This window comes from Pseudomonas sp. AC112 (genome assembly GCF_979253545.1).
The window spans coordinates 4,948,023-5,057,109 of the sequence record NZ_CEEDCM010000001.1 but is presented as its reverse complement, the minus strand read 5'-3'; the positions used below and the strand labels follow the sequence as shown (position 1 = coordinate 5,057,109).

General features: G+C 61.9%; 118 protein-coding genes and 2 pseudogenes (2 of these 120 only partly in view). 57 read left to right on the top strand and 63 right to left on the bottom strand.

All coding sequences use genetic code 11. The annotated features are described in order from the left end of the window. From imuA to AC0IYN_RS23620, 3 genes are all read right to left on the bottom strand, one after another. Positions 1-99, bottom strand: partial view of a translesion DNA synthesis-associated protein ImuA gene (gene imuA / locus AC0IYN_RS23630; protein WP_406598533.1) — the 5' portion only. Its footprint begins 516 nt before the window's first position; the window shows 99 of its 615 coding nt (coding positions 1-99); the start codon lies at positions 97-99; its stop codon lies off the left edge, out of view. Next, positions 99-716 (bottom strand): transcriptional repressor LexA, encoded by a 618-nt coding sequence (gene lexA, locus AC0IYN_RS23625; RefSeq protein WP_034106295.1) that lies wholly within the window; start codon positions 714-716, stop codon positions 99-101. The genes imuA and lexA overlap by 1 nt, the downstream gene beginning before the upstream one ends. Positions 717-802: 86 nt before the next feature. Then, on the bottom strand, positions 803-1,390 hold the full coding sequence (locus tag AC0IYN_RS23620) for an NUDIX domain-containing protein (RefSeq protein ID WP_078048831.1): 588 nt from the start codon (positions 1,388-1,390) through the stop codon (positions 803-805). A gap of 115 nt (positions 1,391-1,505) precedes the next feature. On the opposite strand from AC0IYN_RS23620, the gene AC0IYN_RS23615 reads away from it, so the two are divergent. Both AC0IYN_RS23615 and AC0IYN_RS23610 read left to right on the top strand, forming a co-directional pair. Continuing rightward, positions 1,506-2,657, top strand: a complete 1,152-nt coding sequence (locus AC0IYN_RS23615) for a GGDEF domain-containing protein (RefSeq protein ID WP_406598531.1) — start codon at positions 1,506-1,508, stop codon at positions 2,655-2,657. A 146-nt stretch (positions 2,658-2,803) separates the two neighbouring features. After that, the gene (locus tag AC0IYN_RS23610; RefSeq protein ID WP_457238917.1) at positions 2,804-3,730 is read left to right on the top strand and encodes an alpha/beta hydrolase; all 927 of its coding nucleotides are present in this window, start codon (positions 2,804-2,806) and stop codon (positions 3,728-3,730) included. 192 nt (positions 3,731-3,922) lie between these two features. Here AC0IYN_RS23610 and AC0IYN_RS23605 read toward each other — a convergent pair whose 3' ends face one another. Next, entirely contained in the window at positions 3,923-5,083 is a 1,161-nt protein-coding gene (locus AC0IYN_RS23605; RefSeq protein ID WP_457238916.1) for an alpha-hydroxy acid oxidase, read from the bottom strand. Between the two features lie 121 nt (positions 5,084-5,204). Between AC0IYN_RS23605 and AC0IYN_RS23600 the strand changes: the two genes are divergently transcribed. Then, the gene (locus AC0IYN_RS23600; RefSeq protein WP_406598528.1) at positions 5,205-5,990 is read left to right on the top strand and encodes a DeoR/GlpR family DNA-binding transcription regulator; all 786 of its coding nucleotides are present in this window, start codon (positions 5,205-5,207) and stop codon (positions 5,988-5,990) included. On the opposite strand, the gene AC0IYN_RS23595 is transcribed toward AC0IYN_RS23600, so the two are convergent. From AC0IYN_RS23595 to AC0IYN_RS23585, 3 genes are read right to left on the bottom strand one after another with little or no spacing between them, the layout of a single operon-like run. Then, the gene (locus AC0IYN_RS23595; RefSeq protein ID WP_457238926.1) at positions 5,955-6,677 is read right to left on the bottom strand and encodes a DUF72 domain-containing protein; all 723 of its coding nucleotides are present in this window, start codon (positions 6,675-6,677) and stop codon (positions 5,955-5,957) included. The genes AC0IYN_RS23600 and AC0IYN_RS23595 overlap by 36 nt on opposite strands. An 11-nt stretch (positions 6,678-6,688) precedes the next feature. After that, entirely contained in the window at positions 6,689-7,120 is a 432-nt protein-coding gene (locus tag AC0IYN_RS23590) for a DNA methylase (RefSeq protein WP_406598526.1), read from the bottom strand. Between the two features lie 2 nt (positions 7,121-7,122). Further along, positions 7,123-7,335, bottom strand: a complete 213-nt coding sequence (locus tag AC0IYN_RS23585; protein WP_078048838.1) for a hypothetical protein — start codon at positions 7,333-7,335, stop codon at positions 7,123-7,125. A gap of 246 nt (positions 7,336-7,581) precedes the next feature. Between AC0IYN_RS23585 and AC0IYN_RS23580 the strand changes: the two genes are divergently transcribed. Continuing rightward, positions 7,582-8,142: a type 1 glutamine amidotransferase domain-containing protein gene (locus AC0IYN_RS23580; protein ID WP_471843503.1), complete on the top strand. Its 561-nt coding sequence runs from the start codon at positions 7,582-7,584 to the stop codon at positions 8,140-8,142. Positions 8,143-8,203: 61 nt separating this feature from the next. Here the strand turns inward: AC0IYN_RS23580 and AC0IYN_RS23575 are convergent, their stop codons facing one another. Next, positions 8,204-8,410 (bottom strand): PLDc N-terminal domain-containing protein, encoded by a 207-nt coding sequence (locus AC0IYN_RS23575; protein ID WP_078048840.1) that lies wholly within the window; start codon positions 8,408-8,410, stop codon positions 8,204-8,206. A gap of 266 nt (positions 8,411-8,676) precedes the next feature. On the opposite strand from AC0IYN_RS23575, the gene AC0IYN_RS23570 reads away from it, so the two are divergent. From AC0IYN_RS23570 to AC0IYN_RS23560, 3 genes are all read left to right on the top strand, one after another. Further along, the gene (locus AC0IYN_RS23570; RefSeq protein ID WP_406598524.1) at positions 8,677-9,153 is read left to right on the top strand and encodes a hemerythrin domain-containing protein; all 477 of its coding nucleotides are present in this window, start codon (positions 8,677-8,679) and stop codon (positions 9,151-9,153) included. Between the two features lie 65 nt (positions 9,154-9,218). Further along, positions 9,219-9,497, top strand: a complete 279-nt coding sequence (locus AC0IYN_RS23565) for a hypothetical protein (RefSeq protein WP_406598523.1) — start codon at positions 9,219-9,221, stop codon at positions 9,495-9,497. A 213-nt stretch (positions 9,498-9,710) separates the two neighbouring features. Continuing rightward, positions 9,711-10,223 carry a hypothetical protein gene (locus AC0IYN_RS23560; protein WP_406598522.1) on the top strand — a complete coding sequence of 171 codons (513 nt, stop codon included), beginning with the start codon at positions 9,711-9,713 and terminating at the stop codon, positions 10,221-10,223. A 130-nt stretch (positions 10,224-10,353) separates the two neighbouring features. Here the strand turns inward: AC0IYN_RS23560 and AC0IYN_RS23555 are convergent, their stop codons facing one another. The 4 genes from AC0IYN_RS23555 to AC0IYN_RS23540 all read right to left on the bottom strand — a co-directional run bounded on the left by AC0IYN_RS23555 (position 10,354) and on the right by AC0IYN_RS23540 (position 12,863). After that, positions 10,354-10,896: a molybdopterin-binding domain-containing protein gene (locus AC0IYN_RS23555; protein WP_471843498.1), complete on the bottom strand. Its 543-nt coding sequence runs from the start codon at positions 10,894-10,896 to the stop codon at positions 10,354-10,356. 30 nt (positions 10,897-10,926) lie between these two features. Next, a complete protein-coding gene (gene pdxH / locus AC0IYN_RS23550) occupies positions 10,927-11,574 on the bottom strand; it encodes a pyridoxamine 5'-phosphate oxidase (protein WP_471843495.1) in 648 nt (215 codons plus the stop codon). A gap of 297 nt (positions 11,575-11,871) precedes the next feature. Further along, entirely contained in the window at positions 11,872-12,417 is a 546-nt protein-coding gene (locus AC0IYN_RS23545) for a putative natural product biosynthesis protein (RefSeq protein WP_099491717.1), read from the bottom strand. 62 nt (positions 12,418-12,479) lie between these two features. Then, the gene (locus AC0IYN_RS23540; RefSeq protein ID WP_457238912.1) at positions 12,480-12,863 is read right to left on the bottom strand and encodes a DUF2946 domain-containing protein; all 384 of its coding nucleotides are present in this window, start codon (positions 12,861-12,863) and stop codon (positions 12,480-12,482) included. A gap of 164 nt (positions 12,864-13,027) precedes the next feature. On the opposite strand from AC0IYN_RS23540, the gene AC0IYN_RS23535 reads away from it, so the two are divergent. Beyond that, complete coding sequence (locus AC0IYN_RS23535) at positions 13,028-13,636, top strand: SCO family protein (RefSeq protein WP_034106413.1); 609 nt, start codon at positions 13,028-13,030, stop codon at positions 13,634-13,636. Continuing rightward, positions 13,636-14,103, top strand: coding sequence for a copper chaperone PCu(A)C (locus tag AC0IYN_RS23530; RefSeq protein ID WP_099491718.1), 468 nt, complete (start codon positions 13,636-13,638; stop codon positions 14,101-14,103). The genes AC0IYN_RS23535 and AC0IYN_RS23530 overlap by 1 nt, the downstream gene beginning before the upstream one ends. Before the next feature lie 158 nt (positions 14,104-14,261). Here AC0IYN_RS23530 and AC0IYN_RS23525 read toward each other — a convergent pair whose 3' ends face one another. Continuing rightward, on the bottom strand, positions 14,262-15,197 hold the full coding sequence (locus tag AC0IYN_RS23525) for a LysR family transcriptional regulator (RefSeq protein ID WP_406598518.1): 936 nt from the start codon (positions 15,195-15,197) through the stop codon (positions 14,262-14,264). An 86-nt stretch (positions 15,198-15,283) separates the two neighbouring features. On the opposite strand from AC0IYN_RS23525, the gene AC0IYN_RS23520 reads away from it, so the two are divergent. After that, the gene (locus AC0IYN_RS23520) at positions 15,284-16,315 is read left to right on the top strand and encodes an NADP-dependent oxidoreductase (RefSeq protein WP_471843490.1); all 1,032 of its coding nucleotides are present in this window, start codon (positions 15,284-15,286) and stop codon (positions 16,313-16,315) included. On the opposite strand, the gene AC0IYN_RS23515 is transcribed toward AC0IYN_RS23520, so the two are convergent. Continuing rightward, positions 16,302-16,631, bottom strand: coding sequence for a DHCW motif cupin fold protein (locus AC0IYN_RS23515; protein WP_471843488.1), 330 nt, complete (start codon positions 16,629-16,631; stop codon positions 16,302-16,304). The two genes, AC0IYN_RS23520 and AC0IYN_RS23515, sit on opposite strands and share 14 nt — an antisense overlap. 125 nt (positions 16,632-16,756) lie before the next feature. Between AC0IYN_RS23515 and AC0IYN_RS23510 the strand changes: the two genes are divergently transcribed. Continuing rightward, on the top strand, positions 16,757-17,245 hold the full coding sequence (locus tag AC0IYN_RS23510) for an HIT family protein (protein WP_406598515.1): 489 nt from the start codon (positions 16,757-16,759) through the stop codon (positions 17,243-17,245). A 31-nt stretch (positions 17,246-17,276) separates the two neighbouring features. Here the strand turns inward: AC0IYN_RS23510 and AC0IYN_RS23505 are convergent, their stop codons facing one another. Continuing rightward, on the bottom strand, positions 17,277-17,747 hold the full coding sequence (locus AC0IYN_RS23505) for a GNAT family N-acetyltransferase (protein WP_078048850.1): 471 nt from the start codon (positions 17,745-17,747) through the stop codon (positions 17,277-17,279). Between the two features lie 175 nt (positions 17,748-17,922). On the opposite strand from AC0IYN_RS23505, the gene AC0IYN_RS23500 reads away from it, so the two are divergent. Then, positions 17,923-18,258: a hypothetical protein gene (locus AC0IYN_RS23500; RefSeq protein WP_406598514.1), complete on the top strand. Its 336-nt coding sequence runs from the start codon at positions 17,923-17,925 to the stop codon at positions 18,256-18,258. Here AC0IYN_RS23500 and AC0IYN_RS23495 read toward each other — a convergent pair. After that, positions 18,248-19,861 (bottom strand): ATP-binding response regulator, encoded by a 1,614-nt coding sequence (locus AC0IYN_RS23495; protein WP_406598513.1) that lies wholly within the window; start codon positions 19,859-19,861, stop codon positions 18,248-18,250. The genes AC0IYN_RS23500 and AC0IYN_RS23495 overlap by 11 nt on opposite strands. A 115-nt stretch (positions 19,862-19,976) precedes the next feature. On the opposite strand from AC0IYN_RS23495, the gene AC0IYN_RS23490 reads away from it, so the two are divergent. Continuing rightward, entirely contained in the window at positions 19,977-20,579 is a 603-nt protein-coding gene (locus AC0IYN_RS23490; RefSeq protein ID WP_471843484.1) for a response regulator transcription factor, read from the top strand. Here AC0IYN_RS23490 and AC0IYN_RS23485 read toward each other — a convergent pair. Then, complete coding sequence (locus AC0IYN_RS23485; RefSeq protein ID WP_406598512.1) at positions 20,576-21,010, bottom strand: GNAT family N-acetyltransferase; 435 nt, start codon at positions 21,008-21,010, stop codon at positions 20,576-20,578. The two genes, AC0IYN_RS23490 and AC0IYN_RS23485, sit on opposite strands and share 4 nt — an antisense overlap. A 139-nt stretch (positions 21,011-21,149) precedes the next feature. Between AC0IYN_RS23485 and AC0IYN_RS23480 the strand changes: the two genes are divergently transcribed. From AC0IYN_RS23480 to argE, 4 genes are read left to right on the top strand one after another with little or no spacing between them, the layout of a single operon-like run. Continuing rightward, positions 21,150-22,481 carry a flavin-containing monooxygenase gene (locus tag AC0IYN_RS23480; protein WP_406598511.1) on the top strand — a complete coding sequence of 444 codons (1,332 nt, stop codon included), beginning with the start codon at positions 21,150-21,152 and terminating at the stop codon, positions 22,479-22,481. A 25-nt stretch (positions 22,482-22,506) separates the two neighbouring features. Next, positions 22,507-22,917 (top strand): RidA family protein, encoded by a 411-nt coding sequence (locus AC0IYN_RS23475; protein WP_003207327.1) that lies wholly within the window; start codon positions 22,507-22,509, stop codon positions 22,915-22,917. Between the two features lie 10 nt (positions 22,918-22,927). Beyond that, positions 22,928-23,605 (top strand): DUF1028 domain-containing protein, encoded by a 678-nt coding sequence (locus tag AC0IYN_RS23470; RefSeq protein ID WP_457267203.1) that lies wholly within the window; start codon positions 22,928-22,930, stop codon positions 23,603-23,605. Next, positions 23,602-24,747: an acetylornithine deacetylase gene (argE, locus tag AC0IYN_RS23465; protein ID WP_406598510.1), complete on the top strand. Its 1,146-nt coding sequence runs from the start codon at positions 23,602-23,604 to the stop codon at positions 24,745-24,747. Before AC0IYN_RS23470 ends, argE begins: the two co-directional genes overlap by 4 nt. Positions 24,748-24,869: 122 nt before the next feature. Here argE and AC0IYN_RS23460 read toward each other — a convergent pair whose 3' ends face one another. Next, positions 24,870-25,781, bottom strand: a complete 912-nt coding sequence (locus AC0IYN_RS23460; protein WP_065907639.1) for a LysR substrate-binding domain-containing protein — start codon at positions 25,779-25,781, stop codon at positions 24,870-24,872. Between the two features lie 218 nt (positions 25,782-25,999). Between AC0IYN_RS23460 and AC0IYN_RS23455 the strand changes: the two genes are divergently transcribed. The 5 genes from AC0IYN_RS23455 (at position 26,000) to AC0IYN_RS23435 (ending at position 29,913) form a co-directional block, all read left to right on the top strand. After that, on the top strand, positions 26,000-27,415 hold the full coding sequence (locus AC0IYN_RS23455; protein WP_457238907.1) for a purine-cytosine permease family protein: 1,416 nt from the start codon (positions 26,000-26,002) through the stop codon (positions 27,413-27,415). 187 nt (positions 27,416-27,602) lie between these two features. Then, positions 27,603-28,013: an ASCH domain-containing protein gene (locus tag AC0IYN_RS23450; protein ID WP_471843478.1), complete on the top strand. Its 411-nt coding sequence runs from the start codon at positions 27,603-27,605 to the stop codon at positions 28,011-28,013. A gap of 183 nt (positions 28,014-28,196) precedes the next feature. Further along, entirely contained in the window at positions 28,197-28,688 is a 492-nt protein-coding gene (locus AC0IYN_RS23445; RefSeq protein WP_471843476.1) for a GNAT family N-acetyltransferase, read from the top strand. A gap of 2 nt (positions 28,689-28,690) precedes the next feature. After that, a complete protein-coding gene (locus AC0IYN_RS23440) occupies positions 28,691-29,116 on the top strand; it encodes a GNAT family N-acetyltransferase (RefSeq protein WP_471843474.1) in 426 nt (141 codons plus the stop codon). Positions 29,117-29,235: 119 nt separating this feature from the next. Further along, on the top strand, positions 29,236-29,913 hold the full coding sequence (locus AC0IYN_RS23435; RefSeq protein ID WP_471843472.1) for a class I SAM-dependent methyltransferase: 678 nt from the start codon (positions 29,236-29,238) through the stop codon (positions 29,911-29,913). A gap of 5 nt (positions 29,914-29,918) precedes the next feature. Here the strand turns inward: AC0IYN_RS23435 and AC0IYN_RS23430 are convergent, their stop codons facing one another. Then, a complete protein-coding gene (locus tag AC0IYN_RS23430) occupies positions 29,919-31,118 on the bottom strand; it encodes a TPM domain-containing protein (RefSeq protein WP_471843470.1) in 1,200 nt (399 codons plus the stop codon). A gap of 129 nt (positions 31,119-31,247) precedes the next feature. Between AC0IYN_RS23430 and AC0IYN_RS23425 the strand changes: the two genes are divergently transcribed. The 4 genes from AC0IYN_RS23425 to AC0IYN_RS23410 all read left to right on the top strand — a co-directional run bounded on the left by AC0IYN_RS23425 (position 31,248) and on the right by AC0IYN_RS23410 (position 34,964). Beyond that, positions 31,248-32,063 carry an alpha/beta fold hydrolase gene (locus tag AC0IYN_RS23425; protein ID WP_471843468.1) on the top strand — a complete coding sequence of 272 codons (816 nt, stop codon included), beginning with the start codon at positions 31,248-31,250 and terminating at the stop codon, positions 32,061-32,063. After that, positions 32,053-33,198 carry a PAS domain-containing sensor histidine kinase gene (locus AC0IYN_RS23420; RefSeq protein WP_471843466.1) on the top strand — a complete coding sequence of 382 codons (1,146 nt, stop codon included), beginning with the start codon at positions 32,053-32,055 and terminating at the stop codon, positions 33,196-33,198. Before AC0IYN_RS23425 ends, AC0IYN_RS23420 begins: the two co-directional genes overlap by 11 nt. Positions 33,199-33,345: 147 nt before the next feature. After that, entirely contained in the window at positions 33,346-34,587 is a 1,242-nt protein-coding gene (locus AC0IYN_RS23415; RefSeq protein ID WP_406598501.1) for a hypothetical protein, read from the top strand. A 74-nt stretch (positions 34,588-34,661) separates the two neighbouring features. Beyond that, on the top strand, positions 34,662-34,964 hold the full coding sequence (locus AC0IYN_RS23410) for a hypothetical protein (RefSeq protein ID WP_406598500.1): 303 nt from the start codon (positions 34,662-34,664) through the stop codon (positions 34,962-34,964). Positions 34,965-35,108: 144 nt separating this feature from the next. On the opposite strand, the gene dapF is transcribed toward AC0IYN_RS23410, so the two are convergent. Then, entirely contained in the window at positions 35,109-35,915 is an 807-nt protein-coding gene (dapF, locus tag AC0IYN_RS23405; RefSeq protein ID WP_471843463.1) for a diaminopimelate epimerase, read from the bottom strand. Positions 35,916-35,988: 73 nt separating this feature from the next. Here dapF and AC0IYN_RS23400 point away from each other — a divergent pair, with 73 nt between their 5' ends. Continuing rightward, positions 35,989-36,495, top strand: a complete 507-nt coding sequence (locus tag AC0IYN_RS23400) for a P-loop nucleotide/nucleoside kinase family protein (RefSeq protein ID WP_471843461.1) — start codon at positions 35,989-35,991, stop codon at positions 36,493-36,495. Positions 36,496-36,512: 17 nt separating this feature from the next. On the opposite strand, the gene AC0IYN_RS23395 is transcribed toward AC0IYN_RS23400, so the two are convergent. Then, positions 36,513-38,108 carry a L,D-transpeptidase family protein gene (locus AC0IYN_RS23395; RefSeq protein WP_471843459.1) on the bottom strand — a complete coding sequence of 532 codons (1,596 nt, stop codon included), beginning with the start codon at positions 38,106-38,108 and terminating at the stop codon, positions 36,513-36,515. 40 nt (positions 38,109-38,148) lie between these two features. Here AC0IYN_RS23395 and AC0IYN_RS23390 point away from each other — a divergent pair, with 40 nt between their 5' ends. Both AC0IYN_RS23390 and AC0IYN_RS23385 read left to right on the top strand, forming a co-directional pair. Next, complete coding sequence (locus AC0IYN_RS23390; RefSeq protein ID WP_457248772.1) at positions 38,149-38,877, top strand: murein L,D-transpeptidase catalytic domain family protein; 729 nt, start codon at positions 38,149-38,151, stop codon at positions 38,875-38,877. 32 nt (positions 38,878-38,909) lie between these two features. Continuing rightward, on the top strand, positions 38,910-39,656 hold the full coding sequence (locus AC0IYN_RS23385) for a creatininase family protein (protein WP_471843456.1): 747 nt from the start codon (positions 38,910-38,912) through the stop codon (positions 39,654-39,656). Between the two features lie 622 nt (positions 39,657-40,278). Here the strand turns inward: AC0IYN_RS23385 and AC0IYN_RS23380 are convergent. After that, positions 40,279-40,620: a hypothetical protein gene (locus AC0IYN_RS23380; protein WP_078048868.1), complete on the bottom strand. Its 342-nt coding sequence runs from the start codon at positions 40,618-40,620 to the stop codon at positions 40,279-40,281. Between the two features lie 34 nt (positions 40,621-40,654). After that, positions 40,655-41,299, bottom strand: a complete 645-nt coding sequence (locus tag AC0IYN_RS23375; RefSeq protein ID WP_471843454.1) for an ATPase — start codon at positions 41,297-41,299, stop codon at positions 40,655-40,657. Positions 41,300-41,431: 132 nt separating this feature from the next. Between AC0IYN_RS23375 and AC0IYN_RS23370 the strand changes: the two genes are divergently transcribed. Next, positions 41,432-41,704 (top strand): hypothetical protein, encoded by a 273-nt coding sequence (locus tag AC0IYN_RS23370; RefSeq protein ID WP_406599883.1) that lies wholly within the window; start codon positions 41,432-41,434, stop codon positions 41,702-41,704. Here the strand turns inward: AC0IYN_RS23370 and yfcF are convergent. Together yfcF and AC0IYN_RS23360 are read right to left on the bottom strand one after the other, a co-directional pair. Continuing rightward, positions 41,679-42,296 (bottom strand): glutathione transferase, encoded by a 618-nt coding sequence (gene yfcF / locus AC0IYN_RS23365; RefSeq protein ID WP_471843452.1) that lies wholly within the window; start codon positions 42,294-42,296, stop codon positions 41,679-41,681. The genes AC0IYN_RS23370 and yfcF overlap by 26 nt on opposite strands. A 104-nt stretch (positions 42,297-42,400) precedes the next feature. Then, positions 42,401-42,529, bottom strand: a complete 129-nt coding sequence (locus AC0IYN_RS23360; RefSeq protein ID WP_406599897.1) for a hypothetical protein — start codon at positions 42,527-42,529, stop codon at positions 42,401-42,403. Positions 42,530-42,582: 53 nt separating this feature from the next. On the opposite strand from AC0IYN_RS23360, the gene AC0IYN_RS23355 reads away from it, so the two are divergent. The 3 genes from AC0IYN_RS23355 (at position 42,583) to AC0IYN_RS23345 (ending at position 46,102) form a co-directional block, all read left to right on the top strand. Continuing rightward, positions 42,583-43,737 (top strand): acetyltransferase domain-containing protein, encoded by a 1,155-nt coding sequence (locus AC0IYN_RS23355; protein WP_457238895.1) that lies wholly within the window; start codon positions 42,583-42,585, stop codon positions 43,735-43,737. Positions 43,738-43,947: 210 nt separating this feature from the next. Beyond that, positions 43,948-45,591 (top strand): sensor domain-containing diguanylate cyclase, encoded by a 1,644-nt coding sequence (locus AC0IYN_RS23350; protein ID WP_471843449.1) that lies wholly within the window; start codon positions 43,948-43,950, stop codon positions 45,589-45,591. A gap of 139 nt (positions 45,592-45,730) precedes the next feature. Continuing rightward, entirely contained in the window at positions 45,731-46,102 is a 372-nt protein-coding gene (locus AC0IYN_RS23345) for a GFA family protein (protein ID WP_457249137.1), read from the top strand. Between the two features lie 117 nt (positions 46,103-46,219). Here the strand turns inward: AC0IYN_RS23345 and AC0IYN_RS23340 are convergent, their stop codons facing one another. The 8 genes from AC0IYN_RS23340 to AC0IYN_RS23305 all read right to left on the bottom strand — a co-directional run bounded on the left by AC0IYN_RS23340 (position 46,220) and on the right by AC0IYN_RS23305 (position 54,065). Continuing rightward, positions 46,220-47,539 (bottom strand): OprD family porin, encoded by a 1,320-nt coding sequence (locus AC0IYN_RS23340; RefSeq protein WP_471843446.1) that lies wholly within the window; start codon positions 47,537-47,539, stop codon positions 46,220-46,222. A 136-nt stretch (positions 47,540-47,675) separates the two neighbouring features. After that, positions 47,676-48,509, bottom strand: coding sequence for a phosphodiesterase (locus AC0IYN_RS23335; RefSeq protein WP_471843444.1), 834 nt, complete (start codon positions 48,507-48,509; stop codon positions 47,676-47,678). A 9-nt stretch (positions 48,510-48,518) separates the two neighbouring features. Then, positions 48,519-49,550 carry an ABC transporter ATP-binding protein gene (locus tag AC0IYN_RS23330; protein WP_457238892.1) on the bottom strand — a complete coding sequence of 344 codons (1,032 nt, stop codon included), beginning with the start codon at positions 49,548-49,550 and terminating at the stop codon, positions 48,519-48,521. Then, entirely contained in the window at positions 49,547-50,341 is a 795-nt protein-coding gene (locus AC0IYN_RS23325) for an ABC transporter permease (protein WP_406599891.1), read from the bottom strand. The genes AC0IYN_RS23330 and AC0IYN_RS23325 overlap by 4 nt, the downstream gene beginning before the upstream one ends. Beyond that, the gene (locus AC0IYN_RS23320; RefSeq protein ID WP_471843441.1) at positions 50,338-51,156 is read right to left on the bottom strand and encodes an ABC transporter permease; all 819 of its coding nucleotides are present in this window, start codon (positions 51,154-51,156) and stop codon (positions 50,338-50,340) included. Before AC0IYN_RS23320 ends, AC0IYN_RS23325 begins: the two co-directional genes overlap by 4 nt. Next, on the bottom strand, positions 51,157-52,161 hold the full coding sequence (locus tag AC0IYN_RS23315; protein ID WP_100490444.1) for an ABC transporter substrate-binding protein: 1,005 nt from the start codon (positions 52,159-52,161) through the stop codon (positions 51,157-51,159). Further along, positions 52,145-53,164: a LacI family DNA-binding transcriptional regulator gene (locus AC0IYN_RS23310; protein ID WP_368946298.1), complete on the bottom strand. Its 1,020-nt coding sequence runs from the start codon at positions 53,162-53,164 to the stop codon at positions 52,145-52,147. The genes AC0IYN_RS23315 and AC0IYN_RS23310 overlap by 17 nt, the downstream gene beginning before the upstream one ends. A gap of 229 nt (positions 53,165-53,393) precedes the next feature. Further along, positions 53,394-54,065, bottom strand: a complete 672-nt coding sequence (locus tag AC0IYN_RS23305; protein WP_406599895.1) for a DUF2268 domain-containing putative Zn-dependent protease — start codon at positions 54,063-54,065, stop codon at positions 53,394-53,396. A 185-nt stretch (positions 54,066-54,250) separates the two neighbouring features. On the opposite strand from AC0IYN_RS23305, the gene AC0IYN_RS23300 reads away from it, so the two are divergent. The 3 genes from AC0IYN_RS23300 (at position 54,251) to AC0IYN_RS23290 (ending at position 57,475) form a co-directional block, all read left to right on the top strand. Beyond that, a complete protein-coding gene (locus AC0IYN_RS23300; RefSeq protein WP_471843438.1) occupies positions 54,251-55,348 on the top strand; it encodes a carboxynorspermidine decarboxylase in 1,098 nt (365 codons plus the stop codon). Between the two features lie 28 nt (positions 55,349-55,376). Further along, the gene (locus tag AC0IYN_RS23295) at positions 55,377-56,621 is read left to right on the top strand and encodes a saccharopine dehydrogenase family protein (RefSeq protein ID WP_078048885.1); all 1,245 of its coding nucleotides are present in this window, start codon (positions 55,377-55,379) and stop codon (positions 56,619-56,621) included. 614 nt (positions 56,622-57,235) lie between these two features. Continuing rightward, positions 57,236-57,475, top strand: a complete 240-nt coding sequence (locus AC0IYN_RS23290; RefSeq protein WP_457267215.1) for a DUF6124 family protein — start codon at positions 57,236-57,238, stop codon at positions 57,473-57,475. Between the two features lie 152 nt (positions 57,476-57,627). Here AC0IYN_RS23290 and AC0IYN_RS23285 read toward each other — a convergent pair whose 3' ends face one another. Further along, entirely contained in the window at positions 57,628-58,407 is a 780-nt protein-coding gene (locus tag AC0IYN_RS23285) for an IclR family transcriptional regulator (protein ID WP_078048886.1), read from the bottom strand. 215 nt (positions 58,408-58,622) lie between these two features. Between AC0IYN_RS23285 and AC0IYN_RS23280 the strand changes: the two genes are divergently transcribed. The 4 genes from AC0IYN_RS23280 to AC0IYN_RS23265 are packed head-to-tail and all read left to right on the top strand — an operon-like array spanning position 58,623 to position 62,084. Then, positions 58,623-59,405 (top strand): ABC transporter substrate-binding protein, encoded by a 783-nt coding sequence (locus tag AC0IYN_RS23280; protein ID WP_458375441.1) that lies wholly within the window; start codon positions 58,623-58,625, stop codon positions 59,403-59,405. Beyond that, a complete protein-coding gene (locus tag AC0IYN_RS23275) occupies positions 59,402-60,070 on the top strand; it encodes an amino acid ABC transporter permease (RefSeq protein ID WP_034106261.1) in 669 nt (222 codons plus the stop codon). The genes AC0IYN_RS23280 and AC0IYN_RS23275 overlap by 4 nt, the downstream gene beginning before the upstream one ends. Further along, complete coding sequence (locus AC0IYN_RS23270; RefSeq protein WP_099491775.1) at positions 60,067-60,819, top strand: amino acid ABC transporter ATP-binding protein; 753 nt, start codon at positions 60,067-60,069, stop codon at positions 60,817-60,819. The genes AC0IYN_RS23275 and AC0IYN_RS23270 overlap by 4 nt, the downstream gene beginning before the upstream one ends. Beyond that, positions 60,816-62,084, top strand: coding sequence for an NAD(P)/FAD-dependent oxidoreductase (locus AC0IYN_RS23265; protein ID WP_406599975.1), 1,269 nt, complete (start codon positions 60,816-60,818; stop codon positions 62,082-62,084). Before AC0IYN_RS23270 ends, AC0IYN_RS23265 begins: the two co-directional genes overlap by 4 nt. Before the next feature lie 134 nt (positions 62,085-62,218). Here AC0IYN_RS23265 and AC0IYN_RS23260 read toward each other — a convergent pair whose 3' ends face one another. The 3 genes from AC0IYN_RS23260 to AC0IYN_RS23250 all read right to left on the bottom strand — a co-directional run bounded on the left by AC0IYN_RS23260 (position 62,219) and on the right by AC0IYN_RS23250 (position 64,061). After that, a complete protein-coding gene (locus AC0IYN_RS23260) occupies positions 62,219-62,539 on the bottom strand; it encodes a hypothetical protein (protein WP_406599974.1) in 321 nt (106 codons plus the stop codon). A gap of 213 nt (positions 62,540-62,752) precedes the next feature. Continuing rightward, positions 62,753-63,661 (bottom strand): glutaminase B, encoded by a 909-nt coding sequence (gene glsB, locus AC0IYN_RS23255; protein WP_457267217.1) that lies wholly within the window; start codon positions 63,659-63,661, stop codon positions 62,753-62,755. Between the two features lie 55 nt (positions 63,662-63,716). Beyond that, a complete protein-coding gene (locus AC0IYN_RS23250) occupies positions 63,717-64,061 on the bottom strand; it encodes a hypothetical protein (protein WP_078048890.1) in 345 nt (114 codons plus the stop codon). Positions 64,062-64,151: 90 nt separating this feature from the next. Between AC0IYN_RS23250 and AC0IYN_RS23245 the strand changes: the two genes are divergently transcribed. After that, on the top strand, positions 64,152-64,499 hold the full coding sequence (locus AC0IYN_RS23245; protein ID WP_078048891.1) for a hypothetical protein: 348 nt from the start codon (positions 64,152-64,154) through the stop codon (positions 64,497-64,499). Positions 64,500-64,904: 405 nt separating this feature from the next. On the opposite strand, the gene AC0IYN_RS23240 is transcribed toward AC0IYN_RS23245, so the two are convergent. Continuing rightward, a complete protein-coding gene (locus tag AC0IYN_RS23240; protein ID WP_406599959.1) occupies positions 64,905-65,315 on the bottom strand; it encodes a hypothetical protein in 411 nt (136 codons plus the stop codon). A 110-nt stretch (positions 65,316-65,425) separates the two neighbouring features. Between AC0IYN_RS23240 and AC0IYN_RS23235 the strand changes: the two genes are divergently transcribed. Beyond that, complete coding sequence (locus AC0IYN_RS23235; RefSeq protein ID WP_406599960.1) at positions 65,426-66,280, top strand: AraC family transcriptional regulator; 855 nt, start codon at positions 65,426-65,428, stop codon at positions 66,278-66,280. Here the strand turns inward: AC0IYN_RS23235 and AC0IYN_RS23230 are convergent. From AC0IYN_RS23230 to AC0IYN_RS23205, 6 genes are all read right to left on the bottom strand, one after another. Then, positions 66,257-68,539 carry a molybdopterin guanine dinucleotide-containing S/N-oxide reductase gene (locus tag AC0IYN_RS23230; RefSeq protein WP_457239492.1) on the bottom strand — a complete coding sequence of 761 codons (2,283 nt, stop codon included), beginning with the start codon at positions 68,537-68,539 and terminating at the stop codon, positions 66,257-66,259. The genes AC0IYN_RS23235 and AC0IYN_RS23230 overlap by 24 nt on opposite strands. A 2-nt stretch (positions 68,540-68,541) precedes the next feature. Beyond that, positions 68,542-69,330: an ABC transporter ATP-binding protein gene (locus AC0IYN_RS23225; RefSeq protein WP_471843430.1), complete on the bottom strand. Its 789-nt coding sequence runs from the start codon at positions 69,328-69,330 to the stop codon at positions 68,542-68,544. After that, complete coding sequence (locus tag AC0IYN_RS23220) at positions 69,324-70,313, bottom strand: ABC transporter permease (protein WP_457239490.1); 990 nt, start codon at positions 70,311-70,313, stop codon at positions 69,324-69,326. Before AC0IYN_RS23220 ends, AC0IYN_RS23225 begins: the two co-directional genes overlap by 7 nt. After that, positions 70,300-71,358, bottom strand: a complete 1,059-nt coding sequence (locus AC0IYN_RS23215; protein WP_471843428.1) for an ABC transporter substrate-binding protein — start codon at positions 71,356-71,358, stop codon at positions 70,300-70,302. Before AC0IYN_RS23215 ends, AC0IYN_RS23220 begins: the two co-directional genes overlap by 14 nt. Before the next feature lie 217 nt (positions 71,359-71,575). Further along, positions 71,576-72,901 carry an LLM class flavin-dependent oxidoreductase gene (locus AC0IYN_RS23210; RefSeq protein WP_406599965.1) on the bottom strand — a complete coding sequence of 442 codons (1,326 nt, stop codon included), beginning with the start codon at positions 72,899-72,901 and terminating at the stop codon, positions 71,576-71,578. Further along, positions 72,898-73,836, bottom strand: coding sequence for an aliphatic sulfonate ABC transporter substrate-binding protein (locus AC0IYN_RS23205; protein WP_471843426.1), 939 nt, complete (start codon positions 73,834-73,836; stop codon positions 72,898-72,900). Before AC0IYN_RS23205 ends, AC0IYN_RS23210 begins: the two co-directional genes overlap by 4 nt. Before the next feature lie 245 nt (positions 73,837-74,081). Between AC0IYN_RS23205 and AC0IYN_RS23200 the strand changes: the two genes are divergently transcribed. Then, positions 74,082-75,026: an aliphatic sulfonate ABC transporter substrate-binding protein gene (locus tag AC0IYN_RS23200; RefSeq protein WP_471843424.1), complete on the top strand. Its 945-nt coding sequence runs from the start codon at positions 74,082-74,084 to the stop codon at positions 75,024-75,026. Between the two features lie 541 nt (positions 75,027-75,567). On the opposite strand, the gene AC0IYN_RS23195 is transcribed toward AC0IYN_RS23200, so the two are convergent. The 3 genes from AC0IYN_RS23195 to AC0IYN_RS23185 are packed head-to-tail and all read right to left on the bottom strand — an operon-like array spanning position 75,568 to position 78,807. Next, positions 75,568-77,043 carry an FGGY family carbohydrate kinase gene (locus tag AC0IYN_RS23195; RefSeq protein ID WP_457239486.1) on the bottom strand — a complete coding sequence of 492 codons (1,476 nt, stop codon included), beginning with the start codon at positions 77,041-77,043 and terminating at the stop codon, positions 75,568-75,570. A 5-nt stretch (positions 77,044-77,048) separates the two neighbouring features. After that, positions 77,049-77,981, bottom strand: coding sequence for a transketolase family protein (locus tag AC0IYN_RS23190; RefSeq protein ID WP_457239485.1), 933 nt, complete (start codon positions 77,979-77,981; stop codon positions 77,049-77,051). Beyond that, positions 77,971-78,807, bottom strand: a complete 837-nt coding sequence (locus tag AC0IYN_RS23185) for a transketolase (RefSeq protein ID WP_457239484.1) — start codon at positions 78,805-78,807, stop codon at positions 77,971-77,973. The genes AC0IYN_RS23190 and AC0IYN_RS23185 overlap by 11 nt, the downstream gene beginning before the upstream one ends. Before the next feature lie 363 nt (positions 78,808-79,170). Here AC0IYN_RS23185 and AC0IYN_RS23180 point away from each other — a divergent pair, with 363 nt between their 5' ends. From AC0IYN_RS23180 to AC0IYN_RS23145, 8 genes and pseudogenes are all read left to right on the top strand, one after another. Next, the gene (locus AC0IYN_RS23180) at positions 79,171-80,178 is read left to right on the top strand and encodes an ABC transporter permease (RefSeq protein WP_471843421.1); all 1,008 of its coding nucleotides are present in this window, start codon (positions 79,171-79,173) and stop codon (positions 80,176-80,178) included. A 51-nt stretch (positions 80,179-80,229) separates the two neighbouring features. Next, complete coding sequence (locus tag AC0IYN_RS23175; RefSeq protein ID WP_034106571.1) at positions 80,230-81,162, top strand: sugar ABC transporter substrate-binding protein; 933 nt, start codon at positions 80,230-80,232, stop codon at positions 81,160-81,162. 15 nt (positions 81,163-81,177) lie between these two features. Beyond that, positions 81,178-82,689 (top strand): sugar ABC transporter ATP-binding protein, encoded by a 1,512-nt coding sequence (locus AC0IYN_RS23170; RefSeq protein WP_471843419.1) that lies wholly within the window; start codon positions 81,178-81,180, stop codon positions 82,687-82,689. Positions 82,690-82,849: 160 nt separating this feature from the next. Further along, positions 82,850-83,614, top strand: a complete 765-nt coding sequence (locus tag AC0IYN_RS23165) for an SDR family oxidoreductase (RefSeq protein WP_471843417.1) — start codon at positions 82,850-82,852, stop codon at positions 83,612-83,614. 17 nt (positions 83,615-83,631) lie between these two features. Then, positions 83,632-84,432 (top strand): SDR family oxidoreductase, encoded by an 801-nt coding sequence (locus tag AC0IYN_RS23160; protein WP_457248472.1) that lies wholly within the window; start codon positions 83,632-83,634, stop codon positions 84,430-84,432. A gap of 62 nt (positions 84,433-84,494) precedes the next feature. After that, positions 84,495-85,448 (top strand): sugar-binding transcriptional regulator, encoded by a 954-nt coding sequence (locus AC0IYN_RS23155; protein WP_078048907.1) that lies wholly within the window; start codon positions 84,495-84,497, stop codon positions 85,446-85,448. 22 nt (positions 85,449-85,470) lie between these two features. Beyond that, on the top strand, positions 85,471-86,394 hold the full coding sequence (gene tal, locus AC0IYN_RS23150) for a transaldolase (RefSeq protein WP_457248471.1): 924 nt from the start codon (positions 85,471-85,473) through the stop codon (positions 86,392-86,394). Continuing rightward, a pseudogene (locus AC0IYN_RS23145) lies at positions 86,391-86,573 on the top strand (AraC family transcriptional regulator); the annotation flags it as partial. The gene tal and the pseudogene AC0IYN_RS23145, both read left to right, overlap by 4 nt. Positions 86,574-86,640: 67 nt before the next feature. On the opposite strand, the gene aqpZ reads toward AC0IYN_RS23145, so the two are convergent. The 4 genes from aqpZ to AC0IYN_RS23125 form a co-directional block, all read right to left on the bottom strand. After that, positions 86,641-87,354: an aquaporin Z gene (aqpZ, locus tag AC0IYN_RS23140; protein WP_457248470.1), complete on the bottom strand. Its 714-nt coding sequence runs from the start codon at positions 87,352-87,354 to the stop codon at positions 86,641-86,643. A 134-nt stretch (positions 87,355-87,488) separates the two neighbouring features. Beyond that, on the bottom strand, positions 87,489-88,673 hold the full coding sequence (locus AC0IYN_RS23135; protein ID WP_457248469.1) for a sugar transporter: 1,185 nt from the start codon (positions 88,671-88,673) through the stop codon (positions 87,489-87,491). Between the two features lie 129 nt (positions 88,674-88,802). Further along, on the bottom strand, positions 88,803-89,165 hold the full coding sequence (locus AC0IYN_RS23130) for a type 1 fimbrial protein (protein WP_471843413.1): 363 nt from the start codon (positions 89,163-89,165) through the stop codon (positions 88,803-88,805). Positions 89,166-89,251: 86 nt separating this feature from the next. After that, on the bottom strand, positions 89,252-90,250 hold the full coding sequence (locus AC0IYN_RS23125) for a bile acid:sodium symporter family protein (RefSeq protein ID WP_457248467.1): 999 nt from the start codon (positions 90,248-90,250) through the stop codon (positions 89,252-89,254). 86 nt (positions 90,251-90,336) lie between these two features. On the opposite strand from AC0IYN_RS23125, the gene AC0IYN_RS23120 reads away from it, so the two are divergent. Continuing rightward, entirely contained in the window at positions 90,337-91,125 is a 789-nt protein-coding gene (locus AC0IYN_RS23120) for an AraC family transcriptional regulator (RefSeq protein ID WP_457239476.1), read from the top strand. A gap of 113 nt (positions 91,126-91,238) precedes the next feature. On the opposite strand, the gene AC0IYN_RS23115 is transcribed toward AC0IYN_RS23120, so the two are convergent. Continuing rightward, entirely contained in the window at positions 91,239-92,252 is a 1,014-nt protein-coding gene (locus AC0IYN_RS23115; RefSeq protein WP_471843410.1) for an ABC transporter substrate-binding protein, read from the bottom strand. A gap of 163 nt (positions 92,253-92,415) precedes the next feature. On the opposite strand from AC0IYN_RS23115, the gene AC0IYN_RS23110 reads away from it, so the two are divergent. Beyond that, positions 92,416-92,847 (top strand): hypothetical protein, encoded by a 432-nt coding sequence (locus tag AC0IYN_RS23110; protein ID WP_457239474.1) that lies wholly within the window; start codon positions 92,416-92,418, stop codon positions 92,845-92,847. Between the two features lie 54 nt (positions 92,848-92,901). Here AC0IYN_RS23110 and AC0IYN_RS23105 read toward each other — a convergent pair whose 3' ends face one another. The 4 genes from AC0IYN_RS23105 to AC0IYN_RS23090 form a co-directional block, all read right to left on the bottom strand. Further along, positions 92,902-94,020, bottom strand: coding sequence for a carboxylate-amine ligase (locus tag AC0IYN_RS23105; RefSeq protein ID WP_457248466.1), 1,119 nt, complete (start codon positions 94,018-94,020; stop codon positions 92,902-92,904). A gap of 5 nt (positions 94,021-94,025) precedes the next feature. After that, positions 94,026-94,970: a methyltransferase gene (locus AC0IYN_RS23100; RefSeq protein ID WP_471843406.1), complete on the bottom strand. Its 945-nt coding sequence runs from the start codon at positions 94,968-94,970 to the stop codon at positions 94,026-94,028. A gap of 10 nt (positions 94,971-94,980) precedes the next feature. Next, on the bottom strand, positions 94,981-96,360 hold the full coding sequence (locus AC0IYN_RS23095; protein WP_457248464.1) for an iron-containing redox enzyme family protein: 1,380 nt from the start codon (positions 96,358-96,360) through the stop codon (positions 94,981-94,983). Positions 96,361-96,522: 162 nt separating this feature from the next. Further along, entirely contained in the window at positions 96,523-96,729 is a 207-nt protein-coding gene (locus AC0IYN_RS23090; RefSeq protein WP_457248463.1) for a hypothetical protein, read from the bottom strand. A 48-nt stretch (positions 96,730-96,777) separates the two neighbouring features. Between AC0IYN_RS23090 and AC0IYN_RS23085 the strand changes: the two are divergent. From AC0IYN_RS23085 to AC0IYN_RS23075, 3 genes and pseudogenes are all read left to right on the top strand, one after another. After that, positions 96,778-97,038: pseudogene (locus AC0IYN_RS23085) on the top strand (helix-turn-helix domain-containing protein); the annotation flags it as partial. 591 nt (positions 97,039-97,629) lie between these two features. Further along, positions 97,630-98,871, top strand: coding sequence for a YcaO-like family protein (locus AC0IYN_RS23080; protein WP_457239470.1), 1,242 nt, complete (start codon positions 97,630-97,632; stop codon positions 98,869-98,871). Beyond that, on the top strand, positions 98,868-99,749 hold the full coding sequence (locus tag AC0IYN_RS23075) for a class I SAM-dependent methyltransferase (protein ID WP_457239469.1): 882 nt from the start codon (positions 98,868-98,870) through the stop codon (positions 99,747-99,749). Before AC0IYN_RS23080 ends, AC0IYN_RS23075 begins: the two co-directional genes overlap by 4 nt. 349 nt (positions 99,750-100,098) lie before the next feature. Here AC0IYN_RS23075 and AC0IYN_RS23070 read toward each other — a convergent pair whose 3' ends face one another. The 6 genes from AC0IYN_RS23070 to AC0IYN_RS23045 form a co-directional block, all read right to left on the bottom strand. Continuing rightward, positions 100,099-101,841, bottom strand: a complete 1,743-nt coding sequence (locus AC0IYN_RS23070) for an ABC transporter substrate-binding protein (protein ID WP_457239468.1) — start codon at positions 101,839-101,841, stop codon at positions 100,099-100,101. 132 nt (positions 101,842-101,973) lie between these two features. Then, entirely contained in the window at positions 101,974-102,246 is a 273-nt protein-coding gene (locus AC0IYN_RS23065; RefSeq protein ID WP_010209675.1) for a DUF2160 domain-containing protein, read from the bottom strand. 10 nt (positions 102,247-102,256) lie between these two features. Then, positions 102,257-103,057: a carbohydrate ABC transporter permease gene (locus tag AC0IYN_RS23060; RefSeq protein ID WP_071491788.1), complete on the bottom strand. Its 801-nt coding sequence runs from the start codon at positions 103,055-103,057 to the stop codon at positions 102,257-102,259. A gap of 10 nt (positions 103,058-103,067) precedes the next feature. Next, the gene (locus AC0IYN_RS23055; RefSeq protein WP_025858174.1) at positions 103,068-103,934 is read right to left on the bottom strand and encodes a carbohydrate ABC transporter permease; all 867 of its coding nucleotides are present in this window, start codon (positions 103,932-103,934) and stop codon (positions 103,068-103,070) included. Further along, the gene (locus AC0IYN_RS23050; protein WP_457240526.1) at positions 103,931-105,028 is read right to left on the bottom strand and encodes an ABC transporter ATP-binding protein; all 1,098 of its coding nucleotides are present in this window, start codon (positions 105,026-105,028) and stop codon (positions 103,931-103,933) included. Before AC0IYN_RS23050 ends, AC0IYN_RS23055 begins: the two co-directional genes overlap by 4 nt. Continuing rightward, the gene (locus AC0IYN_RS23045) at positions 105,028-106,122 is read right to left on the bottom strand and encodes an ABC transporter ATP-binding protein (RefSeq protein WP_071493336.1); all 1,095 of its coding nucleotides are present in this window, start codon (positions 106,120-106,122) and stop codon (positions 105,028-105,030) included. Before AC0IYN_RS23045 ends, AC0IYN_RS23050 begins: the two co-directional genes overlap by 1 nt. A 364-nt stretch (positions 106,123-106,486) precedes the next feature. Here AC0IYN_RS23045 and AC0IYN_RS23040 point away from each other — a divergent pair, with 364 nt between their 5' ends. After that, on the top strand, positions 106,487-108,298 hold the full coding sequence (locus AC0IYN_RS23040) for a sigma-54-dependent Fis family transcriptional regulator (protein WP_471843398.1): 1,812 nt from the start codon (positions 106,487-106,489) through the stop codon (positions 108,296-108,298). Here AC0IYN_RS23040 and AC0IYN_RS23035 read toward each other — a convergent pair. Continuing rightward, positions 108,295-109,087 carry the 3' portion of a FecR family protein gene (locus AC0IYN_RS23035; protein WP_457248815.1) on the bottom strand. The gene runs 140 nt beyond the window's last position, so only the last 793 of its 933 coding nucleotides appear in the window; the start codon falls outside the window, past its right edge; the stop codon is at positions 108,295-108,297. The two genes, AC0IYN_RS23040 and AC0IYN_RS23035, sit on opposite strands and share 4 nt — an antisense overlap.

Below are 109,087 nucleotides of genomic sequence, written 5' to 3'. Positions count from 1 at the left end.
CAGCCCGGTGGGGTGCACACTGGCCGGCGGCGCAGCGGGCCGGCCCTTCCAGACACGCCCGCCATTGAACAGCGTGTCCAGTGCAACGACGGCGCCCATCAACCTTGCCTCACCAAACCGCAGAACACCCCTTCGATGGCCAGGTCCTGGTCGGGGCCCACCACGATGGGTTGATACGCGGGGTTGCGCGGCAGCAGGCGCACGCTGTCGCCACTGCGTTCGAAACGCTTGATGGTGACTTCGCCATCCAGGCGCGCCACCACAATCTGCCCATTCAAGGCCTCGGCACTGCGGCGTACGCCCACCAGGTCACCGTCGAGGATGCCGTCCTCGATCATGGAATCGCCCTGCACCCGCAACAGATAGTCCGGTGTTTTCGCGAAGGTCGAAGGGTCCAGCTGCAGACGGCTGTGCACTTCAGCATCGGCGCCAATGGGCAAACCGGCGGCCACTCGACCGAGCACCGGCACATCCAGCCATTCCGGACGCGCCGGCTGATTAAGCAGCCGAATGCCCCGGGCCTGGTTGGGGTTGACCTCGATAAAACCGGCTTCGGTCAACGCCAGCACATGCTTGCGCGCCACGCTGCGCGAGGCAAAGCCGAACGCCTCGGCGATCTCGGCGAGGCTGGGGGGCTGGCCTTGCTGCGCGATGCGGTCGCGGATAAAGGTCAGGATGGCGGTACGGCGTGGGGTTAGAGTCGTCATGGAGTACATTTGTACTCCTGTGGGAAATTTCTGACAATAGCCGCCAGTCGGTGGGCGCCAGCGCAGGCAAGCCAGCGCCTACGGCAAAGCCTGCCTCACCAACCTTCTTTGAGCATCCGCAACTCCAGATGCTGCAACAGCATGATGGTCTTGCCATCGGCAATCTCGCCGCTCTGTACCATCGCCAATGCCTGATCAAACCCCAGTTCCAGCACTTCGATATCCTCGCCCTCTTCCTCCAGGCCACCGCCAGTGCCTACACGGTCACCCGGCTGATACTCACCCATGAAAAAGTGGATGCGCTCCGTCACCGACCCAGGGCTCATGAACGCGGCGTAGATCTTCTCCACATGCCCCACGCGGTAGCCGGTTTCTTCTTCCGCTTCCAGGCGAATGCGTTCTTCGGGGCTGGCGTTATCCAGCAGCCCGGCTGCCGCTTCAATCAGGTAGCCGTGGTAGTCATTGACGAAGGTGGGCATGCGGAACTGGCGAATCAGCAACACCGTGCGTTGCGCGCGGTTGTAGAGCAGGATGGTTGCGCCGTTGCCCCGGTCGTAGACCTCGCGGGTCTGGGCTTGCCAGCTGCCGTCGCGGCGGCGTAGGTCGAAGCTGTATTTTTTCAGCAGGTACCAGTTTTTCGAGAGGGTCTCTTCTGCAGTGATGCGAACGGGGCTGTTGTCCATGGTCAGGCCTTAGCTCAAAGGAGCTGGAGCATGTCGCGGTGGCAAGGTCAGCGTCAAGCGCGTCACATATGGCTACAATCGCGCCCCATCAAGGACTCCCTCCAGGTTCAAGGAAATGATGCTGCACATCCCGACGCTCTTGATAGTGGCCGTGTTCGTGTTCTGCCTGATGGGCCTGCTCACGGTGCATGCGTGGAGCCGTGGCCGTGAACCGACCCTGGGCTACCTCGGCATCATGTTGTTGCTCGCGTCGCTGGGCACCGGGCTGATCGTGGTGCGTGGCGTGGGCATGGACTTTGTCGCGCTGATCATCGGCAATGTGGTGCTGCTGCTCAGTGCGGCGATGAACTGGACCGCCATGCGCGCCTTTGTGCAACGCAAGCCCAGCGTGCCGGGGATCTTTGCCGGGTGTGGAATATGGCTGCTGATGTGCCTGGTGCCGCAGTTCTATGGCTCGCTGTCGGCACGGGTCACGCTGTATTCGGTGCTGGCGGCCAGCTATGGGGTTTTATCGGCCATGGAACTGTGGCGCCAGCGTGACACGCTGGAAGTGGCCTACCTTCCGGCCCTTGTGCTGACACTCCTGCACACCCTTTTTTACGGTGTCCGCGCCTTTCTCGACCCCGGCATGCCGATCAAGAGCGCCCAGGCTCCGGGCGGTGAAGGCGTGCCGTTTTTCTCGTTCATGCTGTTCGAGTCGATGCTGTATGCCATCGGCATTGCCTACGTCACCTTGGCGATGGTCAAGGAGCGTGCCGAGTTGCGCTTCAAGGCGGCAGCGTTCAGTGATGCGCTGACCGGTATCGGCAACCGCCGCGCCTTTATGCTCAAGGGTGAAAAACTGTTGGCCGACAGCGCCCGCCGCCAGCAAAGCGCGGCCCTGTTACTGTGCGACCTGGATCACTTCAAGCGCCTGAACGACAGCTTCGGCCACCCCATGGGCGACCAGGTGCTGATCGCCTTCAGCCAGGTGACCCAGGCCGCTTTACGCAACGGTGACGTGTTCGCTCGCATCGGCGGAGAAGAGTTCGCCTGCCTGCTGGCCGACGCCGATGAAACCGGCGCCTTCGAAGTGGCCGAGCGGATTCGCCAGGCATTTGCCCGACTGGACCTGCTGGCGCCGGGTTTCCTCAGTGTGAGCATCGGTATCGTCATCACCGACGAGGCCGGCCATGACCTTTCCCACCTGCTGTCCCAGGCCGACCAGGCGCTGTATTTGGCCAAGGCCCAGGGGCGTAACCGCGTACAGGGGCTGGCGACTGCCTAGGCCTTGTTCGGCCCTGACCACTGCGGCCTCTGGCGTTGAGCGCTGTAACACTTTGCAAGCAATCCCCAATAACGACTGTCGAATTAATTCCTGCCTGGGGAAACCATCTGGTAAAACCCCTGCTTCACCTTTTTCCTGGAACCTACATGTCCTCTCGTTTTCTCTCGCGCCTGAGCCTGCGCTGGTTTCCCATGCTGTGCATGGCGGTGTTGATCATTGGCCTGCCGGTGGGCTGCGCCGTGCTGCAACACAAGGAACGCGAACTGGTATTTCGCATCGAGCCGGGCACCGCCAGCTGGTACAGCGGCTTGCCCAAGGCAGTGCAGGAATTCGAACTAAAGCCCGCCAGTTTCAAGTCAGGGCAGAACATCCATGGCTGGTGGTACCCAGCCGACAACAAGGACGCGCCGGCCATCCTCTATCTGCACGGCGTGCGCTGGAACCTGACCGGCCAACTGTTTCGCATCGAGCAACTGCACGCCCTGGGCTATTCGGTGCTGGCGATCGACTACCGCGGCTTTGGTCAGAGCCACGGCGAGCTACCGTCAGAAACCACGGTGTATGAAGACGCGCGTATCGCGTGGGAACGTTTCCAGGTGCTGCAACCTGACCCGCAAAAACGCTTGATCTACGGGCACTCCCTGGGGGGCGCGGTGGCCATCGACCTGGCAGCCGAGCTGGGCAAGCAAACACCGTTACCGGTGCGCGGGCTGGTGATCGAGTCCACCTTTACTTCGCTGGCGGATGTGGCCACCGCCGTGGCGAATACCTCGTTGCCGGTGCGCTGGTTGCTGTCGCAGAAATTCGATTCCATCGACAAGATTGCCGATATCCATATGCCACTGCTGGTGGTGCATGGCCTCGACGACCGTTATGTGCCACCGCGTTTCAGCCAGCAGTTGTTTGAAGCCGCCCAGGAACCCAAGCGGCTGTTACTGGTGCCTGGTGCCAGCCATAACAACAGCATGAGCCTGGCCGGTCGCAGCTATGGCCAGGCGCTGGACAAACTGATGCAAGCGCAGATGCCGGCGCAGATTGTCACGCACTCCACAGGCCGCAACGGCGACTCATAAAATTGCTTTTCGGCACTGGGTTCGCGCTTGGCTGTCAAGCGCAAACCCAGCCCATGCTGGGCCAAAACCTCAGTTGATCAAATATTGACCTCTGCTTAAATCGCCAACCCAGCCGGGGCTTCGCAAAGTTATCCACAGAGATACCCACGGTTTTCGTGGACAACTCTTTTTATTTTTTTACGTTTTTTTTGCTCAATAAACGCTTTCAGGAAATGTACCCGGCAACAAAATCTCGCGATTCACCTCGCGTATATCGTTATAGCCACACAGCGCCATCGTCACGTCCAACTCACGGGCGATGATGTCAAGCGCCTTGGTCACACCCGCCTCACCCATCGCCCCCAAGCCATACAAATGCGGCCGGCCGATCATGGTGCCTTTGGCCCCCAATGCCATCGCCTTGAGCACATCCTGGCCGGACCGAATACCGCCATCCAGCCATACCTCGATGCGCTCACCCACCGCCGCCACGATTGCCGGCAGTTGGCTGATGCTCGACGGTGCGCCATCGAGCTGACGACCACCGTGGTTGCTCACCACCAGTGCGTCGGCCCCGGCATTCACGGCCAGACGCGCGTCTTCCACATCGAGGATGCCCTTGATGATCAATTTGCCGCCCCAGCACTTCTTGATCCATTCCACATCGTCCCAGCTCAGGCGCGGGTCAAATTGCTGAGCCGTCCAGGACGACAGCGAACTCATGTCGGCCACGCCTTTTACATGCCCGACGATATTGCCAAAGCCACGACGTTTAGTGCCGAGCATCCCCATCACCCAGCGCGGCTTGGTGGCCATATTGAGGAGATTGGGCAGGGTCAGCTTGGGCGGCGCCGACAAGCCGTTGATCAAGTCCTTGTGGCGTTGCCCGAGGATTTGCAAATCGAGGGTCAGCACCAATGCATCCACACCGGCCGCCTTGGCGCGCTCGATCAGTTGCTCGATGAAGGCCCGGTCACGCATCACATACAGTTGGAACCAGAACGGTTGGCCGACGTGTTCGGCGATGTCTTCCAGGGAGCAAATGCTCATGGTCGACAAGGTGTAGCGCAGGCCAAATGCAGCAGCGGCGCGGGCGGTCAGGATCTCGCCATCGGCATGCTGCATGCCGGCTAACCCGGTAGGCGCCAGCGCCACCGGCATGGCCATGTCCTGGCCGATCATGCGGGTGCGTATCGAACGCTCATCAATGTTGCGCGCGACGCGCTGGCGGAACTTGATGCTGGCAAAATCGCTTTCATTCGCCCGGTAGGTGCTCTCAGTCCAGGAGCCGGAATCGGCATAGTCGTAGAACATCCGTGGGACACGTTTTTGCGCAAGCTTGCGTAAGTCTTCGATGGTTGTGATCAACGACATCTAGGTCACCTCTCCCTGAACTGAACACTGAGAGTAACCGCCCATCGGCTGCACAACCAGCCATTGCGTTCAGATCGCGCGGCGACTAATCTTGCACAAACCCGCACAAAGACGCAAAACCATGCACAACACTCATCACGATATCGACCTGCCTTCCCTGCGCAAACAGAAGATCCTGTTGCTGCTGGAGCGCGATGGCAAAGTCACCGCCTCGGAATTGGTGGAACACTTTGCCGTGTCCCAGGACACCATCCGCCGCGACCTCGGTGAACTCGCCGCCGCCGGCCTGTTGCAACGCGTGCATGGCGGCGCCCTGCCCCGGCCCAAGGACACCGGCAAAGACTTCTTCACCCGCGTCGGCGAGACCAACGAGGCCAAGCGCCACCTCGCACGACTGGCCGCCGACCGCGTGGAAGATGGCCAGATCGTGTTGTTCGATTCCGGCTCCACCACCCTGCAGATCGCCCAGTCATTGCCGCGCTCGATCCGCCTGACCGTGGTCACGCCGTCCCCCATGATCGCCATCGCCCTGGCCGACCATCCCGATGTCAAAGTGATTCTCGCCGGCGGCCAACTCAACCCGGCGACGCTGTCCACCAGCGGCCATGAGACCGTGCGGCTGATCCAGGGCATCAAGGCCGACCTGCTGTTTACGGGGGTGTGCGCGCTACACCCGCAGGTGGGTATCAGCTCGCTGCATTTTGATGAGGTGGCGGTCAAGCAGGCCTTGCTCGACAGCGCGTCTCACGTGGTGGCGGTGACCATGGCGGACAAGCTCGGCGCGGTGGAGCCCTTTGTGGTGGCGCCGTGCAGTCGCATTCACACGTTGATCACCGAGTGGCATGTGCCGAGTGTGGAGGCGTATGAGCAGCTAGGGTTGGAAGTGCTGCGGGTAGAGGTCGAGTAGCGACAGCGCGTCGGAGGTGGCCAGGCCGCTGGCGGTGTTATCGAAGATGCACCAGGTGGGAATGCCCTCTTCCACAGAGGCGCTCAACACACGCGCATACGCCTGGACGCGTTCAGGCCCGTAGGCACTGTGATAGAGACGCGGCGATCCATGCAGACGCCAGTAACGCACGCCCTGCCAACCGGCCGGGGCATCGCCCGATTCAATCACTGGCGGGTCGGCCGCTACTCGCCCTATCTGCAGGCCCTGCAATAATTCCTCGGCAGCAAGCCAACTCGCGTGCCGTGGCTCCAGCACCACAGCACCCGCGAAACGCTCGCGCAGTGCTGTGAAAAATGCGCTGGCCACGCCCGGTTCAAAGCTCAGCGAAGGCGGCAATTGCACCAGCAGACAGCCCAGTTGCGCGCCCAAGTGCTGGCATTGACCGAGAAACTCATCGAGTGCGACCTCGCAGCCTTGCAGGCGTAATTCGTGGGTGATGAACTTAGGCATCTTGACCGAAAAACGAAAGCCGGGCGGCACCGATTGCGCCCACCGCGCATACGTCTTCGCCTGGTGCGGGCGATAGAACGAGCTGTTGATTTCCACCGCATTGAAGCGCGACGCATAGCGCTGCAAATGCGTGCCCTCGCCGGCAAACGCCGGCCAGTATTCACGCGGCAAACTCCAACCGGCACAGCCCACCATCAGGGTGGCCGTCAAAACAGCACCTTGGCGGCATCGCGCATGAAAATCTCGATGGTCTTGGGGCCCACACCGTCGAATTCGCCAAGGCGTCTTTCGAAGGCTTCACGGCTTTCGCTGGCACTGCGCATGTGGGTGATCTTGCCAGCGTATTCGGCGCTCAACTTGGCGCTGAGGTCGAGCAAACGTTGCGCGGTGGTTTCGTCATAGCGCACGTAGTGCGCGCGTCCGAGCATGGCCACCAACTCACGCGATGTGCAGTGCTGCAGCTTGCGCGCGGTGTCGCGACCCTGCTCTTCCACGATCACCTTGTAGGCCTGCGCGGCAATCGGTGCCTGGATACGCTTGCCCATGAGGAAGCTGGCGATAAACCACTTGAACAGGCCACTGTCATCGTCGGGCTTGAGTTCGATGCCCAACTCTGAGGCGGTGATTGAACGGGCCATGCTCAGTGGCCCAGCTTGCGCTCGGCCTTAGCGGCCTGTTCGTTGATGGCATCGGTCTGGCGTTCGGTGTCCTTGATCGAGGTAGGCGTCAGCACTTTGTCGACGGTTTCGGTCTTCGGATTCGGGCGTTCCAGGGTCTGGCCCTTGGCTGGTTTTTCCGTACCTTTCTGGGCTTCTTCCGAGCTGATGGGGGCTGGGGTTTTGTCGGCAGTCATGGTGTGTCTCCTGTCAAATGAAGGCCCGCAAAGAGTGGCGGGCATTCTCGAAAAAAGTGGCGAGCACTCTCGTAAAAAGTGGCATGCACTTAAGCAGCAGAGGCCTGCCGGTTTGGATAGTTCAAGGAAATTGCCCGTGCCAACCGCCCAGGAAATAAGCGCAAATTAATTTAAACCTTTGCCGCCCTCGCCGAATCAACTCTCCCATATCCCATCCTTCGCTCACCCATCAGGAGACACTCGATCATGAGTTCACACCTCAACGGCAAGAAGATTCTGGTCATCACTTCCAATACCGGCATCGAGCGCGATGAACTGCTCAAGCCCCTGGACGCACTGCGCGGTTATGGCGCAACCGTGACCCACGGTTCCAGCAAAGGCGGCACCACCCAGACCTTCGTCGGCGACACCGAGAAGGACCAGACGGTGGAGTCCGACGCGAAGCTGTCCGAACTTTCCGGCGCCGATTTCGATGCGCTGGTTATTCCCGGCGGCACCGTCAATGCCGACACGTTGCGCCAGGATGCGGCCGCGCTGAAGCTGATCAACGAATTCGTGCAGGCGGGCAAAACCGTGGCAGCGATCTGTCACGGCCCATGGGCACTGATCGATGCCGGCGTGATCAAGGGCAAGACCCTCACCTCCTACAAAAGCGTGCGGATTGACCTGGAAAACGCCGGCGCCGCCGGATGGGTCGACGCCGAGGTCAAGCAGTGCATGGCCAATGGCTGGACCTTGATTACCTCGCGCACCCCGGATGATCTGCCAGCCTTCAATGAAGCCATTGCCAAGGCTCTGGCGGGCTGATTTTTCATAGCGCAACGAAAACAGGCGCCTCGATGGCGCCTGTTTTGTGTCAACCCTGACCTCAGCTTTTACGCTGTTCCGGCATCTCGCGTTTCGGCCCGAACATCGCCCAGGCAATCAGGCCCAGCAGCGGTACAAAAATAAGCACCACCAACCACAATCCTTTTGTTTCCCAGCCCCCCGTACTACGCAGCACGACATTGATCGCCCACAATTCCAGCAGCAGCAGAATCACCGCCAAGCCGATCCAGACATATTGAATTTCCATGCTTCACCTCCTAGGTCGTATACGTTAGGTCAAGCATCGGGCGCGAGGGTTCATTAAAATTTGCGCAAACGTCCCGGGGTGGTGGAATGCAACGTCCCACCCGACCGACCATGCAACCTGCACGACCGGCACAACCCTCCCGTCCTCGTAGCCCCTTGAATTACCTGGTGAATTACCAATAGCTCAAGTTGGTACAACTGATGCACAGCTGTACTGGACGAGGCGTGCATGTCGACACGCCCTGAGTTTCCCGTGAGGTGTCACCCATGAATGCCATTGACCTGCTCAAAGCTGACCACGAACGCGTAAAGGCCCTGCTGACTCAGTTGAGTGAGTCCACCGAGCGCGGGGTAAAAAAACGCACTGAGCTGTTGGCCAAGCTGGAAGCGGAAATCAGCCTGCACACTAAACTGGAAGAAGAAATCCTCTACCCGGCGTTCAGGAAGGCCGGTGGCAAGGAACAGGACATCATGTACCACGAAGCCAAGGAAGAGCACCGCACGGTGGACTCCCTGGTGCTGCCGGACCTGAAACAGACCGAGCCCGCCACCACGGAGTTTTCCGGTCGCGTCAAAGTGGTGAAGGAGTTGCTGGAGCACCACATCGAAGAAGAAGAAACCGAGATGTTCCCGCAGGCTAAAAAGCTGCTGGGCAAAGCACTGCTTGAAGAGTTGGGCGCTGAAATGGAAGCGATGAAAGCAGCGCATAAAAAATTGCAGTCGACCAAGCCAATGGCGGCTTGATCGAGGCATGTCCAGAGCCTGGGACTGATCCAGGCTCTTGACCCATCACGCGAGGGGATTGCGTCATGAAGACCAGATCGTCCCACAGGATCTTGCTTATCGTTGGCTTGTCAGCCCTGCTCACCGGCCCTGCCTTCGCCGCATTCGGCGATAACCCCGAATCTTCCGCGAATGCCCTGAGTGGCGACAGCGCTGCCGGTTCCGCGCTGCCGCCGGGGACCTACCCCAGCAGCCCTTCCGACAGTACCAAGAAGACCAAAGACACCGACAAGCAGCCGACCAAATCGGTCAAGCCTGCTGATACCCATAAACCCAGCAAAGACAAACCCCGCTCAGGCAGTTGACGGTTCATCTGCAGGCGGCTCGGGCGCGAGCCCCCAGTCGCCATGTTGATACCAATCACCTTCCTCCCGCAGTTGAGCCCCTTGCGAGACCCTGACGCTATTGACGAGTGCACGACCAGGTCTAACGCAGCCCAGGACGCGCTGCACTACGCTTATCTGCGTAGCCCTTTTGGGTTACGCAGATAACAATCATCGTCAATAAGGAGAGTACAAATGAAGTCATTTAAACGGGCCAGCATTGGACTTGTAAGCGCTGCGTTACTGTCGTCAGCGACTTATCCAGCCTTCTCGGAAGAAAAAAAATGCCCCGAGGGGTTCACCTACCTGGGAGAAGCTTATGGAGAGGACAGCAAGAAATTTGACGAAGCAAAAGTTGCAGCCATACCGACATTGGTCAAATTCCCGAAAAACCTGAAATTGGACACGACTTACGTTCAACACAACGGCAGATGGAGCGGAGGCTCAGCCAACGCAGTGATGTCCGACGCAGACGTTCCCAATGGCCTGATGATCCTGGCGTCGGGCACTGAGGGTGGAGGTAAGGGCTGGGCCGTCCACAAGCCAGAGTTGCGCGTACTGGAGGAATCCGACAACAGGATCGTTCAGCGCGGCTATGAGATGAAACTCTACTGCCATACGGGTAGCGGTGTGCCAGATATCGGCCCTCACAACAGCTGTAACGTACGTGCGCTTTTCTGCGGCAAACTCAAAAACGCTGCCATTTGAGGCGTTGTGTTGACTAGACGACTGCGCAGTCCAAGTCAGGTCTAAAGTGAATAGCGCGGGCTTGCCGTATGCTGGTCAACGAGCAGAAGCCTGCTTTTTTGTAGAGACATCCCCTCCAGAGATTCGGCTATCACACCCTCCGATACACCTTGACCCTAGGAATGCCCGCAGCGGCCAGCAAGCCAATTTCCAGGGCACGCAGGCGCATGCCCGCACTCACCACGCGCTGCCCGCGTTGCAGCGTCCCGCCACGCTTGCGCACCTGCTCGCCCCGGCGCAAGGGTGGGCACCAGATACGCTGGCCGTAGACGCGGCAACGCGCCTGGGGTACCACGCTGTCAGCACCCTGCGGCAGCGGCGCGCCGGTAACGATCGGTACAGCGTGCCCGGCCTGTAACGACCCATCCTTGCCATCCACGGCAGCGAGCCGCTCAACTACATGCAGATAACCACCCTGCTCAGGCACGTCAAGCGCACGCAGGGCATAGCCGATCGTGGTGCTGTCGTCCCAGCGCGGCAGGTCGCGGGGTGAAAACACATCTTCAGCCATCACCCGTCCGAGGGCATCCGTCAACGCAACCACTTCGGTGGACGGAGGTGACGGTGACTGGGCCAGCAACCGGTCAATGGCCTCCTCCATCGGCAGCCATTCGCCGCTGTCACACCGGGTCACGAGCCGGCCTCCCGGTGTTGAAAAATACCGTCACGGCGCCAGGCGCGTGCGCTGCCACACGCCGTCGTGCAAGCGATAGTCGAGACGGTCATGCAAACGGTCGGGGCGGCCTTGCCAGAACTCGATACGCCGGGGTTGCAGGCAGTAGCCTCCCCAGTGCTCGGGCCGTGGCGGCTGGCGCCCGGCGAAGCGTTCGGTGACTTCACGCAGCCGCCCTTCCAACTCACTGCGATGGACCAGAGGTTGACTCTGGGGTGAGGCCCAACTGCCCAACTGACTGGCAACCGGACGTGCATCGAAGTAATCGTCCGATAGCTCGGCATCGGCCTTCACCACCGCCCCCTCGACACGCACCTGACGCTCCAGCCCCGGCCAGAAAAACGTCATGGCGGCATGGGGATTGCCGGCCAACTCCTGGCCCTTGGCACTCTGGTAATGGCCAAAAAAGAAAAACCCCTGCGCACTGAACCCCTTGAGCAACAGCATGCGGCAATGGGCATGCCCCTGACTGTCCACCGTCGCCAGGGCCATGCAATTAGCCTCGGCCGGCGGCAGCTCAGTCTTGCGTGCCTGCTCCAGCCACTGACCAAACAACACCAACGGATCCGCCTGCGGACAATCATCACGAAGACCATAAAGCGTGTAGTTGCGGCGCATTTGCGCAAGAGACAAAGGCATGGCGCAGTCCTCCAGGAAATTCCCCACAGTGTGGGAACTGCCACCTCGCCACTTCTTGACCACGATCAACCCCCAACCGCGGCATGACGCCGCACACGGCTTTTCGATCTTGATCTCAAGCGCCCCGCCAACCACGCTGGCCGAACGCAGGCTTGAATCCGTGGCTAGCCCAGCAGGACGCCGGGTTAGCCTCCCCCTTCTCCACCCAAGTCCACAACGGAATCCCCCCCGCCGTGACGCTCAACGCTCGGCAGCACATCGCCGTGACCGATATGGGCACGTGGATTCGCCTGCACCTCACGGCACCGGCAACCAGCCGCTGAACCCGCCCCGGGCACTCAAGGGGCACCAGGCGAAATCCCATTGCGTGCCCGGCAGCGCCTGCTGTTCGGCGCCCGCCAACGCGGCGCGCTTCCAGTCGAACACCGTCGAGCCCTGCCAGGCCAGGACCACGCCCTGGGCCGGGGTGTCATCCGTGTCGACCCAGCGCGCGGCCGCTGCTGCCATGAAGGCCTCGATGGGTTCGGCATCGATCTGCGACCGATACGCCGAACCCAGCAGCCAGCGGCAGACGTTCAAATGGTAGGTCCAATCCCGTGGCGGCCGGTGCCGATAGGCCCAGGTCATAAAGCTGCGAAACAGGTTCAGGCCCTCGGGCGGGTCGAGCTTGAGCAGCGCCGGGCAGATATCGAACAGGGTGTGCCAATACGGCAACAGGCGTGCATCCAGGTGCACGAAGCTGCGGCAATTGCTGGGGTATTCAGGCGGCGCGGGTTCCGCGTGCAGGCGACGGGACGCCGTGCTGACCAGGCGGCGGGCGCCTGCGGGCAACAGGTGGTTCATGACACGCACTCACATTCATGACGATGGAACGCCTCCTGGTCTCAGGAGGCCCAGGGCATACGTCAGAATGCGGGGGAAGCGCGGGGGTTGGCCGAGGGCCAGGCATAGCGTGGCGGCGCCTTGTTACGCCGCTCATGGGCCGGTCGCGGGGTGCGCTCCAGGCCCAACAACCAGGCCAGGCCGACCAGAAACACCAGCGCAACGGTTAAAGCGTTGCAGACGGGGCAGGCAAAGTAGTTCGAGATGTTGCTGGAAGACGGGCTGCCCAACCCTTTGTCGGAAAGTGGCGCCTGCTTGCCGTCCACCGAACAGAACGCCCCGCCGATGCCATTGAGTGCCTGGCCCGTCATCTGCCCATGCCCCAAACCGCAGACGAACAGGTTCATCAGCACGCAGAAGTACAGGGCCCAGGCAATCAGGGAACGGTTGGGGTGGCTCAATTTCATGGCGGCGACTCTACCACCAGAGCCGCAAAAGGATGAAGCGCGGCATGCCCCTGTGGCAGAACGTCGCAGATTACGTGCGCTTCCCAGGGTTGGTAGACTGGGCGCCCTCAAAGCCTGACGTATTGATCCAGAGCAATGCAGGCGCTTCACAGGATGCACAGTTGATGAGTACGTTATTCACCCGCCGCAAAGTGCTGACCGGTATGGGCCTGTTGGGCCTGGGCAGCCTGCTGGGCGGCTGTGACTACAGCCCCAAGCTGAACTTCAAGTACGGCAAGGACTTGAGCGACAAGATCATGGGTCGCACCTTCAAGCTCAAGAATACCGACGGAGAGACCGTCACCCTCAGCTCGTACCGTGGCCTGATGCCGGTGGTGTTCTTCGGTTTCACCCAGTGCCCGGCCGTGTGCCCGACCACCCTGGCGCGCGCCGCCCAGGCCAAGAAGCTGATGGGCCGCGACGGCGAAATCATGCAAGTGGTGTTTATCACCCTGGACCCGGAACGCGACACGCCCGAGATTCTCGACAAGTACGTCAAGGCCTTCGACCCCAGCTTCGAAGCGCTGTACGGCACCCCGGAAGAAATCGCCGTGGCCGCCAAGGAATTCGGGATCTTTTATGAAAAGATTCCCGCCGGCGACACCTATACCCTGTCCCACACCGCCACCAGTTTCGTGTTCGATACCCGTGGCAACCTGCGCCTGGGTTTGCAGGCATCCCTTACTGCTAAAGAGTGCGCAGAAGACCTGCTCACCGTCATGGAGGTCTGCTAATGACTGCCGTTCAACACCTCAAACGCGCCCTGGTCGGCATGACTTTGCTGGGCCTCGCCGCCCACGCCAGCGCCCAGGTGCTAGTCACCGATGCCTGGGTACGCGCCAGTGTGCCGGGCCAGCCGTCCAGCGGCGCCTTCATGACCGTCACCGCCGACAGCGACAGCACGTTGCTGAGCGTGGCCTCGCCAGTGGCCAAGGACGTGCAGATCCATGAAATGAGCATGAAGGACGACGTAATGCGCATGGGCCCAGTGGACTCGGTAGCCCTGCCTGCCGGCAAGGCCGTGACCCTCGACCCCGACGGTTACCACGTGATGCTGATGGGCCTGACCCGCCAGATCAAGGAAGGCGACCAGATCCCCCTGACCCTGACCGTGCAAAACGCCAAGGGCGAGAAGCAGGCGATTGAAGTCACCGCGCCTGCCCGTGGCCTGGATGGGATGGATCACAGCAAGATGCATTAAGGGGGGCTGTGGCTGACGGGCTCGGAAGGTTTGTCAGTTCTGTTGTGGTGAGCAGGCTTGTTGTGGTGAGCGGGCTTGCCCCGCGCTGGGGCGCGAAGCGGCCCCAACCACGCAGCCCAACGCGGGGCAAGCCCGCTCACCACACCAAAACGAGCGTTTTATCGGCTTGGCGCGGGAGTTGGGTGGGCTGTATCGAAAGGGATCAGGCCACTTGCCCTTGGCTGCGTCATCAGGTGAAAACTCTCGCTGAGCAACGCCACCGTGGCGCGGATGCTGTCGGTCTGGCGCGGCACCGCAAACAACCCGTAGTTGACGCTCAACGCCGGGTTAGCGTTGGGCCCCAGGGCGATCACGCGCATGGTGTCCGAACGAATATTCTCGGCAGGCAGCAAGGCCACCCCCAAGCCGCTCTCCACCGCCGCCATGATCACACCGATGTTCGGGCTGGTGACGGCCACGCGGAAGTCCCGACCGGCGCTCAACAACGCATCAAACATCAGGCGCCGCCACGCGCAGGGCTCGGCATACACGATCACATCCAACGCCAGTGCCGGGTCGATCTCATCGTCGATCCCGCTTACCCAATACAAGGGCATGTTCCAGGTATGCACGGGGTCGGCGGCAAACACCGAGCTCACACCAATCGCCACGTCGAGCAAGCCATCGTGCCAGCGTTCGGCGAGGGCATCGCCGTGGTCCACGGTGATATCCATGTGAACGTGCGGGCTGGCACGCCGCAACCGCCCCAGCGCGGCCGGTAAAGCCGAGACCGCCACGTCTTCCGAAAGGCCGACGCGCACGGTGCCCATTACCGTGCGCTCCTTGAGACGTGTCGCCACCGTCTCTCCCAGCGCCAGGATGCGCGTGGCGTAGCTGAGCAACAGTTCGCCCTCGGTGGTCGGCACCACACCCCGCCCGGTGCGACGCAGCAGGCGTTGCCCGAGCAGTTCTTCGAGCCGGCGAATCTGTGCGCTCAGCGCCGATTGCGCCCTGCCCGCTTGTTGCGCGGCGCCACTGAGGCTGCCGTGGTGACACACCGCGACAAAGGTGCGCAGTAAATAGGGTTCGAAGGCATCGGATATCATGTTTGGCATAACTCTGAATCAACTGCTATCACCCTACCCTGATATCCATCGGATGACTACGCTGCCCAGCCTGTTCAACCAGTGAGTCAAACATCATGGAATACACCCGTAACCCACGCATCGTATTGGCTGCTCGCCCCGACGGGCGCCCGAAAACCAGCGACTTTCGCCTCGAATACGCTGCGATACCCTCGCCTGCCGATGGCCAGGTGCTGCTGGAAAACCTCTACCTGTCCCTCGACCCGTACATGCGCTGGCGCATGAGCGACGCCAAGTCATACGCCGAACCCGTCGGCATCGGTGAAGTGATGGTGGGCGGCACCGTGGCGCGTATCACGCACTCGCGTCACGCTGACTGGCACGAAGGTGACCTCGTGCTGGCCTACGCCGGTTGGCAGCGCTTTGCCGTGTCTGACGGGCACGACCTGCGCCGCCTCGACCCCAGCATCGCGCCCCTTACCACGGCCCTCGGCGTGCTAGGCATGCCGGGCTTCACGGCATACGCCGGGCTGCTCAACATTGGCCAACCCAAATCCGGCGACACCGTGGTCGTCGCAGCCGCCAGCGGAGCCGTGGGCTCGGTGGTCGGCCAGATCGCTCGCCTGCACGGTGCCCGAGCCGTGGGCATTGCGGGTGGGGCGGACAAGTGTGCTTTTGTGAAAGACGAACTGGGTTTTGATGCGGTCATCGACCACCGCGCCCCCGACTTTGCCGAGCAACTGGCCAGGGCATGCCCGAATGGCATCGACGTGTACTTCGAGAACGTCGCCGGGCCTGTCTGGGATGCCGTGCGGCCGCTGCTCAATGACTTTGCGCGAATCCCGGTGTGCGGGCTGATCGCCCACTACAACGATAGCGCCCTGCAGGAAGCCACCGCTGATCGCCTGCCAGCCACGATGCATGACATTCTCGCCAAGAGCCTGACCGTACGCGGGTTTATCCAGACCGAGTTCGTCGATCAACAACAGGGCAGGTTCCTCAAAGAGGCCGCACAGTGGATCGCCAACGGCAAACTCAAATGGCGCGAAGACATTGTCGACGGCCTGGAACAGGCGCCCGAAGCCTTTATCGGACTGCTGGAGGGACGCAACTTCGGCAAGTTGATCGTGCGCCTCAATCCACAATAAACAACCGCGCCCCGACACGCGTCGAAGAGCGATGGCCTTCCATGTCATTGCCCACCTGGTAACTCATTCCGGCCGTCAGGGTGAACTGGCGGCCGTCTTCCAGCTCCGTGTGCAACTCGCCTTCAAGGCACAACAGAATGTGCCCGCGCCAGCACCAGTGATCCGCCAGGTAGCCGGGGGTGTATTCGACCATGCGCACGCGGGTGGTGCCGAAGTGGCGGGTGCGCCATATGGCATTGCCCGTCACACCAGGGTGAGAAACCGGTTCGACCGTGGACCAGTCGGTGGTGCCAAAGGGGACAACGTTCAGATCCATGTTGGGCTCAATGATGGTTGTGCAGGGCTTGAGGCTATCGACCTGAAGCGACAGCCGATAGACACAGATCAAGCGCTTTTGTGGGATACAGGTATCCTGCCTGCACGGCTCTCACGGATACGCTTATGCAGATCGACCCCACCTACGTCCTTTACGAAACCGAACACTGGCGGCTCAACCACCACCTGGCGTCCGCACTGCCCGGTTACCTGATGCTGGGCGCCAAGTCGCCGGCCCACTCCCTGGCTGAAATGCCGGAAGCGGCGCTGGCAGAGTTGGGTGGGTTGCTGGCAAAGATCCAGCGGGTGATGGAGACGCAACTGGAGCCGAAATGGCTGTACATCAGCCGCTACGGACACATGCCAGGCTTCCCGCTGCATTTTCATTTCATCCCGGTGTATGACTGGGTGGAGGACGCGTTCTGGCGGGATGAGCGCTATCGGCGGCTGCAAGGTTTTGGCGCACAGGGCCAGGCGCAGGCCTTGACCGATGGCGCGGAACTGACGCTGTTTGTGTGGCGGGAGTTTGGGGAAAGCCCTACGCCGCCGCCGGTTCAGGGAGAATCCGTGCAGCAGGTGATCGCGCGATTGCGCGCTGCGTTCAGACCGGAGTGAAAGCCCAGCTTAAAACAGATCCCCTGTGGTATCAGCAGGTCAGGTGTTTGGTCATCGGGACACAGGCCAACTGCAAACCCGACGGCGAATGGTAAATCGCCTGCTCATCGCCCACGTACCCACAGGCCCGATAGAAACTCGCCGCATTCAACGTCGCATCCAGCACCAGGGTTTCAATCGCCTGTTCCCGCGCAACGCTCTCCAAGTGGTCGAGCATCGCCTTGCCATATCCGCGCCCGGTGAACCCAGGCAACACAAACAATGCGCCGACTTCGTTGTTGTCCGGATCAAGCATGCCGGTGGCCACCGGTTCTCCCTGCACCCACCCCAGGTAAAACGGTTTGTCCATCAGCGCGCTGTAGCCGTCTTCGGCTTTACCCCGCGTCCACAGCAGCATTTGCGCCTGCGTGTAGGCACCGATGCACTGGCTGCGAATGGCCTGCAAACGGATGTCGAACGCCACTTGGGCATGTTCCTGGTTGGCGCGTTTGATCTCCAGCATGTGTATCTCCTTCCATGAAATCATCGTGCCACTAGTACACTTGTGCTAATCGACCCCTCCCCCCTGCGGCGCTATATTCCCCGGCACTTCCAGCGCTCCTCCGGCACCGTGCATTTCTTGCGCGTGGGCGCGTTGTGCGCTGGAAAAACCATAACAACCCCAAGGAAGAAGCACCATGAAACTGCAATCCTCCGTTACCCGCCTCACCCTGTTGGGCGCCCTGATCATCGGCGTCGCCGGCTGCAGCAACATCAAACCTACCGAAGATCACCTCAAGACGCTGTCGGAGACCAACCTGGGCGAACCGGTCAAGCGTATTTCCAATGTGCGCAGCGACTCGATGACCACCTACTACGTCGCCAGTGCCGCCTCCGGCGAGTACAACTGCTCAGTGCCCAGCGGTGCCAGCGGCGGCATGTTCGCCGTGGCCAGCTTTGGCATGATGAAGCCTGCGGCCTACTGCCAACCCAAAGGTGCACGCGGCAACGCACTGCAGGGATTCACCCAGTAACCGCCTGCTGGCTCAGGTCCCGCAGGGTGCCGCGCAGTTCGGCGGGACGCACCGGCTTGGAGAGAATGGCGATCCGGCGGTCGTGCAAGGCGGCCTGGATTCTCTCCACGTCATGCCCGGTGAGAATCAGCGCAGGAACGGCCCAGCCGCGTTGCTCGCGCAGGGCATCGATGCATTCGATACCGGTGGCGTGGTTACCCAGGTCGTAGTCGGCGACGATGATGTCGCAGTCACTGACCAGGTCGCGCCCCGACGACTCAGCCTGCACCTCGCAACCCCAGCGCTCCAGCAGCGCCTGGGTGGCGAGCAGTACGTTATGGTCGTCTTCAACCAGGCACACCTTCAAACCGGTCAATAGCCCGGCCTGGCGCGTGTCGTCGCGCGGTGCCGTGGCACGTGGCGCAGAGGCCAGGGTCAAGCCATACAGGCTTACAGAAGTACCATGGCCCACCCGTGAGCGCAGGCCTACTTGCACCCCCATCAACTGCCCCAGGCGCTTGACGATGGACAGCCCCAGGCCTACGCCTTCAACGTCTTTGTCACGCAGGTGGCGTACCCGATAAAACTCCTCGAAGACTTTTGACAGATGCTCCTCGGCAATCCCCCGCCCCCGGTCATGAATCTCCACCGCCAAGCCGCCGTCGCGAATGCGCACGCCAATGAGCACCGGGCGTTGCGCACCGTATTTGAAGCAATTGGACAGCACGTTCTGCACCATCGTCGCCAACAGCGCCGGGTCGACCAGCACCCAGTGCGCGCAAGGCCGCAGGCGCAACTCCACCCCGGCCCAACGCGCGGCCTCGGCGTTCTGGCGCACCAAGTCGGCAAGGAACTCGCCCAGGTGCACCGCCTGGTACTTAGGCAACAGGCGGCCGTTGTCGAGGGTGTAGAGGTCGAGAATCGAGCGGAACAATTGCGACACGTTCAGCAGCGAACGGTCGATGTTATCCACCAGGCGCCGCTCTTCATCGCCCAGCCGGGCTTCGCGCAGGCACGCGGTGAACAGGCCGATGGAGTGGATGGGTTGGCGCAAATCATGGCTGGCCTGGGCGAGGAAACGGGATTTTTCCAGGTTGGCGGCGATGGCTTGCTCGGATGCCTTGCGCGTGCGCTCCAACAGAATATGCGCGTACACCGGGATCACCGTGCTGGTGATCATCAGCATCAGCACCATGAAAGGCTGTGCCTGCCACACCGGCGTGAGCCGATACACCACCAGCAGCGCCAGCAACGCCAATGCCGTGGCAATCGCCAGGTAGCGCGAGCCATAGCGCATGCCATTGCCCAGGTTGACCCAGACCATCACCGCATACAGTGGCAACGCCGCTTCGCCGCCCACCACCATGCCGAACGAGGTGCCGGTGTAGTCGTGGAGCATCCCGAAGATCCGCCGCGCCGGGTAATGCCCGGGCCAACGTGCGATCACCTGGCGCAACACGATGGAGGCGAGCAGGAACAGGACGATATACAGGATCACCGGCAGGTAGGTGTCCATCGATTGTCCGGGCAGAAAGCCCAGTGCGGTGATGTACACGACAGCGATGGTGGCCACCACAATGCGCAGGTTGGCCTGGTCGAGTTCGGAGTTGGTCTCAAGACTCATGGGTTACGTCCTTGTGCGGCAATCAACAAATCCGTCATGCGCCACAGGCAGGCCCTGGGCGCGGTGGTAAGGTAGCATGCAACGGCATAACCCTGCCCCAGGGAGGAGCACCCCAATGACCGGCCGTATCATCATCGCCGATGACCACCCGATGTTCCGCGAAGGCATGCTGCGCACCGTGCAGCGCCTGCTACCGCACGCCCAGGTGCAGGAAGCCGGCGACCTCGACAGCGTGCTTGCGTTGATCCGCGAAGGCGGCGATATCGACACGCTGATCCTCGACCTGCGCTTCCCCGGCCTGACCTGCATGAGCCAACTGGTCGAACTGCGCCGGCAATTACGGCGCACCACGCTGATCGTGGTGTCGATGGTGGACGACCCGGCGTTGATCGACCAGGTGATGGCCCTGGGCGCGGACGGCTTCATCGGCAAGAACATCGCCCCCGACGAGATCGGCCAGGCGCTGCTGGCGATCCGCGACGGTGAAGTACTGGTCAAGTTCGCCCCATCCGGCCTGTTGCCCCTGGACACCCACACCCTCACCGCTCGCCAGCAAGACGTGCTGCGCCTGATCGCCCAGGGCAAGACCAACAAGGAAATCGCCAAGGCCCTGGCTATCTCGCCGTTCACCGTGCGCATCCATGTGTCGTCGCTGTTGCGCACCCTGGATGTGCCCTCCCGGGCGGCGGCCGCGGTGAAGTATTCCGGGGAGTTCTAGGCGTTTTCATCGCCGGGGCGGGTGAAGGAATAGCGGTCGATGTCAGTGCGCAGCGTCCAGCCCTGACCCTGCCAATAATGGGCGGCACGGGTGTTGGTCTTGAACACATCGAGGTGGCACTTGTGGATGCCCAATTGCGCCAGCACGTCGAGGCAACGTTGCGTCAGCGCCTGTGCGATGCCCTGGCGGCGATAGTCCGGCAGTACCAGCAAATGCTGCAGGTAACCACGGCGCCCATCGTGGCCGCACATCACGCAGGCGATCAACTGGCCTTCGGCTTCGGCCACAAAACTCATGCCGGGGTTGCGTCCCAGATAGCGCTCGGTGGCCTCGCGGGAGTCGGCGTCGCGCAGGGAGATGCCGGGGGTATTTTGCATGAGGGCGAGAACGGCGTCGTAGTCGGCTGGGGTCATCACACGAAGGTTGAACATGGGCTGTGCCTGAGGTGAAGGGCCGATCAGATTGGCACACTTTTGTGACGCGCCCCAGCGCTCTGCATCCGATATTTATGCTCACTTCCCAGCTTAATAATATTTTATTTATAACCCCCCTCCCCCTAGCCTTGAAGTCATGCCAACGCTGAATCCAACTGCATTACGCAAGGACAGAGACATGACTGAAGCAATAACAAAAACAGACACCCTGGTGGTGGGCGCCGGTCAAGCTGGCGTGGCCATGAGTGAGCATCTGAGCAAGCAAGGCGTGCCCCACGTGGTGCTGGAGCGCAGCCGTATTGCCGAGCGCTGGCGCACCGGGCGTTGGGATTCGCTGGTGGCCAACGGGCCGGCCTGGCATGACCGGTTCCCCGGCCTGGAGTTCGACACGGTTGCCCCGGATGGCTTTGCCCCCAAGGAACGCGTGGCCGATTACTTTGAAGCCTATGCCCGCAAGTTCAATGCGCCGATCCGCACCGGCGTTGACGTGTTGTCGGTGGTCCGCAATGTCGGCCGCCCTGGCTTTACCGTGCACACCAGTGAAGGTGTGATCGAAGCCAACCGGGTAGTGGCAGCGACCGGGCCGTTCCAGAAGCCGGTGATCCCGGCCATCGCGCCCAACGACACCGCGCTGCACCAGATCCACTCCGCCGACTATCGCAACCCCGCGCAACTGCCAGCCGGCGCCGTGCTGGTGGTGGGTGCCGGTTCATCCGGCGTGCAGATTGCCGATGAATTGCAGCGCTCCGGGCGCCAGGTGTACCTCTCGGTCGGCGCCCACGACCGCCCGCCTCGCGCTTACCGCCACCGCGACTTCTGCTGGTGGCTGGGTGTACTGGGCGAGTGGGACCAGGCCGCCATGAAGCCCGGCCGCGAACACGTGACCATTGCGGTCAGCGGCGCACACGGAGGCAAGACCATCGACTTCCGCGAACTGGCCCAGCAAGGCATGACCCTGGTCGGCCTGACCCAAGCGTTCAATGGCAACGTTGCCACGTTCCAGCCGAACCTGGTGGAAAACCTCGCACGCGGCGATGAAAACTACCTGGCCCTGCTGGATGCCGCCGATGCCTACATCGAGCGCAACGGCCTGGACCTGCCGCTGGAGCCCGAAGCCCGTCACGTATTCCCCGACGCGGACTGCATCAAGAACCCGATCCTGGAACTGGACTTGGCCAAGGCCGGCGTCACCTCGATCATCTGGGCCACCGGTTTTGCGGTGGACTACAGCTGGTTGAACGTGGCGGCCTTCGACGCCGCCGGCAAACCCCAGCACCAGCGCGGCGTGTCCAGCGAGGCCGGGATCTACTTCCTGGGCCTGCCGTGGCAGTCACGCCGTGGCTCGTCGTTTATCTGGGGTGTGTGGCACGACGCCAAGTACGTCGCCGACCACATCGCCATCCAGCGCCAATACCTTGAATACCGCGAAGCCGCCCCGGTGGCTCGCCCATCCCCTGTCAGCGCCTGATCACTTTATTGCCGGAGTTTTTTTGATGCCTACTCATACTCGTATCCGCATGTTCAACACCAAGGAAACCTACCCCAACCAGAGCCTGGACAACGACCTGTGCCAGGCCGTGCGCGCCGGCAATACCGTGTATGTACGCGGCCAGGTCGGCACCGATTTCGACGGCAACCTGATCGGCCTTGGCGACCCGCGCGCCCAGGCCGAGCAAGCGATGAAAAACGTCAAGCAACTGCTGGAAGAAGCCGGCAGCGACCTCAGCCATATCGTCAAGACCACCACCTACCTCATCGACCCGCGCTACCGCGAGCCGGTGTATCAGGAAGTCGGCAAGTGGCTCAAGGGCGTGTTCCCGATCTCCACCGGGCTGGTGGTGTCGGCCCTCGGCCAGCCGCAGTGGTTGATGGAAATCGATGTGATCGCCGTTATCCCCGAGTAAGGAGCCGCACATGACCTTTTCAATCGTCGGCCGGTGCGCCGAAACCGGCCAACTGGGCATTGCCATCAGCTCGTCGAGCATCGCGGTGGGCGCCCGCTGCCCGTGGCTGCGCCCAGGCGTGGGTGCCGTGTCGACCCAGAACATCACGCTGCCGGCCCTGGGCCCAGACGTGCTCGACCTGTTGGAACAAGGCCGGCCCCCCGCCGAGGCCATCGACACGGCCCTGACCCGCAACGGCTACAGCCAGTACCGGCAACTGACGGCGATTGATCACCTGGGGCGTAGCGTGCATTTCAGCGGCAGCGAAACCCTCGGCACCCACCATGCCGTGTCGGGTGAACAGTGCGTGGCGGCGGGCAATATGCTTGCCGACCGTGCGGTGATCGAGGCCATGGTCAGTGCCTTCGAACAAGGCGAAGGCCAGTTGGCGGACCGGTTGCTGGCGGCCATGCACGCCGCCATTGCCGCCGGTGGCGAAGCGGGCCCGGTGCATTCCGCCGCGCTGGTGGTGGTGGGCGAACTGACCTGGCCGATCATCAATTTGCGGGTTGATTGGGCCGATGAACAACCGATCCTTGAATTGCAAAAGCTGTGGGATGCCTATCGCCCGCAAGTGCAGGACTACATCGACCGCGCCCTCGCCCCGGACCGCTCGCCCGGCTACGGCGTAGCGGGAGACGACCGATGAGCAGCAGCCGCGAACTGCTGCAGACGCTGGTGGGGTTCGACACCACCAGTCGCGAGTCAAACCTGCAACTGATCGAGTTTGTACGCGATTACCTGGCCGGTTTCGGGGTATCCAGCGAGTTGGTCTACAACGAAGATCGCAGCAAGGCCAATTTGTTTGCCAGCGTGGGCCCGGTTGAGTTGCCGGGGATGGTGCTGTCGGGACACACCGATGTGGTACCGGTGGACGGCCAGCCCTGGACCGTACCGCCGTTCGAGCTGACCGAACGCGACGGCAAGCTGTTCGGCCGCGGGACCGCCGACATGAAGGGTTATATCGCCTGCGTGTTGGCACTGGTGCCGGCGTTGGTCGCGGCGCCGTTGCGGATGCCGCTGCACATCGCACTGTCCTATGACGAAGAAGTCGGTTGCCTGGGCGTGCGTTCGTTACTTAAGGTGCTTGAAGAACGGCCAGTGAAACCCATGCTGTGCATCATCGGCGAACCCACCGAACTCAAGCCGGTGCTCGGCCACAAGGGCAAGTTGGCGATGCGCTGCGACGTGCATGGCGAGGCGTGCCATTCGGCCTATGCACCTTATGGAGTGAATGCGATCGAACACGCCGCCGAGTTGATCGGCGAGCTGGGACGGATCGGCCAGCGCCTGCGAGAAACACAGGATGCGCGCTTTGATCCACCGTTCAGCACGGTCCAGACCGGGGTGATCAGCGGCGGCAAGGCGCTGAATATCGTGCCGGCGGATTGCCGGTTTGATTTTGAAGTGCGTGCGTTGCCGTCACAGGACCCAGCCGAAGTGGCTGGCGAACTGAAGGCCTACGCCGAACAACACGTATTGCCGCGCATGCAGGCGGTGAGCGCGCAGAGTGCGATTCGCTTTACCGAGTTGTCGGCGTACCCCGGGTTGGTCACCGATGAGCGCAGCCAGGCGGCGGAGTTGATCGCCGCGTTTTCCGGCTCGCGGGCGTTCGGCACAGTGGCGTTTGGTACCGAGGGTGGGTTGTTTGACGCGGTGGGCATTCCCACGGTGGTGTGCGGGCCGGGGAGCATGGACCAGGGGCACAAGCCGGATGAGTTTGTGAGCCTGGAGCAACTGGCGGGGTGTGACGCCATGCTGGGGCGGATGCTGGACTCGATTCGCGCGTAGTTCACCGTTCCCCTGTAGGAGCCGGCTTGCCGGCGAAAAACGTGAGGGCGCCGCGTCTTATCTGGTTTCCCGCGTTATCGTTGACGACCATCGCCGGCAAGCCGGCTCCTACAAGGGTTGTGTCAGCCGAGCAGGCGGGCGAGTTCTTCGCGGCAGTAGTCGACGAAGAGCTGCACCGGTTTGGTCAGCGGCGCCCGCCGTAACCATACCGCTGACAAGCCTGAGCCGGTCACCGTCTCCGCCAGCGGCACACACGCCACCTTTTGCCCATCATAGGTGTACTCGGTGAACGGCTTGGTCACCAGAATCGAAAAGCCGAACCCCCGCCCCACCATGCCCCGCACCATCTCGATCGACGGCGAGCTGAACACGATATTCGGCGTCAGCCCGCGCTCTTCAAAGATGCTCACGAAGTAGGTCCGGCTGGGCAGTACGTCCAGCAGAATCATCGGCTCCAGCACCAGGTCTGCCAGCGACACCTTGGCTTGTTGCGCAAAGCGATGATCGGCTGGCAACAGCGCATAAGGTTGCTGCGGCGGCATCAACGGCGTGGTCTCGATGGTGGCGCCCAAGTCGTGCTCGAACAGCATGGCCACATCAATGCTGCCCGCCGTCAGCGCCTGCACCAGTTCCTGCTGTTCGCCATCACGAATACGGATCTCCACCCCCGGCCAACGCGCCTTGAAGCCGGCGATCAGGCGCGGCAGGTAGAGTGGCGCCACGGTTTCAAAGCAGCCGATATCGATCTGCCCGGCCACCACATCATTGTCCGCCAGGGCGTTTTGCTCGAACTCATGGGCCACCCGCAGCAGTTCCAGCGCTTTGCGATAAAACCGCGCGCCGCTGGGGGTGAGCGACACGCCCTGGGCGTGATGACGGATAAACAGCTGCACGCCAAAGCTGTCTTCGAGCTGCTTGATCGCCGTGGACACCGACGGCTGCGCGATATACAGCTTGCGCGACGCCTCGGCGACACTGCCGCACTCGGCCGTGGTGACGAAATATCTGAGTTGGCGCAGGTTATAGGCAGCCATCGGGGCCTCCAGAAACGTGGGACTTCGCCCGCAAAACAGGTGTAGGCAACATACCGGAGCGCGGCAAGGCGCGAGCTATATTTTTTAAGGTCTATAGCAACAAACTTACTAATTTACCTCCCCGCGCCCATTGCAGATCATCACACCAACAACAAAGCGCCACGCCGGTGGCGCACAGCGAAGTACGTCAACGTACTCACCTTGCCTTGGAGCTCGTCATGGTTACCACTGCAACATCCTCCGCCCCGCTTATCGAAAAACACACGATTGGATACGTGCCCCCGGAAGATCGCCATGGAAAGGTAAGAGACCTGTTCACCCTGTGGTTCGGCGGCAACATCGCGCCGTTGCCCATCGTCACGGGCGCACTGGGTGTGCAACTGTTTCACCTCAACCTGGTGTGGGGCATCGTCGCCATTCTTGTCGGCCACCTGGTCGGCGGCGTGCTGATGGCGCTGCACTCGGCCCAGGGCCCGCAGATGGGCATCCCGCAAATGATCCAGAGCCGCGCCCAGTTCGGCTCCCTCGGCGCCTTGCTGGTGGTGGTGATCGCCGGCGTCATGTACATCGGTTTTTTTGCCTCCAACATCGTGCTCGCGGGTAAATCCCTGCACGGCGTGGTCGACGCCGTGCCCGTACCGGTGGGCATCGTGATCGGTGCGATCGGTTCCGGGATCATCGGCATCATCGGCTACCGCTTCATCCACGTGCTCAACCGCATCGGCACCTGGGTGCTGGGCGCCGGGATCGTGCTGGGGTTCGGCTACATCTTCACCCACGTGCAGACCACGGACTTCCTGACGCGCGGTGAATTCAACATCGCAGGCGTGCTGGCGACCGTGTCGCTGGCGGCGTTGTGGCAGATCGCATTCGCGCCTTACGTCTCCGACTACTCGCGCTACCTGCCGGCCGATGTACCGGTTGCCTCCACGTTCTGGACCACCTACCTCGGCTCGGCGCTGGGCTCCAGCCTGTCGTTCATCTTCGGCGCCGTTGCCGTCCTCGCCACCCCGGTCGGCATGGACACCATGGACGCGGTCAAACTCGCCACCGGCGCCATCGGCCCATTGATGCTGGTGCTGTTCCTGCTCAGCGTGATCAGCCACAACGCCCTCAACCTGTATGGCGCCGTGCTGTCGATCATCACCCTGGTGCAGACCTTTGCGTACCGCTGGATTCCCACGGCAAAAAGCCGTGCAGTGATCTCGATCCTGGTGCTGGCAGCCTGCGCGATTGCGGCGGTGTTCGCCTCGAAAGACTTCATCGGCCACTTTGTCGACATGGTGCTGGTGTTGCTGGTGGTCCTGGTGCCGTGGACGGCGATCAACTTGATCGACTTCTACGCCATCCATAAGGGCAAGTACGACATTGCCTCGATCTTCCGCGTGGACGGCGGGATCTACGGCCGGTACAACCCGCAGGCGTTGTTGGCATATGGGATTGGGATTGTGGTGCAGATTCCGTTCATGAACACGCCCCTGTACGTGGGGCCGATTTCGGAACACATCAACGGCGCGGATTTGTCTTGGGTGGTGGGGTTGGTGGTGACGTCGCCGTTGTACTTCTGGTTGGCGAGTCGGGACAGTGCGTATAAGCGTCGGATGGACGGGGGGAAGTTGGTGGGAGGGGTTTGAGGCTCCTGCCTGCCGCGTTTAGAGCGTGATTGCAGAAACCACCCATACGCCGGCTTTAGGGCCGGGGCATGGGTGGTTTTTGCTGTTGGGATGAGGTTGAGGGTTTGCGTGTAACGCTGGTCTTGACCCTGTGGACTGAATGGACACTAATGCGACAGCCAATAATATGATTTAAAAGGATTTAGTGATGAGCCTTATTGATGATTTAAAGCGTCAATACCCGGGAGCCACTGCCTGGCCATTTGGTGACACTCCAGAAATGGCAGATGAGTTGGCCGACCGTGTCGCTAAAGGAATAAAAACAGCCACCTGCTGTTCACTGTCATCCTTCAAGGCAGAAGATGAATCACCCACTGTTGGCAGTTACAGCATCATCCTTAACAGCAGGAACGAACCTGTCTGTGTGGTCCGAGTTATTTCGATGCAAATCATTCGTTACTGCGACGTCGATCAAGCGTTCGCACAGAAGGAAGGCGAAGGCGATCTCAGCCTCAGGTACTGGAGGCAGGGCCATAAAGAATTTTTCCAACGAGAGGGCTCGTTCGATGAGGCAATGGAACTTGTGGCGGAAGAATTTGAGTTGGTGGACGTGCTGTAAACGATAAGGCGCTCTTGCCAACTCAACTGATGGCGGTGGGTCAGGCAAAAAAGTAGTCGCAATACCGGCGCCATCGCAGCCTCGCTAAAGCTCGACATCTCCTACAGGGAATACCGTTTCAGTGCCTGGCGTGTGATGTTTGTCTATCATGTGGCCTTTCGCTCAACGCCCCAGGAAACGCCCATGCCCGCCCTCACCTTCCGCAACGCCCTCCCCGCCGACGCCGCCCGTTGCTTTGAAATCGAAACCACCGCCTACGAAGGCGACGAAGCCGCGACTCTGGAGAAGATCGCCACGCGTATTGTGCAGTACCCGCAAGGCTTTCTGATCCTGGAGGCGGATGGCGCGGTGGTGGGTTTCATCAACTGCGGCTGCGCCCACAAGGTGGTGATGTCCGACGAGGCGTTCAAGGAGTTGGTGGGCCATTCGGCCGATGCGCCGAACGTGGTGATCATGTCGGTGGTGGTCGACCCGGCGCACCAGGGCAAGGGTTACTCCAGGCTGCTGATGACCGAATTTGTGCAGCGCATGCGGGCGATGGGCAAGCAGACGATTCACTTGATGTGCAAGCAGCAACACGTGCCGCTGTATGAGCGCATGGGGTACCAGTACGTGCAGCCGTCGCCGTCGGATCACGGTGGCATGGCGTGGCATGAGATGGAGATGGCGCTCTAGCAATGAACACACCGCACATCGAAATCAGCGACCAACCCAACCCCGACGCCGAGCGCATCTTGGGCAGCGGTCTCGCGGCCTTCAATGAAGCCATCACCGGCTACAACGATCGTTGCCTGCTGACGGTGCTGATCAAGGACCCCGACACCCGGCAGATCCTCGGCGGCATCACCGGTAAAACCACGCTGGGCACGGCGTTCCTCGACCTGTTCCACCTGCCCGATTCGCTGCGCGGGTCGGGCTTGGGCGGTCAGTTACTGCAAGCCTTCGAAGATGAGGCCCGGCGCCGGGGTTGCACAAACGCGGTGCTGTACACCCTCAGCTTCCAGGCTCCCGGGTTTTACGAGAAGCATGGCTGGGTACGCTTCGGCGAGATCCCGTGCGAGCCCGAAGGCAGCAGCCGGGTTTTTCTGTCCAAGGTGCTGTGACCTTCAGGGTTTTGCCAAACAACCCAGCAGCGCCGCGCGATGCTCCGCCGCGTGTAAATGTTGCCAGTGCAGGTTTGCCGCAGTAGGGTTTACCCCCGCCCAATGTACAGGAGCCCAGCATGAGCTTTTTTTCCGACCCCGATGCCGTCGCCCGTTACGCCGAAGGCCCGGTGCGCCTGGTGCCGGGCTTCGATGGCCTGCAACGCATGACCACCCTGCTGTTGCGCGAACGCGTGCCGGCCACGGGCAATGTGCTGGTGTTGGGCGCAGGCGGTGGCCTGGAGTTGAAGCGCTTTGCCGACGCGGAACCGGGCTGGCGTTTTGTGGGGGTAGACCCATCGGCCGAGATGCTGAAGCTGGCAGAGGCCACCCTGGGTCCGTTGAATGCGCGAACTCAATTGCACGAAGGCTATATCGACACGGCCCCGCCGGGACCTTTCGACGGCGCCACCTGCCTGCTGACCTTGCACTTCATCCCGGCCGAACAGCGCCTGCAAACCCTCAAGGCATTGTGGTTACGCCTGCTACCGGACGCGCCGTTGGTGGTGGCGCATCACAGCTTCCCGCAGGCGCCGGACGACAAGGCTCGCTGGCTGAAGCGCTACGCTGCGTTTGCAGTGGATTCGGGCGTGCCGGCAGCAGATGCTGAGCGGGCGATTGCGGCGATCAGTGAGAAATTGCCGGTGCTGTCACCCGAGGCTGATCAAGCCCTGATGACAGAAGCCGGGTTCGAGGGTGTCGAGTTGTTCTACGCCGGCTTCAGCTTTAAAGGCTGGGTGGGCTACAAGCCGCGCTAGCGGCTTTACCAACTCCCGGACGCTCCGCCGCCGCCACTGGAACCCCCGCCACCGGAAGAGCTGGAGCTGCTGGAACTGGAGCTGCTGGATCCCGAGCTCGACCCATCGCTCGACCCAGAGCCACCGCCGGTCTTGCCAAAGATGAACAGCGCCGCAAACGAGGCAATCGGGAACGCGTACAGCCAGCCGTTACGGCCGAGTTCCATCAACACCCCCGCCGCCACATACACCCCCACCGCTGCCGACAGCCGCGCGACAAACCCCACGCGACTTTGCTTCCAGGCGTCCTTCATGATCACCAGCAGCACCAGGTACAACCCCAGCACCACCAGCGCACCCAGCGGAAATACCAGCCAATGGATGAAGTTGACGTCGGCGTACTGACGATCAATCACCACCAACCCAAGGATGTACGCCAGCAGCCCGACGACGCAGTAAAACACCGAGCGTGCCATCCACAATGCGCCGAAGGTTGCGCCACCGATCAGCAGGGTCAACGGCATCACCAGCAAGAACACCAGCCAGTCGCGCCCTCCGCCCAGGATCGCGAGCAGCACGGTGGCCGCCACCGCGGCAATCAAGGCGCGGCGCCAGTGCAGCTTGCCGGCACTGATCAGCACACCGCCAATCGCGCCGATGACAAACGCCAGCAGTATTGCAATGAACTGGGGGTTGATCCCTGGCCCCGCGATCTTGGGCAGGTCACCACCGTCCACCAGCACCACCAGGTCGTTCACGCCCTGGGACACACCGCCCGCAAAATCCCCTTGGCGAAACGCCGGCGTGAGGTGTTCTTCGATAATGCGATGGGCCAGCAAATCCGTGACCGTGCCTTCCAGGCCGTAGCCGACTTCGATGCGCACCTTGCGGTCCTCTTTGGCCACCACCAGCAGGATGCCGTCATTGATGTCCTTGCGGCCCAGCTTCCAGGCGCGGAACAGCTGGTTGGCGTAATCCTCGATGCTCGCGCCGCCGGTGGTGGGCACCAGCAGCACGGCCACTTGCGAGCCTTTGCGCTGTTCAAGGTCGGCGAGTTGGTTTTTCAGACGGGTGGTGGTCGCGGCATCCAGGGTGTTGGTGAGGTCGATCACCCGCTGGTCGAGGGCCACGCCGATAGGCGAAGTGCCCGCCTGGGCGCTGCCCAGCAGGCCAAGCAACACCAGCGCTATCAGACTCAAGACGGATTGCCGCAAAATCGCCATCATGCTTTGTTACCTGAAATTTCTTCCTGAAGGCGGCGACTTTACCTTAACGGCGCTATAACGCGTGACCCCACGCCTGTGACTATCTAAACTCCCTGCAGTCATAGCAATACGCCATAACCGAGAAAACCCATGGACCTACTCCACCGTAACAATGTCAGCGTGATGGGCAACGGGACCTCGACCCTGGTGTTTTCCCACGGGTTCGGCTGCAACCAGGCCATGTGGAACTACCTGGCGCCGCATTTCCTGGAACGCTTTCGCGTGGTGATGTACGACCTGGTGGGCGCAGGGCTGTCGGACTTGGGCGCCTTCGACAAGGCCAAGTACGGCACGCTGGAGGGCTACGCCCGTGACCTCAATGAAATCATCGAGGCCTACGCCGTCGGCCCGGTGATCCTGGTAGGGCATTCGGTCAGCGCAATGATCGGCGCCCTCGCCGACCGCCTGGCCCCCGGCCGCATCAGTGCCCATGTGATGATCGGGCCATCGCCGCGCTATATCGATGAAGACGGCTACATCGGCGGCTTCAAACGCGGCGATATCGAGGACCTGCTCGACACCCTCGACAGCAACTACCTCGGCTGGTCCAGCGCCATGGCCCCGGTGATCATGGGCGCACCAGATCAACCGGCGCTGGGCGAAGCGTTGACCGAGAGTTTCTGCCGCACTGAACCTGAGATCGCCAAGCAATTCGCGCGGGTGACGTTCATGTCGGACAACCGCCAGGACGTGATCGGCCTGGCCACCACGGTGTTGATCCTGCAATCCACCGATGACCTGATCGCCCCCGTCGCCGTAGGCGAATACCTGCACAGCGTGCTGTCCCACAGCCGCTATTGCCTGGTGGAAAACATCGGCCATTGCCCGCACATGAGTGCGCCACAGGCTTGCGCAGCGGCCATGGACGATTTCCTGGCACCCTGGGCGGTTGCGCGTGTCAGCTGACCTGTTCGACAGCGCGGCCTGCGCCCTGGCCGTCACCGCGCAAGATGGCATGATCCTGCAAGCCAACGCGCGCTTCAGCGAGTGGCTGGGGTTCAGCAACACCGAGCTGTGCGGCAAGCGTTTCCAGGATCTACTGACCATGGGCGGACGCATCTTCCACCAGACCCACCTGGCCCCGATGTTGCGCATGCATGGCAGCGTCACCGAAGTGAAGCTCGACATGCTGCACCGCGACGGCCACAAGGTCACCGTACTGCTCAACGGCATCCAGCGTGAACAGGCCGACAGTGTGGTGTACGACCTGGCGTTGTTCGGCACCACCGACCGCGACAAGTACGAACGCGAGCTGCTCAACGCCCGCAACCTGGCCGAAGCGTTGTTGCAGGAAAAGACCGCCACCGAACTGGCCCTGCAGCAGGCTCAGGGCGAACTGCGCGAGGCCTATGCCATTTCCCAACGTCGCGCGCTGTTCGCTGAACAGATGGTAGCGATTGTCAGCCACGACCTGAAAAACCCGCTCACGGCGATTCGCATGGCCTCCGATTTTCTCAGCCGCAGCGAACGCACGCCCAAGGAGCGCCAGTTGCTGGGGCATATCGGCCAGTCATCCGAACGCGCCCAACGCATGATCGCCGACCTGCTGGACTTTACCCAGGCCCGGGTCGGCCAGGGCATCAGCATCAAGGCGGCCTCCCTGGATCTGCACAGCGTGATCCATCGCGCCGTGGATGAACTGCGCGTGGCGTTCCCCAAGGCGACGCTGGAACATCACAGCGTAGGCCAAGGCGACGCGTGCCTGGACGCCGACCGTGTGCAGCAGATCATTGGCAACCTGGTGGCCAACAGCGTGGCCTATGGCGACCTGCAGCGGCCGATCACGGTCACGTCACGGCTGTGCGATGGCGCGTGTGAAGTGTCCGTGCACAACTACGGCGAACCGATTCCCGAAAGCTTGCTGGCCGGGTTGTTCGAGCCCATGACCCGTGGCACCGATCAAGGCAGCGATGTGCGCAGCGTGGGCCTGGGCCTGTACATCGTGCGCGAGTTGGCCAGGGTGCATGGCGGGGATGTGGCGGTGAAGTCCTGTGCGGTGGGCGGTACGACGTTCAGTGTTGAGTTTCCATGGCTCGGGTAACGGACTAAAAACGGACATCCACCACTCGTACAGACCTGTCAACTATGACAGTTGCGCCGACAGCAGTTTCTGTCCTTAACTTGCCGTATGCACTGTCAGCCAGTTGAAATGGCCGACGACAACTGAACATTCAAGGACGAGATAGCAATGAAACAAACACTCAGCATCCTGCTATTTACCAGCGCAAGTATGACGCTGGCTGGTTTTGCATATGGCGGCACTTGGGTAGAGATCCCAACATTGCCCAATGCGGCACAATGCGTGCCTGAGGACATTAACAATTCGGGTTTAACGGTCGGAAACTGCACCGCGAACAGCGGCACCAAAAATAGCTTCCCATGGGTTGCAGACGGCGCGACTCACACCCAACAAGTTACCCTACCCTACTTAGTGACTGGGCAACCGTGTGGGGTATGGGGAATAAGCAATAATGCAATTGCCATCGGCGGTTGCAGGGACGCCCTGAGCGCAAGTTACGCCGTGCGATGGAACACCGCATCACCTTCAAGCGCACCTGAAAAGCTAGACGCACTTCCCGCGACCTTGCTACTACCCCTGCTGAGGCCAAAAGATAAATACACCGCGGGGCGCGCTTATAACGACCAAGGTGACGTAGTTGGGAATAGCTATAACGCCGACAATGATGGAACTGCGGTATTTTACCCGAACGGTGTAAGTACACCCACCCGCGTTTCCAACTGGGACGACAATTGCCGCCCATCAGCTGTTAACCTTCCCACGTCCGGGAACCTGATGATCTCATTGAACTGCCCTAATAATCAGGGCAGCAACACGGCCAAAGTGGCAGAAAAAAACGGGGCCAGTTTTACCATCACCAACCTGACTATCCCAACGGGTGCTAACTTCTGCACGGTCGTACACGTCAACAACCGGTCTCAGTTTATCGGAACCTGCCACTATCCAAATGAAGAAATTAATGTAACAAGCACAGCATTCTGGAGCAGTAAAACAGCTACCCCCATCCTATTGACACTGTCATCAGGCTCTAAAAATGCCGCGATCACGTTAAACAACTCAGGCATAGCGTTAGTTACCCAGGTCCTTGACGATGGAAAAAATCAATATATGATCTGGCTGCCCATGCCGCCGCTCCCCCTTATCAATATAATCGTACTTCCTAATGGCGCAACTTCTGCCCGGATGGTAGGTTTGAGTTCAAACAACCGCGTCGCGCTGGACACCTATGACGCAAGCAAACATATACAAGCATGCACGTGGACTTTAGCGGGCGGCGCGATTTGCTTATCGCCCATTAACGGCGGTCTCAATAGCTCAGTAACAGCGCTATCAGAAAATGGCAGCTATATCGCAGGCCAAATAATTGACAGCAGCGAAAACACTGTCAGCGCAACATCAACTACCCCATAACCCACTGTTCGGCAAAACATTACTTCACAAGCACATGCGTTTCAATTTAGCGCCTCAAAGTGGACGGCCACCTCATGAAAAACAATGGATCACTTCTTATTCTTTTTGTTTTTTTGCTCAGCGCCCATACGCTCACGGCGCCTCAGGCCCACGCAGGCGGATATCACAACGGAACCTATTATGGGGGGGGCGAACTGGGAGATGTCTCCCCGTTTCAAGAAATGTATTGGTTTTTGTTTGGTTTCCACCCGGATAAAACAGAGCCTGTCCAAGGACACTCAGTTGTAGAGGCAAACGCGCCTGATCCCAAGAAGTGCAACGGAGGGTATCGCTGGGAAGAAGACAAGCATGGTGCCTACAGTCGGATTTTCTGTTGAAGAACTAAATAAAATCTTCAATCCACCCTTTGCAAAAAGATGGAGACACGCCGAACTGCCATTCTCCGAACACCCTCACCTTATACCTGGATTCCAAAAGAGAGGGGATCTAGGTTTGTGATCTCAACGGTAAAATACCCTGAGCTACTCAAAGGTGTACGCACTGCCCTGCAGCACCGGCTCCACGCGCCCGGTCAACACCACCCCGCCCTGCCCGTCCCAGTGCACCGTCACTGTGCCGCCATCGCACTGCACCTGCACGGTGGCATCCAGCAATCCTCGCCGGATCCCATTGACCACGGCCCCGCAGCAGCACGAGCCAGACCCCAACGGCACGCCGCCGCCGCGCTCCCAAATGCGCAGGCGGATATGGCCACGATCTAGTACCTGCACGAAATGCACATTGGTCTTGGCCGGGAACAGTGGGTGCGTTTCCAGCGCAGGCCCCACGGCCGCCACGTCGACAGCCGCAATGTCTTCGACAAAAAACGTGCAATGCGGGTTGCCCATGCTGCACGCCGCCGGGTTGCCCTCGATGGGCAAGGTGCGCGTGTCCACGGCCTCGGCCAGCGGTACCGCCGACCAGTCCAGCGACGGTTCGCCCATGTTCACCGAGACGTGTTGCCCCGGCGCACGCACACAGGTCAGCAAGCCCCGGTCGGTTCGCAACACCACCGACGTCGTGCCGGTTTCATGCATCAAACGGTCGGCCACGCCACGGGTGGCGCTGCCGCAGGTGGCCAGCGGCGTGCCGTTGGGGTTCCAGAACTTGACGCGCGCGGCGGCATCGTCACAGTCGAGCACCACGGCCAGTTGGTTGAAGCCGATCCCGGTGTGGCGGTTGCCCAGCTGGCGGGCGACCTGCGCGGTGATGGGATCGTCCAGGCCACGGCGATCAACGATGATGAAATCGTCGCCATGGGCGTGCATTTTCACGAACGGCAGAAGCATCGGGTGTCCTGTAGTCGACCTGTGGGGGCACTGAAGGATACCCTGAACCGGCCCAATTTCATGAGACCTCTCCATGCTCATTGTCTTCAGCGGACTGCCCGGCACCGGCAAGACCACCATCGCCCGCGAACTGGCGCGCCAGACCGGTGCGGTTTACCTGCGTATCGACATGATCGAACAGGCGATCCGCAAGGCCGGCGTGCTGGCCGGCGATGTGGGTGCCAGCGGCTACGGCGTAGCGAATGCGCTGGCGTTGAGCAATCTGCAGGTGGGGCACACCGTGGTGGTGGACTGCGTGAACCCGGTCAGGGAAAGCCGAGAGGCGTGGAAGGCCGTCGCGGCGGCGGCAAAGGTGGTGTTGCTGGATATCCTGGTGACCTGCTCAGACCGGAAGGAACATCAACGGCGGGTAGAAACCCGAACAGGCGACATTCCCGGCCTGATTCCACCCACCTGGCAGTCCGTTCTCGCACACGAATATGAAGCGTGGGAGAGCGTGCCCCTGGAGATCGACACGGCCCTCATGACGCCGGAGCAGGCGGTAACTGTGGTGAGCAGGCTTGCCCGCTCACCCCGGTAATCTCGCCTTCTTGCGCCTCAAAGCACACTCCCCATCGCCTTCATCAACACCAGATCGCGCGCGTAGATATCCGGCGCATACACCAAGCCGCCCTGGCGGTCGACCTCCACCGTCCAGTAGCCCAGCAGCACCGGCACCGGCGTGGCCAGCCTGAATTCATGGGTTACGCCGGTGGCCAGCAGTTCATCGGTGCGGGCGCGTTCGGCCGGGCTCACCAGCAGATCCCGCAGCAACAAAGGTTGTTCAACCCTGACACAGCCCGAGCTGAACGCCCGCGGCCCCTTGGTGAACAGTGGCTGGCTCGGCGTGTCGTGCAGGTACACCGAGTACGGGTTGGGGAAACGCATCACGATCTTGCCCAGCGGGTTGCGCGGGCCGGCTTCCTGGCGCAGCAGGATATTGCCGGGGCGCGCCCAGTCGATCTGTTCCGGCGCCAGCGGGTGGCCTTCAGCGTCGAGCACTTGCAGGTTCTGCTGGCGCAGGTATTCGGGGTTGAGGCGGATCGCCGGGAGTTTATCCTCGCGCATGATGGTGGGCGGGATGGTCCAGGTCGGGTTGAGGGTCAGCCGGGTGATGCGCGATTTCAGCAGCGGCGTCTGGCGTTCGGCGCGGCCGACTTGCAGGCGGGTTTGCCACACGGGAATGCCGCTCTGGTACACGCTCAATTGCGCGGCGGCGACGTTGACCAGCACGCCTTCGGGCTCTAGGTCCTGGGCCAGCCAGCGGAAGCGCTCAAGGTTGATGCGCAGCTGTTCGCGACGCACGGCCGGGCTGATGTTGAGTTCGGCCACGGTACCGGCGCCGATCACGCCATCGGCCTGCAGCGAATGGCTGAGCTGGAATGCCTTGACCGCCTTGACCAGGTCGTCGCGGTATTGCTTGCCGCTGGGCGCCTTGGCCAGGTAGCCGCCACTGATCAGGCGCCGCGCCAGTTCCGGGACGCGCGGGTCTTCCATGCCGGGACGCAGCAGCGGGCCCGTGGCGACCGGGTCCCAATGCGGCAACGGCTGCTGGCGCACGGTGGAATAGGCATTGCGCAGGCTGCGGTACAAATCGGCGCTGGGCCGGGCCTGGTCGAACGCTTGGGCCATGTCTTGCAGGCCCGTGGAGGCAAAGGCCAGCACGTCAATGCTGGGGTCGCGGGTCGGCGGCTGGGAATGCCACAGCGGTTCGAAGCGCGATTGCTGCAGGCGCCCGTAGTGCAAATCCTGCAGGGCTTGCAGGTAGTGCTGGCTGGTATCGATATCGCTGCACAGCACGTTGGCCGTGGCATCCGCCGCAGGCAGGCTATAGTGGGTGGGGTCCAGGCCGTCATCGGCCAGCAGCAGCAACTGGGATTGCAGGGCTTGGCGACGCTCGTCGGCGGACCACAACGGCACATTACCCTGCTGTTGGTAGAAAGCTTGCAGGCGCAGTTGCGCGACGGCGTCGATCTGCGGCGCCAGTCCGGGGCAGACACTGGGCAGTTGCGCCAGGGCCTGTTGGACCGGCGCCAGATCGACCGGCGCCGGCGTTGTGACCGGCAACGGCTCGACCGGCAGCGCGTCGGCTGTCGCGACCAATGGTGCAACGAGCAGGCAAATGCTCAAGTAACATGCGTGTTTTTTGAACAATTGACTTTGCTCCAATCCACAGTGGGGGGATGTACTGTAGATGCTGACTTTTATGTGCCGGCTCGGGATGACCACCCTGGGCTTGATCACCGTGAGCCTGGCCGCTGTGAGCACGACTGCGCTCGCCGCCAATGGCACTCCTCCTTCCTTGTATAGCAGCCTGGCGCGCTCGGCTCCAGAACTCAATCCCACTGTACTCAAAAGCGCCCTGAACGCGGTGCAGTGCGCAGTCAATAATGGCGAGGAACGTTCCGAGCGCCTAGCCGTTATTGACTACTCCCAGCCTTCGACCGCCCGTCGGCTGTGGATCTTCGATTTGCGCAAGAAGACCCTGGTGCTGCGCGACCTGGTGGCCCATGGCGCCAAGTCCGGGGAAAACTTCGCCACCCAGTTCTCCAACCTCGAAGGCAGCCACCAGTCCAGCCTGGGCCTGTTCCGCACCCAGGAAAGTTACCTGGGCACCCACGGCTACTCGCTGCGCATGGATGGCCTGGAGCCGGGTTTCAATGACCAGGCCCGCGACCGCGCCATCGTGATTCATGCGGCCGATTACGTGAGCCCCCTGTGGAGCAAGCGCGAAGGCCGCATCGGCCGCAGCCAGGGCTGCCCGGCCGTGCGCCCGCAGGTGGCGCGCCAGGTGGTGGATAAGCTCAAGGATGGGCAGTTCATGTTTTCCTGGTATCCCGACCAACGCTGGCTGAAGTCCTCGACGTACCTCAATTGCAAACCCCAGCAGGTGGCGAGTAGTCGTACAATCCGTGGCGGATAGCCTGTCCCCATCGATAAAAAAGAGAGCCACGCATGCTTCTACACCACTCCACCTGGATCGAGATCGGCCAGTTCCTTGAACGCAGCCGCACGGTGGTGATTCCCATCGGTTCCAATGAACAGCACGGCCCCACCGGCCTGCTGGGCACCGACTGGATGTGCCCGGAAATCATCGCCCATCAAGCGCAGAAGAACGCCGACCTCCTGATCGGCCCGACCTTCAATATCGGCATGGCCCAGCATCATTTGGGTTTTCCCGGCACCATTTCCCTGCGCCCTTCCACCTTCATCGCTGCGATTGGCGATTGGGTGCGTTCGCTGGCGGGGCATGGTTTCGAGAAGATTCTGTTTCTGAACGGCCATGGCGGCAATATCGCCACCATCGAAGCAGCGTTCTCGGAGCTGTACGCCGAGGCCAGCTTCGCCCACCGCCCTGCCGGATTCGCGCTGAAACTGGTGAACTGGTGGGACCTGGAAGGCGTGAGCGACCTGGCCCAACGCCAATTCCCGGTGGGCCATGGCAGCCATGCCACGCCATCGGAGATCGCGGTGACACAGTGGGCGTACCCAGACTCGATCAAGACTGCCGACTACTCACCACAAATCGCCAACACCGGGCCGATCCGTGAAGCGCTGGACTTCCGCGCACGCTTCCCCGACGGACGCATGGGCTCGGACCCGGCGCTGGCGACGGTAGAGAAAGGTGGAGAGTTGGTGGCGTTGGCCGCGCAAGGGTTGGTCAAGACAGTCAACGCCTTCAGCAACGAAGCCAAACCATGAGCCCGATCTGAATCAAAAATGTGGGACGGGCGCTTGCCTGCGAAGGCCATAGGTCTCTACACAATGCTGTAGCAACAAACCTAACCACGATGCGAAGCGAGCCGCTCTTGATCTTGATCTCGCTTTTGATCTTAGGCGCCCCGTCAAACACGCTGGCCGGAATTCGACAGGGATTTGGGGGGTAAACCGGCAGGGATGCCGGTTTAGCCGCCCCGCGCCATGGATGGCGCGTGGCGGCGGCCCCCCAAATACCTGTCGGATTACGGGCACACCGAGCCTAGGCGAGGTGCCGAGTGTTGGGGCAAGAGCGTTTTGCTTACTTTTGCGCTGTTCAAAAGTGAGCCGCCGTAAGGGCGGAACCCATACCAGCCGTTACCCAAGTAACGGATATGTACTCGGTCTGATCCAACATCCAGGTCGGCTGTCAGGCCGCCATCGCTGGCAAGCCAGCTCCTACAGTTGGATCGTGGAGTGACCGTTAGATTGTGGTCGGATGTCAGGCCGCCATCGCTGGCAAGCCAGCTCCTACAGTTGGATCGAGGCCTACAGTCAGATAGCTATGGACCGTCAGGCCGCCAGCGAAAGCAAGCCCCCACCCACTTCAGCTATGCACGCCCTGGAATTATTTGCACTCTTGCGCCGCCAACTCCAGCCGCGATGGCGTGATCGTCGACGCCAGCGGCTTGCGCTCATACAGAAACACCTTGCCGCCATCCTGGGACTTGTAAGCCTCCAGCACATCATCGGCAGCAATCTTACTGGTCAACACCACCTTGGCATGACGCGAGTTCTGCGTGACGGTCGAGGTGATCCCATGCTTTTCCAGCTTGGGCAATACACACTGCACATAGGCCTCAGGCCCCTTGCTGGTTTGCAAGGTCAGGGTTGGGGCGTTGGGGGCAGTGACACAACCCGCCAGCAACAGGGAAGCTAGGGCCAAGGCCGGAACGAAAAGAGCGCGCATGAAAAATTCCTGACTACAAAAATAAAGGTTCATATCAACCGGCACGGACCAAAGACTTGAGCGACGCATCAAACTGCTTCAAAGCATCGAGCTGCACATCACGCTGCTGCTCGATCTGCGCGGCAATCTCCGGCGCGGCCTTGTCATGCACCCACACCGACGGCACCTGCTTGTGCACCGAGCCTTCGGCCTTGGCGATGTATTGCAGGTTCGCGTCATAGAACCGCGCAACAAAGCGTGCCTCGACCACATCATTACGCGGGGTCAGCAGTTGGTTATGGGTATCGAGCATCACCACCACATCCGGGTGAGCCTGCACCAACGCATCCAGGTTGTCGTAGACAGTCACCGACAAAAAGGTGCCTTGCAACGAGCTCATCAACCAGTCGATGGCCAGCTCTGGGTCGGAACTGTTGACGAACGCCTCGCGGATACGCCCGTCGAGGGCATCCTTGGCGCCATTCAAGGCCATGTCGTGGTAGCGTTCAAGGTAGCCGAGGTTGTCGCGGGTGTTGTCGCTCAGCAATACACCCACCGACTGTGCGTGTTGCAGGGATTCTACGCTAGCGCCGATAGGTAGCAAATGGCCCGTACGCAGATCGTCTGCGAGTGCCGCGTTGTTGATAGCCGCGGTGCCCAGCATCAAAGCCATCAACGCCAGCTGAATAAACGTCCTCATCGCGCATTTCCTTGAACAGCGTCTCGATGGGGGTGATTTTCCGCTTTTCCAGCAAAAACAGAACTTGCGATCCGTGATGGTGACTATTATCTGAACCGATAGTGCACCCATAAAACCTATAAGGACCACGCTATGAAGCCTCACCAGAAAACCTTCGACCGCATCCGCGAAGCCGTCCTGCCGGAGTTTCGTGAGCGCGTCGCCGATTACCTGGTCGACTATGAAGACGTGCTGCAGGACGCAGCGGCGAGTGCCGACCAGGTCAGCGCCAGCGCCCATCAACTGCGCGGTTACCTGCGTGGCTTGAACACCACGCGGGTGTTGGGCATGGCGGATTGGGAGGACCTGGACCGCCGCGTCTTGCAAATCACCGAACGCTCTACTGCGCAGGACGTTGTTGATTGACCCACGCCTGTGCGGACGGTCGCTGCCACTGGCGGCGCGTGTATTCCACCAACTCGGCAGGCACGCTGTCGCCATTGAGAATGAGGCGATTGAGCATCACGGCCAGGTCCACGTCAGCGATGGACCACTCACCGAACAAGTACGGCGGATTACCCGCCAACAGCGCCTGGGCCGCACGGATCAACTTCGCCGCCGCTGCTTCAGCCACAGGCGACAGTGGCGGCATCTTCTGCCCGTAGAACACCACCATCGTCGAGCGCTCCTGACGGATCGCCAGCAAATCGCTGCGCAGCCATGCCTGCACCTGCCGCGCCCTCGCCCGCTGTTTTGGATCGGCCGGGTACAGCGGCGTCTCGGGGTAGGCCTGTTCCAGGTACTCGGTGATTGCCGAGGACTCGGACAGCGCAAAATCGCCTTCTACCAAGGTGGGCACGCGCTGGGTCAGGGACAGTTGGGCAAAGTCGGCCGCGTGCTGTTGCGCGGCATCAAGGTCCAGGGTGATCGTGTCGAACGCCAGGCCTTTTTCGCGCAAGGCGACAAACACCGACATGGCGTAGGGGCTGGTGTACAGATGATCCACATACAGGCGCATAACGATTCTCCTTGAGGGGAACACCACGCTACGAGATGTGCCACAAGAAAGACAATGCGCTGTTTTTATGGGGGCATTCCTTGGCGGAATACTGGGTTTGCCGATCAGAAGTCCACCGTTGCCGACAGCTTGACCGTGCGCGGCTCGCCCTGGGTCAGGTAGTTGTTGGCGGTCGACGCCGACGCCCAATACGCCTTGCTCGCCACGTTCCAAGGAATCGCGGCAACGCGCAAATTAATGTTATAGGATAACGCCCCACTTCCGCCCTGCCCTGTGATGCTTGCCCATGACCGACGCTTTACCTCTGCGCCAACGCCTGCTTTCCATTGACGCCCTGCGCGGCCTGGTGATCCTGTTCATGCTGCTGGACCACGTGCGCGAAACCTTCCTGCTGCACCGCCAGGTCAGCGACCCGATGACCATCGACAGCACCGAGCCTGCGCTGTTTGTCAGCCGCACCCTCGCGCACCTGTGTGCGCCGGTGTTCGTGCTGCTCACAGGCTTATCCGCCTGGTTGTATGGCCAGAAGTACTCGGGCCGCCGCGATGTGTCGGCGTTCCTGTTCAAGCGCGGGCTGTTCCTGGTGGTGCTGGAATTTACCCTGGTCAACTTCGCCTGGACCTTCCAACTGCCGCCCAGCGTGATCTACATGCAGGTGATCTGGGCGATTGGCGTGAGCATGCTCGCCCTGGCCGTGCTGGTGTGGTTGCCGCGCCCAGTGCTGATTGCCCTGGCACTGGTGATCATTGGCGGGCACAACTTGCTCGATGGCTTGCACTTCGATGCGGGATCGGCCCTGCATGTGCCGTGGACGATCCTGCATGAACGCAGTTGGATCGAGGTCGGCGATTCGCTGCGGCTGCGTACCACCTACCCGGTGCTGCCGTGGATCGGCGTGATTGCCCTGGGTTACGGGTTGGGCCCCTGGTTTGCCCAGGGCATGCCATCGGCGTTGCGCCAGCGCTTTCTATTGCTGGCCGGTGTGGGGGCGTTGGTGGGGTTCGTGGTGTTGCGCACGGCCAATGGGTATGGGGAGAAGCCGTGGCATGCCTATGAGAACGGCGTGCAGACCCTGATGAGTTTTCTCAACATCACCAAGTACCCGCCTTCGCTGCTGTTTCTGGCATTGACCCTGGGGGTTGGCTTGCTGCTGTTGCTGGCGTTTGAACGTGCGGGGCAAAAACGCTGGATCGTTATCCTGGCCACGTTCGGGGCGGCGCCCATGTTCTTTTATCTGCTGCACCTGTATGTGCTGAAAGTCCTCTACGTCGCCTGTGTGGCGCTGTTTGGGCTAAATCGCGGCAACTACTTCGGTTTCGACAGCATCGGCGCTATTTGGCTGGTGGCATTGCTGCTGCCCTTGGCGCTGTATCCGCCGGTACGCTGGTTTGCAGCGCTCAAGGCTCGGCGCCGTGACTTGGCGTGGCTCAAATACCTGTAGCGGCCCCGTTTGCTTTTCTGTGAGAGCTGGCTTGCCAGCGATAGAAGGCAGCCATTGTCGACAGGCGTCCATAATGAGCCATACTCATTATATTCCAGACAACCATAAAAACTGCTCACGTTGGTACCCCTGGATAAGCGACGCCATCACTGGCCGCACCCCATCCATTGCGCCTACCATGGGCCCAAACGACCACTCCATTGAGCCCTCATGATCAAAGCCAGCCTGCGCAGTCACCTGACCCTCTGGTTTGCCGGTTTATCGTTGCTTACGTTATTGAGCGTGGGCTTTTACGTGGGGCACATCGCCACTGAACAGGTGAAGCAGGCCAGCGGCAATACGCTGCTGAGTACGGCGCGCTCTGCCGCTGCCCTGCTGGCCGTGCAATTGCGCGAGCGGCAGCTGGAAGTGTCACTGCTGAGCAAGGCGCCGTTGTTTCGCGAGGGCAACCTGGACGCGCCGGATATCCTCACCCTGATGGAACTGCGCACCCAGTCGCGCGCCGAGTATGCGTGGATGGGCGTGGCCGATGCCGAGGGCAAGGTGCGCCAGGCGGTCAACGGCTTGCTGGTTGGTCAGTCGGTGCAGCAACGGCCATGGTTCCAGGCGGGCATGCGCGGCGAGTACACCGGCGATCCCCACGAAGCCGTGCTGCTGGCCAAGCTGCTGCCGGGCGCCGCCAACGGCGAGCCACTGCGCTTTATCGATTTCGCCGCACCGATTCGCAATGCCCAGGGCGAGACCATCGGCGTGCTGGGCGCCCATGCGCATTGGCGCTGGGTCACGCAAATCGTCGATTCTGCCGTGATGCAGAAAGATGCCGTGCCGAACCTTGAAGCGCTGATTGTCGACTTCGACGGCAAAGTGCTCTATCCGGAAGTACTGGCGGGTGAGCAGATGCCGCCGGCCAACCTGGGCAAGCCGTCGGGCTGGTCCACCGGCGATGGCTACGTCACTGCCTCGGTGGCGGTGCCCAGCCCGTCGAATGCAAAAGTGAGCTGGTACATCATTGTGCGCCAGCCCCTGGACGTTGCGCTGCAACCGGCGCGTGTGCTGCTGTACAAGTTGTTGCTGCTGGGGCTGATCGCCGCCGTGGTGTTTGGGCTGGTCGCCTACTACCTGGCGTCTACCCTCAGCCGCCCGATCGAACGCCTGGCCCGGTCCGCCAAGCAGGTGCAGGACCAACTACCCGGCGCGGTCTTCCCTCAGGATCACCCGGTGCTGGAGATTGCCCAGTTGGGCCGCTCGCTCACCGGCATGACCCAGTCCCTGCTGTCCAAGGAGCGCCAGTTGCAAGAAGCCAACGCTTCCCTGGAAGCCACCGTCGCGCAACGCACCGCTGACCTCACCCAAGCCAACGCCGACCTGCTCAAGCTCGCCACCCACGATGCATTGACCGGCGTCTACAACCGCCGTCGCTTCGATGAAAAACTCGCCGAAAACAGCCTGCTGTTCCAACGCACAGGCCGTACCTTCGCGCTGCTGTTAATCGATGCCGACTACTTCAAACGCGTCAACGACACCTACGGCCACGCCATCGGCGACGACGTGCTGTGCCAACTGGCCGCGCTGATCGAAAACACCACCCGCGCCACCGACTTTGTGGCGCGTTACGGCGGTGAGGAATTCGCGGTGCTACTGCCCGAAGTCGAAGCACCCGACAGCCCTGAAGTGGTGGCGGAAAAAATCCGTAAGGCCGTTGAGACGGCGGTGTTTCCAACCGTGGGCCATGTGACCGTGAGCATCGGCGTGGGCGTCGCCGAACCGTCAGACCGCGACACCTCGGCGCTGCTCAAGCGCGCGGATATGCAGTTGTACGAGGCCAAGGCCGCGGGCAGGAACCGCGTGGTGTGAGACGTGTTGTAGTGAGCGAGCTTGCTCGCGCTGGAGTGCGCAGCGCTCCCGTTTTTTTGGGGCTGCTGCGCAGCCAGCGCGAGCAAGCTCGCTCACTACAGGTATAGTGTCTGCCGTCACGTTCAGGACACGATCACACATGGATGTCGTTACCCAAGGCAGTTGCCTCTGCGGCGCAGTCTCCTATCAAGTCTCGACTTCGCTCAAGGCTGCCACTCATTGCCACTGCAAAAAATGCCAGAAAAGCCATGGTGCGGCGTTTGCCACTTACGCGAGTGTGCCCCGGTCAGCCGTTACTATCCGGCAGGTACCGGGCACACTGAAAAGCTATGAATCATCACCGGGCATTACTCGCCAGTTCTGTTCAAAATGCAGTTCATCGTTGTTCTGGCACGATGCAAAGGGACTTTATCCGGATTGGATTTCAATTGCGCTGGGCACACTCGATACCCTGTTCGCGCCTCAGAACCTGAAGCACAGTTGCATTGAGTCCAAGGCCACCTGGCTGTAGGAGCGAGCTTGCGCGCGAAAACCGTCAACGATAACGCGTTCATTCAGACTTAACGCGTCGCCCTCAGGTTCTTCGCGAGCAAGCTCGCTCCTACAGTCAAGACCCGCGTTTACGGGCTTACATCAACGGAATCGAATAACTCACAAACACCCGATTCTGATCCTGGTCCCGCGCCACTTCGCTGCGCGACACTCCGTTGCGCCAGCCAAACCCGACGTTCTTGAACGTGCCGCTCTGCACCACGTAATCCAGGGAGATATCGCGCTCCCATTCACTCGCATCGTTGCCGCGGGTGGTGAGGATGTGGTCGCCCTTCAAGTACATCACCGAGGCCTTCATGCCCGGTACGCCGAGCGAGGCGAAGTCATAGGCGTATTGGGCAAAGGCCGTGCGTTCGCCGGCCTGGATGAAGGTCTGCACGGTACGGTCGGTGTAGAGGTACAGGCTGGAACCGCCCTCCCCTTTATTGACCAGGCCGCCCTGGTTGAGCTGGGCGAAATTGCTGTCGTCCGAGACTTGCTGGTAACCGGCGGTGATCGCGTGCGGGCCCAGGGAGTAGATGAACGCCGCGCTCCAGGTGTTGTTGTCGATTTCACCGTTGCCGTTCTTGGTATAGCCGCCAAGCTTGTAGCCTTCGGCGCGGCCGGCGGCACTGCTGTTCTTGCCGTCGGAGTTGGTCTTGAAGTAGCGCAGGTCGGTTTTCAATGAGCCAAAGTCACCCAGCGGTAATACATGGATCAGGCCGGCAAAGTGTTGTTGGTAATAGTCTTCGAGGTTGGCGTAGTAGTACTGGACCATCAGGTCCTTGGTCACTTGGTAATCGGCGCCGGCGTAATTGAATGTGTTGCTTTCCTGGGTGCCGCCCGCTGCCGCCAGGCCGCTGCGGTCGCTGGAGCCACGGCCGGTGGCGTGTTGCAGTTGGCCGCCGATCAGTGTCAGGTTGTCGATGTCCTTGCTGGTGATTTGCCCGCCTTCGAACGACTGCGGCAACAGGCGCCCATCGTTGCTCACCAGGATCGGCAGGTTCGGCCGCAGGTAGCCGTAGCGCAACTCGCTCTTGGCGAAACGCGCCTTGGCTGTCGCGCCGCCACGGGCCCAGTTGTCGGCGGCCTTGCCGTCGTCGGTGGGGATCATCGAGCTGCCCACATGGCGCCCGGCGCCGCTGTCGAGGGTCAGGCCGAGCATGCCCACCGCATCCAGGCCGAACCCGACAGTGCCATCGGTAAAGCCCGACTGATAGTTGAGGATAAACGCCTGGCCCCACTCTTCGGTTTTCGACGGCGCGGCGGCGCCGTCGCGGTTGTCGTTGTTGAAGTAGAAGTTGCGCAGGCTCAAGTTGGCTTTGCTGTCACCCAGGAAATCAGCCGAGGCCAAGGGGCTCAGGGCAATGCCCAGGCTGCCGGTCAATACGCTTAATACATTCAAAGTGGCTTTCATCAGGACGAGCTCCGGCGCGGAATCCAAGTTCCGGGCGCAAATAATGGGCAGCAGGAAGCACACGGCCAAACTCGGTTGGCCGGTGCGTGAACTAACGTTTAGCGGCTTAGTTGAACGAGTGAACCTCCGTACAACCTCAGTCAATCAATCCATGAGCGTCATAAAACGGATACGGCCCCGGGTAGTCCCCGAACACGCCGTTGTGGCTGATCAAACCTTGTTGCGCCTCCCAGCGATGCAACAAATAGCCCGCCGGCTCCAGGTTGAAATGCGCGGGCGCCGCTTCTTGCAAATCCAACACGATCTGGTGAGAGGTGCCGGGGCACACACAACTGAGGCTGCCGCCAAAACGCCGTTGCATCGGCCGGTGCAGGTGCCCGCACAGCAGGCGCTCCACTTGCGGATGGCGAGCCACGACATGCTCCAGCGCAGCGGCATTGATGAAAGGTTCGCGGTCCATATGGCCGATGCCACTGATGAAGGGCGGGTGATGCAGGATCAACAGCGTCGGCGCGTCGGGACGCAGTGCCAGTTGTGCATCCAGCCACTGCAACTGGCTATCGAGCAACTGGCCGCCGTGGCCGCCAGGGATAGTGGAATCCAGGCCGATCAGCCGCAGCGGGTGCTCCTCCACCACCCAATCCAATGGGCCGTCTGCCGAGGCCGGCAAGTAGCAGTGGTCACGGAATGCCTCCAGCAGCGGCCCACGCGTGTCGTGGTTGCCTGGCACCAGGTAGCACGGCATGTGCAGGCGCGCGAGTTCGGGGTGCAACACGGCGTATTCATCGGCGCGGCCAAAGTCCACCAGGTCACCGCTGATCACCACGATATCGGGCCGTGGGTAGCTGGCGTTGAGGTGGTCGACGGCGCGGCGCAGCGCGCCGAGGGTATCGACCACGCCATAGGTGAGGCGCTGGCCGGCTTTAAGGTGCAGGTCGCTGATCTGCGCGACAAGGAACGGACGATTCACAATAGATTCTCAGGCATTCAGGGTGAACAACATGTGCGGCGCAATCGCCAGGGCAATCGGCGCGCCGACGGCGTACAGCTGGTTATCACTGCTGTCGACCAGCAACGGCTGCGGGCCGCCCACATCCACCAGCAGACGGCTTTGCGCGCCCTGGAAGAACTGCGCCAACAGATGACCGTGCAAGTGCCCTTCACCCTCCATTACCCGCAGGTGTTCGGGGCGGCAGTAGACGGTGCTGGGCAGGTCAGCGGTGTGCCACGGCAGTTCACCGCCACAGACTTTCAAGCCATGGGCCGACGACGCGATCACGGCGAAGGCATTGAGGTTGCCGACAAACCCCGCGACGAAGGCGTTGGCCGGTTTCTGGTAGATGTCGCGCGGGCTGGCCAACTGGGCGACACGGCCGTGCTCCATCACCAGGATGCGGTCGCCCAGGGCCATCGCTTCGCCCTGGTCGTGGGTGACGAAGACCGAGGTAATGCCAAGGCCGCGCAGCAGTTCATTCAACTCGCTGCGCAGGCGTTCGCGCAGTTGCGCATCGAGCGCCGCCAGCGGCTCATCCAGCAGTAACACCTTGGGGCGCGGCGCCAAGGCACGGGCCAGGGCCACGCGCTGGCGCTGGCCGCCGGAGAGCTCGTGGATGCTGCGCTTGCCGTGGTTCTGCAAGCCCACCAGCTCCAGCAACTCGTCGCAGCGCTGGTTGCGGTCAGGCACCGACAGGCCGCGAATCTTCAAGCCGTAGACGATATTCCCGGCCACATCCAGGTTGGGAAACAGCGCGTAGTTCTGGAACACCATGCCCACATCGCGGCGCTCGATTGGCAGGCGGGTCACGTCCTGGTCACCAAACAGCACCTGGCCCACGTCCGGGCGTTCGAGGCCGGCGATCAGGCGCAAGGTCGTGGTTTTGCCACAGCCGGATGGGCCAAGGATCGCCAGGGTTTCACCGCCTTCGACGGTCAGGTTCAAGTCATGCACGGCCACGGTGCCATCGGCGAACGCCTTGCGACAGCCTTGCAGGCGGATAGTGATAGCGGTCATCGACGCTCTCCACGGGACAAACGGGCACTGATGGCCTGCAACGCAATCAGCAGCGGCACGATCATCAGCAAAAAGATAAGGGTGTAGGCGCTGGCAATTTCCAGGCGCGCCGAGGCGTAGCTGTCCGCCAGGCCTACGGGCAAGGTCTTGGTCATCGGCGTGTGGAGCATCCAGGTCAGGTTGAATTCACCCAGGGACAAGGTGACCACCATCAACACACCCGCCAGGATCCCCGCGCGGCAGTTGGGCACCACCACGGAAAAAAACCGCTTGAAAGGCCCCGCGCCCAGGCTCGCCGCCGCCTCCTCCAGCACCGGCAATTGCTGGCGCTGCATCACCGCCATCACCGGGCGCACCAGGAACGGCAAGGTAAACAGCACGTGGCCGACCAGAATGAACACCCAACTGCTGCGAAAGCTGCCGAACTGGCCATAGGTGAGCAGCAACGCCAGCGCACTGGCCAAACCCGGCATGGCCACCGGCAGCACCATCAGTTCTTCAAAGGCGCGGCTGAAGCGGTTGTTCAGGCGCACCAATGCGTAGGCCGCCGGTACGCCAATCACGCAGACGCACACCGCGCAGGCCAGGGCCAATTGCAGGGACAGCCACACGGTGGGCGAATAGGCTTGCCATACCTGGACCAACCAGTCGAAGGTCAGGCCACTGGACAGGCCGACAAAGAAGTTGCGGGTCAGCCCGGCCAGCAGCGACATCAGCACCGGCACCAGCATGAAGGCGCACACCAGCAGGGTGAACAGCAGTTGCAGCACAAACAGCGATGAGCGTTTCACAGCACAGTCCCCGCGTTTTTCACCAGGCGCCGCGTGAGCAGCAACACGGCCCAGGTCACCGCGCCGAGCACCACCGACAGCGCGGCAGCCACGGCAAAGTTGGCGTAGTTGGTAAACACGTTGTAGATCGCCACCGGGGTGACATTCAGCCGCGTGCCTAACGTAAAGGCGGTACCAAAGGCGCCCATGGACGTGGCGAAACAGATCGCCCCGCACGACGCCAGTGCCGGCGCCAGGCCCGGCACAATCACATCGCACACCACGCGCCAATGCCCGGCACCCAGGGAATGCGCGGCTTCCTCCAGGCTGCGGTCGAGGCTTTCGCACGCTGCCATCACCGTGAGGATCACCCGTGGAATCGAGAAGTACAGGTAGCCCACGAACAACCCCGCCAGCGAGTAGGCAAAGATCCAGCGCTCACCCGCCAGTTGCAGGCCCAGGGTGGCAAACAAGCCCTGGCGCCCGGCCAGCAGGATCACCAGGAAGCCCACCACCACGCCAGGAAAGGCCAGGGGAAATGTCAGCAACGCCACCAGCGCCGAGCGCCCGAAGAACTGCTGGCGGGCGAGGAACACGCCGCTGATGCCGCCGATCACCAGCGCCACCAGCGTCACCACCACCGCCAGCACCAGGGTCTGCCCAAGGCTGCCCAAATACTGCGCGCTACTGAGCACCTGCCAATAGCCGCTGCCGTTGCTGTCGCGGCTCTGCGCACCGAGCAGCACCAAGTGCGCCAGCGGCAACAGCCAGAACGCGAGCAGTACCGCAAAGGCCGGGGCCAGTGCCCAGGCTGCCTGTCTTGCCGATGCAGCCACTTACTTGACCTCGTTCAAGTAGCGGGCGGCGAAGGCCTCCTGCACAGCGGCCATTTTTTCGTAGTCCACCACACCGGCACGGGCGTAGTCGCTGTCGGGCAGGAACTGTGCGGCCACGTCCGCCGGCATTTTCATTGGGCGCACAGGGCGCAGGTAGGCCTTGGCCCAGAGCGCCTGGCCTTCGTCCGACAGCACGAAGTCGAGGACTTTTTCCGCATTGGCGCGGTGTGGCGCGTTGGCGACCAGGCTCATCACGTAAGGCACGCTGATACTGCCTTCCTTGGGGATCACGAAGGCGACGTTGGCCTTGTCTTTGTAGCGCGCGCGGTAGGCGTTGAAGTCGTAGTCCACCAGGATCGGCAACTCACCGGACAGCACCCGTGCATACGCGGTTTGCTTGGGCACGATGGGCGCGTTTTTCGCCAGTTTCTGGAAGTAGTCGATGGCGGGGGCGAAGTTGTCGAGGTCGCCGCCCAGGGCGCGGTTGATCGCCACAGCCGAGACGTAGCCGACGAAGGCGCTGGAGGGATCGAGGTAACCGACCATGCCTTTGTACTCAGGCTTGAGCAGGTCGGCCCAGCTTTGCGGCACCGGCAAACCACCGAGCGCGTCGACGTTGACCATGATGCCCAAGGTGCCGGAGTGGATCGCGAACCAATGGCCGGCCGGGTCCTTGAGGCCAGCAGGGATCTGGTCCCAGGCCTTGGGCTTGTAGGTGCCGACCACCTCGGCTTTTTGCGCCTGCAGGCCGAAGGTCACGCCGTAGTACACGACGTCGGCGACCGGTGCGGCTTTTTCTGCCACCAACTGCGCCAGGGACTGGCCGGAGTTCTTGTTGTCCAGCGGCACCTGCACGCCGGTGCTGGCGGCGATGGCCTTGAGCTGGGTGCCCCAGTCGGCCCAGTCCGGCGGGCAGTTGTAGCAAATTGCGGTGTCGGCGGCCTGGGCCAGGCTGGCCGCTCCGCACAGCAGCACGGCGGCGAGGGTTTTACTGAGTGCGCGCATCTAGGGTCTCCTCATGGGGTTGGGTACTGTCGCCGGGGCGAATATGGCAAGGCAGGCAGTGGGAAATCGGGGCGTTGCCGGCGATCTGCGCCAGCAGTTGGTCAATCACGGTGCTGGCGAGCAGCGCGATGGGCTGCACCACGCTGCACAGGGTCGGGTGAATCTGGGTGCCGAGGCTGATGCCGTCGAAGCCCATCACCGAGAGTTGTTCAGGCACATTCCAGGCGTTGCGGCGCAGTTCGGCGATCAGGCTGATTGCCAGGAAGTCGTTGGAACACACCAGCGCGGTGGGCGCACCGGGGCCTTGAAGAAAGGGTTCTATGGCGGCGAACTCGGCCTGGGTATGGGCCGGCATTTCAATCACCGGGCGGGGGTCGAGGGCGTATTCGCGCATGGCATCGCAATAACCGGCGTAGCGCAGGCGGGCACGGTCGGATTGCAGTGCAGGGCCGGCGACCATGCTGATGCGTCGATGGCCGGCTTCCAGCAGATAACGCGTGGCCAGGGCCATGCCGGCGCGATTGTCGACCGACACGGCGCTGTAGTTGGGGTTGCTCGGTTGGTGGTAGGCCAGCACGAACGGGGTCTGTTCGGTGTTGAGGCTGCTGAGCACGCTGTTGCTTTCGGCATCGGTGACCGTCAGCACCAGGCCATCGACGCGCTGGCGCAGCAGTTCTTCCACCACGCTGCTTTCGCGTTCGCTGTCGTAGTCGGTGGTCGCCAGCAACAGGCTATAGCCACGCGCCCGAGCCGCGCGCTCCATGGCCTGGAATTGTTCAGCGAATACCGGGTTGAGCAAGTTGGGCACCACCACGCCGATCAACTGGGTGGTTTGCAGGCGCAATTGGCGGCCCAGCAAGTTGGGGCGAAAGCCCAGCTCCCGCGCGGCGGCGAACACCTGCTCGCGGGTGGCCGGGCGCACCTGGTCGGGGGAGGCAAAGGTGCGGGCGGCGGTGGCGCGGGAGACCCCGGCCAGCCTTGCTACGTCTTTCAGGTCAGTCATTGTCACTCGCTTGAGATCGATCTCATTGGCGAGGACAGTAGCGAGGGAATGTGGCAGCCAGGTGGTGAGGAGATGACAATTTGATGTCATCGATGGCCCATCACCTTATTGCGACGGGTGCCGTTTAGAGGTGGTCGCTTGCCTGCGATAGCGGTGGGTCAGACACTTCTGCTGTGACTGATACTCTGCCATCGCAGGCAAGCCAGCTCCTACAGGGGATCGGCGGTGGTCATGAGGTCTGTTTCACCAGTCCCTGCCCCGCCGCAACCGCCAGGATGTCTTGGGCAGGCACGTTGACCCAGGTGGTCGCATCAGGCATGCCTGCGGTGGCCAACCATCGGCCGACCATGTGGTGCCCCAGCGCATACCCCAGCCATTTGGGCTTGTCGCCGGTGCCAAAGAACCAGGCGCTGTGATCGTAGTGGTTCGCTGCCAGTTCAGTCATATTCACCGGGGCCGCCTGCAAGGCTTCAAGGCTCAGCGCCCTCTCCCACGGCTCCGGCTCGCTGCCCAGTGCATGCTGCACAAACTGCCCGGCCAGGCCTTCACTGATCAGCGCCTCCCCCAGCGTCCAGCCGTACCCCGGCCCGGCCATGCGCAGGCAATGGTGCACCTCGTGCACGATATGCCGGCGCACAGCCCCGCTCTCAAGGCTGGCGGCGAAGTTCGGGTTGTCGGGATCCAGGGTCAGCGAGAACATCGTGCTGCGATACGCACGCCCGACCAGGCCAAGCTCAGCGATGGTTTCGCCGGGCAGGCGTTGGAGGAGCACATCCAGGCGCGGCGCCGGCAGGCATCGGGAAATGGCCTGGTAGGCGATGTCGAATTCTTGCGTCAGTGCCTGGCGAAACGCCGCCAGGGAACCCGAAGCTTCCAGCCAATGCAGTGTCCATGCGTCCATTCTTACCTCTCGTCGTCCAAACCGGGTTCCATCACGGCAGCGGCTCATCATACCGTTGAGCTGTCACATCCATGGGTCAGTTTAAAAGCAGCGCAGCAAAATCCGCCCACTAACCTTTCGATTCGATCCAAGTGCGGGCACAATGCGTGTCCTTTTTTGGCAGGCACCGCCGCAGGCTCTCAAAAATGATCAAAACGCCGTACTACCTCATCGATAAACAGAAGCTTCTGGTCAACATGCAGAAGATTGCTTACGTGCGCGAACAGTCCGGCGCCAAGGCTCTGCTGGCGCTCAAGTGCTTTGCCACCTGGTCGGTGTTCGACCTGATGCAGCAATACATGGACGGCACCACCTCGTCGTCGTTGTATGAGCTCAAGCTCGGCCGCCAGAAGTTCGAAGGCGAGGCGCACGCCTACAGCGTGGCCTGGGCCGACGACGAAATCGAAGAAATGCTGGATAACTGCGACAAGATCATCTTCAACTCCATCAGCCAGCTGCAGCGTTTTGCCGAACGCTCCGAAGGCAAGACCCGCGGCCTGCGCGTCAACCCACAGGTGAGCAGCTCCGACTACCTGCTGGCCGACCCGGCGCGTCCGTTCAGCCGCCTGGGCGAATGGGACCCGGTGAAGATCGAAGGCGTGATCGAGCAGATCTCCGGCTTCATGTTCCACAACAACTGCGAGAACGGCGATTTCAGCCTGTTCGACAAGATGCTCGGCACCATCGAAGAACGCTTCGGCGCGCTGCTGCACAAGGTCGAGTGGGTCAGCCTCGGCGGCGGCATCCACTTCACCGGTGAAGACTACGCGGTGGACGCGTTCTGCGCGCGCTTGAAAGCCTTCTCCGAAAAATACGGCGTACAGGTGTACCTGGAACCCGGCGAAGCGGCGATCACCAACAGCGCCTCCCTGGAAGTCACCGTGCTCGACACGCTCTATAACGGCAAGAACCTCGCCGTGGTCGACAGCTCCATCGAAGCCCACCTGCTGGACCTGCTGATCTACCGCCTCAACGCCAAGCTGGCGCCGAGCGATGGCGAACACACTGTGATGGTGTGCGGCAAATCCTGCCTGGCCGGGGACATCTTCGGCGAGTACCAATTTGATCGTCCGCTGGCCATCGGCGATCGGCTGTCGTTCATCGACACCGCAGGCTACACCATGGTCAAGAAAAACTGGTTCAACGGCCTGAAAATGCCGTCCATCGTAGTGAAACAACTCGACGGTACAGTCGAGATGGTTCGTGAATTTGGTTACGACGACTACCTGTCCAGCCTTTCGTAAGCTGGCGGATAAAGGAGAGATAAAGCAATTGAAAAAGAACGTTCTTATCATTGGTGCAGGAGGTGTCGCCAAGGTGGTGGCCCACAAGTGCGCGCAGCACAACGACGAACTCGGTCGTATTGCTATCGCGTCGCGCAACATCTCCAAATGCCAGGCCATCATCGACAGCGTCAAGGCCAAGGGTAGCCTCAAGGTTCCCGCCGATATCCAAGCCTTCGCGCTGAACGCCCTGGACGTGGAAGCGACCAAGGCCCTGATCCGCGAGACCGAATCGCAGATCGTCATCAACGTCGGCTCCGCGTTCCTCAACATGTCGGTCCTGCGGGCCTGCATCGACACCGGCGTTGCGTACCTCGACACCGCCATCCACGAAGAGCCGGGCAAGGTCTGCGAGACCCCGCCGTGGTACGGCAACTACGAGTGGAACCACCTGGAAGAGTGCAAACAGAAGAACATCACCGCCATCCTTGGCGTGGGCTTCGACCCGGGTGTCGTCAACGCGTATGCCGCGCTGGCGCAGCAACAGCATTTCGACCGCATTGATTCGATCGACATTCTCGACGTCAATGCCGGCTCCCATGGCAAATACTTCGCCACCAACTTTGACCCGGAAATCAACTTCCGCGAATTCACCGGACAGGTGTGGAGCTGGCAGAACAGCCAGTGGACCAGCAACACCATGTTCGAAGTCAAACGCACCGACGACCTGCCAGTCGTGGGTTCGCAGAACCTCTACCTCACCGGCCACGATGAAGTGCACTCGCTGTCGAAAAACCTCGACGTGCCCAACGTGCGTTTCTGGATGAGCTTCGGCGAACACTACATCAACGTGTTCACCGTGCTGAAAAACCTCGGCCTGCTCTCCGAAAAACCGGTGACCACCGCCGAAGGCCTGGAAGTCGTGCCGCTGAAACTGGTCAAGGCCGTGCTGCCCGACCCGTCTTCGCTCGCGCCTGGCTACACCGGCAAGACCTGCATCGGCGACCTGGTCAAAGGCACCAAAAATGGCCAGCCCCACGAGATGTTCATCTACAACGTGGCGTGCCATGAAGAAGCCTTTGCCGAGACCGACAGCCAGGGCATCTCCTACACCGCTGGCGTTCCACCGGTTGCCGCTGCGCTGCTGGTTGCCCGTGGCGAGTGGGACGTGAAGCACATGGCCAACGTCGAGGAACTGCCGGCTGAGCCGTTCCTGAAAGCGCTGGATGTGATGGGGTTGCCGACTCGCATTAAAGACGAGAACGGTGATCGTGCGTGGGATGCGATTGCCTGATTAGGCGATAGCGACCCGAACAAAAAAATGCGCCTCCAGGGGCGCATTTTTTGTTGGACGGGGTTTTGCTCTAATGCCAAGCAGTTAAGCGCAATACAACCTCTGTTGTGAGCGGGCTTGCCCCGCGCTGGGCTGCGAAGCGGCCATAACTCGGCTCACGCGTTCGTCCAGGAAGCGCACAGTTGTCTGGCTTTGGGACCGCTTCGCAGCCCAGCGCGGGGCAAGCCCGCTCACCACAAGAATGTGGCTGCCTGTCGTTTCCTTAACTGACTGGCATCAGAGCAAGCCCCCTTCCACATGGCTCATTGCTGTGTTCAGAGATTTCCCACAAGGCTTTCAGGTTGTCTCTGGGAACTTCGCTGGCTAACCTCCTTTCCGTCGCTGTCCATTCAGCGGCCGGATTTGACCGTCCGACCTTGTTAACGAACTGCTACGCCCTGCACCCGTCTTAGGCGTTTTTTTGTGCCTGAGGTATTGTGTCGCGGCAGTTGTGCGCGGGATACCTTCGGGTATGCCGGGTTCGTTGACAACCGGTCGGTCAACCCGCGTACAGCTGCCACCCTCTTCGTTTGACCGCGAACGCTGGCGGCTCCACTTGTCAACGGAGTTCCACCATGATCAAAGACAGTCCCAATCCCCCAGCAACTCCCTTCACCCTCCGCCCCGAACTGGGCAGCGAAACCCTGCTGGCCAATGCCTCGCAAGACCTGGCCTGCCTCAACGACATCGCCGCCCATCTCGCCTTTGAAGTCGAGGGTGCTCAACGCAATGTAGCGCTGGGTATCTGCCGCATGCTTGAAGGTGTGCAATTGTTGGTAGACAAAGCGTTGGATCAGACTCATCCGGCGGCCTGATCGAACAACACACTCGAAACCAATGAAGCTCAACTGTGGGAGCTGGCTTGCCTGCGATAGCGATCTGTCAGTGCCGAATGTATTAGCTGATCCACCGCCATCGCCGGCAAGCCGGCTCCTACAGTTGATCTGCAGCGGATGTGAGAGTGGAGTTATTCGAGGTTCCGTGCCGAATTGCTCAACGCCCTCGAACACTGCAACAACGCCGGCGCCAGCTGCCGCTCGGCATCCGCCCTGCTCCACCGACTGGTCGGTGCCACCACATGCACCGCTGCCACCGGGCGGCCATTGGCGCCCAGCACTGGCGCACCGATGGTCATGTCGCCCAGGAACAGCTCCTGGCCGTTCACTGCATAGCCCTGTTCGCGTACCTGTTGCAACGACTCCAGGATCTTGTCGACTTCAGTCAATGTCTGGCTGGTGTGCGCAATGCGCTGGCTGTTCTCGATCAACACCAGCGCTTCCTCCTGCGGCAACGCGCTCAGATAGGCGCGTCCCGACGCCGTGCAATACATCGGCACCCGCGAGCCGATCGGCATGTGCACGGGCACGAAGCCCGAGCTGACGAAACGCGCGATGTAGGTCATGTCGTAGCCCGCAGGCTCGGTAAGGCACGACGTCTCGCCGGTCAACCGCGTCAGCTCCGACAGAAACGGGTTGGCCACCTCGATCAACGAATGCGCATCCAAGTAACTGAAGCCCAACTCCAGCACCCGGGGGGTGAGTTGGTAATGCCGTGTGCGGGAGTGTTTCCGAAGGTAACCCAGGCTTTCGAGGGTAAACACCATGCGCTGGGCCGAGCTTTTGGTCATGCCGGCGGCCTCGGCCACCTCTGCAAGGCTCATGCTGCGGCGCTGGGCGCTGAATGCCTTGAGCACCGACAGGCCTTTTTCCAGGGATTGGTTGTGCAGACTGTTGCGTTCTTCGGACATGGCGGACTCGCGGTCAGGTCGATCAGGCGTGGCGATATTTCTACCTCAAATCACAAAAATAGACCACTTAATATCGCATACCGATACGAATGGTTCATTTTGTCGATTTTCTATACTGATATACGATTTTTACCAATCGAAATGGCACAGAGCTTGCGATTTCATCGGCAGCCGCTCGCGGTACTGACTTTCCGTTTTCCTTCTGGAGTAACCCGATGAACAGTCTTTCGCCCTTGTTTCGCCGCCTTGCCTTCGGTCTCTGTGCCACGTTGTGCGTCAGCGTTGTGCACGCCGAGAGTGCGTCCTCGTACAAAGTCGGTGCGACGGCCAGTGGTTCGCCGTTTACCTTCCTCGACATCAAGAGCAACAGCATCCAGGGCGTGATGGTTGATGTGGCAGAGGCCGTGGGCAAGGCCGGTGGTTTCACCAGCCAGATCGAGCAGACCAACTTCGCCGCGCTGATCCCCTCCCTCACGTCCGGCAAGCTCGACTTCATTTCCGCCGGCATGCTCAAGACTGAAGCGCGCACCAAAGTGGTCGACTTCAGCGCCCCGGTGTATGCCTACGGTGAAGGCCTGATCATCAATGCCGACGACAACACGGCCTACCCCGATCTCACGCCCCTCAAGGACCAAGTGGTCGGCGTGCAGGCCGGCACCGTCTTCTACGACCAGTTGAACAAGCTCGGGATCTTCAAGGAGATCCGCACCTATGACTCCATCGGCGAGATGGTCCGCGACCTGTCCCTGGGCCGCATCAAGGCCGCCGTGGGAGACCAGCCCGTGGTGGCCTACCAGATCCGCCAGAAACTGTTCAAAGGCGTGAAACTGGCCCCCGACTACAAGCCCACCAACGTCGGCGAAGTGTGCCTGGTGGTGCGCAAGGGCGATGCGCAGACCCTCGAACGCTTGAATACAGCCATCGCCAGCATCAAGGCGGATGGCACCCTCGACAGCATCCTCAAGAAGTGGGGACTTGATACCCAGGTGCGCCCATGAACCCGGCGGAGTTCCTGCAAAACGCCCAGGACTTTTTGCCGATCCTGCTGCAAGGCGCCTGGGTGACGATCCAGATCACCGTGCTGTCCTTCCTGCTCAGCAGCGCCATCGGCCTGGTGCTGGCGTTGCTCAAGCTGTCGCCGATCCGTGCGCTGTCATGGACCGCGAGCACCATCATCAACGTGATCCGTGGCCTGCCGATCATTGTGCAGCTGTTCTACATCTACTTCGTGCTGCCCGACATGGGCGTGCACCTCACCGCGTTCTACGCGGGCGTGATCGGCATGGGCATCGCCTACTCTGCGTACCAGGCCGAGAACTTCCGCACCGGCATCATTGCCGTCGAACAGGGCCAGCGTGAAGCCGCCGAAGCCTTGGGGATGCGCTCGGCGCTGATGATGCGCCGGGTGATCCTGCCGCAAGCGTTTCGCATCGCCCTGCCGCCGTATGGCAACACCCTGGTGATGATGCTCAAGGACTCGTCGCTGGTCTCCACCATCACCGTCGCCGAGATGACCCGCCAGGGCCAGCTGATTGCGTCGTCGACCTTCCAGAACATGACCGTCTACACCCTGGTCGCCCTGCTCTACCTGCTGATGAGCCTGCCGCTGGTGTATGGCCTACGCCGCATGGAACAGCACCTGGGCCGGAGGAAAAAAGCATGATCGAGATTCGCCAACTGCAAAAACACTACGGCAGCCACCGCGTGCTGCACGGTGTCGACCTGGACGTGGCCAAGGGTGAAGTGGTGTGCCTGATCGGCCCCTCGGGCTCGGGCAAATCCACCCTGCTGCGCTGCATCAACGCGCTGGAGGCCTATGACGGCGGACACATCCACGTGTTCGGCGAAACCGTACAGCGCGCCAGCAAGACCGTGCACGCCCTGCGCAGCCGCATGGGCATGGTGTTCCAGCGCTTCAACCTGTTCCCTCATCGCACCGTGCTGGAAAACGTCATGGAAGGCCCGGTGTATGTCAAAGGCGAACCGCCCAAGCAGGCCCGCGAAGAAGCCCTGGTGCTGCTGGAAAAAGTCGGCCTGAGCGCCAAGGCCGATGCGTACCCGGAGCAACTCTCCGGCGGCCAGCAACAACGCGTGGCCATCGCCCGCGCCCTGGCGATGAAACCCGAAGCCATGCTGTTCGACGAACCCACCTCGGCCCTCGACCCGGAACTGGTCGGTGATGTACTGGCGGTGATGCGCACCCTGGCGGATGAGGGCATGACCATGATCGTCGTTACCCACGAGATGGGCTTTGCCCGCGAAGTGGCCGACCGCGTGTGCTTCCTGCACGGCGGCTATATCGTCGAAAGCGGCGCGGCCGAGCACGTGCTGGGCAACCCGCAACATCCGCGTACCCAGGACTTTTTGCGACGGGTGCTGCACCCCACTGGCGATACGCGGAGCCTGTCATGAAGTCATTGTGGTCGGCGACTGCGCCTTCGGTGGTGCCGACGCCTGCGTTGAGCGAATCGGTGAAGGTGGACGTGGCGATTGTCGGTGCCGGCTATACCGGCCTATCGACGGCGCTGCACCTGGCCGAACGCGGCGCGAGCGTGTGCGTGCTGGAAGCCAACGAGCCGGGCTGGGGTGCGTCCGGGCGCAACGGTGGGCAGGTCAACCCCACGCTCAAATACGACCCTGAACAACTGGTGCAGATGTACGGACCGGAGCGCGCCGAGCCGTTGATCTCGACCGTGTCGAATTCGGCCGACCTGGTGTTCAGGCTGATCGAAAAACATGGCATTGATTGCGCGCCGGTACGCAAAGGCTGGATGCAGGTGTCCTACAGCGAAAAAGGCGTCGCCGGGCTGCACGCACGGGCGGATCAGTGGGCCCGGCGCGGTGTGCCGGTGCAGCGCCTGGAGGCGGCGGCGGTGGCTTCGCGCATGGGCAGTGACGCATTTGCCGGCGGTTGGCTGGATGGCCGCGCCGGTGCAATTCAGCCGTTGGCCTATGCCCGTGGATTGGTGGGCGCGGCGCTGGCAGCGGGTGTGCGGGTTCATGGGCAAAGCGCAGTGACGGACGTGCAACGCCAGGGTTCGGGCTGGCAGTTGCAGACGGCCGGCGGCGCACAGGTGAGCGCCGATCAAGTGGTCCTCGCAACCAATGGCTACAGCGGCAACCTGTGGCCGGGCATGGCGCAGAGCATCCTCGCGGCGAACAGTTTTATCGTCGCCACCAAACCCTTGAGTGGGCGCGCGGCGGACAGCATCTTGCCGGGCCAGGAGACCGTCTCCACCGCACAAAGGCTGCTGCTGTACTTTCGCAAAGACAGCCATGGCCGCTTGCTGATGGGCGGGCGCGGGCTGTTCAACGACCCCACTTCACCCACGGATTTCGCCCACTTGGAACGCTCGCTGGCGTTGCTGTTTCCGCAATTGGGACGGTTGGAATTCGAGTATCGCTGGGCCGGGCGTATCGCAATCACTCGCGACTTCATGCCCCATGTGCACCAGCCTGCGCCGGGGCTGACCTTGGCGCTGGGCTGCAATGGCCGGGGGATCGCACTGTGTACCAGCCTGGGGCAGCAACTGGCGGGCAAGTTGTGTGACAGCCAGGCGGAGTTCGCCTACCCGGTGACGCCGCTGCAGCGCTTGCCGATGCACGGGTTACAGCGGTTCTATATTGGGGCGGGTGTGGCGTGGTACAGCTTGTTGGATCGGCTCAATGTGAGCTGAACACGGCCCCCATATGGGAGCCGGCTTGCCCGCGATGGCGGTGTGTCAGCCACGGGATGTGCTAGCTGATGGACCGCTTTCGCAGGCAAGCCAGCTCCCACACTGGGTCTGCTTTTTTCTGGAAGACCGAGTGTTCAATATTCCTCCCCCTCATCGCCCCTGATCCTGGCGGCGAGCGCCTGGGCAATGGACTTCGCTTTTACGATAGCTTCATCGCTGTACACGAAGGAAATTTCGCCACGGCGGTAGTCGAAATAGTAAGCCTGTTGGGTCGTGGGGGAGGTCCAATACGCGGTCTGGTTACCACTCATGGAAATGGTCGCGCCCGTGGTGGGATTAACGGCCGTCACTTCATCCTGCAACTCCATTGAAGGGTCATCGGCGCACAGCGCGCGCCATTCTTCAAATGCGATTAGGTTGCTTTGCGTACGAGCGATATGCAGTTCATAGGCCATGACGAGATCCATTGGAGTAGCGATTGAAAATCCTGGGCTGCAGCCTATCACTGGCCGCCTGCATTCGCACTTCTCGGAAACGTTCGATCAGCGTTTCAGGTTGTGAGTCGATAACCGCAATTATGGCCGGGGCCTTGTTTCTGATGCTCGATCTGTTCGTAAAACCGCGCAAAGCCTGATGGTTTTTTGGGGTGGGGATTGCGGTAATCGCCATCAAAACACCGACCACCCAATCCGCTCACTCAACAACTCCAACGCCTTCATCCCCGCCAGTGAATTCCCCGCTGCATTCAGTTCCGGCGACCACACGCACACCGTGAACTGCCCCGGTACCACCGCGACGATCCCGCCGCCGACCCCGCTTTTGCCCGGCAACCCCACGCGGTAGGCAAAATTGCCCGCCTCGTCATACAGCCCACTGGTGGCCATGATGGAGTTGACTTGCTTGGTCTGCCGCGCGGTCAACACCTGTTCGCCGCTGTGGGCGCTCACGCCTTCGTTGGCCAGGAAGCTGAAGGCCCTGGCCAAGTCCAGGCAGCTCATCTGCAGCGCGCAGTAGTTGAAGTAGCTGTGCAGCACCGCGTCCACGTCATTGTGGAAGTTGCCGAAGGATTTCATCAGGTAGGCCATGGCCGCGTTGCGCGCGCCGTGCTGGGCTTCGGACTCGGCGACGACGCTGTTGACCAGGATCTGCGGGTTACCCGACAGGCGCCGGACGAAGTCGCGCATTGATAAAATCGGCACGGCGAAACGCGATTGGTTGATGTCGCAGATCACCAGCGCGCCGGCATTGATAAATGGATTGCGTGGACGGCCGCGTTCGAATTCCAGTTGCACCATGGAGTTGAACGGTTGCCCCGAAGGCTCGTGGCCCAGGCGTTCCCAGATGGTTTCGCCACCGTGGTCGATGGCCTGCACCAGGCTGAACACCTTGGAGATGCTCTGCACCGAGAACAGCGTGTCGGCATCACCGGCGCAATAGGCCGAGCCGTCGTTGCCGTACACGGCGATCCCGAGTTGGTTGGCGGGCACGTGAGCCAGCGCGGGGATGTAGTCGGCGACTTTGCCGAGGCCGATCAGGGGGCGCACTTCGTCGAGGATCGACGAGAGCATCGCCTGCATGTCTTGTCCTGTCATCTGTCTTTGAATCGGTGGTAAGCGGGCCGCGGAGGATACTTCAATGCGCGCGGAAGCCCCACACAATCTCTACCACCCGCTCGGCAACCACCAGGTAAAACACAATCAACAATAACTGCAGCGCCAAGTGATAACGCAGCTTGGCGAGCCGGCGGATGCCGTCACTGACGTTCAAGAGCATCAGCAGCGTGGACAGGATGATCAGGCCCCAGCCGGCCACGCTGGAGGCGAACACGCCGATGAACAAGTCACGCTGCCCAAGCAACGTGTTGGTCCCCGCCGCAAACAGCAGTGCACACACCAGCAGGTTTTTCACGTTGTCGAAAATCTGCGTGCTCAGATCGTTTTCCAACAACGCCATATACCGTTTCCATAACGTGCGCATGGCAAGTACCGGGTAGGGATCGCTCGTCAATCAAAGTAGTCCAATTGCCCGTACACTGCACCGTTGCGCTTACTCCACGAGGACTTTTGCATGAAATTGATGATCGGCCTGGCCGCCCTGCTGCTGGTATCGGCCTGCTCCACCGCCTCCCACCCTACTCCGCCCGCCCAGGATGCCACGGCGTCCGAATGCCTGGCCGGTGGTGGCACCATGAAGCAAGTCGGCAAGTTGCAGAGCTGGAAATGCATTACGCCGTACAAGGACGCGGGCAAGGCCTGTACTGATTCGAGCCAGTGCGAAGGCGAGTGCCAGACCAGCGTCACCACCCAGTCCGGCAACGGCCCGGTGACGGGCGCGTGTCAGGTGGACAACGGGCACTTCGGCTGCTCGGCGACGGTGGAGAAAGGTCAGTTGGGCCGGGCGATCTGCGTGGACTGACTCACAATCCTGTAGGAGCCGGCTTGCCGGCGAAGGCGGCCTGACAGCTGGCCTGGATGTTGGATCTGATCGAGTACATATCCGTTATTTGGGTAACGGCTGCTAATGGTTCCGCCCTTACGGCGGGTCACTTTCGAAAAGCGCGAAAGTAACCAAAGCGCTCTTGCCCCAACACTCGGCACCTCGCTTAGGCTCGGTGTGCCCGTAATCCGACAGGTATTTGGGGGGCCGCCGCCACGCGCCATCCATGGCGCGGGGCGGCTAAACCGGCATCCCTGCCGGTTTACCCCCCAAATCCCTGTCGAATTCCGGCCAGCGTGTTTGATGGGGCGCTTAAGATCAAAAGCCAGATCAACATCAAGAGCGGCTCGCTTCGCATCGTAGTTAGCGGGGCGGGGCTAGCGTTTAGAAATGCGCCACATCCGACACCCGTTCATCCAGCACGTCCCGCGCCAGTGCCCACGCCTGGTCCTTGGACTCCACCACCAGCAGCGGGTACCCCCAGGCCTTGCCGAACATTACCGCAAATGGCTTGAGCGCCAGGCGCTGCGCGGCACTGGGCTCTACCTGGATCATGCCTTTGACGTAGGTGCGCAGCGCCTGCTTGTTTTTCTTCATCCAGATCGATGCTTGCTTGCGTTCCTCGTGGGAGTGTTCGTGATTGTTTTCGTCCACGGACTTTTCGTGCAGCAGCAGGAAGGGTTGCTGGCGCGCCAGCAGGCTTTCGAAGACCCTGAAGGCATCCTCCTGCCCACCCTCGTTGGGTGCGTCAAACACGATTTTCACCACTGGGAATGTTGTGCTGTCGAGTCGCATGGCGGAGCTCCTTGTTGAGAATTGATCTCACTATAAGGGCCCGACCACTGGACGGCATTGCACAGAATAGCCAGACTGTTTCGCAATCCGGCCAACCTGCGAGACCCGTCATGAAGCACCACCGTCTGGACATGCGCGAACCGCTGATGGCCAAGGACGCCGATGTGTTCCCCCGCGCCGTGGTGGCGGTGGGCGCCACCAGTACGTCGGACACCTGGGAACATGCCCAGCACGCCCACCGCAAGGGTCAGTTGATGTACACCCTGCGCGGCGTGATCCATTGCGAGATCGAAGCGGGTATCTGGATCGTGCCACCGCAGTGCGCACTGTGGATTCCCGGCGGCACGTCCCATGCGGCGCGCGGGTCTGGCGAAGCGGAGGTGTATTGCCTGTTGATCGACCCCGACGCGGCGTGCGCCCTGCCCCCGCAATGCTGCACCCTGGCGGTGTCGGGCCTGCTGCATGAGCTGATCAGCAAGGCCGTGAGTTTCCCGCAGCTGTATGACGAACACGGCGCCCAGGGGCGTTTGATCAATACCCTGCTGGATGAGCTGGCCGCCGCGCCCGTTGAAGCCTTGCACCTGCCCATGCCCCAGGACCCGCGCTTGCGCCGCCTGGCCAACAGCCTGTTGGCCGAGCCGGCGGACAAGGCGACCCTCGGCCAATGGGCGGTGCGCATCGGCATGAGTGAACGCAGCATGACGCGCCTGCTGCTGGAGGAAATGGGCCTGAGCTTCGGCCGCTGGCGCAGGCAATTGCATGTAATCCTGTCGTTGCAGCGCCTCGCCAAGGGCCAGAGCGTGCAAACGGTCGCGCTGGACCTGGGTTACGAGAACGCCAGCGGCTTTATAACCATGTTCCGCAAGGCCGTGGGGCAGCCGCCGGCGCGCTACCTGGCGGACCGCGCCGGGGTGTTCAGCCCGCCCCCAGGCGCTATCGCGCTAAAGGAGCCCCGGCACGAGTAGCGGCGGCACAAACGCGGTGACTTGCGGCAACGGCTGGTCCCACTTCACCACGTCCACCGTGGCCGTCTGCGCCGAGCAGCCCTGGGACAGGCTGGAGGCGCCGACATCGGCAGTGATCATGTTGGGGTTGCCGTGCTTGTCCAGGCTGTTGCGCTGCCCTGGCGTCTGCGGGTCGAACCAGGCGCCGGTGGCGATCTGCACCACCCCCGGACGGATGTCATGGGAGACAACCACCCCGGCCAGGAATGCCCCCCGTCCATTGAACACCTTGACCACATCACCGTTGCCAATGCCCCGCGCACGCGCATCGTCCGCGTTGATGGTCAGCGGCTCGCGCTGCTGGATCTTCGACGCACGGCTGTAGCTGCCGTGGTCGTACTGGCTGTGCAGGCGTGTCTTCGGCTGGTTCGACAGCAGGTGCAGCGGGTAGTCCGGCACAGGCTTGTCCAACCACACCGGATGGCCTGGGCAGTCGGCATAACCAAAGCTCGCAATGCGTTCGGAAAACAGCTCGATCCGCCCCGAGGGCGTGGGCAAGGGATGGGCGAGCGGATCGTCACGAAAGGCCTTGAGCAGCACTGTATCGGTGTCGGGATAGGCCACTTCGAACACGCCGTCACGCCAGAACCGATCGTAGTCCGGCAGCTCGATGCCCTGTTCTTCAGCGCGCCCACGGGACTCGTCGTAGATAAAACGCAGCCACTGCCCGGCGTCACGGCCTTCGGTGAAGGTGTCGGCAAACCCCAGGCGCGCGGCGATGTCAGCAAAGATCGAGTAGTCATCCCGCGCCTCGCCGACCGGTGCAATGGCTTGCTGCATCGCCAGCATGAACCGGTCCGACGCCGAACTGCCAATATCGTTGCGCTCCAGGGCGGTCGTGGCCGGCAGTACGATATCGGAATACTTGGCCTGGGCGGTCCAGTACTGTTCGTGGACGATCAGGGTGCGCGGTTTCTTCCAGGCCTCCAGCAAGCGATTGAGGTCCTGGTGATGGTGGAAAATATTGCCACCAGCCCAGTACACCAGGTGAATATCCGGATACGCCTGGCGTTTGCCGTTGTAGTCGAATTCGGCGCCGGGGTTGAGCAGCATGTCAGTGATGCGCGCCACCGGAATGAACGCCTTCACCGGGTTGAGCCCCTGGGAAAACCTTGGCCCGGAGAAGCCTTTGCGGCCGCTGCCGGTGTTGTTCATGCAGCCGTAGCCCAGGCCAAAGCCGCCGCCGGGCAAGCCGATCTGCCCGAGCAGCGCCGCCAGGGTTACGGTCATCCAGAAGGGCTGCTCGCCGTGCACCGAGCGCTGCAGGGAATAGGCGATGTTGATCATCGTCCGCTGGCGGCCCATGCGCCGGGCGAGGTCGATGATCTGCTGCGCGGGGATATCCGTCAGTGCCTCTGCCCACGCGGGGTCTTTCGGTTGACCATCAGTGTCGCCGAGCAGATAGCCGCGAAAGCGGTCGTAACCCACGGTGTATTGCTGAATGAACGACTCGTGGTGCAGGCCTTCCGTCACCAGCACATGGGCCAGCGCCAGCATCAATGCGGTGTCGCTGCCGGGGCGGATCGGTAGCCATTGGTTCAGGGCCGGGCCGCTCAGGTCATCGCGCAACGGGCTCACATTGACGAACTGCACGCCAGCCGCCGACATCGCCGCCAACGCCTCGGTCAGCAGGTGATCGCTGGCGCCACCGGGGCTGGTCTGGGCGTTCTTGGCCGGCAGCCCGCCAAACGCCACGAACAGCTCACAGTGTTCGGCGAGGTTTTTCCAGGAGGTGTGCGCCGCCAGCAGCCAGTCCATATTGCCGACGATATGCGGCATCAACACCCGCCCGGCACCGAGGCTGTAGCTGTCGGTGCTGGCGACATAGCCGCCGAACTGGTTGAGAAAACGGTGCAACTGGCTTTGTGCATGGTGAAAACGCCCGGCGCTGCCCCAGCCGTAGCTGCCACCGTAGATCGCCTGGTTGCCGTGTTCGGCCTTGACCTTTTTCAGTTCACGGGCGACCAGGTCCAGGGCCACCGCCCAGGAGACCTCGACAAACGGCTCCTGGCCCCGCAGTTCGGGGTGCGAGCCGGGCTCGGCCAAATAACTGCGGCGCACGGCAGGCCGCAAGATCCGCGTCGGCGAGGTGATGGCGTCGGGGATTGACGCACCGATGGGCGACGGGTCTTTGTCCCAGTCCACCGGCGTCATCGCCTGCAACTTGCCATCGACGACCTGCGGACGATAGGCGCCCCAGTGCAACGAAGTGAAGGTCATGGCTACCAGTTTTCTCCCAGCCCGAGCAGGCCCAGTATCTGCCGCCGCAGGTCCACCAAGTAAGGATCATCCCGGTGCCGAGGATACGGCCGATCGATGCTCAATTGCGCCTGGATTTTTGCCGGACGGTCGCTGAACACGATCACGCGGTTGGCCAGCAGCAAGGCTTCTTCCACATCGTGGGTGACCAGCAAGGCCGTGTAGCCCTGGCGCTGCCACAGGTCGATCAACTCTTTTTGCAGGGTGATGCGGGTCAGGGAGTCGAGCTTGCCCAAGGGCTCGTCGAGGATCAGCAAGCGCGGCTGGTTGACCAGCGCGCGGGCCAGGGCCACGCGCTGCGCCATGCCGCCGGAGAGCTGCCGTGGATACGCCCGGGCGAACTGGCTGAGGCCGACCTTCTCCAGGGCTTCGTCGACCTTGGCCGAATAGGTCTTGAGCAGGCCCTGGGCTTCCAGGCCGACAGCGACGTTGTCCCACACCCGGCGCCACGGGTACAGGGTCGGGTCCTGGAACACCACGACGCGGCTCGGGTCCGGCCCGGTGATGGCTTCACCGTCGGCCAGCAATCGTCCCGAATCCGCCGGTTCCAAACCGGCCACCAGGCGCAGCAAGGTGGATTTGCCGCAGCCCGAAGGCCCGAGCAGCGCCACGAACTCTCCGGGCGCCACGTCCAGGGAAACCCGCTCCAGCACCGGCAGGTGCTGACCGTCCAGGGCAAAGCCATGGCTGAGGTTGTCTATGCGCAGCGCCAAACCTTCCGACGCCGATTCCACGTGTGCCAGGGCTACCATTTCATCGATCCTTTCTGCCAGGCCAGCAACCGATCACGCACCAGGAACAACCCTGTGATCAACCCCGAGCAGGCGAGTGCCATGATCAGCAAGGCGGCGTACATATTCGCGTAGGCGGCCCAACCCTGGGCCCACTGCAGGTACCAGCCGATGCCGGATTTGACCCCCATCATTTCAGCCACCACCAGGGTCGAAAACGACGCACCCAGGCCCATGAACACGCCGACAAATACGTGAGGCAACGCCGCCGGAATCGCCACCTTGAAAATCAGGAAGCCTTGCTTGGCGCCAAGGGTGCGGGCCACGTCGTAATAGGCTTTGTCCACGCTCGACACACCGGACCAGGTGAGCACCGTGACCGGAAACCAAGTGGCCAGGGCGATCAGGAACACGCTGGCGCTCCAGCTACTGGGGAACAGGAAAAAACACAGCGGCAACAACGCCGTCGACGGCACCGGACCCAGGATGCGCAGCACCGGGTGCAGCCAATAACCGATGCGCGTGGACCAACCGATGGCCACACCGGCAATAAACCCGGTAATCGCGCCCAGGGCCACGCCCGAGCCCAGCAGCAATGCCGAATGCAACAGGCTGTCGGCCAGCCGTGCGTAGTCTTCGATGTACACCGCCAGCAAGGCCTGGGGTGGCGCAAAAAACGGCACCGGCAACAACGCCAGCTTGGCGGTGAGCAACTCCCAGACGCCCAGCAGCAGTGGCAAGGCAATCAGCCAGGGGCCGGCATTGCGCAGGCGCAGGCCCAGCTTTGGCACCGTGCGTCCCAGCAGGCTCAGCCCGATGAACAGTGCGGCGACAGCCACGCACAGCGTGGCCAGGCCTTGGGTCATCGGCCAGTTGCGCGTCGCGTTGGGCCAGTAACTGATCAACAGCGCGACGGCCAGCCAGGCCGTCACCACAGCTGCGCCCTGCCACCCGACCTTCAGGGTCAGCGGCGGGTTGAGGGTCGTTGCGTCAGCTGAAGACATCGGCGGTGATCTCCTTGGCGAACTCCAGCGGATCGGTGCTCTTGCTGATCACTTCGACGGTTTTCAGGTCGGTCACGTAGGTGAGGATTTCCTGGGTCAGCGCCGCGCCCACCGCGTGATGGCCGTGGGTATGGTCGTGGAGGATCGCCTGCACTTCCTCCACCGAGGTGTTCAGCGCATGGGCCTGGAAGCCCTTGGCGACTTCCTCCGGGTGCTGCACGGAATAGTCGTGGGCTTCCAGAATCGCCTGGGTCAGCGCCGCGACCACACGCTTGTCTTCCCGCACCAACTTGCCGGTGACACCCACCACGCAGCAGCTGAGGTTGGCGTATTCCTCCACCAGGTTGGTGGACAGCTCACGCGCCACGCCGGACTTGATCAGGCGGTACATGAACGGGTCACTGCCGCTCACTGCCTGCACCTCGCCGCGCTCCAGCGCGGTGCCGAGCAAGTCCGCGGGGTACAGGCGCCACTCCACATCGCGCACCGGGTCGACACCGTGTTTTTTCAGCAGGATCGAGAAGAAATTACGGTCCGGGCTGGCCATGTCGGTCACGCCGATGGCCTTGCCCTTGAGGTCTTCGAGCTGGGTCACGCCGCCGTTCGCGGCACTGAGCAAACGCAGGCAGCCGCCATGGGTACCGGCGGTGAGCTTCACGTCAAAGCCCTGCTCCAGCGCCTTGAGCCAACGCAGCGCCATGCCCACGCCGGCATCGGCCTTGCCGGTGGCAATGGCTTCGAGCAGCACTTCGGTAGAGTTGCCGAAATTGACTAACTCCACGTCCAGGTTGTGCTTGGTAAAGAAGCCCTGGCCGTGGGCGATCACGACCGGGGCCAGGCACACGGCATTGAGGTTGACCGCCAGTTTCAACTTGCGTGGTGCATCCAGGCGGATGAACTCGCCGGTACCGGCGGGTTCCGGTGAAGTATTGTGGCCGGCGTGTTCATCGGCGGCGAAGCCCAGGCGTGGCAGCGACAGGCCGGCCAGGGTGATGCCGGCCAGGCCGAGCAGGCGGCGGCGGGTAAAATGATCGAAGTCAGCCATGCAAAATATCCCTTTTATCAACTCAGTAATAAAGCCGGTGAGCAGCCCTTCTGTGGTGAGCGGGCTTGCCCCGCGCTGGGCTGCGAAGCAGCCCTAATCCGGCCACCTCGTTTTACCTGCGAGAACACAGCGGCCGTCATGGGGCCGCTTCGCGCCCCAGCGCGGGGCAAGCCCGCTCACCACAACTGCCCGCTCATCACATCAGATGAACAGCCACTCAAGCCTGCAGCCCAGCCAGGCCCAGGTGCTCGCGCAGCGTCGACCCTTCGTAGGCAGTGCGGAACAAGCCCTTGCGCTGCAAATGCGGAATCACGCTCTCGACAAACTCGGTGAACGAGCCCGGCAGATACCCCGGAGAAATCACAAACCCGTCGCAGCCGCCCTGCTCGAACAGCTCGGCCAACTGGTCGGCAACCTGCGCGCCGGTGCCCACCAATTGCGGCACGCGCACGCTGCTGGCGAAGATGCGCCCGAGTTGTTCCAGGGTGGTTTCCGAGCCTTGCATCATGAGCTTTTCCGCCGCAGCCGGGTGGATCAGTGGCGACTGCGCGATCTCGGCCAAGGTCGCCGAAAGTGGGAATGGCGACAGGTCCACATTCAACTGCGAGGCCAGTGTCACCAGCCCCAGCTCCGGACGGGCCAGCGCATTGTGCTGATCGCGCTTGGCGCGGGCCTCGGCTTCGCTGCCGCCAATGAACGGCATCACCGCCGTGAGTACCTTGCAGCTGTCGGCGTCACGGCCTTGCTGCACCACCTGGGCGCGCACGTCATCGCGGAACGCGCGCATCGCCGCCAAGTGCGGATGAATGGTGAAAATCGCCTCGGCCCAACGCGCACCAAAGCGCCGGCCACGTCCGGAAGAGCCGGCCTGGATCAGCACCGGTCGGCCTTGGGGTGTGCGGGGGATATTCAGCGGGCCTTCCACCCTGAACCACTCGCCCTGGTGCTGCACCGAACGGATCAGTTCCGGGTCCGCCAGCACGCCGCTCTCGCGGTCCAGCTTCAGTGCGTCCTTGCCCCAGCTGCTCCACAGCTTCAGCGCGACTTCGACAAACTCATCGGCGCGGTCATAACGCAGGTCATGCTCCAGGTGCTTGTCCTTGCCGAACAGACGCCCTTCGCTGTCGTTCATCGAGGTGACGATATTCCACGCCGCGCGGCCCTTGGACAGGTGGTCGAGGGTGGCAAACTCACGCGCGATGTGCGCCGGTTCGTAATAGGTGGTGGAGCGCGTCGCGCCCAAGCCCAACTTGCTGGTCTTGCCCACCAGGTAAGAGAGGATCGGCAACGGATCGAGGCGCGTGGCGTCCTGGGCGCCGTAGCGCAAGGCGAACTCGCGGGAGCCGCCCATCTGGTCGCCCACAGCCAGGCGGTCGGCGAAGAACAGGAAGTCGAACAACCCCTCCTCCACCACCTTGGCCACCCGTGCGTAGTACTCAGGGTCGAGGTAATTGCCAACCGTTTCAGGGTGGCGCCATACCGCATGGCTGTGCACCACCGGCCCACTCAACAGGAACGCGGATAAATGGATTTGGCGGCTCATGGCTTGGGCGTCCACACGGTGATGGCGCTGACCTTCAACGGCTTGGGAATCAGCTTGGCGGCGTAGTAGGTGTCGGCGATGCGTTGTTGCTCGGCGAGGTTTTCCAGCCTGACCGGGATGATGTCGTAGCTGCGGCGGCTATTGGCGCGCTCCACTGTGGCCGGGGCGATATTGCCCCACAGCGGGCCGAGGATGTCGGCGGCTTCCTTGGGATGGGCCTTCACCCATTGGCCGGTCTCGCGCAAGGTGTCGAAGGTCACCTGCAACACGTCCGGGTGGGCCTTGGCGAACGTTGTCGTCGCCAAGTAGAAACGGTTGTAGTCGGCCAGGCCGTCCTTGCCGTCGGCGATCACACGCACGTGGTGATCCAATTGTTGAGTGGCGAGGAACGGGTCCCAGATCACCCAGGCGTCGACGCTGCCATTGGCGAAGGCAGCCCCGCCGTCCGGAGCTTCCAGGTAACGCGGGGTGATATCGGCCAGGGTCAGCCCGGCTTTTTTCAGCGCGGATATCAGCAGGTAGTTGCTGCCCGAGCCCTTGGACACCGCGACAGTCTTACCCTTGAGGTCGGCGATGCTATGGATCGGCGATTGGTCTTGGACGATGATCGCCTGGGCGCCCGGCGATGAGTTTTCCTGGGCGTAGTAGGTCAGCGGTGCATCGGCGGCCTGGGTGAATAGCGCGAAGGCGTCGGCCACATCCGCATGCAGGTCGACGCTGCCGGCGTTCAGCGAGCTGAGCAGGCCAGTGCTGAACTCGTGCCAGTTCACCGTGAACCCCAGGGGCTTGAGGCGCGGCTCCAATTGGCCATTTTGCTTGAGCAGGATCCACAGCGTGGATGAGCGCTGGTAGCTGATGTCCAGGGTTTGCTCGGCATGGGCCGCCGCCGCGGCGAACAGCAGGCTGGCGGCGGCGATTAGTTTTTTGAACGTCATGGGAGGCCTTGGCGTGGAAGAAATGAAGGGAGCTGCATATGCCAAAAAACCGCGTAAGGCCTGGCAGTAAAGTTGATTCGATTATATTAATGATGAGCAATGATGAAAGAATCTTATAATTCTATGGTTATGCCCAATTCATAGGCGAGCGGGAAAAGCGTCCTAAGCTCAGATCGAAAGAGTATTTAACGAATAGTTTTTAGAACCTTAAGCTCGGTCCTATTTCGTCAGAGATCGAGCACGCCATGTCCATACGTCGTCCCCTCGCCGCTGTATTAGGGTTCCTGGCCTTTTCCGTCGCCGTGAGCGCCGAGGCCCAGGAAACCGTGCGCATCGGTTACCAGAAATCCTCGACCCTGATCACCCTGCTGAAAACCCAGGGCACCCTGGAAAAAGCCCTCAAGGCCGACAACATCGACGTGAGCTGGCACGAGTTCCCCAGCGGCCTGCCGCTGCTCGAAGCGCTGAACGTGGGCAACGTCGACATCAGCGCCGACGTGGCCGACACCGTGCCGATCTTCGCTCAGGCCGCCCAGGCCAAGCTCACCTACTTCGCCCAGGAAGCGCCCTCGCCTTCGGCCCAAGCGATCGTGGTGCGCAACGACTCTCCGATCCAGCAATTGGCGGACCTCAAGGGCAAGAAAATCGCCGTGACCAAGGCAGCCGGCACGCACTACCTGCTAATCGCCGCACTGGCCAAGGCAGGCCTGGCATTTTCGGATATAGAGCCGGCCTACCTGTCACCCGCCGACGGCCGCGCAGCCTTCGAAAACAACAAGGTCGACGCCTGGGTCACCTGGGAACCCTTCCTCACCAGCGTGCAGCGCCAACTGCCAACACGCACCCTGGCGGACGGCGCAGGGCTGGCCAGCTACAAGCGCTACTACCTGACGGGTACGCCGTACGCCAAGGCCCACCCGCAAGTGTTGAACGTGGTGTACGCGCAACTGGAAAAGACCGGCCAATGGGTGAAAACCCACCCACAAGACGCAGCCAAAATACTTGGCCCGCTGTGGGGCAACCTGGATGTCGCGACGGTTGAGGCAGCCAATGCGCACCGCAGCTATCAAGTGCAGCCTGTGACGATTGATCAGTTGGGCGAACAACAGAAAATCGCCGATGCGTTCTTCAAGGCGGGGTTATTGCCCAAGGCCGTGGATGCCAAGGATGTACAGACCTGGAAGCCTTGAGGCAGCCATTGTAGGAGCTGGCTTGCCGGCGAAAGCGCTGGGTCAGCCGCTTTTCCGTTGCTGATCTACCGCTATCGCCGGCAAGCCGGCTCCTACAGGGGGCGTCATTCGCAGGCAAAAAGGTGCCCCCCGTATCCACGATGCGAAGCGAGTCGCTCTTGATCCTGCTTTTGATCTAAGGCGCCCCGTCAAACACGCTGGCCGTAATCCGACAGGGATTTGGGGGGTAAACCGGCAGGGATGCCGGTTTAGCCGCCCCGCGCCATGGATGGCGCGTGGCGGCGGCCCCCCAAATACCTGGCGGATTACGGGCACACCGAGCCTAGGCGAGGTGCCGAGTGTTGGGGCAAGAGCGTTTTGCTTACTTTTGCGCTCTTCAAAAGTGAGCCGCCGTAAGGGCGGAACCCATAGCAGCCGCTACCCAAGTAACGGATATGTACCCGGTCAGATCCAACATCCAGGCCGGCTGTCAGGCCGTCATCGCTGGCAAGCCAGCTCCTACAGTTGGATCGCGGGGCAACAGTTAGAGAGTGGTCGGCAGTCACAACAGCGTGCGCTCCAGCGCCTTTTTCCACGCAGCATAACGCCCCGCCATAGCAGGATCATCCTGCGGTTCAAACCGCTCCCGCTGCCGCTCCAGCGCGCCCAACGCGTCATCACTCCCCCACACCCCCAATGCCCTCCCCGCCAAGTGCGCCGCGCCCAGCGCCGACACTTCCGGCGATAGACTGCGCACCACCGGACGTTGCAACAGATCGGCCAAAAACTGCATCAACCAACGGTTACGCGTCGCACCGCCGTCCACCCACAACTCCTTCAACGGACTGCCGATGTCCTGCTGCATAGCCTCAAAGACATCCCGAATCTGATAACCAATCGACTCCAGCGACGCCCGCAGGATATGCGCGCCAGAGGTGGCTTCGGTCAGCCCGCAGATCAAACCGCGCGCATCAGCCTGCCAGTGCGGAGCACCCAGCCCGGACAGTGCCGGCACAAAATACACACCGCCATTGTCCGGCAGTTGCGCAGCCTGCTCGGTGAGCGCATCCAGGGATTCCCCCGCCACCAGGCGCGAGGCCCACTGCACGGCGGCGCCGGTGTGGACGATATTGCCTTCCATGCCAAAGGTGGGTTGGCCGCCGTCATGCCAGGCCAGTGTGGTGGACAAGCCATGAGTCGAAGCAATCGGGCCGCCCATGGGCGTCATCAAGGACGAGCCGGTGCCCAGCGTGGCTTTCACCAGCCCCGGCGCGAACCCGCCCTGCCCGTACAGCGCAGCGTGGGAGTCACCGATCATCGACATCACCGGGATGCCAGCAGGCAAACCACCCGCCGCGACGGTTTCGGCAAAAAAACCCGCGCTCGGCTGGATGGGCGCCAATGCGGCCAATGGAATCTTGAACAGTGCCAGCAGCGCCGGGTCCCAGGCACAGGTGTGCAGGTTGAACAATTGAGTGCGCGCCGCGTTGGAATAGTCGGTGGCAAACACCTGGCCGCCGCTGAGTTTCCACAGCAGCCAACTGTCCACCGTGCCCAGGCAGATATCACCGGCAGCGGCGCGCGCGTGGCCATCCTCAAGGTGGTCGAGAATCCAGCGAAACTTGCCTGCCGAGAACATCGGGTCCAAGGCCAACCCGGTTTTTTCCAGGATCAGCGCCTCGTGGCCCTGCTCATGCAACTGGGCACACAACGCGGTCGAGCGCCGACATTGCCAACTGATGCACGGCGACAGCGCTTCGCCGGTATGCCGGTCCCAGGCCACCACCGACTCGCGCTGGTTGCTGATGGCCAGCGCGGTGATCGGCCGATCCACCTGGCCCAGGCATTCTTCAATGGCGGCCAGGGTGCTGTGCCAGATCAGCAGCGGGTCCTGCTCGGAAAACCCTGGCTGCGGATGGGTGATGCTCAGCGGCCGCGAGCCCCGGGCAATCACCTGCCCGCGTTCGTTGACCAGCACCGCCTTGGCGTTGCTGGTGCCTTCGTCTATCGCCAGGATCAGCGGAGTATTGTCTGTCATCGCATTCACCGCAACCGAGTGGCAGCCGCCACAATCCCAGCCGCGTCGATGTTATGCAAGGCGCGGGTCGGTTCGCGGGCGCCGGCGGCGGCATATTCGCCATCACCGATGCCCAGGCGCACCAAGGCAATGCCCAGCCCGGCTTCGGCCAGTACTTCGGCGACCAGGCTGCCGACGCCACCGTTGATATTGTGTTCCTCGACGGTGATGACCGCCCGCGTGCCACTCAGGGCGCTGAGCAACACGTCACGCTGCAACGGCCGGATCGACGACAGGTTGATCACCTGCGCCTGAATCCCCTGCTCCGCCAGCAGCCGTGCTGCGTCCACTGCCTCATGCACCACCGAGCCCAGGGCGACGATGCTCACGTCCGCACCCTGGCGCAGGATATCCACCTGCCCCGGTACGAATTGGTAGTCGCCAGCGTGCACGTCCGGCAACGCCTTGCCATCGAGACGGATGTACACCGGGCCCTGGTAGCGCAGCGCGTAGTCGACAATCTGCCGGCATTCAATGGCGTCGGCCGGGGCAAAGATCTGCACGTTGCCAAAGCCGCGCATCACCGAAATATCGTCGAGGCTATGGTGCGTGCTGGCCAACGGGCCGTAACTGGCGCCGGCATTCAGGCCGAACATCTTGACGTTGGCCTGGTTGTAGCAAACGTCGACTTTGATCTGCTCATTGGCGCGCGAAATCAGGAAGGGCGCGGCGTTGCAGGTCGCGGCGATCTTGCCGCCCAGGGCCAGGCCCGCCGCGACGCTGACCAACGATTGCTCGGCAATGCCGACGTTGATCAGCCGCTCGGGAAAGCGCTGCACAAACGGGCCGATCTTGGCCGTGGAGGTGGAGTCACTGACCACCGGCACCACGTCCAGCCCGGCATCCACGGCGGCAATAAAGGCGTCCACCATGACGCTCGCCAGATGTTCACTCGCCATGACTCAACTCCTCCAGTGCCGCGTTGATTTCATCACCCTTGGGCACGCGGTGGTGCCATTCGGGACGGGCTTCGATAAACGAAACGCCCTTGCCTTTGATGGTGTGCGCGATCAGCACCTGGGGCGCACCGGTCTTGGTTTGCATGCTTTCCAGGGCCTCGATCAACTCGCCCGCGTCATTGCCGTCGCACTCGCTGACACGAAAGCCGAAGGCCGCCCATTTCTGGTCCAGCGGGTCGAGGGGCATGATGTCGGCCGTCAAGCCCGCCAGTTGCAGCTTGTTCTTGTCGACGATCACGAACAGGTTATCCAGGCCGTATTTCGCCGCAGCCATCGCCGCTTCCCAGTTGGAGCCTTCGGCCAGTTCACCGTCGCCGGTCAGCACGTAGATGCGTTTTTGGCTGCCGGACATCTTCGCCGCCAACGCCAGCCCCACCGCCACCGGCAAGCCGTGGCCGAGGGCGCCGGTATTAAGTTCGATGCCGGGGGTTTTCTGCCGCACCGGATGGCCCGGCAGGTGGGAGTTGAAGTGTTGGTAGGTGGGCAGCCAGTCCACGGGAATGTAGCCCGCCTGCGCCAGGCAGCAATACAAGCCGCCGACACCGTGGCCCTTGCTCTGGATATAGATATCGCGCTCAGGGTCTTCGGTGCGTTCCGGCCCGGTATTGAGAATGCGGAAATACAGGGTGGCGAGAATATCGGTTTCCGAGAGGTCGGCACCGGTGTGGCCGCCAGCCGGTGAGTCGGCATTCAGGCGGATCACGTGGCGCCGGATAAGGCGGGCCTGTTCTTTGATCTGGTGGGCGTCGTACTGGAAGGCATTCATGCAGCGGCTCCTTTGAGGCTGACCACGCGGGGTGAACGTGTGCAAAGCTGTATTTGAATATTTATTCAGTAGTGACAATATATTTCTATTTAGACGCCGATCGTTCAGCAGGTCAAGTGAGTGACCGGTGGAAAAATGAAATAAAACCGCGAAATACCCCTCGGACAAACGGCCAAAATCCCACCCGCGCTTATCTATCCCGTGGCTTTGCGCCAGGTGAAAGCAGCGACCTAGAGGCATACTGGAAAAATTAAGCGCTTGACTTTGCCACGGTGTCACTGGAATCTGAATTAACAGTCAAGCACGCATATATATTCAAGGCGCTTGAAAGCACTCCAAAAAAAAATAAATCAGGAGAACACTGTGGACGCCAAAGCTATTGTCCAGCAGCCGGCCGAACTCAAGCCGCCCCACCGCCCGCGGTTGGTGAAACTGCTTCCCAGCAATATCGGCGGCCCGCTGATCGGCCTGGTGTTGCTGGTGCTGGTTTTCTCCTTCAGTTCCGAATTCTTCTTCTCGCTGCGCAATGGCCTGAACATTCTTGATCAGGTCACGGTGCTGGGCATCCTCGCGATTGGCATGACCGCAGTGATCGTGATCGGCGGCATCGACCTGTCGGTGGGGTCGGTGCTGGCCTTCTCGATGATGATGCTCGGCTGGCTTTACCAGGACCAGGCGGTGCCGCTGGGGTTTGCGATCCCGATCTCGATTGCCAGCGGGATGCTTGCCGGGCTGGTGTCCGGTGGGTTGATCACCTATGCCAAGCTGCCGCCGTTCATTGCCACGCTGACCATGATGTCGGTGGCCCGCGGCCTGGCGAACATCCTCACCGAAGGCCGGCAGATCGTCGGCTACCCGGACTGGTTCACCAGCCTGGCCACGGTGCGTCACTTCGGGTTTCTCTCGGCAACCGTCGGGCTGTTCCTGGTGATGCTGGTGGTGGCCTGGGTGTTCCTGCGCTTTCGCGCCGGCGGCCGTAACCTGTATGCCATGGGCGGCAGCCCGGAGGTGGCGCGCCTGTCCGGCATCAAGGTGCGTGCGATCACCCTGTGGGTCTACGCCATCAGCGGTGCGCTGGCCGGTATCGCCGCCGTGACCCTGGCAGCACGCCTGGACTCTTCCCAACCCAGCGCCGGCCTGAGCCTGGAGCTGGACGCGATCGCCGCCGTGGTGATTGGCGGCGCCAGCCTCAGCGGCGGCGTCGGCAGCATCGGCGGCACCCTGGTCGGTGTGCTGATCATTGGTGTATTGCGCAATGGTCTGAACCTGCTCGGTGTGTCGCCCTTCATTCAACAAGTGGTGATCGGCGTGGTCATCGCCCTCGCCGTGACCATCGACACCCTGCGACGCCGCTCCAGCACTGCCCGTTAAAACCTGTTCGACAGTTGACACCCTCCAACAATAAAACCAGGAGTCACCGACATGTTCAGCCCCAAGAAACTGCTGTTGGCCACCGCACTAGCCGCTGCCACCCTTACCGCTGCCGGCACCACCTGGGCCAAGGACCTGACCATCGGCCTGGCCGTGGCCAACCTGCAGGCCGACTTCTTCAACCAGATCAAGCAATCGGTGGAAGCCGAGGGCAAGGCCAAGGGCATCAAGGTGATTACCGTGGATGCCCAGGGCAACTCCTCCACCCAGGTCAGCCAGATTGAAGACCTGATCACCCGCCAGATCGATGTGCTGATCTACATCCCGGCCGGTGCCACCGCCGCCGGTGTGCCGGTCAAGGCTGCGAAAGCCGCCGGTATCCCGGTGATCGCCGTCGACCGCAACGCCCCCGACGCGCCAGGCGATACCTTTATCGCCAGTGACAGCGTGGCCGGGGCCAAGACCCTGGCCGAGTACGTCGGCAAGCTCACCGACGGCAAGGGCCGCATCGCGATCCTGCAAGGCCAGCTCGGCACCACCCCCGAAAATGATCGTGCCAAGGGTTTTGAAGAGGGCTTGAAAGCCTTCCCGGACCTTAAAGTTGTCGCCCAGCAACCCGCCGAATGGGCCCAGGACAAAGGCTTCGCCGTGGCCCAGGACCTGCTCCAGCGTGACCCGAATATCACCGTGTTCTTTGGCCGTGCCGATGCCATGGCCTTGGGTGCCGCCCAGGCGGTGAAAGTCGGCAACCTTGATCACAAGGTCGTGGTGGTCGGTTTTGACGGTGACGTCGCCGGGCTCAAGGCCGTGGAAAGTGGCGTGCTGAACGCGACCATGACCCAGCAGACCCAGAAGATGGGCCGCCTGGCCGTGGCGTCGGCCATCGACCTGAAAGCCGGCAAGGCCGTGCCCAAGGAGCAACTGTTGCCCACCGTGCTGACCACCAAAGAAAACGTCGCGCCGTTCCTGCAGCAGCACCCGTAAGCCTTGGAGGTCGTCATGCAAGCAGCAGACCTGGACACCGCCCACGCCGACGCGGTGCTGTGCCTGCGCAATATCAGCAAGGCCTATGGGCCGGTGCAGGTACTGTCGCAGGTCAACGTGGACATTCGCCCCGGCGAAGTGTTGGCCCTGCTCGGCGAGAACGGCGCGGGCAAGTCAACCTTGTCGTCGATCATCGCCGGGCTGGTACAGCCTGAAGCCGGCGGCAGCATGACCTGGCTCGGCGCGCCTTACGCACCGGCCTCGCCCGGTGCGGCACTGGGCGCCGGGATCGGCCTGATCCACCAGGAAATCCGCCTGTTGCCGCAATTGTCGATCGCCGAGAATATCTTCGTCGGCCGCCTGCCCATGCGTCATGGGCGGGTGGACCGCGAGTACATGGAGGCCCAGGCGCAGATCCAGCTGGAGCGCCTGGGGCTCAAGGTGCCAGCGTCGCGCAAGGTCGAAGGCCTGAGCGTGGCGGCCCAGCAATTGGTTGAAATCGCCAAGGCGCTGACCCTCAAGGCCAGCCTGTTGATTCTCGATGAACCCACCGCCGCATTGGGCGGGGAAGAAACCGAGTTGTTGTTCAAACAGGTGGAACGACTCAAGGCCGAGGGCGTGTCGTTTATCTATATCAGCCATCGCCTGGAAGAGATCGCGCGCATCGCCGACCGCGTGCTGGTGCTGCGCGACGGTCGCCAGATCGCCTTGCACGCCACCGCCCAGGTGCCGGTGCGCGAGCTGGTGGAGCAGATGGTCGGGCGCAGCCTGGAGCGGATTTTCCCAGCCCTGCAAGCGCCACAGGAGCGCGTGATGTTGCAGGTCAAGGACCTTACCTGCCGTGAGTTCGCCTTGCACGGCATCGACTTCAACGTGCGCGCCGGCGAAGTGTTCGGCATTGCCGGTGTGGTCGGCGCCGGGCGGACCGAGCTGGTGCGCACCATTGCCGGCGCGGCGCGAGATATCCAAGGCCACATGGTGCTGGACGGTGAGGTGCGCCACCTGCGCTCGCCCCACGAGGCGATCCAGGCCGGTGTGGTGCTGGTGCCCGAGGACCGTAAGCAGCAAGGCGTGGTGGTGGAGCACCGCATCGAAGACAACCTGATCTACGGCAACACCGACCTGTTGGATAAACGTGGCTGGGTGTTCCCTGCCCCGCTGCGCGAATTCGCCCGCACGGCGGTGGCGCGGTTGGGGGTGAAGGGTGCGCCGCAGTCGCGGATTTCGAGTTTGTCTGGCGGTAATCAGCAGAAGGTGATCATTGCCAAGTGGCTGGCGCGCAATCCCAAGGTGTTCATCCTTGATGAGCCGACACGCGGCATCGACGTGGGCGCACGGGCGGCGATCTATGAAGTGATCGCGGACCTGGCGGCCAAGGGCATGGCCGTGATTGTGGTGAGCTCGGACCTCGATGAGGTGCTGGGGTTGTCCCATCGGGTGATGGTGATGAGCCGGGGCCGGCAGATGGGGATCCTGGCGCGTAGCGAGGCCACCCCGGTGTCGGTGATGGAAATGGCCACTGCGTAAGTGCCCTGCCCTCATAAACAACGAAGAACCCATGTGGGAGCGGGCTTGCTCGCGAAAGCGGTGTATCAGTCAACACATTCATTAGCTGATCCACTGCTTTCGCGAGCAAGCCCGCTCCCACAGTTTTGATCTGTGGTGTGTTCACTATTGGGAGTCGTGCATGCAACTTTTTAGTCTTCATGGCCAAGTCGCCTTTGTCACCGGCGCAGGCAGCGGCATTGGCCAGGCGATTGCCGTCGGGCTGGCCGAGGCCGGCGCGGATGTGGCCTGTTTCGATCTACCGGGCAGCCCCGGCATCGCCAGCACCGTCGAACGTATCCAGGCTCTCGGCCGCAAGGCCTTGGCCCTGAGCGGCACGGTCACCGAACGCGCCGCGCTGGATGCAGCGGTAGCGCGCACCGAAGCCGAACTCGGCGCATTGAGCGTCGCCGTCAACTGCGCCGGCATCGCCAATGCCCAGGCCGCCGAAGACCTCGAACTGCAACGCTGGCAAACCACCCTGGATATCAACCTCACCGGCATCTTCCTCAGCTGCCAGGCCCAGGCCGCCGTGATGTTGCCTCGCGGCAAGGGCGCCATCGTCAATATCGCCTCGATGTCCGGCAGCATCGTCAACCGCGGCTTGCTCCAAGCGCACTACAACACCTCCAAGGCCGGCGTGATTCACCTGAGTAAAAGCCTGGCGATGGAATGGGCCGACAAGGGCTTGCGCGTCAATTGCATCAGCCCGGGCTACACCGCCACGCCGATGAACTCGCGCCCGGAAGTCGCCGACCAGGTGAAGATCTTTGAACAGACCACGCCCATGGGCCGCATGGCCAGCGTGGAAGAAATGGTCGGCCCGGCGATTTTCCTGGTCAGCCAGGCCTCGTCCTTCTGCACCGGTGTCGACCTGCTGGTCGATGGCGGCTTTGTCTGCTGGTAACCCTGGGAGCCCTTGTCATGTCGCAACGATTCAGCGGTAAAACTGTAGTGATCACCGGCGCTTGCCGGGGCATTGGCGCCGGCATTGCCGAGCGTTTCGCCCAAGAAGGCGCCCACCTGGTACTGGCTTCCAATGACCTGGAACGCGTGACCTTCACTGCTGACCAACTGGCCCAGGAATACCACGTCGACACCCTGGCCCTGGCCATCGACGTCACCCGTGAAGACGATATCGAAAAGCTCTACCGCGAGGCCCACGCACGGTTTGGCAGCATCGACGTGTCGGTGCAGAACGCCGGCATCATCACCATCGACCACTACGACAAAATGCCTCGCGCCGATTTCGACAAGGTGCTGCAGGTCAACACCACCGGGGTGTGGCTCGGCTGCCGGGAAGCGGCCAAGTACATGGTCAAGCAAGGCAGCGGCCGGCTGATCAACACCTCTTCCGGCCAGGGCCGCCAGGGGTTCATCTACACGCCCCACTACGCCGCGAGCAAAATGGGCGTGATCGGCATCACGCAAAGCCTGGCGCTGGAACTGGCGCGGCATAACATCACGGTGAACGCGTTCTGCCCCGGTATCATCGAAAGCGAGATGTGGGACTACAACGACCGGGTGTGGGGCGAGATCCTCAGCACCGACGAGAAACGCTATGGCAAGGGTGAATTGATGGCCGAATGGGTCAGGAACATTCCCCTGCGCCGCGCCGGCAAACCCTCGGATGTCGCGGGCCTGGTGGCGTTTCTCGCGTCGGACGATGCGGCCTACCTTACCGGCCAGGCGATCAATATCGACGGCGGCCTGATCATGTCGTAAGGGTTTGGTATCCTCACGGCCATTGAGTCATGCCTTTTACTATAAAGAGCCCTGAGGCCTTCATGAGCCAGATCGAAGAACAGCGCCTGATCACCAAGATCGCGAGCCTCTATTACGAAGAAGGGCTCAAGCAGTCCGAGATTTCCGCGCAACTGGACCTGTCCCAATCCTTTATCAGCCGCGCCCTGCGCCGGGCGCTGCAGGACGGCGTGGTGAAGATCACCGTGATGCGCCTGCAAGGCCTGCACCTGGAGCTGGAAACCCAATTGCAACGCCGCTACGGCGTGCGCCGGGTCATCGTGGTGGAAGCCACCGAGCCCGGCAATGACGAGAGCATCAAGCAGGCCATCGGTTCGGCTGCCGCCCACTACCTGGAAACCAGCCTGTCGCCCCAGGACCATATCGGTATTTCGTCGTGGAGCAGCACCATTCGCGCCATGGTTGGCCACTTGCACGCGCAACCCGGCAAACAGGCTGCCCAGGAAGTGGTACAACTGTTGGGTGGCGTCGGCCACAAGGGGGCGTTTGAAGCCACCTTGCTCACCCAGCGCCTGGCGACCCTGCTCAACTGCCCGGCGTTTTTGCTGCCCTCGCAAAGCATCGAGCAATCGGTGGAGAGCAAGCAGCGCATCGTGCAGATGGAAGAGGTCAAGGAAGTGCTGCAGCGCTTTGACAGCATCACCCTGGCGATTGTCGGCATCGGCGACCTGGAGCCCTCGCAACTGCTGCGCAACAGCGGCAACTACTACACCGAAGACATGCTGCGCCTGCTTGCCGAACGCGGCGCGGTGGGCGATATCTGCCTGCGCTACTTCGATGCCCAGGGCAAGCCGGTGCTGGAGGAAGACGAAGAATTCGTCGTGTCGGTGGCGCTGCCCAAGCTGCGCGCCATCCACCGTGTGCTCGGCCTGGCCGGTGGGTTGAACAAGGTCCAGGCCATTCGTGGCGCGCTCAAGGGCGGCTACCTGGACATCCTGATCACCGACCTGGACACCGCACAGGCCCTCAACCAATAACCTTCTTTGGAGACCGCCGCTCATGACGTCCAAGCTCGAACAACTCAAGCAATTCACCACCGTGGTCTGCGACACCGGCGACCTGGAAGCCATCAGCCGCCTGCGCCCGGTGGATGCCACCACCAACCCTTCGCTGCTGCTCAAGGCCGCAGCCATCCCGGAGTATGCCGAGCTGCTGCGCGGTGCGGTGAGCCTGTCCAAGGGCGATGTCGACCTGGCCTGTGATCGCTTTGCGGTGTCGGTGGGTTGCGGCATTCTTAACGTGATTCCGGGGCGCATCTCCACCGAGGTCGATGCGCGCCTGTCCTTCGACGAAGAGGCGCTGTGGGCCAAGGCCAACCAGTTGATCGCGCTGTACGACCAGGCCGGCGTGGGTCGCGACCGCGTGCTGATCAAACTGGCCTCCACCTGGGAAGGCATCCGCACCGCCGAGCGCCTTGAAAAGGCCGGGATCCAGACCAACCTGACCCTGTTGTTCTCGTTCGTCCAGGCCGCTGCCTGCGCCGACGCCGGGGTGTTCCTGATTTCGCCGTTCGTGGGCCGCATCTATGACTGGTACCGCAAGCACACCGGCCTGGACTACACCGGTGGCGAAGACCCGGGCGTGCAGTCCGTGACGCGGATCTACAACTACTACAAGGCCAACGCCATCAAGACCGTGGTCATGGGCGCCAGCTTCCGTACCCTCAGCCAGATCGAACAACTGGCAGGCTGCGATCGCCTGACCATCAGCCCCGAGCTGCTGCAAAAGCTCGATGAAGACCAGGGCGTGCTGGAACGTCAATTACACCCGGGCGCGGTCGGCGAGCCGCGCCAGACCCTCAACGAAGCGCAGTTTCGCTGGGGCTCCAACGAGGACGCGATGGCCACCGAGAAACTGGCTGAAGGCATTCGCCAGTTTGCCCGCGACCAGGAAAAACTCGAGGCGGTCCTCGCAGCACTATGAGCCCTGCCCTGCCGCTCAGCCAGCCACGCACCCTGGTGTTCCTGGCCTACCCCCAGATGGGCCTGCTCGACCTGACCGGCGCCCAAACCGTGTTCTGGGCCGCCACCAAGGCCATGGCAGAACGCGGCCTACCGGGTTACGTGATGCACACCGCCAGCCTGGTCGGTGGCCTGACACCCGCCCTCCCTGCGCCGGCCAGCCCACTCCTTGCTGCCCCGGTCACTCCCGAGCGCCCGCCAAAGCTGTTTAGGCGGGCGTTTTTTTGCTGCACTCATCCATAGAGCGTGCGGCTATCGCCCCCATCACCCCGCCCACGATTGGCGCCAGCCAGAACACCCACAGCTGCGCAATGTACTCAGCGCCGGCAAACAGCGCCGGCCCGGTACTGCGGGCAGGGTTCACCGACGTATTGGTCACCGGTATCAGCACCAGGTGAATAAGGGTCAGCGCCAGGCCAATCGCGATCGGCGCAAACCCCGGGACAGCGCCCGGCGCGGTCACGCGCATGATGATGAAGACAAAGAAAAACGTGGCGATCAGTTCGGCCAGCAATGCGGCCTTGATGTCGAAGAGACCGGGGCTGAGCGGGCCATAGCCATTGGCGGCAAAGCCACCCAAGGCGAAATCGGGCTGCCCATTGGCGATCAAGTACAACGCAGCCGCGGCGGCAATCGCGCCGGCAACCTGCGCGACGATATACGGCAGCACATCAGTGCCAGGCACGCGGCGCCCCGCCCATAAGCCAATGGTCACCGCCGGGTTGAAGTGGCCGCCGGAAATGCCCCCCACTGCATAGGCCATGGTCAACACCGTGAGACCAAACGCCAGCGCGACACCCACGAAACCAATGCCCAGGCCGGGAAATGCCGCCGCCAGAATGGCGCTGCCACAGCCGCCGAAGGTCAGCCAGAACGTACCGATAAACTCGGCGGTCAAACGCTTTTGCACAATCGACTCCATTGCTGTTCAAGTGCCGTCACCACAGGGCGTGGGCGGTCCTGGGCGACGGTAGCAATGGGTATCAGAATGGCCTGTAAGACTTGTCTGGCCGTTGAACAGTTGATGCCTGGAACACAAAGCAGATCCAACGCTGCTTAGTCGCGCGCCACGCCCTGCCCAAATTTGCGAATCGCCAGGCAATACCCAATCAATGCCAGCGCCGCCAGCAAACCACCCGCCGCGCCTATCCAGGCGAAGCCGAAGCGGCTGCCGACCCAACTGCCCATCAGCGCGCCGCCGCCGATGCCGATATTGTAGATACCGGAGAACATCGCCATGGCCACGTCCGTGGCATCCGGCGCCAGTACCAGCACCTTGGACTGCATCGCCAGGCCGAAGCCCATGATCGCCATGCCCCAGAAAATGCTCAGCACCACCAGGTAGGATTCGGCGCCACTCAATGGCAGCAGCAACGCCAGGCACGCTGCCAGCAGGAACACTGCGCCGACCACGAACAGGTGCGGGTTGAACCGATGCACCAGGCTGAACAGCAGCGAGCCGATGATGCCCGCACCGCCGAACACCAGCAGGATCAGGGTCACGGCGCTGCCGCTCATGCCGGCCACGCCCTCGACGAACGGTTCGATGTAGCTGTAGGCGGTGAATTGTGCGGTCACGGTCATGGCCGTGAGCACGTACAACGCGACCAGCGCCGGGCGCTTGAACAGCAGCGGCAGGCTGCGCAGCGAGCCGGAGTTCTGGCTCGGCAACAGCGGCAAGGTGCGCGCCAGCCAGAACACCAGCGCGGCAGCGAAGGCGCCGATGACCAGGAACGTGGTGCGCCAGCCCATGGCTTCGCCCAGCAGGCGGCCCAGGGGAATGCCGAGCACCATCGCCAGGGAGGTGCCGGTGGCCAGCAGGCCGAGGGCCTGCACTTGTTTGCCTGCCGGCGCCAGGCGTACGGCGAGGGACGCGGTGATCGACCAGAACAGCGCATGGGACAAGGCAATGCCGATACGGCTGACCATCAACAGCCCGAAGCTGGTGGCGACACTGGAGAGGATGTGGCTGACGATAAACATGCAGAACAGCACGATCAGCAGCTTGCGCCGTTCGACGTTGCGGGTCAGCAGCATCACCGGCAACGAGGTCAGGGACACGATCCAGGCGTAGATGGTGAGCATCAGCCCGACGCTGGAAACAGGCATGTCGAAGCTGGCGCCGATGGCGCTGAGCAGTCCGACGGGCACGAATTCGGTGGTATTGAACACAAAGGCGGCCAACGCGAGGGCGATGACCGGCTGCCAATTGGCTTGGGGGGTTGCGGCTGAAATACTCATTGAACGGCGCGGTACTCTGACGTTGATCAAGCGGGAACGGTGATCAAGCGGCCACTCAGGACGAGCGCCGCCGCCGAGCATTCTATAGGTTTCTGGCCCGGCTGTTGATGCGGATCGTCGCCCCAGGGCTCAAGGCGACGTCAGCGTGATCACGTAATTACCCGACTGAATCAGCTTACCGGCGCCGTCCACCAGCAGATACTGCTGGTGGTAGCTACGCCCGCAGACGCTGTCCGCCACCAGCCGCACATGGGCCGCGTTGACACTGGCGACCGGCGCCAGCTCGCGCACATCCAGGTGATTGCCATGGCTGGCCTGGGCACAGCCATTCAATTCAATGACCGGGCCGCTGCGCGCATTTGCCGCACAGCCAGGCTCGACGATGCTGCCCCTGAACTCGATCGTGCCCCGCGCCACGGTTTGCGCCGCACCGCACGCCCCCGCCCATAGGCACAACAGGCTGGTAAACACCGAAATACCTTTAATGCTCATGGCGACACTCTTTACTGGGCTGTTACCCACTAAGTCGTCTGGCCGGGCATTTACTTGAGGCTATTCGGCAAAGGGAGTGACATCAATCAGGGATCTACCTGCCCCATCAATTGCGCAATGCTTTCCGGCCGCTTGGCATAACGCTGGGCCAACGCCGCGCAGACCATCAACTGGATCTGGTGAAACAGCATCAATGGCAGGATCAGCACGCCCATGGTCGCCCCGGCGAACAGCACCTGGGCCATCGGCACCCCGGTGGCCAGGCTCTTTTTCGAGCCGCAGAACAGGATGGTGATGCGGTCTTCCTGGTTAAACCCGAAGGCCTTGCCCAGCACGCTGGACGCCACCAGCACCAGGGCGAGCAACACGCAGCAGGCCACCACCAGGCCGCCGAGTTCCCACAATGGGATCTGGTGCCAGATGCCTTCGTTGACCGCTTCGCTGAACGCGCCGTAGACCACCAGCAGGATGGAGCCCTGGTCGACGAATTTCAGCCAGGATTTATTGCGCCCCACCCACTCGCCGATCCAGCGACGGGCGATCTGCCCGGCGATGAAGGGCAGCAGCAACTGCACGCTGATTTTCAGGATCGCGTCGACGGTCGAGCCGCCCTCGCCGTGCACGTTGAGCAGCAGGGTCACCAGCAGCGGCGTGAGGAAAATACCAAACAGGCTGGACGCCGCCGCGCTGCAAATCGCTGCGGGGATATTGCCCCGCGCCAGGGAGGTGAAGGCAATCGCCGATTGCACCGTGGCGGGCAAGGCGCAGAGGTAGAGCATGCCCATGTACAGGTCGTTGCCAATCAGCGGCGACAACACCGGCTTGAGCGCCAGGCCCAGCAGCGGGAACAGCACAAAGGTCAGGCTGAACACCAGCAGGTGCAGGCGCCAGTGGCCGGCGCCGGCGACGATGGCCTGGCGCGACAGCTTGGCGCCGTGCAGGAAAAACAGCAGCGCGATGGCCAAGTTGGTGACCCAGCCGAAGGCCACGGCGGTCTGGCCGCTGGCAGGCAGCAGGGAGGCGAGGATCACCGTGGCGATCAGGGTCAGGGTGAAGTTGTCGGGCAGGAAACGGGGGCGAGTCATAAGCAGGATCTTCCGGGGGTTGCCAAGAGCGTCGTCGCGACTCTAACGTAACGGCCTGTTACCGACTAACGCCAATGAGCCAGTAAATGCCGCCTAAAGGACATGCCAACACCGTGCGCCGCAGTGTGCCCGGGCTTTCCAGCCTGCCACGGCCGGTGTATGGGCGCACCGAATCCTTACCCAACCGCGCATTAACCCGTCGGCACAGCCACCCGTGGGTGCAATTGTCCTACGCGATCTCCGGGGTGTTGGAGATCCAGACCAGCGTCGGCCGCTTCGTGGCGCCGCCCCAACGCGCGGTGTGGATCCCGGCGGGTATGCCGCACCGGGTGTTCAGTTCGCCCCACACGGAAATGCGCAGCCTCTACCTGGATTGCAGCGTTACCACCTGGGCGGCCGAGCGCTGTCATGTGTTGGAGGTAAGCAGTTTGCTGCGCGAGCTGATCCGCAGCTTCAGCGAACTGCCGGTGGAATATGCCGAGGACGGGCCGGATGGGCGCTTGGCCCAAGTGGTGCTGGACCAGTTGGCCGCCGCGCCACAGGTGGACCTGATGCTGCCACTGCCGCTGGACCCGCGCTTGCGGCAGATCTACCGCAGCCTGAATCTGCACCCGGAGCAGCAAACCACCTTGGGGCAGTGGAGCCAGAAGCTGGGGGTGAGTGAGAAGACCCTCAGTCGGTTGTTCTTGAGTGAGACCGGGCTGACGTTTCGGGCATGGCGCCAGCGCTTGCGCCTGCTGACCGCCCTGCCCGCCCTGGAACAAGGCGAACGGGTGACCGATGTGGCGCTGGGCTGTGGGTATGAATCAACATCGGCGTTTATCAACGCATTTCGCCAACAGTTCGACGCCACGCCCGGCGAATTCTTCCGCTGAAAACCTGCGCCATTATGTAGGAGCCGGCTTGCCGGCGATGAGGCCCTCCGAATCTGCACAAGGCTTGAGGTCGCTATCGCCGGCAAGCCAGCGCCTACCAATGCGGGGTGGGGTCAGCTGCCGTTGCCGCCGTGGGCCTCTTCGAAGAAGTAGTCCTTCCAGCTCGCGGCCTTGTTTTTCAGCACACCCAGTTCCTGCAATTTCTCGGCGTAGATGTAGGTACGCTGCGGCACGATGGTGAAGTCGATCTCCGGGTCCTGGACGATTTTCTCCACCAGATCCAACGGCAGCTTCGACTGTTCTACGCGGATATACGCCTTGGCGGCGGCGGGTTTGTCGGCCTTGATGATCTTCTCGGCTTCGGCCAGGGCGTCATAAAACGCTTGGTAGGTCTTGGGGTTCTCGTCGTGGAATTTCTGCGTGGTGTACAGCACGTTGAACGTGGCCTGGCCTCCGAGGATGTCGTAGGAACTGAGCACCTTGTGCACGTTCGGATTGAGCAATTCCTGATACTGGAATGGCGGGCTGGAGAAATGCGCGTTGATTTCCGAGCCCCCGGCAATCAGTGCCGCGGTAGCATCGGGGTGAGCCAGGCTGATGGAGATGTCGTCAAATTTCTTGTAGTTGGCATCGCCGAACTGCTTGGCGGTCTCGATCTGCAGGGTGCGCGACTGGAAACCCACACCGGCGGCGGGCACGGCGATGCGGTCTTTCTCGGTGAAGTCCTTGAGGGTCTTGACGTTGGGGTTGTTGGTCAGCAGGTAGTTGGGCATCGATCCGAGGGAGGCAATGGCCTTGACGTTCTGCTTGCCCTTGGTGCGGTCCCACAGGGTCAGCATCGGCGGCACACCGGCGGAGACCACGTCGAGGGCGCCGGCCAGCAGCGATTCATTCATGGCGGTGGCGCCGGAAATGCTGTTCCACTCCACCTTGATATCCAGGCCCTGTTCCTTGCCGTGCTTTTCGATCAGGTTCTGGTCGCGCACCACGTCTAGGATCAGGTAGCCGATGCCGAATTGCTGGGCGATGCTGATCTTGCCCTCGGCCTGGGCACCGGGGCTGAGCAAGCCACTTGCGGCAGCCAGGGAAGCGGCCAGGAGAGTCAGGGAGGAACGCTTGGAGGTCATGGGGTCTGCCGCGCTTTTGAGAAGGTGAGCGAGGGTAGCCACGATTTTTAAGACGGGAAAAGAATATCGGGTTCTATTGTTATGCAAATACCCCACAAATGGGCGCCCGGCTGTTATTGTGCCGCGCTTTGAAAAGCTACCGAACACTGCGAGGAAATGGCCGTTGAACACTGACGAAAAAATGACCGGGGACCTGTTCGAGGTCGATAAGCGCCTGTCACTCAAGCCCGTGGTGGACTTCAACGCTTATTTGCGCAGCGCGTTCGGCGACGGCCCGTGCACCTGCATTCGCTGCACGGCCAGCCAAGGTGATGAAGCCGGCTATGAATTTCAGCACACCTTCACCTTCGACGGTAAACCCAGCCAACGCCGCTTCGCCTCCACGGCAGGCAGCGATGTGTTGCAAGCGTTGAAGAAAGCCTGGCTGTCGTACACCAAGGCCGAGCTGGCGAGCAGTGGCTCGCTGGCGCTGGATACCGTGAAAGAGTTCGTCGAGCCGCAATTGCACAACCGCCTGGCGCCCCTGTTTCTGGCCAGCGGCCTGGTGAAGGACGTGGACGGCGAGCTGCACCTGCAACCCCAAACCGCCGCCTGATCACACCCCTTGTAGGAGCCGGCAAGCCGGCTCCTACAGGTAGTGCGCTGGCGATTAATCTCCACCGCAACTCTGGGCCAGCAGGCGGTCGACGACTTGCCGCAGACAGGCTTGCTCATCGGCGCCCGAGGCCTGGGCGGTGGCGTGGCAGTGCAGTTGATCGACGGCACTGTTGCCGCACGCCAGCAACCTGCGCAAATCGCCGAACAACGGTGCCTCGCCCATGGTCTCGGCGGTGGCCGCGAAGGTGTGTTCCGCCTGTTGCAACCACTGCTCAGCAGTGCCCATTGTGCCCTGGTCATCCAGCGCAAAGGTGCCCGCCGCGCCGTAGCGCTTGGCCTGCCAGCGGTTCTCCTTGAGCAGCCAGCGCGCCTCGGCGGTGAACTTGGCACCGGGCTTCTCCAAGGCGCAGGCGTGGGTGACCATCACCCGAAACAACGTTGCCAGCGCCAGGGCGTCCGTCAGCCGGGGGCAGGCGTCGGTCATGCGCAGTTCCAGGGTCGGATAGCGCGCCGCCGGGCGAATACCCCACCACCCATTGCCATCGACCTTGATCGCACCGACGCGCTGCAACAAAGCCAGGTAGCGCAGGTACGTCGCCCAATCCGCGAAATGTTCTGGCACGCCCATGCGCGGCCACTCATCACAGGCGGCTTGGCGATAACTCATGAAACCTGTGGGCGCGCCGTCCCAGAAGGGCGACGAGCAACTGAGCAGCAGCAATAACGGCAGCCAGGGCGAGACCTGGTTCATCACCGCGATGCGGTCGACACTGGCAGGCACCTCGACATGCACATGCAACCCGCAGAGCACACTGCGGCGCGCCACGTACTGGATGTCGTCGAACAGCTGCTGGAAATGTGCACGCTCCGTTGGCCGTTGCTCACGCCACGCCGCCAGGGGATGGCTGCCGGCACACACCACTCCCAGGCCGAAATCAGCCAGGGATCGGCTCAGGTTGTGGCGCACCGTGGCCAGGTAATCAGCGGCTTCGTTGCTGGCCTTGAACACGGGGGAAGCCACCTCGATCTGGCCCTGGAACATCTCATACGCAAAGCCTTGGCCGATCGCCTGCCGACAGGCCGCCAGCACCGCCGCCGAGGGTTGGCTGACCAGGCTGCGGGTGTGCAGGTCGGTAATGAAATATTCTTCTTCGATACCAAAGGTGAGCATGGCCGTCAGCGCAAACGGGTGACGGTGAGCGCAACCACGGCAATCCGTTCCACACGTTCGTAGCCAGGCTTGGCCAACTCTTCGCCAAACACGTCGGGGTCCAGTTCGCGGTAGGTCCAGCCAAAGGTATCGCTGCCAAGCAATGGCTTGACCGCCGCCAGGAACGGGTCCTCGCCGGCGACAATCGCCACGCCGGTGTACAGCACCAGGCTGCCGCCGAGGGCCAGGCGCCCCAGGGACTCGCCGGCGATACGCACCGACAACTGTTCACCCAATGCCCCGCCACCATGGCGATAGGCACGCTGGCGGTCATCATTCATGTACGGCGGGTTGGCGACAATCAGGTCGAACTCGCCCTCCACACTTGCCAGCACGTCGCTGTGGTAGGCACTGATATTGGCCAACCCGGCCAGCTCGGCGTTCACTGCGGTCATGCGCAGGGCGCGCGGGTTGATGTCCACCGCGAGCACCTGTGCCTCGTGGTGCGCGCGGGCGATCACCAACGCACCGACGCCGGCGCCGCAGCCGATGTCCACGGCGCGCTTGACCGGTTCGAAGCGCTGTTGCAGATGGGCTTCGATTACCTGGGCAAAGCGGTAGCTGTCCGGTCCGAAAAACACTGCATCGGACTGGGTGGTGGGGTACGCGGAATGCGCGAACAGCAGATCGTCCAGGCTCGACCATCGCACCGCACTGCGCCATAACGAATCGTGCTTTTCGATGACATCGGCTTGCTGCAATTCCTCACGGAAGGCTTCGGGCAACAGCGTGTTGTCAAACGGCATCGACCAGCCGAACACGTCGCGCAGGTCCGTCGCCAGCGGCGCGGCCAGGCGTTGATAGACGCGTTCATGGGTCAAGGGCGTTGGGGTGACGAAACGGTAGCCGCTCTCCTTCAGCCCCCGGCCCAGGTTCAACAGGGCGCGGTCGGCAAGTTGTTGTGCAGACATGGGGGGTTCCTTAGCGCAAACGCGCGCGCAGTTGAATAAAGCGGCGGGTCGCGTACAACCCGGCGGGCGTGCAATGGCGTCGCGCCGACAGCCACGGGATCAGAGCGTTGAGCTGCTCCTCATCGGACAGCTTCCACAACGATTCCACCAGCGCCTGGGTGTCGGGATCCGCCGGGCGATGCTGCTCGCGGGAGAACCGGCTGCCACGTCCGGGCCGTACGGGCGGCACGCGTTGGTCGCTGGTCCAATCGCCGGCGATCCAGTCGTGCAGCACCTGTTTTTCATAGCCGCTGAACACGCCGAACATCGCCGCGCCCGCGCCTTCGATCAATTGCCAAAAGCGGCTTTCGGCCGGGTCCTGATCGCGCTTGATCCAGCCCTTGTCTTCCAGGGCCTGGAGAAAGGCGCCGATCTGCCCCGGCTGACCCAGCCATTGGTTGACAGTCTTGCCTTCGAAGCGGCAATAGTCCGAATGCATGTGCTGGCCGAAGGTGCGCTTGCGCTCAAGCATGGCGACCACTTCGTCCTGCAGGTTAAAGCCATTGATGACGGCCGTTGTCCCAGGGCCCAGGTCGTTGAGGCGATAACCCTCGGCCACGCGGCGATAGAAGTCCGCCCTGCCCTCGCCCAGCGGCAACAGGTTCAGCACCGACTGCGCCGCCTTGCATGCATGGCCGCTGCTGGCGTTGTCGATGGTCACGTGCAGGGTGAAGTAATAGGGGTCGATGCCCAGTTCGCTCAACTCATAGGCCGTGATCAACAGGTGCAGGGGTAGTTGCTCATAGCCGAGGTTGTAGCCGATGATCTCCGGCAAGAAGTCTTCGGCGCACAGCCCCAGGGCCATCTGCAGCGCACCTTGCAGGTAGTGCGTGTCTTCCAGGCCCGCGTTGCTGTCGGCATCGTGTTCGCTGAGCAACTTGCGGTAGATCACCACATGGTTCTGGGCCGCCTCACCGTCGCCGAGTTCTTCGAGGTAGGTGGTGAGCAGGCCGTCAAAGCGCGGGTCTTGCCAATGGCGCAGCAAGCCATTGAGCCAGGCACCGTCGACCTGTTTGGTCGGGGCCACGCGCTGCAAGAAGTACAGCGCATGGGCCTTGTTCTGGAAGTAACGACGTGGCCGGCCTTGCTGGCGTTGTTCCAGGTAATCGGCATAGGCCTCGGCCACCTCGGTGCAACGCTGTTCGATCCAGCCGGGCAGTTGCTCGGGCACTGGCGGCAGCTCGCTGGGCGCGTCTTGCACCTGCGCCAACTGCGCCTGCAGGAAATCCCGCGCAGCCTCGTGCGCGCCCTGGCCTTCACCATAAAGCTGCTGGTAAAGCCCATGGTACTGGCCGCAAACCGAATGAGTGAGAGAGGCCGGCTGGCCCGACAGCGCTGTGAGAAGCGTCATGATGGCAGTTTCCGCAAAGTCCGATACAACCAGACCTCCCGACAAGGAGGCCCCGCAAGAGCGCTCAGAACCACACGCTTCTAAAGTGAAGAGCATCGGGGTGTGCGGAAAATTCAATCAGGGTTGAAGAGGGACGGATCGACGGTCAGGAGCGGTACGGTCTTAAATGCCTCCCGGCACGGCTGGGTTGCCCTTGCGCCAGACGCTATGCACGGCGATGCGCTGGATCAGCCACTCGCTTACCTGTCGGACCCGTTCAACGTCGTAGCGGTTCTTCAACAGGTAGTGCCGCGACGGGTCGCTTTGCGGCACATGCTGCACCTCCACCAGAGCGTTCAGGCGGGCACAAAGGCTGGATCGCGTCTTCATGAGGTGTGCTGCCAGCTCTCATGGTCGAATTTCGTAGTTATGTCGCGCAGTGTTTCGGCGTTTCTCCGGCACTTCACGGCGGTGACCAACCTGAGCCCGCTGCAGTATCAGAAGCGAGTGCGTTTGTTACAGGCGCGCACCTTGATGGTGGCCAATGCCAGCAGCGTGGCCTGTGCGGCGTTTGAGGTGGGGTATGAAAGCGCGACCCAGTTCAGCCGCGACTATTCGAAGGTCTTTGGGCTATCACCGGCGAGGGATACGGCGCGGATTTCAGACGACTACAAACGCCATCGGCGTAACAGCCAGTAAAAGCTGTATGCAGGAACCGGGCATGCCGCGTCGGTTTTTTTGTAAACGCTGTCGACAGGTTCTGTAGTACACCCAACGACGATCACCTCCCTGGGCGCTCACCACCGTTTCAACGTCGCGAAAAGCCAACGCGTCCGAAAGAATATCCAGCAGCTCCCCACGGCAACGTCCTACTGTGCGCTTCGTCGGGCGATGGCTATCACCGCAGGCGCAGCCCTTGGTTTTCGGGCATCCCCCCCTTTTGGCAACGGTCAACAATTGGAATGAATGGATTTGTTTCCACCGCCCCGCGCCGTGATTTTCGCAACCGTTGCTCACATTTGCCCGGCAGCCCCCCTCTTGATAGGTTCCAGCCGTGCTCATCGAGAGCACGTGATTCCCCCTATCAAACAAGAAAAGAGGTTTCAGATATGGGATACATGGCTAGCTTGAACGCAAACAAAATTGCCGAAGTGGAACAACTGGAGCAGGAGCACACGGACGACTTCATCGAGGCGCTGCAACTCACTGACACGGAAAAAGCCGAGCTGGAAGTCGAGTAAGTGAGTCGAGGAGAGGCCATGCCTCTCCTCCTTACCGGGAGTCATCGCCATGCATACCCACCCTGCCATCGTCCCTGAACGCAGCCAGTCCCTGACCCATGCGCACCAACAAATAGTCGCCCAATTGAGTGCGCTCAAGTTGCGCGCGCGCCTGCGCACCGTGGGTGATGCGGCGCTGTGCGTACAGGCCCGCGTGTATAACGCGCAATCAACCGAAGTCGCACGCGGCGCCGGCAAGGGCCATCTGGCAGCGGCACGTGTCGGCGCACTCTATGAAGCATTGGAGCATTATTTGAGCGACGACCTGCAGGCGTCGCCGCTTCATCGCCAGGCATCCAGTTACTTTGCCGCTGACTCACGGTTTGACGATGACAGCGCGCTGGCAATGCTGACGGCACAACAAGAAGACGCCATCGTCTGCCGGACGTACCGCAGCCTGGTGGATGACCAGCCGTTTTCCTACCCACTGGCATTGACGTGCCCGCGCTACTGCGAACAGCCGCTGCACGACGATCCTACCGACCTGCGCGCCCTGCGCCGTTATTCGAGCAACAGCGGAACCGCCATCGGCGCCACCGGCGACGAGGCGCTGCTGCATGCACTGAATGAAAATATTGAACGGGATGCCCTGTCACTGTTTCTGCTGGAACAGTTTTACTATCAACGTCCATCCGGTCTGCGCCGGGTCGATCCACGCAGCCTGGGCCCCGAAGCCAGGACCGTATTGCAGGCACTGCATCAGCGGTTCAACGCCGAAGTGGTTGTACTCGACATCAGCCGTGAGTTCTGCGCGACCACCTGCCTGGCGTTCATCAATGCGCCTTCGACAATGCCCGTGGTGTACGGCAGCGGCACCTCCCTGACGCCCACCCATGCGGCCTGGCGTGCGCTGGCCGAGCTTGCGCAGTTGCAGGCACTGGCGACCGAACCACCCTTGAGCTGCCACATGCTCAATGCCCAGCGCCATCTTGCCCCGTTCGCGCGCCTGCAACGTTGCCTGCAATTCACGCCTGAACACTTGATGGCGCAACCCGTCGAGTGGGTACACCTGAATGAGCACGAGTCCCTGCCGGATCTCGGCGAACAGATAACCCGCCTGGTGGGCGACATGGTCAGCCACAACCTGACACCCGGTGTGTGCACGCTCTTTCAAAGCCCGCTCGGGACTACGCTCGTGCACGCCGTGATCCCGGGGCTGGAACGGTTTTTCCTGGTCGCCACCGGCAACGTCGTGGTGCCGCAACAGCGCGGTCGACGCCTGTGCGGCAAGCCGCAGGGCGTCTCGTCATGAGCGCCGCCACCGTGCAACGCCATCTGGAGCCGCTGGGGTTCGGGCTCGCTCAACTGTTTGTGCTGCATGCCGCCGGCGTTCGCTGGGCCGGCCGCAACAGACCGGTGTCTCACCACCAGGGGCAACGCCGCATGAGCAGCATCCTGCGCCCAGCCATGCTGCTGGGGCCGCTCGCCGACCACCAGTGGAGCAACGAAGGCGTTACGTTGTTTTATCAAGCGACGACACCCGCCGCCAAGCACCTGGCCTTTGTCGAAGCGAGCCGCGATGCGCGCAGCGAAGTGTGCTTCCCCTACCCACCGCTGGGGCCGCACGGCGAGGAGTTCATCTGCCCGCCAGCCTTTTGGGAATGTGACGATGAACGTGCTGCGCAGTTGAACATCGACGAGGCGCACTTTCGCGAACACTGCGTCGCTGTACTGCGCGAACGCCTCAAGCCCGGAGCGCTGATCCACGATCCGGCGTGTTCGACCGGCGAGTTGATCGCTCATCTGGCCCAGGAGCTCCCCCGCTGCCTGTGCCTGGGCTCGGACCTTTCGGCGTCGATGATCCGCTATGCGGCGCAGCGCCATGCCGGTTCACCCGTGCGCTTCAGGCAAGCGGACGCTGCGCGTGAAAGCCCGGCCTGTGATGCATTGATCCTGCGTTTTCTCAATGCCGAAGTGGTCACCCGGCACGCCGCCGATACCTTGCTGCGCTCGCTGCTCGGTAGCCTCAAGCCGGATGGCGTGGCCCTGGTGTTCGGCCATACGCCGGTGCTGCCGGCTGTTCGCTGGATCGCACAGGGATTGGGCATCACCCTGGAGTCCTGCGTCGCGGCCCGACCGGGCCAGCTTGAATTGTTCCAGTTCTACCAGCTCAGTCGCCCGTCGCCATGACGGATTGTCAACGCAGCGGCTACTTGTCAGTGTCCGGCAACCACCCGTTGTACTGGGAGCGGCACGGTCGGGAAGGCGCCGAGCCGGTGTTCTTTCTTCACGATGGGCCAGGAGGGTGTTCCAGTCGTGATCACTTGGCGTTTTTCAACCCGGAGCACTTCGATAGTGTCCTGTTCGATCAGCGCGGTGGAGGGCGCTCAAGCCCTCATGGTGAGCGGCGTTGCGAGCCAGGCATGACGCCTTCGCCCCCGTGCTGATGCGCGCGATTCAGCAAAGCCTGATGGCGCCAGACCGCGGACAGTAAAACGGCACGCAAGCGTGCCGTTCTGCCCTCTTACACTTGACGCAATTACTTGCGCGCCGCCTCCCACTGCTTGAGCAGGTCGTTGTAGTTCACGGTTTCGCCTTTGGGTTTTTCGTTGGCCAATTTCGGTTTAGGCGCGCCCGGCTGGTCGAACCAGTATTGCGCATCACGCTCAGGGTTCATTTTCGGGCCGCACACCGGTTGCACTTTGGAACGCTCCAGGCGCGTCATGATCGCGTCCTGTTCCTTGGCCAGGTTGTCGAGCGCCTGTTGCGGGGTTTTCTCGCCGCTGGCGGCGGCGGCGATGTTGCTCCACCACAGTTGCGCCAGGCGTGGGTAGTCCGGCACGTTGGTGCCAGTCGGCGACCACTCGGTCCGGGCCGGGCTGCGGTAGAACTCCACCAGGCCACCCAGCTTCGGTGCCATGTCGGTCATGGCCTGGGAGTTGATGTCGGACTCACGAATCGGCGTCAGGCCGACGATGGTTTTCTTCAGCGACACGGTTTTCGAGGTCACGAACTGCGCGTAGAGCCAGGCCGCGAGTTTCTGTTTCTCGGGCGTGGATTTGAGGAAGGTCCAGGAGCCTACGTCCTGATAGCCCTTCTTCATGCCCTTTTCCCAATAAGGTCCGACAGGCGACGGCGCCATGCGCCATTTTGGCGTGCCGTCGGCATTCACCACGGGCAGGCCCGGCTTGACCATGTCGGCCGTAAACGCGGTGTACCAGAAGATCTGCTGGGCGATGTTGCCTTGGGACGGCACCGGGCCGGATTCGGAGAAGGTCATGCCCGCCGCTTCCGGTGGCGCGTAGGCTTTCATCCAGTCCACGTATTTCTGCGTGGCAAACACCGCGGCCGGACCATTGGTGTCGCCGCCACGGGTGACGCTGGAGCCCACCGGGTGGCAGTCCTCGACGCGAATGCCCCACTCGTCCACCGGCAGGCCGTTGGGCAGGCCCTTGTCGCCACCACCGGCCATGGAGAACCAGGCATCGGTGAAGCGCCAGCCCAGGGACGGGTCTTTCTTGCCGTAGTCCATGTGCCCATAGATACGTTTGCCGTCGATTTCCTTGACGTCTTCGCTGAAGAACTTGGCGATGTCTTCATAGGCCGACCAGTTCACCGGCACGCCGAGTTCGTAGCCGTATTTTTCCTTGAACTTGGCTTTCAGCTCTGGGCGCTCGAACCAGTCGGCGCGGAACCAGTAGAGGTTGGCGAACTGTTGGTCAGGCAGTTGGTAGATCTTGCCGTCAGGCGCGGTGGTGAAGGAAATGCCGATGAAGTCCTTGATATCCAGGGTCGGCGAGGTGAAATCCTTGCCTTCATTGGCCATCAGGTCCGTGATGGATTCGGTCTTGCCGTAGCGAAAGTGCGTACCGATCAGGTCCGAATCGTTGACCCAGCCGTCGTAGATATTCTTGTCGGACTGCATCTGGGTTTGCAGCTTCTCCACCACGTCGCCTTCTTGCAGCAAGTCGTGGGTCAGCTTGATCCCGGTGATTTCACTGAAAGCCTTGGCCAGCACCTTGGACTCGTACTCGTGGGTGGTGAGGGTTTCCGACACCACGTTGATCTTCATCCCACGAAAGGGTTCGGCAGCCTTGATGAACCACTTGAGTTCCGCAAGCTGCTGTTCGGCCGTGAGGGTGGACGGTTTGAACTCGCTGCCGATCCATTTTTTCGCGGCATCTTCGTACGCATCGGCCCAGGCCGAGGCGCTCAAACCGCTCAGGGCCAGTACGGCGGCCAATGAAATGCTATGTCGCAGCTTATTGTTCTTATTCAACATAGAGACCTCCTGGTTATTTTCAAAAGGGACTACAAACCCCACCGCCCCGTGTAGGAGCCGGCTTGCCGGCGATAGCGATCTTGAGCGCGCCATCGCCGGCAAGCCGGCTCCTACAAGGGCGTGGTATCCGGATTAGCCCCAACGCATCACACTCAACAGCCATACCAGGGAGAGCGCGGACGCCACCCAGATGCTCCAGTCGGTAACGCCGATGACCAGCAAATGCAGGTAGGCGCTGCCGAGAAGACCGATAAACAAACGATCACCACGGGTGGTGCTGATCGGTAAAAAACCACGCCGGGGGATGCTCGGCGAGCGCAGTTCCCAGGTGGTCATGCCCGCGAGGATCAGGGCTATGGCACCAAAGAACAGCGCGGTGGGGGTGGTCCAGGCCATCCATTCCATCATCGACTCCTCAGACCCGGCCAAGGGCAAAGCCCTTGGCCACGTGGTTGCGAACAAACCAGATCACCAGCATGCCGGGAAGGATAGTCAACACCCCCGCCGCCGCCAGCACGCCCCAATCGATACCCGACGCCGACACCGTGCGTGTCATCACCGCCGCAATGGGCTTGGCGTTGACCGAAGTCAGGGTGCGCGCCAGCAACAACTCGACCCAGGAAAACATGAAGCAGAAAAACGCCGTCACACCGATGCCAGAGCCGATCAACGGGATAAAAATCTTCACGAAGAACTTGGGAAACGAGTAGCCGTCGATGTAGGCGGTTTCGTCGATTTCCTTGGGCACCCCGGACATGAAGCCTTCCAGGATCCACACCGCCAACGGCACGTTGAACAGGCAGTGCGCCAGGGCCACGGCAATGTGCGTGTCGAACAGGCCGATGGACGAATACAGTTGGAAGAACGGCAGCAGAAACACCGCCGGTGGCGCCATGCGGTTGGTCAGCAACCAGAAGAACAGGTGCTTGTCGCCCAGGAAACGGTAGCGCGAGAACGCATAAGCCGCCGGCAGCGCCACGCTCAGGGAGATCACTGTGTTCAGGCTCACGTAGTACAGCGAGTTGAGGTACCCGGTGTACCAGCTCGGGTCGGTGAAGATCACCTTGTAGTTGGCCAGGGTGAAGTCCTGCGGAAACAGCGTCAGCCCGCCGAGGATTTCGGTGTTGCTCTTGAAGGACATGTTCAGCAGCCAGTAGATCGGCACCAGCAGGAACAGGATGTAGATCAGCAGCGGTATCAGCTTTCTCTTGTTCATGTTGGCGGCCTCAGCGGTTGGCGTCGGAGTGGGTCATGGCGGTGTAGAACAGCCAGGACACCAACAGGATGATCAGGAAGTACACCAGCGAAAACGCCGCCGCCGGGCCCAGGTCGAATTGGCCTACGGCCATCTGGGTCAGGGTCTGACTCAGGAACGTGGTGGCGTTACCCGGCCCGCCACCCGTGAGGACGAAGGGTTCGGTGTAGATCATGAAGCTGTCCATGAACCGCAGCATCACCGCGATCAGCAGCACGCTCTTCATCTTCGGCAACTGGATATGTCGGAACACCGCCCAGGCCGAAGCACGATCGATCCGCGCGGCCTGGTAGTACACATCCGGAATCGCCCGTAGGCCGGAGTAGCACAGCAGCGCCACCAGCGACGTCCAGTGCCACACGTCCATCACCAGCACCGTGACCCAGGCGTCCATGGTGTTGGCCGCGTAGTTGTAGCTGATACCCAACGCATTGAGGCTGTAGCCCAGCAGGCCGATGTCGGCGCGGCCGAAGATCTGCCAGATGGTGCCCACCACGTTCCACGGGATCAGCAGCGGGATGGCGAGGATGATCAGCACCAGCGACGACCAGCGCCCCTTGGTCGGCATGGTCAGGGCGATGGCGATGCCCAGCGGGATCTCGATCAGCAATACGCAGGCCGAGTAGATGAACTGACGCAGCAGCGAGTCATGCAGGCGCGGGTCGAGCAGCACCTGCTTGTACCAGTCGGCGCCGACGAAGTAGCGGCTGGACTGGTCGAAGATGTCCTGCACCGAGTAGTTGACCACGGTCATCATCGGGATCACCGCACTGAACGCCACCAGCAGGAACACCGGCAACACCAGCCACCAGGCCTTGTTGTTCTGCACCTTGTTCATGGCTGCACCTCCAGCAGGTAGTCGTCGGCATACACCATCAGCCATTGCGCGGGAAAGCTGATGGAGGCCTTGCCTTCGGGCACCGGTTTGTCTTCGGCCAGGCGCACCTTGAGCAGCGCGCCGTCGAGGTTGAGGGTAATGATCTTGTAGGTGCCGAGGTCTTCGAGATGAGTGACATCGGCCTGCAGGGCGTCAGGATTGTACTCGTCCCACACATGGATGAATTCCGGGCGGATACCGACCTGCAACTTTTTGTACTCGGTGTTGGCAATGCGTTGCTGCAAGGCCTCTGGCAAGGGCAGGTGAGTGTCGGCAAACCGCACCCCGCCCGCCTCGGCCTGCACTTCGATCAGGTTCATCCCAGGGCTGCCGATGAAATAGCCGACAAAGGTGTGGCTCGGCCGTTCGAACAGGTCGCGCGGCGTGCCGAACTGTACGATTTGCCCGCCGTACATCACCGCGATCTTGTCGGCGAAGGTCGAGGCCTCCAGTTGGTCGTGGGTGACGTAGACCATGGTGATGTTGAACTGCTCATGGATCTGCTTGAGCTTGCGCCGCAGTTTCCACTTGAGGTGCGGGTCAATCACCGTCAGCGGCTCATCGAAGAGGATCGCCGACACGTCGTCGCGCACCAGGCCCCGGCCCATGGAGACTTTCTGTTTTTCGTCGGCGGTAAGGTTGCGGGCCTTTTTGGCCAGCAGGTTTTGCAGGTCGAGGACCTCGGCAATTTCCTGCACCTTGCTGTGGATCTTCGCCTCGGCCATGCCCTGGTTGCGCAGCGGGAACGCCAGGTTGTCGAACACCGTCATGGTGTCGTACACCACCGGAAACTGGAACACCTGGGCGATGTTGCGTTTTTCCGGGGTAAGGTCGTTGACCACTTTGCTGTCAAACAGCACCTGGCCCTCGGACGGGCTGAGCAGGCCGGAGATGATATTGAGCAAGGTCGACTTGCCGCAGCCCGACGGCCCGAGCAAGGCGTAGGCCCCACCCTGCTCCCACACGTGGTTCATTTCCCGAATGGCGTAGTCCTCGGGGCCGCTCGGCGTAGGGCTGTAGCTATGCGCCAGGTTCTGCAAATGGATCTCGGCCATCAGGCAACCCTCGCGACACGGCGCCCGGGGGCCTGGACCAAACGGCCCTGGCCATCGAACACAAACAGTTTATGGGTGGGGATGTACACGCGGATCGGCGCGTCGACGTCGTATTCGTGCACGCCCGGCAGGTGCAGCACCAACAGGAAGTGTTCGCTGCGCACGTGCAAGAAGGTTTCCGAACCGCTGATCTCGGCGACTTCCACGGTCACCGCCAGCTCCAGGTCGTCGTCGTTGCTCGGCACCAGGCTGATATGGCTGGGACGTACGCCGAAACGGAACTCGCCTTCGCCGATGGGGCGCAGGTCGACGTTGAGCGGGAAGTGCACGAAATTGGCGAAGCTCACTTCATTGCCGCTGATACGCCCCGGCATCAGGTTGATCGGCGGCTCGGAAAACAGCTCGGCGGCCAGCACGGTCTGCGGCTGGTGATAGACCTCGGCGGCCTTGCCGCTCTGGATCACCCGGCCTTCGTGCAGGATGGTGGTGGTGCCGCCCAGGGCCAGGGCTTCGTTGGGTTCGGTGGTGGCGTAGATGGCGATGGTGTGGCGCGCGGCAAACAGCTCGCGCATTTCCTGACGCAGCTCTTCGCGCAGTTTGTAGTCCAGGTTCACCAGCGGTTCATCGAACAGGATCAACTCGGCGTCCTTGACCAGCGCACGGGCCATGGCCGTGCGTTGCTGCTGGCCACCGGAGAGTTCCAGCGGGTGACGCTGGAGGAATTTCTCGATGCGCAGCATCCTGGCGGTTTCCAGCACCTTGCTCTGGATCAGCTCGTTAGACACACCGGCCTGGCGCAACGGCGAGGCGATGTTCTCGAACACGGTCATGGTCGGGTAGTTGATGAACTGCTGATAGACCATCGACACGTTGCGCAGGCGCACCGGTTTTTGCGTGACATCCACGCCGTTCATCAGGATGCGACCGCTGTCGGGCTTGTCCAGCCCGGCCATCAGGCGCATCAGGCTGGTCTTGCCGGACAGCGTGCGGCCGAGCAAGACGTTGAAGGAACCGGCTTCGAAGCGCAGGTTGGCGTCGTCGATCCAGGTCTGGCCTTCGACAACGCGGGAGACATGTTCCAGGGTCAATGACATGACACGACCTTTTTATTATTGGAATGAATCTGGCCAGGTGTCAGAGCGAGTTTCGTGCCAAAACGGCAAGTGCTTGATGTGCAAGGAAATGGGCTAAACGGGATGTTCAGGTGTGAACAGAAATGAACATCACAGGCTGAACAACTGAACACTCAGGCCCTTGACAATGAACAGTCCTGAACAACACTCTCATCACCGATACAGGGCAGATGTGGGAGCGGGCTTGCTCGCGAAAGCGTTGTGTCAGTCAATAAACAGGTCGACTGGTCCAACGCATTCGCGAGCAAGCCCGCTCCCACATTTTGATCCGGTTTCTTCAGGTAGATTGTGCAAGCCCAATAACAATAAAAATGAAGGTCGCACCATGGCCGAACCACTGGCTCACGACACCCTTATCCAGGAATCCTGGCGCCGTTGCCGCGCCTTCGGCCTGGACCACCAGAGCACGCCCAGCTTCGACCAACTCCCCGCCGAGGGCATCAGCCAATTGCTGGAGAGCCAGCACTCGCTGGTACAGACCACCCATCAGGAAGTGCTGCCCTACTACGAAAATATCCTCAGTAACTCCAACTGCCTGATCATGCTGGCCGACAACCAGGGCCAGGTGCTGACCAGTTGGGGCACCCAGCGCTTTATCGAACCCAAGCTGGCCAGGGGCTTCAACCCCGGCGCCAGCTGGATGGAGCGCTCCAGCGGCACCAATGCCATCGGCACCGCGCTGGCCTGCGCCCAGGCGGTGCATATCGAACACGATGAACACTTTCTCAAGGCCAACCGCTTCATGACCGGCTCGGCGGCGCCGATCTTCGATGCCCAGCGCGAGATCATCGCGGTGCTGGACGTGTCCAGCGACAGCTACCTGCCGCCCTCCCACACCCTGGGCATGGTCAAGATGATGAGCCAGACCGTGGAGAACCGGCTGATCCTCAACCTGTTTCGCGGCGAGCACTTCCAACTGACCTTCAATACCGGCCTCAGTAACCTGGATAGCCAATGGGCCGGCCTGCTGATCTTTGATGAAAGCGGCCAGGTGCTGTCAGCCAACCGACGTGCCGACAACCTGCTGGGCATCAGCCTGTCGCGGGTGATGATCGACAGCCTGTTCAAAGTGTCGCTGCTGGAACTGTTGAACCAACCGGAAGGCCTGCCCTTCTCCCTGCAAGCCGCAGGGCGCAATCGCTTCCAGTGCTTGTTGAAGCGGCCCAGGCAAATGCCGGTGCAGGCGCGTGTATTTACTGAACCGACGCCGCCAAAGCCTGCCTCCATTGGCCTCAAGACGTTGCATTTTGGCGATGTGCGCGTAGAGAAAGCCGTGCGCCAGGCCGAGCGGTTGCTGGAAAAAGATATTCCGCTGCTGATCCACGGCGAAACCGGCGTGGGCAAGGAAGTGTTCGTCAAAGCCTTGCACCAGGCCAGTTCGCGCAGCCAGAAGGCGTTTATCGCGGTGAACTGCGCGGCGATTCCGGCCGAGCTGGTGGAGTCGGAACTGTTCGGCTATGAAAAAGGCGCCTTCACCGGCGCCAATCAAAAAGGCAGCATCGGCCTGATCCGCAAGGCCGACAAGGGCACGCTGTTTCTCGACGAGATCGGTGACATGCCACTGCCCACCCAGGCCCGCTTGCTCCGGGTGCTGCAGGAACGTTGCGTACAACCAGTGGGCAGCAGCGAGTTGTTCCCGGTGGATTTGCGCATCATCTCGGCCACCAACCGCGCACTGCGCGAGCTGGTGCAGGCCGGACGTTTTCGTGAAGATTTGTACTATCGCATCGGCGGCCTGACCCTGGAACTGCCGCCCCTACGCGAGCGCACCGACAAGCAGGCACTCTTCCAGCAACTGTGGCAGCAACACCGCGAGCCAACCCAGTGGGCGGGCCTGAGCGCTGACGTGCTGGCGCTGTTCGAACAGCACCCGTGGCCGGGGAACCTGCGCCAGGTGAGCAGCGTGTTGCAGGTGGCGCTGGCGATGGCCGAAGAACAGCCGATCCGCCCGGAGCACCTGCCGGATGATTTTTTTGTCGACTTGAAAGTGGAACCACCGCAGCCGATCAGTGAGTACCTGGATGACAGCATCGACCTCAACCACCGCCTCAAGGCCGTCGGTGGGAATATCTCCCACCTGGCGCGCGAACTGGGGGTGAGCCGCAATACCCTGTACAAGCGCCTGCGCCAGCCCTAGCGCGGCTTGACCACCACCAGCAGGTCGGTGAAGTACTCCACCTGGATCGGCAGGTTATCCGCCAATGACGACAGCGCCGCTGCCGTGTCGTCGAGCTTGAACACGCCGGACACCCGCAGGTTCTGCAGGGCCTGTGGATCGAAGCGCAGCATGCCGTGGCGATAGCTGGCGAGGGTTTGCAGCACCTCGCTCAGGGGTTGGTCGTTGACCTTGAGCAGGCCACGGGTCCAGGCGTCGGGGTCACTATCGTTGATGGCTTGCGGCGGCTGCGCGCGGCCATGGTCGAGGACCGAGCGCTGGCCGGCCTTGACCTTGACCCCATCGAGGGTCTCGCCTTTGACCGCTACCGCGGACTCGATCACCGTCACCACCGTGGTGCCGTCTGCCGCGCGCTTGACCAGGTAACGCGTGCCCAGCGCTGTGGCGGTGCCCTGGTCGGTACGCACTACGAAAGGCCGTTGCGCATCTTTGGCCACGTCCACCCAGAGCTCGCCTTGCAGCAGTTCGATCACCCGTTGATGGCCGTCGAACTGCACGTCCACCGCCGAGTTGCTGTTGAGCTGCAACTGGCTGCCGTCTTCGAGGGCGATCTGTCGGCGCTCACCGATGCCGGTGCGCTGGTCAGCCATCCAGATGGGCAGGTGTTGCAGGCCCAGCCAACCGCACAGGACCACACCGAGCAAGCCCACCACCTGCGCGCCACGTCGAGGTCGCGGGGTGAAGGCACGGTTAAGGGCAATGCGCGCGGGCTTGGCGGGCAATGCGTCGAGGCTACCCCACAGCGCGCTC

Bases quoted from the DNA above. Each gene is read 5' to 3' on its own strand.
- lexA (WP_034106295.1), bottom strand. From the start codon at position 716: ATGTACTCCATGACGACTCTAACCCCACGCCGTACCGCCATCCTGACC.
- AC0IYN_RS23620 (WP_078048831.1), bottom strand. From the start codon at position 1,390: ATGGACAACAGCCCCGTTCGCATCACTGCAGAAGAGACCCTCTCGAAA.
- AC0IYN_RS23615 (WP_406598531.1), top strand. From the start codon at position 1,506: ATGATGCTGCACATCCCGACGCTCTTGATAGTGGCCGTGTTCGTGTTC.
- AC0IYN_RS23610 (WP_457238917.1), top strand. From the start codon at position 2,804: ATGTCCTCTCGTTTTCTCTCGCGCCTGAGCCTGCGCTGGTTTCCCATG.
- AC0IYN_RS23605 (WP_457238916.1), bottom strand. From the start codon at position 5,083: ATGTCGTTGATCACAACCATCGAAGACTTACGCAAGCTTGCGCAAAAA.
- AC0IYN_RS23600 (WP_406598528.1), top strand. From the start codon at position 5,205: ATGCACAACACTCATCACGATATCGACCTGCCTTCCCTGCGCAAACAG.
- AC0IYN_RS23595 (WP_457238926.1), bottom strand. From the start codon at position 6,677: ATGGTGGGCTGTGCCGGTTGGAGTTTGCCGCGTGAATACTGGCCGGCG.
- AC0IYN_RS23590 (WP_406598526.1), bottom strand. From the start codon at position 7,120: ATGGCCCGTTCAATCACCGCCTCAGAGTTGGGCATCGAACTCAAGCCC.
- AC0IYN_RS23585 (WP_078048838.1), bottom strand. From the start codon at position 7,335: ATGACTGCCGACAAAACCCCAGCCCCCATCAGCTCGGAAGAAGCCCAG.
- AC0IYN_RS23580 (WP_471843503.1), top strand. From the start codon at position 7,582: ATGAGTTCACACCTCAACGGCAAGAAGATTCTGGTCATCACTTCCAAT.
- AC0IYN_RS23575 (WP_078048840.1), bottom strand. From the start codon at position 8,410: ATGGAAATTCAATATGTCTGGATCGGCTTGGCGGTGATTCTGCTGCTG.
- AC0IYN_RS23570 (WP_406598524.1), top strand. From the start codon at position 8,677: ATGAATGCCATTGACCTGCTCAAAGCTGACCACGAACGCGTAAAGGCC.
- AC0IYN_RS23565 (WP_406598523.1), top strand. From the start codon at position 9,219: ATGAAGACCAGATCGTCCCACAGGATCTTGCTTATCGTTGGCTTGTCA.
- AC0IYN_RS23560 (WP_406598522.1), top strand. From the start codon at position 9,711: ATGAAGTCATTTAAACGGGCCAGCATTGGACTTGTAAGCGCTGCGTTA.
- pdxH (WP_471843495.1), bottom strand. From the start codon at position 11,574: ATGCCTTTGTCTCTTGCGCAAATGCGCCGCAACTACACGCTTTATGGT.
- AC0IYN_RS23545 (WP_099491717.1), bottom strand. From the start codon at position 12,417: ATGAACCACCTGTTGCCCGCAGGCGCCCGCCGCCTGGTCAGCACGGCG.
- AC0IYN_RS23540 (WP_457238912.1), bottom strand. From the start codon at position 12,863: ATGAAATTGAGCCACCCCAACCGTTCCCTGATTGCCTGGGCCCTGTAC.
- AC0IYN_RS23535 (WP_034106413.1), top strand. From the start codon at position 13,028: ATGAGTACGTTATTCACCCGCCGCAAAGTGCTGACCGGTATGGGCCTG.
- AC0IYN_RS23530 (WP_099491718.1), top strand. From the start codon at position 13,636: ATGACTGCCGTTCAACACCTCAAACGCGCCCTGGTCGGCATGACTTTG.
- AC0IYN_RS23525 (WP_406598518.1), bottom strand. From the start codon at position 15,197: ATGCCAAACATGATATCCGATGCCTTCGAACCCTATTTACTGCGCACC.
- AC0IYN_RS23520 (WP_471843490.1), top strand. From the start codon at position 15,284: ATGGAATACACCCGTAACCCACGCATCGTATTGGCTGCTCGCCCCGAC.
- AC0IYN_RS23515 (WP_471843488.1), bottom strand. From the start codon at position 16,631: ATGGATCTGAACGTTGTCCCCTTTGGCACCACCGACTGGTCCACGGTC.
- AC0IYN_RS23510 (WP_406598515.1), top strand. From the start codon at position 16,757: ATGCAGATCGACCCCACCTACGTCCTTTACGAAACCGAACACTGGCGG.
- AC0IYN_RS23505 (WP_078048850.1), bottom strand. From the start codon at position 17,747: ATGCTGGAGATCAAACGCGCCAACCAGGAACATGCCCAAGTGGCGTTC.
- AC0IYN_RS23500 (WP_406598514.1), top strand. From the start codon at position 17,923: ATGAAACTGCAATCCTCCGTTACCCGCCTCACCCTGTTGGGCGCCCTG.
- AC0IYN_RS23495 (WP_406598513.1), bottom strand. From the start codon at position 19,861: ATGAGTCTTGAGACCAACTCCGAACTCGACCAGGCCAACCTGCGCATT.
- AC0IYN_RS23490 (WP_471843484.1), top strand. From the start codon at position 19,977: ATGACCGGCCGTATCATCATCGCCGATGACCACCCGATGTTCCGCGAA.
- AC0IYN_RS23485 (WP_406598512.1), bottom strand. From the start codon at position 21,010: ATGTTCAACCTTCGTGTGATGACCCCAGCCGACTACGACGCCGTTCTC.
- AC0IYN_RS23480 (WP_406598511.1), top strand. From the start codon at position 21,150: ATGCCAACGCTGAATCCAACTGCATTACGCAAGGACAGAGACATGACT.
- AC0IYN_RS23475 (WP_003207327.1), top strand. From the start codon at position 22,507: ATGCCTACTCATACTCGTATCCGCATGTTCAACACCAAGGAAACCTAC.
- AC0IYN_RS23470 (WP_457267203.1), top strand. From the start codon at position 22,928: ATGACCTTTTCAATCGTCGGCCGGTGCGCCGAAACCGGCCAACTGGGC.
- argE (WP_406598510.1), top strand. From the start codon at position 23,602: ATGAGCAGCAGCCGCGAACTGCTGCAGACGCTGGTGGGGTTCGACACC.
- AC0IYN_RS23460 (WP_065907639.1), bottom strand. From the start codon at position 25,781: ATGGCTGCCTATAACCTGCGCCAACTCAGATATTTCGTCACCACGGCC.
- AC0IYN_RS23455 (WP_457238907.1), top strand. From the start codon at position 26,000: ATGGTTACCACTGCAACATCCTCCGCCCCGCTTATCGAAAAACACACG.
- AC0IYN_RS23450 (WP_471843478.1), top strand. From the start codon at position 27,603: ATGAGCCTTATTGATGATTTAAAGCGTCAATACCCGGGAGCCACTGCC.
- AC0IYN_RS23445 (WP_471843476.1), top strand. From the start codon at position 28,197: ATGCCCGCCCTCACCTTCCGCAACGCCCTCCCCGCCGACGCCGCCCGT.
- AC0IYN_RS23440 (WP_471843474.1), top strand. From the start codon at position 28,691: ATGAACACACCGCACATCGAAATCAGCGACCAACCCAACCCCGACGCC.
- AC0IYN_RS23435 (WP_471843472.1), top strand. From the start codon at position 29,236: ATGAGCTTTTTTTCCGACCCCGATGCCGTCGCCCGTTACGCCGAAGGC.
- AC0IYN_RS23430 (WP_471843470.1), bottom strand. From the start codon at position 31,118: ATGATGGCGATTTTGCGGCAATCCGTCTTGAGTCTGATAGCGCTGGTG.
- AC0IYN_RS23425 (WP_471843468.1), top strand. From the start codon at position 31,248: ATGGACCTACTCCACCGTAACAATGTCAGCGTGATGGGCAACGGGACC.
- AC0IYN_RS23415 (WP_406598501.1), top strand. From the start codon at position 33,346: ATGAAACAAACACTCAGCATCCTGCTATTTACCAGCGCAAGTATGACG.
- AC0IYN_RS23410 (WP_406598500.1), top strand. From the start codon at position 34,662: ATGAAAAACAATGGATCACTTCTTATTCTTTTTGTTTTTTTGCTCAGC.
- dapF (WP_471843463.1), bottom strand. From the start codon at position 35,915: ATGCTTCTGCCGTTCGTGAAAATGCACGCCCATGGCGACGATTTCATC.
- AC0IYN_RS23400 (WP_471843461.1), top strand. From the start codon at position 35,989: ATGCTCATTGTCTTCAGCGGACTGCCCGGCACCGGCAAGACCACCATC.
- AC0IYN_RS23390 (WP_457248772.1), top strand. From the start codon at position 38,149: ATGCTGACTTTTATGTGCCGGCTCGGGATGACCACCCTGGGCTTGATC.
- AC0IYN_RS23385 (WP_471843456.1), top strand. From the start codon at position 38,910: ATGCTTCTACACCACTCCACCTGGATCGAGATCGGCCAGTTCCTTGAA.
- AC0IYN_RS23380 (WP_078048868.1), bottom strand. From the start codon at position 40,620: ATGCGCGCTCTTTTCGTTCCGGCCTTGGCCCTAGCTTCCCTGTTGCTG.
- AC0IYN_RS23375 (WP_471843454.1), bottom strand. From the start codon at position 41,299: ATGAGGACGTTTATTCAGCTGGCGTTGATGGCTTTGATGCTGGGCACC.
- AC0IYN_RS23370 (WP_406599883.1), top strand. From the start codon at position 41,432: ATGAAGCCTCACCAGAAAACCTTCGACCGCATCCGCGAAGCCGTCCTG.
- yfcF (WP_471843452.1), bottom strand. From the start codon at position 42,296: ATGCGCCTGTATGTGGATCATCTGTACACCAGCCCCTACGCCATGTCG.
- AC0IYN_RS23355 (WP_457238895.1), top strand. From the start codon at position 42,583: ATGACCGACGCTTTACCTCTGCGCCAACGCCTGCTTTCCATTGACGCC.
- AC0IYN_RS23350 (WP_471843449.1), top strand. From the start codon at position 43,948: ATGATCAAAGCCAGCCTGCGCAGTCACCTGACCCTCTGGTTTGCCGGT.
- AC0IYN_RS23345 (WP_457249137.1), top strand. From the start codon at position 45,731: ATGGATGTCGTTACCCAAGGCAGTTGCCTCTGCGGCGCAGTCTCCTAT.
- AC0IYN_RS23340 (WP_471843446.1), bottom strand. From the start codon at position 47,539: ATGAAAGCCACTTTGAATGTATTAAGCGTATTGACCGGCAGCCTGGGC.
- AC0IYN_RS23330 (WP_457238892.1), bottom strand. From the start codon at position 49,550: ATGACCGCTATCACTATCCGCCTGCAAGGCTGTCGCAAGGCGTTCGCC.
- AC0IYN_RS23315 (WP_100490444.1), bottom strand. From the start codon at position 52,161: ATGCGCGCACTCAGTAAAACCCTCGCCGCCGTGCTGCTGTGCGGAGCG.
- AC0IYN_RS23310 (WP_368946298.1), bottom strand. From the start codon at position 53,164: ATGACTGACCTGAAAGACGTAGCAAGGCTGGCCGGGGTCTCCCGCGCC.
- AC0IYN_RS23305 (WP_406599895.1), bottom strand. From the start codon at position 54,065: ATGGACGCATGGACACTGCATTGGCTGGAAGCTTCGGGTTCCCTGGCG.
- AC0IYN_RS23300 (WP_471843438.1), top strand. From the start codon at position 54,251: ATGATCAAAACGCCGTACTACCTCATCGATAAACAGAAGCTTCTGGTC.
- AC0IYN_RS23290 (WP_457267215.1), top strand. From the start codon at position 57,236: ATGATCAAAGACAGTCCCAATCCCCCAGCAACTCCCTTCACCCTCCGC.
- AC0IYN_RS23285 (WP_078048886.1), bottom strand. From the start codon at position 58,407: ATGTCCGAAGAACGCAACAGTCTGCACAACCAATCCCTGGAAAAAGGC.
- AC0IYN_RS23280 (WP_458375441.1), top strand. From the start codon at position 58,623: ATGAACAGTCTTTCGCCCTTGTTTCGCCGCCTTGCCTTCGGTCTCTGT.
- AC0IYN_RS23275 (WP_034106261.1), top strand. From the start codon at position 59,402: ATGAACCCGGCGGAGTTCCTGCAAAACGCCCAGGACTTTTTGCCGATC.
- AC0IYN_RS23270 (WP_099491775.1), top strand. From the start codon at position 60,067: ATGATCGAGATTCGCCAACTGCAAAAACACTACGGCAGCCACCGCGTG.
- AC0IYN_RS23265 (WP_406599975.1), top strand. From the start codon at position 60,816: ATGAAGTCATTGTGGTCGGCGACTGCGCCTTCGGTGGTGCCGACGCCT.
- AC0IYN_RS23260 (WP_406599974.1), bottom strand. From the start codon at position 62,539: ATGGCCTATGAACTGCATATCGCTCGTACGCAAAGCAACCTAATCGCA.
- glsB (WP_457267217.1), bottom strand. From the start codon at position 63,661: ATGCAGGCGATGCTCTCGTCGATCCTCGACGAAGTGCGCCCCCTGATC.
- AC0IYN_RS23250 (WP_078048890.1), bottom strand. From the start codon at position 64,061: ATGCGCACGTTATGGAAACGGTATATGGCGTTGTTGGAAAACGATCTG.
- AC0IYN_RS23245 (WP_078048891.1), top strand. From the start codon at position 64,152: ATGAAATTGATGATCGGCCTGGCCGCCCTGCTGCTGGTATCGGCCTGC.
- AC0IYN_RS23240 (WP_406599959.1), bottom strand. From the start codon at position 65,315: ATGCGACTCGACAGCACAACATTCCCAGTGGTGAAAATCGTGTTTGAC.
- AC0IYN_RS23235 (WP_406599960.1), top strand. From the start codon at position 65,426: ATGAAGCACCACCGTCTGGACATGCGCGAACCGCTGATGGCCAAGGAC.
- AC0IYN_RS23230 (WP_457239492.1), bottom strand. From the start codon at position 68,539: ATGACCTTCACTTCGTTGCACTGGGGCGCCTATCGTCCGCAGGTCGTC.
- AC0IYN_RS23225 (WP_471843430.1), bottom strand. From the start codon at position 69,330: ATGGTAGCCCTGGCACACGTGGAATCGGCGTCGGAAGGTTTGGCGCTG.
- AC0IYN_RS23220 (WP_457239490.1), bottom strand. From the start codon at position 70,313: ATGTCTTCAGCTGACGCAACGACCCTCAACCCGCCGCTGACCCTGAAG.
- AC0IYN_RS23215 (WP_471843428.1), bottom strand. From the start codon at position 71,358: ATGGCTGACTTCGATCATTTTACCCGCCGCCGCCTGCTCGGCCTGGCC.
- AC0IYN_RS23210 (WP_406599965.1), bottom strand. From the start codon at position 72,901: ATGAGCCGCCAAATCCATTTATCCGCGTTCCTGTTGAGTGGGCCGGTG.
- AC0IYN_RS23205 (WP_471843426.1), bottom strand. From the start codon at position 73,836: ATGACGTTCAAAAAACTAATCGCCGCCGCCAGCCTGCTGTTCGCCGCG.
- AC0IYN_RS23200 (WP_471843424.1), top strand. From the start codon at position 74,082: ATGTCCATACGTCGTCCCCTCGCCGCTGTATTAGGGTTCCTGGCCTTT.
- AC0IYN_RS23195 (WP_457239486.1), bottom strand. From the start codon at position 77,043: ATGACAGACAATACTCCGCTGATCCTGGCGATAGACGAAGGCACCAGC.
- AC0IYN_RS23190 (WP_457239485.1), bottom strand. From the start codon at position 77,981: ATGGCGAGTGAACATCTGGCGAGCGTCATGGTGGACGCCTTTATTGCC.
- AC0IYN_RS23185 (WP_457239484.1), bottom strand. From the start codon at position 78,807: ATGAATGCCTTCCAGTACGACGCCCACCAGATCAAAGAACAGGCCCGC.
- AC0IYN_RS23175 (WP_034106571.1), top strand. From the start codon at position 80,230: ATGTTCAGCCCCAAGAAACTGCTGTTGGCCACCGCACTAGCCGCTGCC.
- AC0IYN_RS23170 (WP_471843419.1), top strand. From the start codon at position 81,178: ATGCAAGCAGCAGACCTGGACACCGCCCACGCCGACGCGGTGCTGTGC.
- AC0IYN_RS23165 (WP_471843417.1), top strand. From the start codon at position 82,850: ATGCAACTTTTTAGTCTTCATGGCCAAGTCGCCTTTGTCACCGGCGCA.
- AC0IYN_RS23160 (WP_457248472.1), top strand. From the start codon at position 83,632: ATGTCGCAACGATTCAGCGGTAAAACTGTAGTGATCACCGGCGCTTGC.
- AC0IYN_RS23155 (WP_078048907.1), top strand. From the start codon at position 84,495: ATGAGCCAGATCGAAGAACAGCGCCTGATCACCAAGATCGCGAGCCTC.
- tal (WP_457248471.1), top strand. From the start codon at position 85,471: ATGACGTCCAAGCTCGAACAACTCAAGCAATTCACCACCGTGGTCTGC.
- aqpZ (WP_457248470.1), bottom strand. From the start codon at position 87,354: ATGGAGTCGATTGTGCAAAAGCGTTTGACCGCCGAGTTTATCGGTACG.
- AC0IYN_RS23135 (WP_457248469.1), bottom strand. From the start codon at position 88,673: ATGAGTATTTCAGCCGCAACCCCCCAAGCCAATTGGCAGCCGGTCATC.
- AC0IYN_RS23130 (WP_471843413.1), bottom strand. From the start codon at position 89,165: ATGAGCATTAAAGGTATTTCGGTGTTTACCAGCCTGTTGTGCCTATGG.
- AC0IYN_RS23125 (WP_457248467.1), bottom strand. From the start codon at position 90,250: ATGACTCGCCCCCGTTTCCTGCCCGACAACTTCACCCTGACCCTGATC.
- AC0IYN_RS23120 (WP_457239476.1), top strand. From the start codon at position 90,337: ATGCCGCCTAAAGGACATGCCAACACCGTGCGCCGCAGTGTGCCCGGG.
- AC0IYN_RS23115 (WP_471843410.1), bottom strand. From the start codon at position 92,252: ATGACCTCCAAGCGTTCCTCCCTGACTCTCCTGGCCGCTTCCCTGGCT.
- AC0IYN_RS23105 (WP_457248466.1), bottom strand. From the start codon at position 94,020: ATGCTCACCTTTGGTATCGAAGAAGAATATTTCATTACCGACCTGCAC.
- AC0IYN_RS23100 (WP_471843406.1), bottom strand. From the start codon at position 94,970: ATGTCTGCACAACAACTTGCCGACCGCGCCCTGTTGAACCTGGGCCGG.
- AC0IYN_RS23095 (WP_457248464.1), bottom strand. From the start codon at position 96,360: ATGACGCTTCTCACAGCGCTGTCGGGCCAGCCGGCCTCTCTCACTCAT.
- AC0IYN_RS23090 (WP_457248463.1), bottom strand. From the start codon at position 96,729: ATGAAGACGCGATCCAGCCTTTGTGCCCGCCTGAACGCTCTGGTGGAG.
- AC0IYN_RS23080 (WP_457239470.1), top strand. From the start codon at position 97,630: ATGCATACCCACCCTGCCATCGTCCCTGAACGCAGCCAGTCCCTGACC.
- AC0IYN_RS23075 (WP_457239469.1), top strand. From the start codon at position 98,868: ATGAGCGCCGCCACCGTGCAACGCCATCTGGAGCCGCTGGGGTTCGGG.
- AC0IYN_RS23070 (WP_457239468.1), bottom strand. From the start codon at position 101,841: ATGTTGAATAAGAACAATAAGCTGCGACATAGCATTTCATTGGCCGCC.
- AC0IYN_RS23065 (WP_010209675.1), bottom strand. From the start codon at position 102,246: ATGGAATGGATGGCCTGGACCACCCCCACCGCGCTGTTCTTTGGTGCC.
- AC0IYN_RS23060 (WP_071491788.1), bottom strand. From the start codon at position 103,057: ATGAACAAGAGAAAGCTGATACCGCTGCTGATCTACATCCTGTTCCTG.
- AC0IYN_RS23055 (WP_025858174.1), bottom strand. From the start codon at position 103,934: ATGAACAAGGTGCAGAACAACAAGGCCTGGTGGCTGGTGTTGCCGGTG.
- AC0IYN_RS23050 (WP_457240526.1), bottom strand. From the start codon at position 105,028: ATGGCCGAGATCCATTTGCAGAACCTGGCGCATAGCTACAGCCCTACG.
- AC0IYN_RS23045 (WP_071493336.1), bottom strand. From the start codon at position 106,122: ATGTCATTGACCCTGGAACATGTCTCCCGCGTTGTCGAAGGCCAGACC.
- AC0IYN_RS23040 (WP_471843398.1), top strand. From the start codon at position 106,487: ATGGCCGAACCACTGGCTCACGACACCCTTATCCAGGAATCCTGGCGC.